Annotated in this window: 100 protein-coding genes and 2 riboswitches (2 of these 102 cut by a window edge); of the genes, 27 read left to right on the top strand and 73 right to left on the bottom strand. The window is 30.8% G+C overall.

What is annotated here, in order from left to right; translation table 11 throughout:
- The 9 genes from BR66_RS0117720 to cobU all read right to left on the bottom strand — a co-directional run.
- Nucleotides 1–6: the 5' portion of a M15 family metallopeptidase gene (locus BR66_RS0117720; RefSeq protein WP_026884103.1), read on the bottom strand. It extends 915 nt beyond the left edge of the window; only the first 6 of its 921 coding nucleotides appear in the window; it begins with the start codon at nucleotides 4–6; the stop codon falls past the left edge of the window.
- 195 nt (nucleotides 7–201) lie between these two features.
- Nucleotides 202–1,575, bottom strand: coding sequence for a SpoVR family protein (locus tag BR66_RS0117715; RefSeq protein ID WP_026884102.1), 1,374 nt, complete (start codon nucleotides 1,573–1,575; stop codon nucleotides 202–204).
- A gap of 54 nt (nucleotides 1,576–1,629) precedes the next feature.
- Nucleotides 1,630–2,793 carry a sporulation protein YhbH gene (gene yhbH / locus BR66_RS0117710; protein WP_026884101.1) on the bottom strand — a complete coding sequence of 388 codons (1,164 nt, stop codon included), beginning with the start codon at nucleotides 2,791–2,793 and terminating at the stop codon, nucleotides 1,630–1,632.
- Nucleotides 2,794–2,797: 4 nt separating this feature from the next.
- Nucleotides 2,798–4,720 carry a PrkA family serine protein kinase gene (locus BR66_RS0117705; protein WP_026884100.1) on the bottom strand — a complete coding sequence of 641 codons (1,923 nt, stop codon included), beginning with the start codon at nucleotides 4,718–4,720 and terminating at the stop codon, nucleotides 2,798–2,800.
- Nucleotides 4,721–4,951: 231 nt separating this feature from the next.
- Nucleotides 4,952–6,418, bottom strand: coding sequence for an MFS transporter (locus BR66_RS0117700; protein WP_026884099.1), 1,467 nt, complete (start codon nucleotides 6,416–6,418; stop codon nucleotides 4,952–4,954).
- Nucleotides 6,411–6,881 (bottom strand): MarR family winged helix-turn-helix transcriptional regulator, encoded by a 471-nt coding sequence (locus BR66_RS0117695; RefSeq protein ID WP_341350073.1) that lies wholly within the window; start codon nucleotides 6,879–6,881, stop codon nucleotides 6,411–6,413. The genes BR66_RS0117700 and BR66_RS0117695 overlap by 8 nt, the downstream gene beginning before the upstream one ends.
- Nucleotides 6,882–7,012: 131 nt before the next feature.
- Nucleotides 7,013–7,603, bottom strand: coding sequence for a histidine phosphatase family protein (locus BR66_RS0117690; RefSeq protein WP_026884097.1), 591 nt, complete (start codon nucleotides 7,601–7,603; stop codon nucleotides 7,013–7,015).
- On the bottom strand, nucleotides 7,594–8,337 hold the full coding sequence (cobS, locus tag BR66_RS0117685) for an adenosylcobinamide-GDP ribazoletransferase (RefSeq protein WP_026884096.1): 744 nt from the start codon (nucleotides 8,335–8,337) through the stop codon (nucleotides 7,594–7,596). Before cobS ends, BR66_RS0117690 begins: the two co-directional genes overlap by 10 nt.
- Before the next feature lies 1 nt (nucleotide 8,338).
- The gene (cobU, locus tag BR66_RS0117680; protein ID WP_026884095.1) at nucleotides 8,339–8,881 is read right to left on the bottom strand and encodes a bifunctional adenosylcobinamide kinase/adenosylcobinamide-phosphate guanylyltransferase; all 543 of its coding nucleotides are present in this window, start codon (nucleotides 8,879–8,881) and stop codon (nucleotides 8,339–8,341) included.
- A gap of 145 nt (nucleotides 8,882–9,026) precedes the next feature.
- On the opposite strand from cobU, the gene BR66_RS0117675 reads away from it, so the two are divergent.
- Together BR66_RS0117675 and BR66_RS0117670 are read left to right on the top strand one after the other, a co-directional pair.
- Nucleotides 9,027–9,488 carry a YbaK/EbsC family protein gene (locus BR66_RS0117675; protein ID WP_026884094.1) on the top strand — a complete coding sequence of 154 codons (462 nt, stop codon included), beginning with the start codon at nucleotides 9,027–9,029 and terminating at the stop codon, nucleotides 9,486–9,488.
- A gap of 50 nt (nucleotides 9,489–9,538) precedes the next feature.
- The gene (locus BR66_RS0117670) at nucleotides 9,539–10,711 is read left to right on the top strand and encodes a M20 family metallopeptidase (protein ID WP_026884093.1); all 1,173 of its coding nucleotides are present in this window, start codon (nucleotides 9,539–9,541) and stop codon (nucleotides 10,709–10,711) included.
- A gap of 60 nt (nucleotides 10,712–10,771) precedes the next feature.
- Here the strand turns inward: BR66_RS0117670 and BR66_RS0117665 are convergent, their stop codons facing one another.
- Genes BR66_RS0117665 through BR66_RS0117655 form a run of 3 tightly spaced genes read right to left on the bottom strand, consistent with a single transcriptional unit; the run spans nucleotide 10,772 to nucleotide 12,022 of the window.
- A complete protein-coding gene (locus tag BR66_RS0117665; RefSeq protein ID WP_026884092.1) occupies nucleotides 10,772–11,134 on the bottom strand; it encodes a VOC family protein in 363 nt (120 codons plus the stop codon).
- A gap of 44 nt (nucleotides 11,135–11,178) precedes the next feature.
- A complete protein-coding gene (locus BR66_RS0117660; RefSeq protein WP_026884091.1) occupies nucleotides 11,179–11,415 on the bottom strand; it encodes a zinc ribbon domain-containing protein in 237 nt (78 codons plus the stop codon).
- 16 nt (nucleotides 11,416–11,431) lie between these two features.
- A complete protein-coding gene (locus BR66_RS0117655; RefSeq protein WP_026884090.1) occupies nucleotides 11,432–12,022 on the bottom strand; it encodes a TetR/AcrR family transcriptional regulator in 591 nt (196 codons plus the stop codon).
- Between the two features lie 169 nt (nucleotides 12,023–12,191).
- Between BR66_RS0117655 and BR66_RS0117650 the strand changes: the two genes are divergently transcribed.
- Entirely contained in the window at nucleotides 12,192–12,527 is a 336-nt protein-coding gene (locus BR66_RS0117650) for a cupin domain-containing protein (protein WP_026884089.1), read from the top strand.
- A gap of 57 nt (nucleotides 12,528–12,584) precedes the next feature.
- Here the strand turns inward: BR66_RS0117650 and BR66_RS0117645 are convergent, their stop codons facing one another.
- From BR66_RS0117645 to thiC, 12 genes are all read right to left on the bottom strand, one after another.
- A complete protein-coding gene (locus BR66_RS0117645; RefSeq protein WP_026884088.1) occupies nucleotides 12,585–12,764 on the bottom strand; it encodes a hypothetical protein in 180 nt (59 codons plus the stop codon).
- 57 nt (nucleotides 12,765–12,821) lie between these two features.
- The gene (locus BR66_RS0117640; RefSeq protein WP_026884087.1) at nucleotides 12,822–14,672 is read right to left on the bottom strand and encodes an ABC transporter ATP-binding protein; all 1,851 of its coding nucleotides are present in this window, start codon (nucleotides 14,670–14,672) and stop codon (nucleotides 12,822–12,824) included.
- Nucleotides 14,673–16,397, bottom strand: a complete 1,725-nt coding sequence (locus tag BR66_RS0117635; RefSeq protein ID WP_026884086.1) for an ABC transporter ATP-binding protein — start codon at nucleotides 16,395–16,397, stop codon at nucleotides 14,673–14,675.
- Nucleotides 16,398–16,435: 38 nt separating this feature from the next.
- A complete protein-coding gene (locus tag BR66_RS0117630; protein ID WP_026884085.1) occupies nucleotides 16,436–17,680 on the bottom strand; it encodes an MFS transporter in 1,245 nt (414 codons plus the stop codon).
- Complete coding sequence (locus BR66_RS0117625) at nucleotides 17,673–18,209, bottom strand: PadR family transcriptional regulator (RefSeq protein ID WP_026884084.1); 537 nt, start codon at nucleotides 18,207–18,209, stop codon at nucleotides 17,673–17,675. Before BR66_RS0117625 ends, BR66_RS0117630 begins: the two co-directional genes overlap by 8 nt.
- Nucleotides 18,210–18,283: 74 nt before the next feature.
- Nucleotides 18,284–19,756 (bottom strand): MDR family MFS transporter, encoded by a 1,473-nt coding sequence (locus tag BR66_RS0117620; protein WP_026884083.1) that lies wholly within the window; start codon nucleotides 19,754–19,756, stop codon nucleotides 18,284–18,286.
- Between the two features lie 202 nt (nucleotides 19,757–19,958).
- On the bottom strand, nucleotides 19,959–21,125 hold the full coding sequence (locus BR66_RS0117615) for an MGDG synthase family glycosyltransferase (RefSeq protein ID WP_026884082.1): 1,167 nt from the start codon (nucleotides 21,123–21,125) through the stop codon (nucleotides 19,959–19,961).
- A 160-nt stretch (nucleotides 21,126–21,285) separates the two neighbouring features.
- Nucleotides 21,286–22,644 (bottom strand): PFL family protein, encoded by a 1,359-nt coding sequence (locus tag BR66_RS0117610; protein WP_026884081.1) that lies wholly within the window; start codon nucleotides 22,642–22,644, stop codon nucleotides 21,286–21,288.
- Between the two features lie 47 nt (nucleotides 22,645–22,691).
- Nucleotides 22,692–22,961 carry an ACT domain-containing protein gene (locus BR66_RS0117605; RefSeq protein WP_026884080.1) on the bottom strand — a complete coding sequence of 90 codons (270 nt, stop codon included), beginning with the start codon at nucleotides 22,959–22,961 and terminating at the stop codon, nucleotides 22,692–22,694.
- A gap of 145 nt (nucleotides 22,962–23,106) precedes the next feature.
- Nucleotides 23,107–23,196: riboswitch (glycine riboswitch) on the bottom strand.
- Between the two features lie 115 nt (nucleotides 23,197–23,311).
- Entirely contained in the window at nucleotides 23,312–23,911 is a 600-nt protein-coding gene (locus BR66_RS0117600; RefSeq protein ID WP_026884079.1) for a thiamine phosphate synthase, read from the bottom strand.
- A 51-nt stretch (nucleotides 23,912–23,962) separates the two neighbouring features.
- Nucleotides 23,963–24,157 carry a sulfur carrier protein ThiS gene (thiS, locus tag BR66_RS0117595; protein WP_026884078.1) on the bottom strand — a complete coding sequence of 65 codons (195 nt, stop codon included), beginning with the start codon at nucleotides 24,155–24,157 and terminating at the stop codon, nucleotides 23,963–23,965.
- Between the two features lie 35 nt (nucleotides 24,158–24,192).
- Nucleotides 24,193–25,491 carry a phosphomethylpyrimidine synthase ThiC gene (gene thiC / locus BR66_RS0117590; RefSeq protein ID WP_026884077.1) on the bottom strand — a complete coding sequence of 433 codons (1,299 nt, stop codon included), beginning with the start codon at nucleotides 25,489–25,491 and terminating at the stop codon, nucleotides 24,193–24,195.
- Nucleotides 25,492–25,612: 121 nt separating this feature from the next.
- Nucleotides 25,613–25,712: riboswitch (TPP riboswitch) on the bottom strand.
- A gap of 187 nt (nucleotides 25,713–25,899) precedes the next feature.
- Here thiC and BR66_RS0117585 point away from each other — a divergent pair.
- The gene (locus tag BR66_RS0117585) at nucleotides 25,900–28,128 is read left to right on the top strand and encodes a sensor domain-containing diguanylate cyclase (protein ID WP_026884076.1); all 2,229 of its coding nucleotides are present in this window, start codon (nucleotides 25,900–25,902) and stop codon (nucleotides 28,126–28,128) included.
- A 3-nt stretch (nucleotides 28,129–28,131) separates the two neighbouring features.
- Here the strand turns inward: BR66_RS0117585 and BR66_RS0117580 are convergent, their stop codons facing one another.
- Nucleotides 28,132–30,975, bottom strand: coding sequence for an EAL domain-containing protein (locus BR66_RS0117580; RefSeq protein ID WP_026884075.1), 2,844 nt, complete (start codon nucleotides 30,973–30,975; stop codon nucleotides 28,132–28,134).
- 215 nt (nucleotides 30,976–31,190) lie between these two features.
- Between BR66_RS0117580 and BR66_RS26170 the strand changes: the two genes are divergently transcribed.
- A complete protein-coding gene (locus tag BR66_RS26170; RefSeq protein ID WP_169738173.1) occupies nucleotides 31,191–31,343 on the top strand; it encodes a hypothetical protein in 153 nt (50 codons plus the stop codon).
- A gap of 48 nt (nucleotides 31,344–31,391) precedes the next feature.
- On the opposite strand, the gene BR66_RS0117570 is transcribed toward BR66_RS26170, so the two are convergent.
- Together BR66_RS0117570 and BR66_RS0117565 are read right to left on the bottom strand one after the other, a co-directional pair.
- Nucleotides 31,392–32,690 (bottom strand): YncE family protein, encoded by a 1,299-nt coding sequence (locus BR66_RS0117570; RefSeq protein ID WP_026884074.1) that lies wholly within the window; start codon nucleotides 32,688–32,690, stop codon nucleotides 31,392–31,394.
- Nucleotides 32,680–34,098 (bottom strand): coiled-coil domain-containing protein, encoded by a 1,419-nt coding sequence (locus tag BR66_RS0117565; protein WP_026884073.1) that lies wholly within the window; start codon nucleotides 34,096–34,098, stop codon nucleotides 32,680–32,682. Before BR66_RS0117565 ends, BR66_RS0117570 begins: the two co-directional genes overlap by 11 nt.
- A 178-nt stretch (nucleotides 34,099–34,276) precedes the next feature.
- Here BR66_RS0117565 and BR66_RS0117560 point away from each other — a divergent pair, with 178 nt between their 5' ends.
- Together BR66_RS0117560 and BR66_RS0117555 are read left to right on the top strand one after the other, a co-directional pair.
- On the top strand, nucleotides 34,277–35,047 hold the full coding sequence (locus tag BR66_RS0117560) for a hypothetical protein (protein WP_026884072.1): 771 nt from the start codon (nucleotides 34,277–34,279) through the stop codon (nucleotides 35,045–35,047).
- Nucleotides 35,048–35,170: 123 nt separating this feature from the next.
- Entirely contained in the window at nucleotides 35,171–35,773 is a 603-nt protein-coding gene (locus tag BR66_RS0117555; protein WP_026884071.1) for a DUF4489 domain-containing protein, read from the top strand.
- Between the two features lie 111 nt (nucleotides 35,774–35,884).
- Here BR66_RS0117555 and BR66_RS24205 read toward each other — a convergent pair whose 3' ends face one another.
- Nucleotides 35,885–36,652: an AraC family transcriptional regulator gene (locus BR66_RS24205; RefSeq protein ID WP_242841177.1), complete on the bottom strand. Its 768-nt coding sequence runs from the start codon at nucleotides 36,650–36,652 to the stop codon at nucleotides 35,885–35,887.
- Between the two features lie 266 nt (nucleotides 36,653–36,918).
- Here BR66_RS24205 and BR66_RS0117545 point away from each other — a divergent pair, with 266 nt between their 5' ends.
- Nucleotides 36,919–37,506 (top strand): metallophosphoesterase family protein, encoded by a 588-nt coding sequence (locus BR66_RS0117545; protein WP_026884070.1) that lies wholly within the window; start codon nucleotides 36,919–36,921, stop codon nucleotides 37,504–37,506.
- A gap of 138 nt (nucleotides 37,507–37,644) precedes the next feature.
- On the opposite strand, the gene BR66_RS0117540 is transcribed toward BR66_RS0117545, so the two are convergent.
- The 4 genes from BR66_RS0117540 to BR66_RS0117525 all read right to left on the bottom strand — a co-directional run bounded on the left by BR66_RS0117540 (nucleotide 37,645) and on the right by BR66_RS0117525 (nucleotide 43,207).
- A complete protein-coding gene (locus BR66_RS0117540; protein WP_026884069.1) occupies nucleotides 37,645–39,522 on the bottom strand; it encodes a BMP family ABC transporter substrate-binding protein in 1,878 nt (625 codons plus the stop codon).
- 99 nt (nucleotides 39,523–39,621) lie between these two features.
- Nucleotides 39,622–41,889 (bottom strand): S8 family serine peptidase, encoded by a 2,268-nt coding sequence (locus tag BR66_RS24950; protein WP_051624290.1) that lies wholly within the window; start codon nucleotides 41,887–41,889, stop codon nucleotides 39,622–39,624.
- A gap of 274 nt (nucleotides 41,890–42,163) precedes the next feature.
- On the bottom strand, nucleotides 42,164–42,676 hold the full coding sequence (gene infC / locus BR66_RS0117530) for a translation initiation factor IF-3 (protein ID WP_026884068.1): 513 nt from the start codon (nucleotides 42,674–42,676) through the stop codon (nucleotides 42,164–42,166).
- A 30-nt stretch (nucleotides 42,677–42,706) separates the two neighbouring features.
- Nucleotides 42,707–43,207, bottom strand: a complete 501-nt coding sequence (locus tag BR66_RS0117525; protein WP_035796583.1) for a hypothetical protein — start codon at nucleotides 43,205–43,207, stop codon at nucleotides 42,707–42,709.
- Between the two features lie 390 nt (nucleotides 43,208–43,597).
- On the opposite strand from BR66_RS0117525, the gene BR66_RS24195 reads away from it, so the two are divergent.
- Nucleotides 43,598–44,704 carry a glucosaminidase domain-containing protein gene (locus BR66_RS24195; RefSeq protein ID WP_051624289.1) on the top strand — a complete coding sequence of 369 codons (1,107 nt, stop codon included), beginning with the start codon at nucleotides 43,598–43,600 and terminating at the stop codon, nucleotides 44,702–44,704.
- 35 nt (nucleotides 44,705–44,739) lie between these two features.
- On the opposite strand, the gene BR66_RS0117515 is transcribed toward BR66_RS24195, so the two are convergent.
- Entirely contained in the window at nucleotides 44,740–45,198 is a 459-nt protein-coding gene (locus BR66_RS0117515) for a DUF441 domain-containing protein (RefSeq protein WP_026884066.1), read from the bottom strand.
- Nucleotides 45,199–45,393: 195 nt separating this feature from the next.
- Here BR66_RS0117515 and BR66_RS0117510 point away from each other — a divergent pair, with 195 nt between their 5' ends.
- The 3 genes from BR66_RS0117510 (at nucleotide 45,394) to fba (ending at nucleotide 51,141) form a co-directional block, all read left to right on the top strand.
- A complete protein-coding gene (locus tag BR66_RS0117510) occupies nucleotides 45,394–47,814 on the top strand; it encodes a GxGYxYP domain-containing protein (protein WP_026884065.1) in 2,421 nt (806 codons plus the stop codon).
- A gap of 172 nt (nucleotides 47,815–47,986) precedes the next feature.
- Entirely contained in the window at nucleotides 47,987–50,158 is a 2,172-nt protein-coding gene (locus BR66_RS0117505; protein ID WP_026884064.1) for a diguanylate cyclase domain-containing protein, read from the top strand.
- 119 nt (nucleotides 50,159–50,277) lie between these two features.
- A complete protein-coding gene (gene fba / locus BR66_RS0117500; protein WP_026884063.1) occupies nucleotides 50,278–51,141 on the top strand; it encodes a class II fructose-1,6-bisphosphate aldolase in 864 nt (287 codons plus the stop codon).
- A gap of 95 nt (nucleotides 51,142–51,236) precedes the next feature.
- On the opposite strand, the gene BR66_RS0117495 is transcribed toward fba, so the two are convergent.
- The 6 genes from BR66_RS0117495 to BR66_RS0117470 form a co-directional block, all read right to left on the bottom strand.
- A complete protein-coding gene (locus tag BR66_RS0117495; protein WP_026884062.1) occupies nucleotides 51,237–52,529 on the bottom strand; it encodes an MFS transporter in 1,293 nt (430 codons plus the stop codon).
- Between the two features lie 5 nt (nucleotides 52,530–52,534).
- The gene (locus BR66_RS0117490; protein ID WP_026884061.1) at nucleotides 52,535–53,839 is read right to left on the bottom strand and encodes an alkaline phosphatase family protein; all 1,305 of its coding nucleotides are present in this window, start codon (nucleotides 53,837–53,839) and stop codon (nucleotides 52,535–52,537) included.
- Between the two features lie 244 nt (nucleotides 53,840–54,083).
- Nucleotides 54,084–54,506, bottom strand: a complete 423-nt coding sequence (gene mscL / locus BR66_RS0117485) for a large-conductance mechanosensitive channel protein MscL (RefSeq protein ID WP_026884060.1) — start codon at nucleotides 54,504–54,506, stop codon at nucleotides 54,084–54,086.
- 95 nt (nucleotides 54,507–54,601) lie between these two features.
- Nucleotides 54,602–55,753, bottom strand: a complete 1,152-nt coding sequence (locus BR66_RS0117480; protein WP_026884059.1) for a methyl-accepting chemotaxis protein — start codon at nucleotides 55,751–55,753, stop codon at nucleotides 54,602–54,604.
- Nucleotides 55,750–56,208, bottom strand: a complete 459-nt coding sequence (locus BR66_RS0117475) for a chemotaxis protein CheW (RefSeq protein WP_026884058.1) — start codon at nucleotides 56,206–56,208, stop codon at nucleotides 55,750–55,752. The genes BR66_RS0117480 and BR66_RS0117475 overlap by 4 nt, the downstream gene beginning before the upstream one ends.
- Nucleotides 56,209–56,473: 265 nt before the next feature.
- Nucleotides 56,474–57,904 (bottom strand): MFS transporter, encoded by a 1,431-nt coding sequence (locus BR66_RS0117470; protein ID WP_026884057.1) that lies wholly within the window; start codon nucleotides 57,902–57,904, stop codon nucleotides 56,474–56,476.
- A gap of 203 nt (nucleotides 57,905–58,107) precedes the next feature.
- On the opposite strand from BR66_RS0117470, the gene BR66_RS0117465 reads away from it, so the two are divergent.
- Nucleotides 58,108–58,983 carry a LysR family transcriptional regulator gene (locus tag BR66_RS0117465; protein ID WP_026884056.1) on the top strand — a complete coding sequence of 292 codons (876 nt, stop codon included), beginning with the start codon at nucleotides 58,108–58,110 and terminating at the stop codon, nucleotides 58,981–58,983.
- Nucleotides 58,984–59,045: 62 nt separating this feature from the next.
- Here BR66_RS0117465 and BR66_RS0117460 read toward each other — a convergent pair whose 3' ends face one another.
- The 5 genes from BR66_RS0117460 to BR66_RS0117440 all read right to left on the bottom strand — a co-directional run bounded on the left by BR66_RS0117460 (nucleotide 59,046) and on the right by BR66_RS0117440 (nucleotide 64,765).
- Nucleotides 59,046–60,032, bottom strand: coding sequence for a Gfo/Idh/MocA family protein (locus BR66_RS0117460; RefSeq protein ID WP_026884055.1), 987 nt, complete (start codon nucleotides 60,030–60,032; stop codon nucleotides 59,046–59,048).
- 209 nt (nucleotides 60,033–60,241) lie between these two features.
- On the bottom strand, nucleotides 60,242–61,420 hold the full coding sequence (locus BR66_RS0117455) for a trans-sulfuration enzyme family protein (protein WP_026884054.1): 1,179 nt from the start codon (nucleotides 61,418–61,420) through the stop codon (nucleotides 60,242–60,244).
- A 159-nt stretch (nucleotides 61,421–61,579) separates the two neighbouring features.
- Entirely contained in the window at nucleotides 61,580–62,197 is a 618-nt protein-coding gene (locus BR66_RS0117450; protein WP_026884053.1) for a HutD/Ves family protein, read from the bottom strand.
- Nucleotides 62,187–63,518 carry an amidohydrolase family protein gene (locus tag BR66_RS0117445; RefSeq protein WP_026884052.1) on the bottom strand — a complete coding sequence of 444 codons (1,332 nt, stop codon included), beginning with the start codon at nucleotides 63,516–63,518 and terminating at the stop codon, nucleotides 62,187–62,189. The genes BR66_RS0117450 and BR66_RS0117445 overlap by 11 nt, the downstream gene beginning before the upstream one ends.
- 2 nt (nucleotides 63,519–63,520) lie before the next feature.
- Complete coding sequence (locus tag BR66_RS0117440; RefSeq protein WP_026884051.1) at nucleotides 63,521–64,765, bottom strand: Zn-dependent hydrolase; 1,245 nt, start codon at nucleotides 64,763–64,765, stop codon at nucleotides 63,521–63,523.
- 205 nt (nucleotides 64,766–64,970) lie between these two features.
- Between BR66_RS0117440 and BR66_RS24190 the strand changes: the two genes are divergently transcribed.
- From BR66_RS24190 to hutH, 4 genes are all read left to right on the top strand, one after another.
- Nucleotides 64,971–67,874 (top strand): BTAD domain-containing putative transcriptional regulator, encoded by a 2,904-nt coding sequence (locus BR66_RS24190; RefSeq protein ID WP_051624288.1) that lies wholly within the window; start codon nucleotides 64,971–64,973, stop codon nucleotides 67,872–67,874.
- A 143-nt stretch (nucleotides 67,875–68,017) separates the two neighbouring features.
- Entirely contained in the window at nucleotides 68,018–70,042 is a 2,025-nt protein-coding gene (locus tag BR66_RS0117430) for a urocanate hydratase (protein ID WP_026884050.1), read from the top strand.
- Nucleotides 70,043–70,128: 86 nt separating this feature from the next.
- Nucleotides 70,129–71,379, top strand: a complete 1,251-nt coding sequence (gene hutI / locus BR66_RS0117425) for an imidazolonepropionase (protein ID WP_026884049.1) — start codon at nucleotides 70,129–70,131, stop codon at nucleotides 71,377–71,379.
- Between the two features lie 22 nt (nucleotides 71,380–71,401).
- Nucleotides 71,402–72,925 (top strand): histidine ammonia-lyase, encoded by a 1,524-nt coding sequence (gene hutH / locus BR66_RS0117420; RefSeq protein WP_026884048.1) that lies wholly within the window; start codon nucleotides 71,402–71,404, stop codon nucleotides 72,923–72,925.
- A gap of 27 nt (nucleotides 72,926–72,952) precedes the next feature.
- On the opposite strand, the gene BR66_RS0117415 is transcribed toward hutH, so the two are convergent.
- A complete protein-coding gene (locus BR66_RS0117415) occupies nucleotides 72,953–73,648 on the bottom strand; it encodes a cyclic nucleotide-binding domain-containing protein (protein ID WP_026884047.1) in 696 nt (231 codons plus the stop codon).
- A gap of 139 nt (nucleotides 73,649–73,787) precedes the next feature.
- On the opposite strand from BR66_RS0117415, the gene BR66_RS0117410 reads away from it, so the two are divergent.
- Nucleotides 73,788–74,210, top strand: a complete 423-nt coding sequence (locus BR66_RS0117410; protein ID WP_035796517.1) for a DMT family transporter — start codon at nucleotides 73,788–73,790, stop codon at nucleotides 74,208–74,210.
- A gap of 13 nt (nucleotides 74,211–74,223) precedes the next feature.
- Complete coding sequence (locus BR66_RS0117405; RefSeq protein WP_035796514.1) at nucleotides 74,224–74,685, top strand: DMT family transporter; 462 nt, start codon at nucleotides 74,224–74,226, stop codon at nucleotides 74,683–74,685.
- A gap of 20 nt (nucleotides 74,686–74,705) precedes the next feature.
- Here the strand turns inward: BR66_RS0117405 and BR66_RS0117400 are convergent, their stop codons facing one another.
- The 12 genes from BR66_RS0117400 to BR66_RS0117345 all read right to left on the bottom strand — a co-directional run bounded on the left by BR66_RS0117400 (nucleotide 74,706) and on the right by BR66_RS0117345 (nucleotide 88,862).
- Complete coding sequence (locus tag BR66_RS0117400; RefSeq protein ID WP_026884044.1) at nucleotides 74,706–75,401, bottom strand: response regulator transcription factor; 696 nt, start codon at nucleotides 75,399–75,401, stop codon at nucleotides 74,706–74,708.
- Nucleotides 75,398–76,849: a sensor histidine kinase gene (locus BR66_RS0117395; protein WP_026884043.1), complete on the bottom strand. Its 1,452-nt coding sequence runs from the start codon at nucleotides 76,847–76,849 to the stop codon at nucleotides 75,398–75,400. Before BR66_RS0117395 ends, BR66_RS0117400 begins: the two co-directional genes overlap by 4 nt.
- A gap of 9 nt (nucleotides 76,850–76,858) precedes the next feature.
- A complete protein-coding gene (locus BR66_RS0117390; protein WP_026884042.1) occupies nucleotides 76,859–77,611 on the bottom strand; it encodes an ABC transporter permease in 753 nt (250 codons plus the stop codon).
- Complete coding sequence (locus tag BR66_RS0117385) at nucleotides 77,598–78,323, bottom strand: ABC transporter ATP-binding protein (protein WP_026884041.1); 726 nt, start codon at nucleotides 78,321–78,323, stop codon at nucleotides 77,598–77,600. Before BR66_RS0117385 ends, BR66_RS0117390 begins: the two co-directional genes overlap by 14 nt.
- 119 nt (nucleotides 78,324–78,442) lie before the next feature.
- On the bottom strand, nucleotides 78,443–79,711 hold the full coding sequence (locus tag BR66_RS0117380) for a hypothetical protein (protein WP_026884040.1): 1,269 nt from the start codon (nucleotides 79,709–79,711) through the stop codon (nucleotides 78,443–78,445).
- 166 nt (nucleotides 79,712–79,877) lie between these two features.
- Nucleotides 79,878–81,356, bottom strand: a complete 1,479-nt coding sequence (gene wsfD, locus BR66_RS0117375; RefSeq protein ID WP_026884039.1) for a glycan biosynthesis hexose transferase WsfD — start codon at nucleotides 81,354–81,356, stop codon at nucleotides 79,878–79,880.
- 287 nt (nucleotides 81,357–81,643) lie between these two features.
- Complete coding sequence (eutC, locus tag BR66_RS24185; protein WP_278246822.1) at nucleotides 81,644–82,363, bottom strand: ethanolamine ammonia-lyase subunit EutC; 720 nt, start codon at nucleotides 82,361–82,363, stop codon at nucleotides 81,644–81,646.
- 90 nt (nucleotides 82,364–82,453) lie between these two features.
- Complete coding sequence (locus BR66_RS0117365; RefSeq protein WP_026884038.1) at nucleotides 82,454–83,809, bottom strand: ethanolamine ammonia-lyase subunit EutB; 1,356 nt, start codon at nucleotides 83,807–83,809, stop codon at nucleotides 82,454–82,456.
- 74 nt (nucleotides 83,810–83,883) lie between these two features.
- Nucleotides 83,884–85,209, bottom strand: coding sequence for an ethanolamine permease (gene eat / locus BR66_RS0117360; protein WP_026884037.1), 1,326 nt, complete (start codon nucleotides 85,207–85,209; stop codon nucleotides 83,884–83,886).
- 15 nt (nucleotides 85,210–85,224) lie between these two features.
- A complete protein-coding gene (locus BR66_RS0117355; RefSeq protein ID WP_051624287.1) occupies nucleotides 85,225–86,613 on the bottom strand; it encodes an ethanolamine ammonia-lyase reactivating factor EutA in 1,389 nt (462 codons plus the stop codon).
- 273 nt (nucleotides 86,614–86,886) lie between these two features.
- The gene (locus tag BR66_RS0117350) at nucleotides 86,887–88,302 is read right to left on the bottom strand and encodes a histidine kinase N-terminal domain-containing protein (RefSeq protein ID WP_026884035.1); all 1,416 of its coding nucleotides are present in this window, start codon (nucleotides 88,300–88,302) and stop codon (nucleotides 86,887–86,889) included.
- Nucleotides 88,296–88,862 (bottom strand): ANTAR domain-containing response regulator, encoded by a 567-nt coding sequence (locus BR66_RS0117345; protein WP_026884034.1) that lies wholly within the window; start codon nucleotides 88,860–88,862, stop codon nucleotides 88,296–88,298. The genes BR66_RS0117350 and BR66_RS0117345 overlap by 7 nt, the downstream gene beginning before the upstream one ends.
- Before the next feature lie 268 nt (nucleotides 88,863–89,130).
- Here BR66_RS0117345 and BR66_RS0117340 point away from each other — a divergent pair, with 268 nt between their 5' ends.
- A complete protein-coding gene (locus BR66_RS0117340) occupies nucleotides 89,131–90,282 on the top strand; it encodes a DEAD/DEAH box helicase (RefSeq protein ID WP_026884033.1) in 1,152 nt (383 codons plus the stop codon).
- Nucleotides 90,283–90,294: 12 nt separating this feature from the next.
- A complete protein-coding gene (locus BR66_RS0117335; protein WP_026884032.1) occupies nucleotides 90,295–91,419 on the top strand; it encodes a DEAD/DEAH box helicase in 1,125 nt (374 codons plus the stop codon).
- Nucleotides 91,420–91,530: 111 nt separating this feature from the next.
- On the opposite strand, the gene BR66_RS26500 is transcribed toward BR66_RS0117335, so the two are convergent.
- From BR66_RS26500 to BR66_RS24175, 5 genes are all read right to left on the bottom strand, one after another.
- Entirely contained in the window at nucleotides 91,531–91,749 is a 219-nt protein-coding gene (locus BR66_RS26500) for a polysaccharide deacetylase family protein (RefSeq protein WP_026884031.1), read from the bottom strand.
- 88 nt (nucleotides 91,750–91,837) lie between these two features.
- A complete protein-coding gene (locus BR66_RS26495) occupies nucleotides 91,838–92,218 on the bottom strand; it encodes a polysaccharide deacetylase family protein (protein ID WP_026884030.1) in 381 nt (126 codons plus the stop codon).
- A gap of 169 nt (nucleotides 92,219–92,387) precedes the next feature.
- Nucleotides 92,388–93,059, bottom strand: coding sequence for a putative 7-carboxy-7-deazaguanine synthase QueE (queE, locus tag BR66_RS0117320; protein WP_026884029.1), 672 nt, complete (start codon nucleotides 93,057–93,059; stop codon nucleotides 92,388–92,390).
- On the bottom strand, nucleotides 93,060–93,491 hold the full coding sequence (locus BR66_RS0117315) for a 6-pyruvoyl trahydropterin synthase family protein (protein ID WP_026884028.1): 432 nt from the start codon (nucleotides 93,489–93,491) through the stop codon (nucleotides 93,060–93,062).
- Between the two features lie 307 nt (nucleotides 93,492–93,798).
- Complete coding sequence (locus BR66_RS24175) at nucleotides 93,799–95,760, bottom strand: glycoside hydrolase family 9 protein (RefSeq protein ID WP_051624286.1); 1,962 nt, start codon at nucleotides 95,758–95,760, stop codon at nucleotides 93,799–93,801.
- A gap of 331 nt (nucleotides 95,761–96,091) precedes the next feature.
- Here BR66_RS24175 and BR66_RS0117305 point away from each other — a divergent pair, with 331 nt between their 5' ends.
- The 3 genes from BR66_RS0117305 (at nucleotide 96,092) to BR66_RS0117295 (ending at nucleotide 99,488) form a co-directional block, all read left to right on the top strand.
- Nucleotides 96,092–98,086 (top strand): oxidoreductase, encoded by a 1,995-nt coding sequence (locus tag BR66_RS0117305; RefSeq protein WP_026884027.1) that lies wholly within the window; start codon nucleotides 96,092–96,094, stop codon nucleotides 98,084–98,086.
- A 220-nt stretch (nucleotides 98,087–98,306) separates the two neighbouring features.
- Nucleotides 98,307–98,909, top strand: coding sequence for a TetR/AcrR family transcriptional regulator (locus tag BR66_RS0117300; protein WP_026884026.1), 603 nt, complete (start codon nucleotides 98,307–98,309; stop codon nucleotides 98,907–98,909).
- A 123-nt stretch (nucleotides 98,910–99,032) separates the two neighbouring features.
- A complete protein-coding gene (locus tag BR66_RS0117295) occupies nucleotides 99,033–99,488 on the top strand; it encodes a CBS domain-containing protein (RefSeq protein WP_026884025.1) in 456 nt (151 codons plus the stop codon).
- Between the two features lie 113 nt (nucleotides 99,489–99,601).
- Here the strand turns inward: BR66_RS0117295 and BR66_RS0117290 are convergent, their stop codons facing one another.
- Both BR66_RS0117290 and BR66_RS0117280 read right to left on the bottom strand, forming a co-directional pair.
- Complete coding sequence (locus BR66_RS0117290; RefSeq protein WP_026884024.1) at nucleotides 99,602–99,925, bottom strand: cupin domain-containing protein; 324 nt, start codon at nucleotides 99,923–99,925, stop codon at nucleotides 99,602–99,604.
- Between the two features lie 505 nt (nucleotides 99,926–100,430).
- Nucleotides 100,431–102,116 (bottom strand): MFS transporter, encoded by a 1,686-nt coding sequence (locus BR66_RS0117280; RefSeq protein ID WP_026884023.1) that lies wholly within the window; start codon nucleotides 102,114–102,116, stop codon nucleotides 100,431–100,433.
- Nucleotides 102,117–102,264: 148 nt separating this feature from the next.
- On the opposite strand from BR66_RS0117280, the gene BR66_RS0117275 reads away from it, so the two are divergent.
- Nucleotides 102,265–102,909 (top strand): TetR/AcrR family transcriptional regulator, encoded by a 645-nt coding sequence (locus BR66_RS0117275; RefSeq protein WP_026884022.1) that lies wholly within the window; start codon nucleotides 102,265–102,267, stop codon nucleotides 102,907–102,909.
- Nucleotides 102,910–103,014: 105 nt separating this feature from the next.
- Here BR66_RS0117275 and BR66_RS0117270 read toward each other — a convergent pair whose 3' ends face one another.
- From BR66_RS0117270 to BR66_RS0117250, 5 genes are all read right to left on the bottom strand, one after another.
- Nucleotides 103,015–104,436 (bottom strand): glycoside hydrolase family 1 protein, encoded by a 1,422-nt coding sequence (locus BR66_RS0117270; RefSeq protein ID WP_026884021.1) that lies wholly within the window; start codon nucleotides 104,434–104,436, stop codon nucleotides 103,015–103,017.
- Between the two features lie 28 nt (nucleotides 104,437–104,464).
- The gene (locus BR66_RS0117265; RefSeq protein WP_026884020.1) at nucleotides 104,465–105,895 is read right to left on the bottom strand and encodes a 6-phospho-beta-glucosidase; all 1,431 of its coding nucleotides are present in this window, start codon (nucleotides 105,893–105,895) and stop codon (nucleotides 104,465–104,467) included.
- 100 nt (nucleotides 105,896–105,995) lie between these two features.
- Nucleotides 105,996–107,873, bottom strand: coding sequence for a beta-glucoside-specific PTS transporter subunit IIABC (locus BR66_RS0117260; protein ID WP_026884019.1), 1,878 nt, complete (start codon nucleotides 107,871–107,873; stop codon nucleotides 105,996–105,998).
- A gap of 153 nt (nucleotides 107,874–108,026) precedes the next feature.
- A complete protein-coding gene (licT, locus tag BR66_RS0117255) occupies nucleotides 108,027–108,875 on the bottom strand; it encodes a BglG family transcription antiterminator LicT (protein ID WP_026884018.1) in 849 nt (282 codons plus the stop codon).
- Between the two features lie 239 nt (nucleotides 108,876–109,114).
- Complete coding sequence (locus BR66_RS0117250) at nucleotides 109,115–110,071, bottom strand: flavodoxin family protein (RefSeq protein WP_026884017.1); 957 nt, start codon at nucleotides 110,069–110,071, stop codon at nucleotides 109,115–109,117.
- Between the two features lie 213 nt (nucleotides 110,072–110,284).
- Here BR66_RS0117250 and BR66_RS0117245 point away from each other — a divergent pair, with 213 nt between their 5' ends.
- The gene (locus BR66_RS0117245) at nucleotides 110,285–111,532 is read left to right on the top strand and encodes a PucR family transcriptional regulator (RefSeq protein WP_035796499.1); all 1,248 of its coding nucleotides are present in this window, start codon (nucleotides 110,285–110,287) and stop codon (nucleotides 111,530–111,532) included.
- A 55-nt stretch (nucleotides 111,533–111,587) separates the two neighbouring features.
- On the opposite strand, the gene BR66_RS0117240 is transcribed toward BR66_RS0117245, so the two are convergent.
- From BR66_RS0117240 to BR66_RS0117225, 4 genes are all read right to left on the bottom strand, one after another.
- Nucleotides 111,588–112,400 (bottom strand): right-handed parallel beta-helix repeat-containing protein, encoded by an 813-nt coding sequence (locus tag BR66_RS0117240; RefSeq protein WP_026884015.1) that lies wholly within the window; start codon nucleotides 112,398–112,400, stop codon nucleotides 111,588–111,590.
- Between the two features lie 225 nt (nucleotides 112,401–112,625).
- Entirely contained in the window at nucleotides 112,626–113,138 is a 513-nt protein-coding gene (locus BR66_RS0117235) for a S4 domain-containing protein (RefSeq protein WP_026884014.1), read from the bottom strand.
- 164 nt (nucleotides 113,139–113,302) lie between these two features.
- Nucleotides 113,303–113,971 carry a class I SAM-dependent methyltransferase gene (locus BR66_RS0117230; RefSeq protein ID WP_035796497.1) on the bottom strand — a complete coding sequence of 223 codons (669 nt, stop codon included), beginning with the start codon at nucleotides 113,969–113,971 and terminating at the stop codon, nucleotides 113,303–113,305.
- Between the two features lie 138 nt (nucleotides 113,972–114,109).
- Nucleotides 114,110–114,379, bottom strand: a complete 270-nt coding sequence (locus BR66_RS0117225; RefSeq protein ID WP_026884012.1) for a CD3324 family protein — start codon at nucleotides 114,377–114,379, stop codon at nucleotides 114,110–114,112.
- Between the two features lie 320 nt (nucleotides 114,380–114,699).
- Here BR66_RS0117225 and BR66_RS0117220 point away from each other — a divergent pair, with 320 nt between their 5' ends.
- A protein-coding gene (locus tag BR66_RS0117220) for a sensor histidine kinase (protein ID WP_026884011.1) crosses the window boundary here: on the top strand, nucleotides 114,700–115,343 show its 5' portion. The gene runs 478 nt beyond the window's last position; only the first 644 of its 1,122 coding nucleotides appear in the window; the start codon lies at nucleotides 114,700–114,702; the stop codon falls past the right edge of the window.

Here is a 115,343-nt window from a genome sequence, read left to right as displayed (position 1 = left end):
TTTCATTTTTATCACCTTAATCCTATTGTTCTTTTATTATTCCGCATTAAATTAAGTTTATCCAATTTTTTTTACAATCCATTTTTTACTTTTTTTGAATAAAATAAAGCTGTTTCACAACAAAAAATTTTTATATTGTGAAACAGCCCTATTTTATTCATGGATTTTTGGTAGAAAACATTTCATAAACTTATCACTGCTTTATATGATTTTCCTGATTATCTTATCCTTTTCCTCACATATAATATTGACCTCTTCATCATCATTTCTTGTTTTTAAAATTACTTTGTGTCCCCAAAGTTCAAATACGTATTTTAGTGTTTCTTCTGCATAAGTGTTATTTAATTCTCTTCCATCATACACATGTTCTATAACTAAAGTTTTATCCTGAAGTGACATATCCTGTATCCTTATTACTGGTACTGATCCCATACCACAGGAAGAACAAAGAGTATTTCTTATATTAATCCATCCACTTTTATCTGAAACTTCCTTTATAACATATTTATCTGATTCCTTTACATACTCAAACAGGTTTAACTCATTACAAAGTTCTTCTGTTAGATATCTTCTTAAAAAAGATTCATCTCTCTCCAGTTCTCTAACCTCAAATATCTTTTCTATTCCAAATTTTTCATAAAGAAAGCTAAAAATTTTAAACCCGATAAAATATGGGTTTATTGATCCCATACCTGGTGCTATTACATCATTATGACGTTTAATAAATTCTAAATAAAGTTCATCCCGTAAATTAAGTTTTTTTAATATATTGTAATGCCAAAAACTGGCCCATCCTTCATTCATTATTTTAGTTTCAATTTGTGGCACGAAATATGCTGTTTCCTGCCTTACTATTTCTAATAAATTTTGTTCCCATTCCTGCAAGTTTCCGTATTTAATAATAAAGTATAATACATCTTCTTCTGGTTCTAAAGGTACCTTGCTCAGATCCCTTATTTTTTTTTCTTGGTAAGGTTCAATAATACTTCTTCTAGTATTACTATCCACATAATCCTTTATAATTTTAATTTTAAGTTCCTCTTCGCTAACCTTTACTTCACCAATAGTTCTTTTAGTCTGTAACTTGATAGCATGTGCTGCATCTAAGATTCTCTCAACCCTTTTGTATCCAATACTTGGATCATTAATATAACTCCTCACAGCATCAGCATGAGCCTTAAACATTTCTACTGTATACCCTGCACGAGTGCCCTCTGCAAAAAGTCTGTTATTTTTAAAAAAATCATTATGTCCATATACATGAGCAATTGTTAATATTTGCAAAAGCAAAGTATTTTCTTTCATAAGATATGCAATACAGGGGTCTGAATTTATTACCATTTCATATGGAAGACCACTTAAATTATATTTGTATATAGTACTGCTCTTTTCGTAGGCCTTGCCAAAACTCCAATGTGGATATCTAGATGGCATTCCTAGATAGGCTTCATAAGCTAGCATCTCCTTATACCCAATCATTTCGAATTCCTGCTCATAATAATTAAGTCCAAATTCTTTTGCTATTTTTTCAATCCTTTCATTCCAATCTTCTATCTCATTTAAACTGTATTCCAATATTTCCATTACTCCTCCACAAATTAATCATTGAACTTGTCACTTGTCACTTGTTTATTCCTTTTTCAGCATCTCTTTAAGTGCATTCCACAAATCATTTTTTCTTTTAATTGAAACTGCAATAAATTTTTTACTCTCCACTTCCCGCATAAGTCTATCCTTTATGTTTGTGGTGTAATAGCCACTCATTATTTCTGCATAACCTAACATGTTGCATTTTTCGCATAATTCATTAACTGCAATAACTGTTTTCTCATTATCTTCAGACCAATTATCTCCGTCACTCACATAAAATGCATATATATTCCAATACGCAGGATTATACCTTTTATCAATTATATTTAATGCCATGTTTATGCCACTAGATATATATGTGCCTCCAGATTCCACCTTATGAAAAAATTCAAATTCATTTACTTCTTTAGCTATAGTTGAATGTGCAATAAAAACCGTCTCCACATTTGAATATTTTGTACTAACAAATTGCGAAAGAATAAAAAAGAATGACCGTGCCAAATATTTTTTTGTACTGTCCATGGACCCTGAAACATCCATGACACAAAAAATAACCGCATTGCACTCTCTTTTATATGTTTTTTTTATTCTGTAGTATCTAAGGTCATCATTATTAAATGGAAATCTTTCTATTTTTTCTTCAAGCCCCTCTTCTATCAATGCTCTTTTTTTATTCTGCTCCCTTTTTATTTTTTCAATTGTAGTTCTCTTTTTAGCAAGCCTTGGATTTATACCATGTTTTTGATATCCGGATTTTTTAGTTCCATTTTCCGTTATTATTTTGCTGAATTTTTTCTTATCCATTTCTGGAAGTTCTAGTTCTTCCATCAAGTAATTAAGTACATCTTCTAAAGTAATTTCCGTTTCGTAAATATCTTCTCCTTCTTCATTGCCTGCACCTTGATTTCCATTAGCACCTTCATTACCTCTATCCGTTCCTATGACCTGACCTCTTTTTTCATCCCCATCACCACTTCCAACACCAGGTGTATTTTTACCATATATAAATTGATATTCTTTTATTCCTCTAATAGGTATTTTAATCTTTTTATCTTTACTTTGACCTATTATACTTTCTTCAGATAAAATATCTCCTAAATTTTCCTTTATTGATTTCTCAACTAATTGCCTATGTCTTCTTCTATCCTCAACTGACCTATCCCCTCCTATATTAGTATTATCGTGCTCTTTAAATATAGTCACCTTATCAATCCCTCCACAAATTGTTAGCTGCATATTTTAATATTACATCGCAGCAATGATCACAATATCCATTTTCCTTCATCTGTAGAACCATAGTACTATACTTTTCATCTTGATCTTTGTCTCTAATCCTTGATTTAGTTATTATTCGTGATATATCCTTCACTGAATTTGTTAATTTTTTTTCTATGGCTTCTTTCAAAGGCTCATAGGACGTATAATCAATTTTCCCGCCTTTTCTTACTACATAAAACATGTAAGACGTAACATCACTTCTAAATCCTTTGGCTGAATTTTCAGAGATAACTATCTGCTCCTCTATGGATCTCATAAATTTTTCGTCTGGATTAAGTTCCTCACCTGTGGATTTATCTTTGATTTTATTTTTATTCACAAATGCCTCTGCATTATCAAGATAATTATTGAAAAGTGTTTCTGCCTGCTCTCTAAAGCTGTTAATGAATGCCTTGGTAACTTCCTTTTCAAGTATATTATTATATTCTTTTCTAATGCTATCTTGGATAAAACCTAAATATTTTTTCTTTTCATCCTCAGCAATGTCTAAATCTTTAACTGATCTTATAATACTCTCCATAATACTTAATGGATTTATGCAATCAAACTCTGAAACGGATAGTGCATTGTCTATTGCTTTAATAATAAATCTTGTGGAAATTCCACTCATTCCCTCATCAAGTCCTGCTTCTTCTTTTAGTTCAGTTATGTCTATTTTTTTAGTCGTCCCCTTCTCCACAATTTCTTCCCCATTATATATTTTTAATTTGGTTAATGTATCAACCTTATTAGATGGCTTAAGCCTTGTAAGTATTGCGAATTTGGCTGCAGTTTCTATAGTATGTGGTGCTATATGTGCATCAAAATAGCTCTTACCTAATATTTTTTTATAAATTTTAACTTCCTCGTTAAGCTCCATGCAATATGGTACTTCAATCTTAACAATTCTATCTAAAATAGCTTCATTGGTATGATCTGACTTGAACCTATTCCACTCAGACTCATTAGAATGAGCAAGTATTACCCCATCAAAGTAAATCATAGAACCCTTACCTGGTGATGGTATTGATTTCTCTTGTGTTGCGGTAATGATCGTATGAAGATACTCCACGTCATTTTTGAATACTTCTATAAATTCTACTAGTCCTCTGTTACCTACATTAAATGCTCCATTTAGTGAAAATATCCTAGGATCATCTTCTGGGTACATATCCATTTTTGATATATTTACAGAACCAGTAAGTATTGAAGTATCTTGATTATTTGGATCTACCGGAGGAACTACTCCCACACCTTTTCTTGATCTTATTGAAAAGGTAGTTGTGTCCACCATAAACTTTTCGTACTCACCATGATAATCATGGACCAATCTATGTTTACAAATTGGGCATAAATCTCCTTCAATTTCAATGCCAAGTGCTTCACTAAATTCATCTCTAAGATGTTTAGGTATTAAATGAAGTGGCTCCTCATGCATTGGGCATCCCCTTGGATAATATATTGGTTCAGCACTCTCAAGAGCTTTTTTAAGTGAGTCAACAAGTGATGATTTTCCTGCGCCAACTGGTCCCACTAAATACAATACTTGTCTTGATTCCTCCCCTCTCATTGATGCAGAATAAAAATAATTCACTAATTTCATAATTACTTTATCAATACCAAAAAAGTCATTTTTAAAAAAATTATATTTTTTAATTATGTCATTTCCATATATTTTTCTTATCCTATGATTTTCCTCTGGATTTAAAATCTCAAAACCATTTTTTATTATTAAATCATACATTCTTTTGTGTGCTAGTTCTGCTATCATTGGATTCTTTTTTACTAGGTTCAGATACTCCAAAAAACTACCTTGAAACTTGAATTTGTCACTTTTTTCTCTATCACTTTTTATTAATTCACTGAACTCCATGTTTTTCCTCCCACCTAAATTTATAACAAAGTAATAATTATGGCGATGAAGCATATTACAAAATACACCAGAATAGTAGCTTGTTATTTTTTGATGCTTCCTAATACTTTGCTTATAAAAATATATGTCAAGACAAGCCCCTAACATGATAAATAAATGAAAAAAGATTACCTGAATTTGTATAAAACAAATTCAGGTAATCTTTTTGCTATTTTTAGCTGTCACATTTTTTTATTTAATTCCCTCTTGAAATTCAATTTGATCTTCAATATTTTTATTTATTTTTTTGCTGTTATAAAATCTTATCCCAGTTATTATAGCACCTATTGCAGATATTATACCCGCAAACAAATATACATATCTCATCCCATACATAAATACATCCGCTCTACCATTTACATAATCTATAACTCTATATCCTATTTTGTGGCTCATTCTATTATATAATAACAATGTTGCTAGTGAGGTTCCTGCAACCATTCCCACATTTCTTACTAATGCATTTATACTTCCTGCTATACCAAGCTTATCCTTTGACACTGTTGACATAATAAGTGAAGTATTAGGTGATTGGAACATCCCATTTCCAATGGTCATTATTACAATAAACGCCATAAGAAACACTAGTGGCGATTTTGCATCTAACATAGCTATTAGTAGTAATCCTAAGCTAGACAATGTAAGTCCAATCAAGGTAAGAATTAGTGAACCAATCTTATCTGATAAATATCCACTAAATGGAGCCACTACTGCTAAAACAATTGGTGATACCATCATAAGAATTCCTGTTACTGCTGGTGATAATTTTTGTGCATCTTGAAAATAAAAAGGTAATATAATATTTGATGCACTTATTGCTACAAATGCTATGAAAGCGCATCCTATACTTATGGAAAACAAACTATTATTAAATATATTTAATTGAAGTAGTGGAAGCTCTGATTTTTTCTCAACAATTATAAATAATATAAATGATATTATTGAAAGAATAAACACAGATATAATTATAGGATTGTTATATCCTGTATTTTGTCCTTGTCCAATGGCTACAAATAATGCTACCATGGTTATTGCAAATAATACTGCTCCCTTTACATCCATTTTTTCATCTTTAGCTTCCCCTGATTTAGGGAATATTTTAGTGGTCATTATAAATACTATAATTCCTATTGGTACATTGATTAAAAATATATATTTCCAACTTACAGCTGAAACTATCATTCCTCCAAGTGGTGGACCCGCCATTGCGCCTAATGCAACAAAAGTTCCTATAACTCCAAGAGCTCTTCCCCGTTCATTTGGCGGAAAAACATGTGTTATTATTCCTTGACTCGTTGCCATAGTTGCCGATGCTCCAATGGCCTGTAAAACCCTTGCTGCTACAAGTATTGGAAGTGAATCTGTAAACCCACACAATAAGGAACCTATGGTAAACAATACAACTCCAAATTGAAATACTTTAGTCTTACCTATAATATCCCCTAGTCTACCAAATATTAGAATTGTTGCAGCAACCGCTATAAGAAAGCTGGTAACTACCCATTCTATTTCTCCCATACTAACATGCATCTTTTGTGACATAACTGGCAATGCTACATTTACAATACTTCCATCTAATGTGGCCATAAATGTTGCTAATAATACATTAACTAAAATAACCCATCTGTTTTTAAATACGGTACTTTCTGTCTCACTCAAAGTTTTTCATCCTTTCAATACATTCTTTTTTATGTCTTTTACCATTAATTAAAACCTTCTCGAGAAATCTTATTGATTCCTCTATTTTTTCGTCACTACTACCCTGAACTAGAATATCAATCCATTCTTTTATTATTTCAATTACTTCAGGTATTATCTCTTTTCCCTTACTTGTTATATAAAGTTTATAAGCTCTTGTATCTTCTCTATTTTCCTCTTTCCTTATATATCCAAGTTCTATAAGTTTTTTAACATTTCTTGTAGCCATAGCTTTATCCACATTAAGCTCTTTACTTATTTTATTTTGACATACACCTTCATTTTCACTCAATGTAAGTAAAAATGGATAGGTACCAATGGAAAGACTAAATTTTTCTAGTTTTTTTTCTAAATACTCTTGGGTACACCTATATATACGTCCATTTAACTTAATTAATTTCCTTGCTTTATTATCCATATCCATATTCTTTCACCACTTCTCTAAAACTATAATATCACAATATAGTTGATTAGTCAACTATATTACAGGTGGAACTTTATCAAAAATAGAAAAAGCTAATCATATCCTACACTATTTTGCTAAGCTACGCATGCTTACTTTAAAATTTCTTTGTCAAAACAATTTATACCTTTTATATACATATAATTATCTTCAATAGCTATAATATTCATCCTTCCATGGACTATCTTAAACTTAAAAAAGTAGTCCTGTTTATTAAATACAAGTGATAGTGCACAGCTTATTACTCCTCCATGTGTTACAACTAGTATTTTGCCCTTGAGCCCAGAAATATACTTGAGAAAACTCTCTGTTCTATTAAACACTTCCTTTAGACTCTCACCACGTGGGATTTTATAATTAAAATAGTCTGCTGACCATTCTTTACTCTCTACAGGATATTTTTCACATATTTCATTATAAGAAAGACCTTCGAATATTCCAAAATTCATTTCCTTAAGTCTATAGTCAATAACATAATTATCCCCTGTTATTATTTCAGTAGTTTGAATTGTTCTCTTTAATGGACTTGAAAAAATCTTATCAAATTGTATTCCCTTCAATAATTTGCTTAAATTTTCAATTTCTTTTTTTCCTTTAGATGATATTTCGGTGTCTATGATTCCTACGTATGCATTTTTTTCATTTAAAAGAGTTTTGCCATGTCTTACAAAAACTATATCCATTTTTGGGCCACCACAAATCCTATCAATGCTAAAATTTCACATAATTCAGCATTTGCGCCAAATACATCACCAGTTACTCCACCTATTATTTTATAAGAATACCTCATGAATAATAAAGAAAAAATAATCACTGTGAGTATTACAATCAAAAAATTATATTTTGCAATAAAAGCACCAACTAAAATAAAAATTATAGCTGAAACAATGAAATACTTCTTTGAATCCTTATTTATAAGCATATCACCCATGCCACCTTTTCTTGGTGACTTTCCAAAGGAAAAAAACATTGCCACCATGGTTCTTGATATCCCACTAGATAAAATAATATATACCATTGCCATATTTTTATCCATACTTTTAATAACCACATATTTAAATAACAAGTCCATAACTATGGCTATAACTCCAAAAGCGCCAACCCTGCTATCCTTCATTATTTCCAATATTTTTTCTTTAGGTCTTGAAGAAAAAAAGCCATCTGCTGTATCTGAAAGACCATCCATATGTAATCCACCAGTTGTAACTACTAGTGATAAAACTGCGCAGAGCGCCGCCATATCATTATTTATAAAACTAAATACATAATATATAATTGCTGCAATAGCACCAATTAGCATACCAATAAAAGGAAAATAGAATGTAGCCTTTGTTAAATTTTTTCTGTCATAATCTACATTTATATTCACAGGCAATCTTGTTAAAAATTGCAATCCCAGTATCAAACCCTTTATCATATTATTTCACCTTTATTGGTATTCCACAGGTTACTAGATATACTTCCGAGGAAAGCCTTGCTACCTTTTGATTTATTTTTCCTATTATGTCCCTGTAAACCCTGGCCACATGATTTTCTGGCACTATTGAAGATCCAACCTCATTAGTAACAATCACAAGATTTCCTTGAACATCTTCAACTTTTTTTATTAAATTTTTTATTTCTTTCATCACTGCGTTTTCAACTTCACTTTGCATGTTTTGTGGTATTTTTTCTAAATTTCCGGTAATATCAAACATTATGTTAGAGGACATTACTGTTAGACAATCTAAAATATAATTTTCTGCATCTGTAACAGCCTTATATATATCATAATTCCCCTCATATGTTACCCACTCACTTGGTCTTGACTTTTTATGAAGTTCTACTCTTTCCTTCATCTCTCCATCATCTACTTTTGATGTAGCTATATAAACTACTTGCTTATTTCCACTATATAAGGATTCTGCAAAGGCACTTTTACCACTCCTTGCTCCACCCGTTACTAATATTATTTTACTCAACACTTACACCTCACCTTTATTACTCATATATTACATTATAAGCTATGTTATAAATATGTACACCTACAAATCTTAAATAAATATTGACAAATCTTAGTTTTAATGTTAGCATTGTAGAAAATTTTTAGAAAAGAGGGACCATATTTTGAGTGTGGAAAATGTAAGAAATTTTTTTTTAGAAAAAAACATGGAAGATCCTGTTTTTGAACTTGAGCAAAGCGGTGCGACTGTTGATCTTGCTGCAGAAACGTTAGGAATCCAGCCAGAGTTCGTTGCAAAAACCCTTGCTTTTAAAGTTAAGGAAAGGATTATTTTAATTGTTACAAGAGGCAATGCTAGAGTGGACAATAAAAAATTCAAACAATATTTTAAAACAAAAGCAAAAATGCTTAGTTTCGAAGAAGTTGAGCCAAAGGTTGGTCATCCTGTTGGTGGTGTATGTCCTTTTGGAATAAATAATAATGTTGAAGTATTTCTTGATGAATCCATACGTGATTTTGAATATGTATACCCTGCTGCAGGATCTAAAAGCACAGCTCTTAAGATTACACCTTTAGAAATGCTGAACTTAACCAAAGCTGATTGGGTTGATATTTCTACATACTAAAAACCATATACAAGTTAAAAAATTAATTATATTGAGATAGGAGAATGATTATGGATATTAATAGTATTGCTTTAAAATACAAGGATTATATGTTAGATTTAAGACGACATTTTCATAGTCATCCTGAATTAAGTTTTAAAGAATATGAGACATCAAAGAGGATAAAAAAAGAACTTGATAAAATGGGCATTCCATATAAGTCAGGAAACAACAATACTTCAATACTGGCAACAATAGAAGGGCATAAAAAAGGCAAAACCATTGCTCTTCGTACAGATATGGATGCACTTAGTGTTACTGAATGTACAACAGTTAGCTATAAATCACAAAATAAAGGTTGTATGCATGCATGTGGTCATGATGCACATATGGCATCACTTTTAGGTGCTGCTAAAATTTTAAAAGAAATTCAGCATGAACTTCCTGGAACTGTAAAACTTATATTTCAACCTGGTGAAGAAATGGGTCAGGGTGCTAAAAAAATCATTGAGCAAGGCATTCTTGATGGAATTGACAGTATCTTTGGCTTACATGTTATTAGTGATATTGAATGTGGTAAAATTTCAATAGACGCAGGTCCCAAAATGGCTTCTGCCGATACCTTTAAAATAACTGTCACCGGTAAAGGTGGTCATGGTGCAAAGCCCAATCAAGGCATTGATGCACTAGTAGTAGCATCTGCTATAGTATTGAATTTACAATCTATAGTAAGTAGAGAAATTGATCCACTAGAACCTGCTGTTGTAAGCATTGGTACATTTAAAGCTGGAACGCAATACAATATTATAGCTGATAATGCTGAACTATTTGGTACTGCAAGATGTTTTAATAATGATGTTAGAAAAAAAATACCAGTAGCTATGAGACGAATAATAGAAAATACAGCTAAATCCTATGGTGCAACAGCAAACCTTGACTATAGCTTTGCTGTTGCACCAGTAATTAATGACATTGAACTGTCTAAAATTGGTGAGTCAGCTGTTACCACTATTCTGTCAGAAGATGCCTTATTAAAAGACACTAAATTATTAATTTCAGAAGATTTTTCTGAGTACACTGAAAAAATACCTAGTGTATTTGCTTTAGTAGGTGCAAGAAATGAAAAAAAAGATGCTAAATATCCTCACCATAATGAAAAGTTTAATGTGGATGAAGATTGCCTTTTAATTGCCAGTGCACTTCATGCCCAGTATGCTTATGACTACCTTACAAAAATCAATTAGGCGGGGATTTATCTTCCCGCCTTTTGTTTTGCTGTTACATAATATCAAATCTTTATAAACTTAAAACTCGTTAGCAACCTTGGAGTAATCAGTTATTCCAAGCCTATTCCCAAAAGGGTCTTCAAATTCAACAGAAATACCTGTTCTAATCCCAAACGGTTCACTTAAAAATGTAATTCCTCTATCCTTTAACCTTTCAAATTCCTTTACAACATCATCGACAACAAACCAAATTGTAGGTTTGACGTTCTCAAATTTAGATTTATCTTTCAAAATTATCGCAGGCTCTTCATCCCCAACCTTATATGCAATCATACCACTTGATGAAAAATCAAATTTTAAGTCTAAGCCCAGTATGATATGGTAAAATTCTTTTGCATCACTAAGATTTCCCACAGGCAGGAAGAAATTATCGTATTTCATTTTATCTCGCTCCTTAGATTTTTATTTCTGAATATAATTTTAAATTATACTTTCCAAGCTGGAAGTTTAGCCAGCATTCCTTTAGCTGCTTTGCCTGCCACATTCCTATCTAGTCCTTGAGTTTTAATAATAAATCCGGTCATGGACTCCAGCTTTTCCTCATAGGACTGCATTGTACCATCGGGTCTTGCACAGTAAATACAATAATCTTTTTTCTCATCCCCCATAGCAAAATCTTTTTTAACTTTCATTGGCATTCCACAAGCTATGCAAATTTTCATTATAATATCTCCTCCTTTATTTTAGTTTGATCAAATTCATATAATGTTCAACTAGTTGCTCACCATATCTTTCTAAAACCGATTCATTAGGCGCAAACATATCGCCATTAATAAGATAGTAATGAATTAATCCAACCCACATATTGAATAGCAAATCAATAGGCATCCTACGTATTTTACATTCTTCCATTTCACGCTCAGCGATCTGAATAAGGTGAAATGAAATAGCTGACTGAATCATAATAAGCGAATTCCGTGCACTTTCAGGAAGTAATCGCTGTTCTGAAATCAATCTAGTATAAAAATTTTCATATTCCCTAATGCCTTTTATATGGGCCTTAAGGAGATCCTTCATACTAGCATTAGTACCAACCAATTCATGAAGCCTCTTAGTAAGCCGCAAACCAAAATCCTCTATCACTGCATCCAAAAGAATCTCACGTGTTGGAAAATGTGCAAATACAGTTCCATGTGATACTTTGGCCTCAGTTGCTATATCTGATGTGCGTGTAGTTGTTAAACCATCTTTAGCTAATTGCTTCAACGCAGCATCAAGAATATGCTTTCTTGTTTCTATCTTTTGTTTTTCTCTTTGTGACTCTTTCATATTATTGACTCCCAACTCATTGAGTTTATACTCATTAAATAAAATTATTTATTCAATGTCAATTATAATTTTCATTGGCTTATATTATATCAAAGATGGTAACATAGGTTACATATTTTCCCCACTAATAGGCTTATACTATGATTAAGAAATCTAAGGAGGCCAAAATATGAATAGTTTAATTAAAAATATAGAATTCTCTAAAGCTCTTAATTTAAAAGACTTAATATCTTACCAAGAGGGTCAAGTTACAAGTAGAACCATTGCCCAAGTACCTTCTGCGAATATAACATTATTTTCACTGGATAAAGGTGAAGGTATCAGCACCCACACAACTTCTGGCGATGCTATGGTTCAAATATTAGATGGCAGTGCAGAAATTACAATAGGTGACAATGTTTTTACTGTTAAATCGGGTGAAACAATAATAATGCCTTCCGATATTCCTCATGGACTTGAAGCCCGTGAAAGATTCCAAATGCTCCTAACAGTGATAAAACACTAACCAATAGGAGCACCGTAAAATTCATACTGAATTTTGCGGTGCTCCTATTGTTTTCATCTATCTATCACAATTTACGTTTCCTTTATCATACACAAAGCTCTTTAACACATTTTTAGCTGTCTCTTCATCTAAACTGTTAATTATATCTGATACAACTTCCATACTATTTGTCTTGCTTAATTTGTCATATACATCATTAGCTTTATTCTGTTTATCTATTAGTTCTTGAATTTCCATTATGACTAACCTCCTCGTAGTTTAACTTAACAATTTTTATCTTCTTATCTTAACTTGTCACTGCTCTTGGCTATTCTTATATTGATTAAAATACATGTTATAATATTTTCCTTTTTTATTTATAAGCTCTTCATGCTTCCCCATTTCTATAATCTCTCCACCATCTATAACCATTATTTTATCTGCATCCCTTATAGTACTAAGCCTATGTGCTATAATAAAACTAGTTCTTCCTTTCATTAATTTAAGCATCGCTTCCTGGATTCTAAGTTCTGTTCTAGTATCCACACTGCTAGTAGCTTCATCCAATATTAATATTGATGGATTTGTTAAAATTGCCCGGGCAATAGCTAAAAGTTGCCTTTGACCTTGGCTAAGATTGCTTCCACTTTCAGAAAGTTGAGTTTCATAGCCTTTAGGAAGCCTTTTTATGAATTCATGCGCATTGGCCATTTTAGCTGCATTTTGCACTTCTTTGTCTGTTGCATCTAGTTTTCCATATTTTATATTTTCTTTTATAGTCCCTGTAAAAAGATAGGTATCCTGAAGAACTATGCCAAAACATTTTCTAAGGCTATCTCTTGTATATTCACGTATATCCACTCCATCAATATATATTTTTCCTCCAGTAACATCATAAAATCTTGTAAGCAAATTCACAATTGTAGTCTTACCTGCACCCGTTGGTCCCACAAGTGCTATACTTTCACCAATCTGGGCTTCAAAATTAACATTTTTAAGAATATTTACGTCTTTTCTATATCCAAAATATACATTAACAAATTGAACATGCCCCTTAGGATTATTAATTATTCGAGAATTTTTTACATCTTCTGTTTCTTCTTGTGCGTCCAATATTTCAAATACCCTTTCAGCACCAGCTACAGCAGATTGAAGTGTATTAAATATACTAGCAAGATTATTAAGTGGTCTAACAAATTGTCTTGAATAGCTCAAAAAGCTTGCAATTACACCTACTGTAATCATATTTTCTACTGCAAGGATTCCTCCTACTCCAGCCACGGCTGCAAATCCAATATTATTTATAACATTCATAATCGGCATCAAAAATCCAGAAAATATTTGGGCCCTAAGTCCTACCTCACATAATCTATTGTTTATTTCATCAAATTCTTCCACTGTTTTATCTTCATGGTTAAAAGCTTTCACTATATAAATTCCAGATATAGTTTCTTCAATATGCCCATTAAGTTTTCCAAGTTCCATTTGCTGAGATTTAAATAGCTTTCCCGTTCTTTTTGCGATAGTTCGAGTTAATAAAAATACCAATGGAACAGTAATTAAACTAGCTAGAGTAAGTATTGGACTTAAAATTATCATCATAATAAGTGAACCAAATATAGTTATAATTCCTGACATAAGCTGAATAACCGACTGAGAAATAGTAGTACTTACATTGTCTATATCATTGGAAAGTCTACTCATAATATCTCCATGACTATTGGTATCAAAAAAAGCCACTGGCAATTTTTGAAGCTTTAAAAACAGTTTGTTTCTCATGGACATAACTATTCGCTGACTAGATGACGCCATGGCAAATCCTTGGAACAAATTTATAGCTGCATCAGCCAAATATGATATTAGTAAAGCAATTACCATTATACTTAAAAGATTAAAATCCACTTTTCCATTTTTATTAGTCATAGCATCCACAGAACGTCCTATTAAATACGGTGCTAAAAGTACTATGGCAGAATCAATTATTATAAGTACAAATATTATTGATAATGTTTTTCTTTCAGATCCAAAATAGCCCCATAATCGCCTTAAGGTTTTTCTGAAATTTTTAGGTTTTACTACAGGTGCCATGTTTCTCCTTGGTCCTCTGCCATGTGCAAATGGCACATTCACATTATTTGTGGTATCTTTATATTTATTCTCTGGCATCTATATCATCTCCTTTCCAATTTGAGAAAGGAATATATCATTATATAGGCTGCAATTTTTTAAAAGTTCTTCATGCTTTCCAATACCTTTTATTTCTCCATTGTCTATTACTATAATTTTGTCAGCTCCCATTACTGAAGTTATTCTGTGTGCTATTAAAATACAAGTTAAGTCCCTAGCATATTTTTTTAGACTTTCCCTTATTTTAACTTCTGTATCCGTGTCAACTGCGCTGGTAGCATCATCGAGTATAAGAATCTCCGCTTTTTTTACTAACGCTCTTGCAATGGATATACGTTGTTTTTGGCCTCCAGAAAAATTAACGCCACCCTGCCCAATTCTAGTATTATATCCTTCTGGACATTTTTCAATGAAATCATTTGCCTGCGCTACTTTAGAAGCATCTTGTATTTCTTCTAGACTTGCCTTTTCACTTCCCCATTTCATGTTGTCCATTATTGTTCCAGAAAACAGAAGTGCCTTTTGTGGAACTACTGCTATCTTATCTCGTAATGACTTTATATCTAGCTCCATAACATTTATACCATTAATTTTTACTTCTCCACTTGAAATATCATAAAACCTAGGAATTAAATTAACAAGAGTGCTTTTCCCAGACCCTGTTGAACCTATTATTCCAACAGTTTCTCCTTGAAGGCAAGTAAATGATATATCCTTTAATACAGGTTCCTTGTCCCTATCATATGAAAAAAATACGTGTTCAAAATCAACTCTTCCTTTGATTCTTGAATTATTTGTAGTTTTTGTTCCATTTATCATAGTATTTTTTTCTGAAAATACTTCACTAATACGTTCTGACGATGCTCTAGCTCTTACTAGCATTGTAAAAACATTAGTGACCATCATAAGTGAAAATAATATTTGTGTCATATAATTAGTAAATGCAATTATTTCTCCTACATGCATTGTACCCTTGTTTACATTTATTCCACCTATCCAAATAACTAGTACTATTCCAATATTTACTGAGAGTCCAATAACCGGTGTGAAAATAGATGCTATTTTCATAGCCGTAGTAGAATTTTTAGTTAGCTGCGTATTTTTTTCTTCAAATCTTTCTGTTTCATATTGGAACCTATTAAAAGCTTTAACAACTCTTACTCCTGATAAATATTCTCTCATAACTCCATTTACACTATCAAGCGCCTTCTGCACTTTAATAAAAAAAGGGTATCCAAGTTTCATATTTCCATATATAAGAATAGCCACAATGGGTACAATTGCATATAAAATCATAGATAACTTTAAGTTTAATCTTGAAGCCATTATTATACTTCCAACACCTACAATTGGTGCTTTAATAAATATCCTCATAAGTCCATTCACAAAATTTTGAACCTGCACAACATCATTTGTTAGCCTCGTTACTAAAGTAGCTCCTTCAAATTTATCTACATTTGCAAAAGAAAATCCTTGTATTTTTTTAAATAAATCAGATCTCATTTCCGTTCCTAATTTTTGTGAAACATTGCTGGATATTATGTTACGAATTGTTGCAGCTATTGCTCCCAGCCCTGCAATAATAAGCATAATAATTCCCATTTTGATTACATAATTTAAATTTTTATTTGCTACTCCTTTGTCCACAATTTGAGACATTATTGTAGGTTGCATTAAATCACAAAATGCTTCTAGTATTACAAAAAATACTGCTACAGAAAATCCCTTCCAGTATTTATGTGCATATACTTTAAAATAGCCCAAAGTAGATCACCCCTGTCATTCTAATATTCCTAGCTTCATTATACTTTCCCATTTTTTTTATCAAACCTTATCAACCAAAGTATTGGAATCATAAAGATTAAGGCCATAAATCCGCAACCAAAGAATCCGAAGTTTGGTGCAAATTTCTCTGTAATGGCACCTGCGAAGAGATTCCCAATAGGTGTAGTTCCATTATTAGCTAAAGTGTACACACTCATTACTCTCCCTCTATATTCGTTACTTGTATTTATCTGGATTGTTGTATTTACTGAAGCAGAAAAGGCTACAGTAAAAAAACCAACCATTGATAATATTATTGATGATACTAAATAGGAATGCGTAAATAACAAACCAATTTGAAAAAGGCACACTAATATTGAACTACCATAAAGTAGCTTTTTACTTGGACCTTTTCTACTTCTAGTTGCAACGGTTAAAGCTGCCAAAAAAGATCCTACACCCATTACCGATAAAAGAATACTATATCCCCCAGCGCCTTGATGAAGTACTGTGGTGGCAAAGGATGGAATAATGACATCTGAATTCATAGAAAAGGTTCCTACCGCAAACATTGATAACACTGCTGCTAAAATTATTTTATTTGATTTAATATACTTTAACCCTTCCTTTACATCTATAAATATATTTCCACTTGCCCTTTTCTCATGTGAATAAGTTGGTTTAATTAAAACTATACCTATAATTACGGCTATAAAGCTTACTCCGTTAACAAAAAAGCATAAGGCAGTTCCAATTCTAACCATTAGATATCCAGCAATTGCTGGTCCTATTATTCTTGCTACATTAAACACTGCGGAATTTAGTCCAATAGCATTTACAATATTTTTCTTTTCCACCATTTCTGGTATAAAAGATTGTCTTGTAGGCATATCCCATGCATTAACGCATCCCATTATTCCTGCAATAACAAGTACATGCCAATACTGTACTGTGCCACTCCATACTAGAAAGGCTAGTATAAATGCCAGCATCATTAATATGCTTTGGGTAATTATAAGGACTCTTTTTTTATTAAATCTATCTATAAATACTCCAGCAAATAGCGTAAATAAAAGCACTGGAGTGAATTGTACAACACCTAAAATTCCTAATAATAATGGGGACTTTGTAAGGCTATACACTAGCCACTGTTGTGCCGTCCTCTGCATCCAAGTACCCAGTAAAGATACACATTGACCTGTCCAAAAATATCTAAAATTAACTTCTTTGAGTGCAGGAAAATTATTAGTTCCCTTTCTTCTTAATGCAACTAAACTACTCATTAATATCTTCTTCTTTGCTTAAAAGTTTTTTTAATAATTCCTCTTCAAGCTTGTAATGCGAAAGAAGGTATTCTCTTATAATCAATCTTTTTGTAGGGTATAATTCCTTTGATTTCTCAAATCTTTTATTAAAATCCTCCAAAAAAGATTCTAACTTTTTAAGACGCACTTCAATAAGTTCATCAAACTCTTCTTTTTCAAGAAATTTTCTACAGGATAATCCTATACTAAGATTAAAATAATAAGGTTCAATATTTTGAAGAATCTCTCTTGTAGAATCAAAAAATATTTCATCACCTTTACTACTTATATGATATCTTTTCCTCTGAGGCATATTTCCTTCTTTTTCAAATGTATACTCTAAAAGACCCTTCTGACACAATCTATCAAGCACTTGATAGATTGTTGCACCTGAAATTTTAACCCATTGTCTTAATTGCCTATCGTCTATTAAACGTTCAAGTTCATAGGCATAATAAGGTTTAGTCTTGATAAACTTCAATAAAATTAATTCTGCATTTGATAGCATACTGTCATCTCCAATACTATTGATAATAGTACTATTATCAATAGTAGTCAATATCCTTATTAAAAAAATCTACCTCAATATGATTTTTTTTGATCATTTGAGGATACCTTCAGTGTACTTGTCATTATAAGCGACATCCCAATACATATTACAGCTATTATTATAAATATAATAATTAATGAATGTATTCCATAATTAAGTGAAGCTTTAACCTGATCAGCAGAAATATTTTTACTTTGTTTATTAGAACTATATAGATTACTAGCAGCTACACCAATAATGCCAAGTTTATCTAAATATTTCGAAATATTTAGATTCAGTATAACTCCAAACGTAGCTACACCTACAGTTTGTCCAATAGTTTTTAACAAAGCATTGGCACCTGTAGCTGCTCCTCTTTTAGTATAATCTACAGATTCTTGAATCACTATGGTAAGTGTAGTTAGTGCTCCTCCATATCCAAATCCAATAATAAATGCATAAATAACAACTAATGCTATAGATGATTTTATATTCAGTGTATACATAAATAAAGTGCTTATAAAAATAATAAAGGTTGAAATTAGAACTGCAAATTTTTCTCCATATTTTTGCAAGGTTTTTGATAAAATAAATGAAGAAAAAATCCAGGATATAGACATTGATGCCACGGATATTCCAGATATAGTAGCACTAAATCCTAAAACGTTTTGTATATATACAGGTAAATATACATCAGTTCCAATCAATATAGCTGATACCAATAAACTTATTAGATTTACAACATTTGTCTGAACTGAAAATATATCAAAAGGTATCAGTGGATCTTTAGCCTTCTTCTCTATGATATAAAATAAAAAGAGCGAAATAGCTGTACAAAGTAATGGAACTATTAATTTAAATGACAATATTTCAGTATTTTCGTTCAAAGATATAATAGTGCATAAAAATATTATTATAGCTAGGGAAAATGTTATTATACCACCGTAATCTATATAACTTTTTTTCTTTTCGAATTTTTCATTTAAGTTTTTTTGAAGAAGAATAATTGAAAAAATGCCAAAAGGAATATTTATATAAAATATCCAATGCCAAGATAGGCGGTCAATTAAAAATCCTCCTAAAAAAGGTCCTAAAAGGCTTGCTATTCCCCATACAGAGCTAATCCATCCTTGAACTTTCCCTCTTTCCTTTACTGAAAATACATCACCAACTATTGTGTATGATACCGTAAATATTGCTCCAGCACCAATACCCTGTAGTCCTCTAAATATAATTAACTCATACATATTCGTTGATATACCACATAAGGCACTTCCAATTAAAAATATTATAATTCCTGTAATCAAGGCTCTTTTTCTCCCGTACATATCAGCAATCTTCCCATAAATTGGAGTTGAAATTGCTGATGTTAATAGATACACAGAAAAAACTAAGCTTATCATATCAAAACCATTTAAACTTTTAACAATAGTAGGCATTGCTGTTGTTATAACTGTCCCTTCCACTGCACCAAGAAACATTGCCACCATCAGTGAAATAACTATACTCCTTTTTCTTGAATCCATATTTTATCACATACTTTCAAAAAATTATACATCTAATACTAGTTTCACTTTATTATATTAACATATTGATATATCACTTCATAGCTAAAAAAGAATGTTAGGAGACTTTGTTTACAAATCTACTAACATTCTTTTATATTAACTAATTGTATTATTTTGTCCCAAGGCAAAATTTCCTTAACTTGTCACTTATCACGGCTTGTTATATGGTATTTTGTACTAACTTCAGTATTGTTTCTTTTTTATTACAAAGTTCTAGTTTATCAATGAAGTTAACCACCTGTTCAGCACTATTTTCATTAATATATTTTTTTTGCCAATATTTTATTCCTCTCAATTTCTCTTTGTTGTTTTTTTGCAAATCACAAATGGTGTTATATATATTTTTTATATCATAGCAGCACACACCCAAATTATATTTTTCTGCAAAATATGGATTGCCCTCTTCCTGACCTGGTAATGCCCCTGTTATTATTAATGGTACATTGCAGACTACAGATTCCATCATAACATTAGGGCTTGCTCTTGCAAATGCAACATCTGATGTTGCCATAAGTTCTTGAATATTATCTACAAATCCATAAATTTTAACCCTATCGCCATATTTTTGCATCAATGATTGTTCTAGCCTCTTTTTTAGATTTTTGTTTTTACCTGCTACAATATTAACGTTACAATTAAAGTTTTTCAGAAGAATATGTGCAATTTTTTTCATATTTCCTACACCTTCTCCACCACTCATGATAAGGCACTTTAACATTTCATCTCCATTTCTTTTGTTTAACTCTTTGTCACTTAATTTTGTAACATTATTGTAATAAAATCTTTTTCTTACAGGCAAACCTAACACCTTTATCTTATTCTCTGGAATTCCATATTCTATACACTTTTCTTTAGCCTCTACAGTTGGGCTAATAATATATTCTGCCCTGCTATCAGCCCAAAGTGGAGATATGCTTATAAGATCTGCGATTAATGTTACCACCGGGATTCTATAATGATTTTTACTTAGCAAATCTATAATGGAACCATTAAAATTAGGGTGAACTGATAATATTAGATCCGGTTTGACTTGTTTAATTAAATTTAAGAACTTCTCCTTTATTGCTATTTCTACTATTTCATTTATTAGTGCTGGCTTTACCGATGAAATATCCCATATTAGTTCCCATAACCCCTCTGCATTTCTTGTAATAACTCCATAGGATTTACCAATACTTATAAGTGGCTTACCTCCAAGTGAAAATCCGTCAACTACATGAACCTTTATATTTTCTTTTTCACTAAATTTTTCTTGCAATGCCTCGGTTATACTCTTATGCCCATTTCCAGTATGATTTGAGGAAATAATAAGTATATTTTTGATCATAATAAGACTCCTCTCATATGCTAACATAAGCATTATGAGTTTATTTTATGAAAAAATGAAATTTATATTCATTTTTTTATTTAGGCATCTTCATTTAAATCAAAATAAGAACGTACCCATAAAACTTTAGGATACGTTCTTTCTTTATTTATATATATTTTTAATTTTTAAAGCTATGTATAGGTGCTGGTACTCTTCCACCTCTAGCTATAAAATCTTCACTTGAAAACTCACTTAATTTCATTATTGGAGCTTCTCCTAAGAGACCACCAAACACTGCTCTTTCTCCTAGTGCCTTACCATATACAGGAATTAATCTGACTGCTGTGGTCTTATTATTTACAACACCAATGGCTACTTCATCAGCAATAATTCCTGAGATTGTTGCTGCTGGAGTATCTCCCGGTACAGCAATCATGTCAAGGCCTACTGAACAAACACACGTCATTGCTTCCAACTTCTCAATATTTAAAGCCCCTGATTCCACAGCTGCTATCATTCCTTCGTCTTCACTTACTGGAATAAAAGCACCACTTAAACCACCAACATGTGAAGATGCCATTACTCCACCCTTTTTAACAGCATCATTAAGCATAGCCAGTGCCGCTGTAGTTCCATGGCATCCACAAGTTTCCAGTCCCATTTCTTCTAATATTCTTGCAACACTGTCACCAACTGCTGGAGTTGGAGCTAGTGATAAATCAACTATTCCAAATGGAATACCAAGTCTTTTTGATGCTTCATTTGCTACAAGTTGACCTGCTCTTGTAATTTTAAAAGCTGTTTTTTTGATTGTTTCTGTTACCACATCAAAACTTTCACCCTTAACGTTTTCTAAAGCTGATTTTATAACTCCTGGGCCACTAACCCCAACATTTATAATGCATTCAGCTTCTCCAACTCCATGAAAAGCTCCTGCCATAAATGGGTTATCTTCTACCGCATTACCAAACACAACGAGCTTTGCACAACCAATACTCTCTCTATCTCTTGTCATATATGCAGTTTTCTTTATTATTTCACCCATATCTCTTACAGCATTCATATTTATTCCTGCTTTTGTAGTCCCAACATTTACTGATGAACATACGATATCAGTAACAGCCAATGCTTCTGGTATGGAACTTATAAGTATCTTGTCACCCTTAGTACATCCCTTATGTACTAAGGCGGTAAATCCGCCTATAAAATTAACTCCCACAGCCTTTGCTGCCGCGTCAAGAGTTTTTGCATACTCTACGTAACTTGTATCACTACTACTTTGAGCCACTATTGATATTGGTGTTACAGATATTCTTTTATGAATTATTGGAATACCATACTCTGCTTCTATCTCCTCACATACCTTAACAAGATCTTTAGCTTTTGTAGTAATCTTATCATATATCTTTGCCCTAGACTTTTCTCCATCGCTATCAGCGCAATCTAGTAATGATATCCCCATGGTTACTGTTCTAATGTCAAGATTTTCTTTATCAATCATCTCAATGGTTTCTAGTATACTCTTATTATCTATCATATTAATTCTCCTAATCTAATTTATTGGTTTCTTCTATTGTGATTATATTATAGTTCATGCATAACAGTAAATAAATCTTGTCTTTGAAATTTTATTGTTACTCCAAGTTTCTCTGCTTCTTCTTTAATCTTATTGTTTAGTTCCTTAAACCCAACTTCCATTTTATCTAAATCCACTAACATAATCATTGTAAAGTAGTTTTGTAGAAGTGTCTGATTTATATCCATAATGTTTATTTTATTTTCCGATAACAAAGTTGATACCCCTTGAATAATACCTATTTTATCTTCACCAATTACAGTTATAAATGCTTTCATTTTAATATGCCCCCTAATTATAATTTTAGTAAAATATCGTAATTCAACTTAATAAAAAAAGAGACTAATATTAGTCTCTGAATTACAAACAAAATAAAGGAAAATAATACTAAATGCTTAATAAATAGCATATTACTACTCTTTATAAATGTTCTCTGTTCTTTTACCTGAGAGTTTCACTAAAAAACTTAGCTTTCCCCTTCGGTGCTCTTTGAGTCTCTCCAGAGTTTCGTCCAATAACGGTCTAATACTATCCCACTATCTTCATGCGAATTATTAAATTGATAAGGTTATTTTAACACAATACATTTAGACTAATCAATACAAACTTTTTGTTTATTTTAATATTTTTAAATAATAAGAGATTCTTTTAAATTAAATAATATTTTTTCTGGATGTTCTGCCTCCATAATAGATGACATGACTGCTATCCCCGATGCCCCATTTTTCATTACTTCTGGAGCATTTTCTGAATTAATTCCGCCTATTGCAATAACAGGTGCTTTAACTGCAGAGCAAATTTTATTTAAAAAAGAAGTTCCCCTCCCTTCTAACCCCTTTTTACATTCTGTATTATATATGTGTCCAGCAATTGCATAGTTTATGTGTATTTTATTTACAATTTCAGCTTCTTCTAAAGAATGTATAGAAACACCTTTTATTCCCTTGTATTCTTTATGAAAACTGAGTAGATCATTATACTTGAAATGTATACCATCAGCCTTTGACCTCTCACTCACCTGATAATTACCATTTACGATAACTTTAATACTGCTATTTACTGCTTTTTTTACTTCAATTGTCAATCTATATAACTGCTCATCCTCCAAATCTTTTTCCCTAATTATAATTGCATCTGCACCATATTTTGCACAAGCTTTTGCTATATTACATAAATTCCCATATCTAATAAGTTTTCTATTTGTAATAATGAATAACTTTCCTTCCATTTCATTAACACTCCTTTTATTAAATATTAGAAACAATTAACTAAAAATAAATCAACCTCCTCCTACAAACCTTATTAATTCAACCTTTGATTCTGATCCTAGCTTTTTAGTCTTGAATTCATCTTTTGGAATAATTTCAAGATCAACTTCAATAACAATTCTTTCTGCATCAATATTTAGTTTTTTTAATAAATCTTCAATTGTTATACCTATTTCAAAATCTTGCTCCTCGCCATTAATTATCATCACTTTGCCCCCTTTGCTTTATAGTTTAAATATGATTATAAATCCAAATTTTCATTATTTAATATTTTCTTCATAGTTCTAGCTGAACACATCTTTCCACACATAGTGCAAGTCTCAGGATGCTCTGGTGAAGATTCTTTTCTATATCTACGTGCTTTTTCACCATCAATAGCTAGATTAAACATTGTTTCCCAATCTAAATCTGCTCTTGCCTTACTCATGGCATTATCCCAATCTCTTGCACCTTTTATTCCCTTGGCAATATCTCCTGCATGAGCTGCAATCCTAAATGCTATTATTCCCTCCTTCATGTCTTCAATTGTTGGTAACCGTAAATGTTCTGCTGGAGTAACATAACATAAAAAATCTGCTCCGCTAGAAGCTGCTATTGCTCCTCCTATTGCTGCTGTTATATGATCATATCCTGGAGCAATATCTGTAACTAGTGGTCCTAAAACATAAAATGGTGCACCATGACATAATTTCTTTTCCAAAAGCATATTAGCTTTTATTTCATTTAGTGCCATATGCCCTGGTCCCTCGACCATAACTTGTACATTTTTATTCCAAGCCCTTTTTGTAAGTTCTCCTAATGTGATAAGTTCTTTTATCTGAGATGCATCCGTTGAATCATCAATGCACCCTGGTCTGCAGGCATCACCTAAAGAGATAGTTATATCATATTTTTCACATATATCTAAAAGTCTATCGTAATATTCATAAAAAGGATTTTCTTTCTTGTTAAGTTCCATCCACGCAAATAAAAGACTTCCACCTCTTGAAACAATATTGGTAAGTCTTGGATTCGCCTTAATAACTTTTGCAGTTTCTAGATTCATACCTGCATGAACTGTTATAAAATCGACACCATCTTTACCATGTTTTTCAACGACTCTAAAGAAGTCATCCACGGTTAAATCCTGTAGTTCTTTATCATTAAAACCGATAGCATCATACATCGGTACTGTTCCAATCATAGCTGTTGACATTTCTATTACTTGTTTTCTAAGGTGCTCCGTCTTTCCATAATTGGATAAATCCATAATTGCGTCTGTTTTCATCTCCAGTGCTACTCTAACCTTGTCCAGTTCTTTTTCAAGATTTGGGCAATCCTGGGATATGCCTAAATTTACATTTATTTTTGTTTTAAGTCCTTCTCCAACTCCTGCTGGTTTTAATGACATGTGATTTTTATTTGCCGGAATAACCACCACGCCCCTTGCAATAAGCTTACATAATTTTTCTTCCTCCATATTTTCATTTTTTGCAACCACTTTCATTTCCTTTGTAATAATTCCCCTTTTAGCAGCATCCATTTGTGTTGTATAATCCATTTTTTACACTCTCCTTTAAATTTATGTATCTGAAATAAAATAAAGCCAGACGCAGGAAGCACGTCTGGCTTTTATTTTAAATTTTTGCAATAAAAAAAGCTTACAAAAGCAAGCTGGATTTAAAATAAAATCTTTGCTTCCCTACGGCGGTCTTAACCACATCAGGTTCGTAGAGTTGGAATTCAATTCCTCTCAGCCTATTGGCACCCCTAGCAATCATTTCTTATTCAATTAACATTTTTATTATACTATAAAAAAAATACAATGTAAAATATATTTTTAATACTGAAAATGTATTAATTCTAACAATTTAATACATTTGTTCTTAAATTTGAATTGAAATTATACATGTTTACTGGTATATTTTTATGTGATACATAAAAATATAAAATTAAGGTGGTATTATATATGAAGAATTTAGAAATAGATTCTGAAATCAATAAAATTTTGTCAGAGCTTGAAAAAGTAAAATATAAAAATTTCAATAAAACCATTTTAATTTGTAACCAAGCAATTGAAATGTGCAAAAAAGCTAATTTTCATATTGGAATATCTTTATGCCTTTATAGGAAGGGTGAAGCCCTAAGTGCATTAGGCAAATATGATGACTCTTTGTCTATTCTTTTTGATTCAATTAATTTATCTCAAAAAAATAATATTTGTGATTTACAAATAGCTGCTCAAATAATTATAGGCAATATATTATTCGAGCTTGGCGATTACGAAAAAAGTTTTGATTTTTATATTTCAGCAAAGAAGCTTGCGGCGAAAATAGCTTCAAGTAAAAATTATTTCTCAAATTCATGTTATGAAATTTATTCTGCAAAAGCTTGTACAAATATTGCAGAAGTATATAAAATACTTGGTGACTTTGAAAATGCATTTGTTTACTATAAGGAAGCAGAGATCCTAGACAAAAGTGTGGATTATAGTTCTACTATGGGAGTATCTTTGAGTAATCTTGGTCAAATAAATTATATAAATGGTAATTATGATTCCGCAGAAATATTAATAAAACATGCTTTAAAAACAATGACATTTTACGAATATAATGTAGCTATAGCTGAAACCTATGGAATATTAGCATCCATTTACGATAAAAAAGGAAGCTACGAGAAAGCCGAAAACTACTTTTATAAGGCAATAAACGTTGATATTAAATATTCTAATAAATATTATAAAATAGATGCTCTTATATCTTATAGTGAATTCTTATTAAATCGCAAAGACACTAATAATGCATTACATCAATTAAAAAAAGCTTATAATATTGCAAAATTCAACAACCTAATAACCAAAAGTATGGACATATGCAAAATTGTTTCAAGTGTATATGAAAAATTGAATGATACTTATAACGCCCATAAATATTATAAGCTATATTTTAGTTTTGAAAACCACCATGACCAGATTATTAAAAATCAAAGAACTGATACATTAAAGATAAAAAATAAATTATCTAATCTTGAAAAAGAAAAAATTGATATCCTAAAAAAAAGTGAAAAATTAGATAAAACCATTAAAAATATATCAATAATAAGTGAACTGGGCCAAAAAATAACCTCAACTCAGGATTTAGACTCAATTTTGCAAATATTAGGTACTACTATAAAAACAATTATGAATTCAGATAGTTTTGCACTTGCTTTATATGATGAGAATAAAAAATTGCTTAAGTATGATTATTGTAATGAGAATAATGAATTCATGAAATTACCCAATGTACTCATAAAAAGCAGATCAAGTATTGCTGCTTATTGCCTTCGGAAAAATAAATTCATAGTTATTGATGATATTAAATCACAATTTTCAAACTATGTAGACAATCCTAACTATATAAAAGATAATATGAATAATTCTTGGATTAATTCTGCCATTTATTCTCCACTTGTTGTAGGCAATAATTTTGTTGGTATTATGACAGTTCAAAGTGCTAAAAAGAAAGCTTTTAACGCATATAAAATAGAAATGATGAAGGCACTTTCTGCCTATGCTGCAATTGCAGTAAATAACTCAATTAAAACCATGAATTTAAAAAGTGAGATTGATAAAAGAAAAAAAGCTCAGCATGATCTTCAAAAACTAAATGATTCTCTCCGTTTTTTTTCTGAAAATGATAGTTTGACCGGTATTGCTAATAGAAGGAAATTTGATGCTGCCTTAGAAGATGCCTGGGTAAAAGCCAAAATGTATAAAGATGCCCTTTCCTTAATTATTCTGGATATAGATTTTTTCAAAGAATATAATGATGCATATGGTCATATTGAAGGTGATAACTGCCTTGCCATGATTGGAAAATTACTCACCCAATCACTTCAAGAGAATTATACTGTTGCTAGGTATGGTGGAGATGAATTTGTAATTATATTACCCGGTTCTTTGCTTAAAAACACCATTGAATTTGGAAATAAGCTTATAAAAAAAATTGAGCATATGAAAATTAAGCATTCAAATTCAAAAATTAAAAACATTGTAACAATAAGCCTTGGTGGAGCATGCGTTGTTCCAAATGATAATATTAGTATTATACAATTTATAAAATTTGCAGATGACGCTTTATATACTGCCAAGCTTAATGGCAGATCTCAAATAGTTGCCAAAGAAATAGCTGGAATCAATAATGTTATAATTAATTAACCTTTATTGATTTTTTAGCATTTCTTCTATTTCTTCAGATTTAACTGGTTTGCTAAATATGTAGCCTTGCACAATATCGCATTTTTTATCATTTATTATTTGTAATTGATCTATGGTTTCAATTCCCTCCACCACCACTTCAATATCAAGATCGTGTGCAATATTAATAATTCCATTAACTATAGATTTTTGTTTTGAATTTGTACATATGTCATCTACAAAAGATTTATCTATTTTTAATATGTTTATTGGTATAGTTCTTAAATAAGTTAATGATGAATAGCCTGTACCAAAATCATCCAAAGCAATTCTTATACCATATTGTTTTAGTTGTTTTAATATTTTCACGTTTTTATCCATAGATTCCATAAGCACACTCTCTGTTATTTCAATTTCAACTAGTTCCGGCTTTATTCCAGCCTTATCGATAGAATTTTTAACATTTTTAACAAAATCCACTTGTTGGAGTTGAACCGAAGACACATTAATTGAAATACGTATTTCAGAATAATTTTTATTAATCCATTTCATATTTTGTTTTAGTGCTGTTCTCATAACCCATTCACCTATAGGAATTATAAGTCCTGTTTTTTCAGCTATTGGTATAAATTGAATCGGTGATAAATGTCCTAATTCTTTACTATTTATCCTTACCAATGCTTCATTACCTATAATTTTACCAGTTTTTAAATCAATTTGTGGTTGATAACATAGGTATATCTCATTTTTACTAATCGCTGTTCTAAGAACTCTCTCTATTTTCATGTCATTGATTATTTTTTCAGACATGGTTTCATCATAAAATTTATATCTGTTTTTTCCCTCATCTTTTGCCTTATACATGGCAGTATCAGCATTTTTTAAAATTATATTAGTATCATTTCCGTCCTTTGGAAACACAGTTATACCTATACTTGCAGCTGTAAATAACTTGATCTTGTCTATATTAAATTTCTTATGAAATACATTTAATATTTTACTGCTCAATGCTACTATTTCCTCGTCGCTTTTTACATCTGTCATCATAATGAGAAATTCATCTCCACCAAATCTGCATATCATATCATTCTCTCCGATTACAGTAGACACCTTTTCACTTATCACCTTTAGTAATTTGTCCCCCACATCATGACCAAATGAATCGTTTATCTTTTTAAAATCATCCAAATCCACAAATAATACTGCACCATTCACACCTTTTGTAACACTATTTATAATTTGCTCATTAAGTTTTTCTATAAATTTAGTTCTATTTGGTATTCCTGTTAAAACGTCATAGTAAGCCAGCTCATTTACTCTCTTTTGTGCATCTTTTGCAGCGGAAATATCAGAAAACGTCCCTAATATCTTTATCGCCTTACCATCAGTATTATATATTACTTTTCCTCTATTAAGTACCCATATTTTTTTCCCAAATGATGTAATTATCTCAACTTCATTTCTGAATACTTGGTTTTTTTTGTTTATATGCTCTCTAATATCAGTATAAAACTTTTTATTATTATCAGGTATTATTGCAATTTCTATTAATTTTTTTATATCATCATAGTTATTTTTATATCCTGTCATTTTACTGAAATTGTCTGAAGCATAAAAATCATTTGTTTCTAAATTCACTTCCCATATCACATCATTTATCCCTTCTACTGTTTCTCTATATTTATTTTCACTTATTTCAAGTGCATTTTTGCTCTTATATAGTTGTTGATATTGATTACGAAGTTCTTCCTCAGTTACATACAATTCCTCATATACGGAAGATAATTCAGCATAATTATTATTTAATTTTTCAATCATATCATTATATTTATCTGTAAGTTCACCCATTTCGTCCTTTACATTATAATCAGGTATTTTAATCAATTCACCTGGTTGTGCGACTTTCATAGATGATATTAACTTAGTTATTGGTTTTGTAATAGACCTTGAAAAAATAATACTTACTATGGTTGATATTATTAAAACTAACAAAGTTATTCCCATAATAATATATAATTCAATTGAACTAATTTTATTTATTTCATTCATATCTTCACTCATAACAAAAATCCACTTAGTGTCTTGTATTACTATAGCTGCCATAAATTTATTTTGATTTTGATACCGATAATTCCCTGTCCTCACAATAGTAGAATTATTATATTTAATGTTCTTAACTATATTTTTCACTTCACTATTTTCAACTTTACTCCCTATTTTATTGGAATCGGGATGGTAAATAATAGTTCCACTGTCATCAACCAAGTAAGCATAGCCTGTTTGACCCATCTTAACATTTGAAAATATATTTTTTAAGTAATCTGAATATATATTCCCAATAAAAATTCCGATTATTATGCCATTGTCATTTCTAATTGGTGACGCTATGGAAAACAAAACTTTATTGTTTTCTGAAGAAAAAACAGATTGCTGGATGTTCACTTTACCCTTTAAAGCTTCTGCAATGGATTTTTCATCTTTTATATTCCCTAGCTTAGAATTACTACTAAATAATACTTTTCCATTCTTATCTGTAATATCACAACTATATATTTCAGAATTATCATTAATAATTTTTTTTATCTGATCTTGCATTTTATCAGCATCTGATTTTTTTAAATCTTCTTGAGTTTTTTCTGAAAAATCCACCATATCACTTTTTTGTGAATACACCTCAATTTTTAATTTTTCTGAATTTAGCCTTGATGTTAATGCATCATTCTCAGCTGTTGTTAACTGAATAACATTATTTTTACTATTATTCACAAAAATAATAGAGGTATAATGATATATAAAAAAGCTCACTATTAATATTGGAATAGAAACCATCAAAATTATGGTAACAGGTAATTTTTTCTTTATAAGCATATATAATCTCCCTTGCTTGGAATAATAGATATAAAATCATATTGTTTTCACAAAATACATATATTTAATGTTACTTTATTTTTCTATCTTTATCAACAAAAGTATAAAATTTTAGTTTTTTTGTTGTAAATAATTCATTTATTTTCCATGAGTATATTTTTTATAATTAAGTAAACTAAATGTGAAAATATTACTACTAAGAAAGGGTGTTTATAATGGGAAAACAATTAAAATCTAGTACTAATAACCAATGGGCATCACAAAATATTAAACCTCCGGTTACTCCAAATAATTCTAGTAAGAAAGAAAAAACAGCTACTGACAACCAATGGGTATCAACATCTAAGAACAATTCCTCTGAAAAATAGATCTTAGCTATCTGAAATAAAATATGTGGGTAACTCATAATTTTAAATCTATGGGTTATCCACATATCTACTGAAATTCCTATGCTCTTTTATGATTCTCGACTTTTCAGCCAGCTTTTCCTCAATAATAATTTTCTCTTTGTCAGCTTTAAATAATTTTTTTTTATAATAATTATTTTGTTCTCTAAGCTTGTCGTTATCTTTTTTATAATAATCCACTTTTTCTTTTTGCCATGCAATTTCTTTTTGGTTCTCAATCTGTACAAGTTTTATTTTTTCAAATTCCGACAATATTCTTTTGAAATAATTTTTCAAATCCCTTATTTCAAATGTTTCATTATCTTCACTTATTTGTTTTTCTCCATCTACGTTTTTTTCTTCTAATGTAAGATTTTTTATTTCTCTGCACGTAATTATCATATTCAAAGTGTTTTCATCAATAATTTCAGAAAAAAAAGTATCCTTTATAACCTTTGTAGTTGTATCTAAAACATCTATTGCAACTCTATTATCATCACTTTTACTCACCACTAATAAAATGGTTTTATCTGGTGAAGCGCAAAATATTTTAGGTTTCTTAAATGTTGTATTTACTATATCAATATTTCTTTCGTTTAATATATCAATAACTTGAAGTTTATTTAAACCTGCATTTATTATATATAAAAATTTTCCACATAGCTCCATTGAAGTTATTAATGATTTTTTTTCAAAATCTATTTCAATATTTTCCCCGTTTACACTATCTAGTATAAATATATTGCTCTTATATTTTTCTGTAAGTCCACCTTTGTTTGCAACGTATATGTATTTACCGTTTTGTCCAATGCAAAACTTGAAAGGACTGTTTCCTAAATTCTCATATTTTGAAATCAATTTTAAATTTGAAGTATCAAATGATTTTAATTCTTTTTTTAATATATCTAATATGAAAATTATTTTTCTTGTTTTATCGAGTTCTATGCAGCTAGCAGCGCTAAACCCAGATATGCTACCTATCTTATCCCCATTAGTTAAATCGTAAACCCATACTTTTGCTGTATCACAAACGTATATTTTATGATTTTGCAAATCCACGTTAATCTTACCATTATTATGGATATTCCAAACTTTATTAATTTTATATTGCTTATCTATAGATACAATTTTATTTGTTTTATAGTTAATAAAATATATATTATTATTTTCATCCAAGTATATGTTATTATGCGGAGTTTCCATCTCAATTTTATTTATTATTTTATTACCATCTGCAATTGTAATGTAACTTTTATTAGAATTACATAAAAAAATGACATACTTTTTCTCTATCACAAAATATATCTCACCACCTAATTTATTGATCACTGGATTTTCTTCTTAAAAAGCGGTTAATAAAAGTCTTGTTCCTTTCCAATTCCACATCATCCATTAGTTTTTTGTTTTCTTCACTTAAAATATTTACCTGTTTTTGAAGTAAAACATTTCTTTCATCATTTTCCTTAAGTTGTTTTTTTAGATCACTACTTATTATCTTTTCTTCTTTTAGTTGATTTTTAATTCTATCTAATTCTTTTTGAATACTCTCTTGTAATTGCAAAAACATGCTATTATTTTTGCTAGTCAATATATTTTTGTTATTCTCTTCATATTCTCTAATTATTCCCTGTTTTTTTTCTAATTGCATATTAATAAATGCAATCTCCTTTTCTAATCTTTCATTATCCTTATTAACTCTTATAATTTCATCATTGTATCTTGATTGATCAACTTTATTAGTATCATCTATATCTTTCTCTATAAGCCTATCGTAATCTAAAATTTCAAACTTAGGTTCATTTGTAACATAAATTTTTCTTCCTTCAATAAGATTATTTGCTGAATAAAAATAAGAATTATAAACCTTAATATTATAACTTTGCTCAATTTTAGCCTTCTTGACTTTATTCCATTTTCCATCAGTAAAACTAGAATAAACTATTAAATTATTTTCTATCCAACTAGAATATAATTTTTTGTCACTATTAAACATCATTGGTTCTATGATTTCATTTTCGCTTTCATGTATCCTTGAGCTTTCCTTAATACCTTTTTCATCTATACATACACCTTCAAGGAAATATGTATTTCCTTCCTTCCATTTGTTTAATATATGATTCCCAATAACATCAAAATCAATATCTTCCCCCTGAACAGAATAGAGCCATTTTGCTACTGTCCAATTTTTATTTACATAATTGCAACTTTTTAATGCTACCCCATCGCCTTCATCTGTAATGAAAATAACAAACAAGCTATTTATTTCATTCAACTGAATTTTAAAATATTCCATTGAATTTACTGGTAAAATCACATCTGCTATGGTGTTTAATGTTGTATCTTCACCGTTCCAAATACAATTCATTAATACTCCATGATCACCGCCTTCATTTTCCTTCATTAAATAGAAAATATGCATTTTGCTTTCAAAAATTTTTATTTTTATTTCTTGAACTATAAAATTATTATCGATACTATAGAGTACCTTCCCTAACCATTTTTTATTTTTCATAGTACAATATCTTAATTCATTTTTAATATTACAATACACAATATGTATTGTTTCATCTTCTATATATGTGCTATATGCAGTCACTCCACTATCGATCAGCCTTTCATCTGTCCATTTTTCTTCTTCATACATTATTTTATAATATAAATCGCCATTAGCATTAAGATTTAAAATCCATATATTATTTAATAAGTCAATATATATCCATGGGAAGATAATACTCATAAACATTCACCTCTATAAAATTATATTTCAAATGATTTATTTTTATAACTTTATAGATTAAGATTTTTATTTAAAGGTTTCACAGTACATCACCATTTTTAGCTTTATGCATATGATGTACTGTAAGCATTATATAGATTTTCACCTAATTCATATTCTCTAAAAAGGAGGAAAGTATATGTCTATCAATTTTGATAAATTTGTCCCACGACCAGGTATTGTAAACAAACAGGGACGTTTGCCTGATCCTTCAGAACTAGTTTGTATTGAAGTACCTAAAGTATTTGATCAATGCCTTATAAAAAGATGCCTCGTTTACGATGAAGGCCCAGATACAAATTCAACAGACAACGAACTTAGAAGTAACCCCTTAGCTGATCCTAAAATATATATTGATAGTAGAGATTTCAATGTAACACTTGTGTCAGTTGAAAAAATACCACTTAGAGAGGATCCAGATTTCAAAAAAGTAACTATATCTTACACTATTTCTTTCTACTCTGACTATATTGATAACAACGCTGTTAATAAAACAGAATTTTTTGAAATCAATAGAACAGATGTAATTGGAAAGTTCTACTGTCCTGACTCACTCTCTCAAGTTTCTAACCATTTTGTAAAGGGTGACGAGAAAAAATGTGATAACAATATTATTAAATTAGAAATGGTTGCCAGCGCATTGCAAGGCTTACTTACCAAGGACGAAGGTGGTTGCGACGTTTTGGATATTACATTAGGTTATTACATCGTAGTAAAATGTGAACTTATTGTACAGCTTCTTATACCAGCATATGATTACTGCCCAATACCCAAAGAACCATGTACGCCTACTCCAGAAGAAAATATATGCGAGAAATTTAAGAAAGCTCCTATTCCCAAATTTTATCCAGATCAAAATTTAACACCATTATTTTCAGAATACGATGATGAAACTGAATACGAACGTTAAATTATAACTGGTTTAGACCAAAGTTTTCACAAATCTTACGTATATTCATATACTATATTAGCAATAAGTGCAACTTACTTTATTAATTATGACTTGAAATAAAAATTAAGGAGGATTATATTTATGAATTCGCTTTCAAATAAAAATAATGAAGACTGCTTTGAGCACCACAAAAAATGTGTTGATCCTTGCCCACCAAGGTTTTGTGAATGCAAGGAACGAGAAGATTTACATCCAGTTCCAGGTTCTGCACTTTTAGAGGTTGGAAAAGGTTCGTCTGTACTAATCAATGGTGCTAACGCGCCAACTATAACCGCTGCCAATCCGCTCTTAATAGCTCAAGTTACATTGGATCCAACTTGTTTTTGCTTTGCAAATATTAAGATTGAATTTTCAAGTTTTCTAGTTCTTACAGGAGTACTTGCAGCAACAGATTCAATAACAGTAAGATTAAGCAGAGTACGTTTTGGATACCCTAGTGCAGTAGTAAAAGAACCTCTAGAGACTTTTTCAACAAATCTTTTATTATTAGGTGCGACTAATAGTTTTTCTATCCCATTTGGCTTTATTTTTGGAGAAGAAAACACTAGATTAAGAGAAACTACCTATGTAGTTGAAGTAATAGCTGCAACACTTTCACTTGTTGCTCCTATAAGCACTGGTTCTATTCAATTCACAAATGCACAGATTGCTGCACTAGCTGTTGGTAGTACCAGATTAGGCTAAAAATGCTTAATTAAAATATTTATAATAACTAAATGGGATGCAAGCAGACTTATTTACGCAAATCTGCTTGCATCCTTTTTTACTGTTCTTTTCATTTTAACCCCAAAGTATTTATTGCCTCTTTACTCCATTTCTGTAATTTCTAGGTGATACACCTTTTATTTTTTTAAACATTTTTGAAAAACCTAGTGCATCTATATAACCAACAGAATGAGCAATATCACCTATTATAAGTGTTGAATCTTCCAAAAGTTCACAAGCCTTATCTATTCTAAAATTTATTAAATATTCCTGTGGAGTAATTCCCCAGTGCTTCTTAAAAAATGAACTAAAATAGTTCTTGCTAAGACCAATATTTTCTGACATTTCAGTCACACTTATATTCATGTAATAATTATTCTCAATAAACTGTTGCGTTTTCTCTATGTATATATCCTTATAATTACTCTCCATAGAAATTTCTTTACTTGATTTTTCAATTAACCCCCATAAAAGCACTTCTAATAAATTGTGGGATCTTAAATTTTTACCTTCTTTAATTTTTGAAACATTTATAATATCTTGAAAACAATTTTTAATAAAAGTTTCTTCTTCGCATTGAAATATAGGCTTTTTATCATCAATGCGAGCTAATTTTAGATAGTTTTTAGCATTAATCCCCTTAAATTCAACCCAATAATACATCCATATCTTTTTATTATCAACTTCGTAATGTGTAATAACATCTGGGAAAACAACAAATCCCTGGTTTTTTTTTAATTTATATGATTTTCCATCTGTATGAAAAATACAACTTCCTTCAATTATAAAATTAATAAAAAAATGTTCTCTAACTTCTGGTGCAAATGAATGCGTAGGTTCTTTTTTTCCGTACCACAATTATAAACTTCAAGATCCAATCCTTCTGCATTACTTTCCACATCAAAACCCCCAATAATTAAACAAATTAAATCATCTTCTTAGATTATACCATATCACTCTTATATTAATTCATTTGAATTATTCATATTTTAATGTGAATAATTATGTTATAATCATCCATAGGTAAGTTTTTTTGTAAATACAATTAACATAGCAATGAGTTCTTAGCTATCTATGTTCATACTCAATTGCATGCTTAATTAATCTGGAAAGTGGGTTTTTCTATGAAAATACTATTGGTCTCCGACGTTGAATCAAAATATATATGGGATTTTTTTCAAAAAGAAAAATTTGATGATATTGATCTTATTATTTCTTGCGGAGATTTAAAATCAGAATATTTAAGTTACTTAGCAACCATGATGCACGCCCCTGTATTTTATATCCACGGAAATCATGACAGTGGTTATATAAAAAATCCTCCTGAGGGTTGTGAATGTATTGAAGATAGGTTGATTACATTTAAAGGCGTAAGAATTTTAGGCCTTGGTGGCAGCATGAAATATAAAGAAGAACCCTTTTTATTCACAGAAAGGCAAATGAAAAAAAGGGTTTCCAAGCTTAAATTCAAGCTTTTATTTAATAAAGGATTTGATATATTAGTTTCACATGCACCAGCTAATGGAATTAACGATGACAAAGACTTTTGTCACGAAGGTTTTGTGTGTTTTAATAATCTTATGAATAAATACTCACCAAAATATTTTTTTCATGGACATGTACATATGAACTACGGTAAAAAGCCACGACTTACTAGCTATATGAACACCACAATAGTTAATGGTTATGATTACTACATTCTGGAATACTAACCCTGCTAAAAATAAGTAAAATTTTCAAATTAAATTAATCGAAAATTAAAAGAGAATGTAAATAGATTTATTTAAACAAATCTACTTACATTCTCTTTTATTGATTTTATGGTTTATCAAAAACTCTTCTGTAATCTGTTAATTGAGAACTTCAACATTATCAACAAACCAATCCATATTAAATATTTGTTCTAGAGTTAGCTCTTCATCCTCAGTAACCATCAAGTTACCTTTATTATCACATATTGGACCTGTAAAAGGACTAAACTCCTTGGATAGAAGCATTTTTTTCATAGCCTCCACAAGCTTTTGCACCGGTATTGGTACATATTTTTTAGAATAATATATATCAACTACTCCTTCGGACATACCGTACCAAAAATTTACAAGTTTAGGACTTGAACTAAACATATCTACTATTATTTTAAAGGTATCATTTAGAATGTTATTTAAAATTTTCTCATAATATATTCCCCAATTCCAAATGGGTGCCGCTAAAAATTTATTAGGTTCAATGCTATCATTTTCAAAACTACAAAGCATTGAATAGACTCCATACTTTTCTGTTTCATCTCTCGCTACTTTAAGATTTCTATTTGATATAATATCACAACCATTGCTCCGAAGCAGATTCTCTACATTTGTGAATTTTTCATGACTATTCCACTCATTAGTCCAAGCTACTTTTATCTCTGAATATGGGTTTACTATCTTCGCCCCCAGCGCAAAGGAATTAATTGCTGAAATCACTTCTGATGTAGGACTAGTGGCTGAATATCCTATTACATTAGTCTTAGTCATTGACCCTGCAATAATTCCAGTCAAAAATCTTGGTTCATAAACTCTACCAAAATAGCAGCTCATGTGCTCATAGGGTCTGTCATCAGAACAGTTGAAAAACTTAACTTCAGGGTATTCCATTGCACATTTCAATGTAGCATTTCTAAATATAGGACTAGTAGTAAAAATAACATTATTTCCTTCTTCTGCAAGTAATTTTATATATTCATAGTCAGATCCATTTTCAGGAACATGCTGAATATATTTTGTAGTTATTTGACCACTTAGTTTTTCTTCAACATATTTTCGCCCTAGCTCATGACCATAAGTCCAACCTGAAGTTTCAATACTTCTAGCATAAACGAAAGCAACCTTTAGCTTTTTAGGTATTCCGATTAAATTTGATATAGTTGTAATTACTCCCCCCGACTCATTTTCATTATCGGTTTGAAGTTCTATATTCTTCTCTTTGAAATGAACCAATTCTTTCATAAGTTGCTTTAATCTATTCTCAAGTTCACCTGTATCCATGTAATCATTGATTCCATATAAACAAACATATTCAAGGAATGCATCTCCTGTTGTTATTGGAAGTTTTTGTCCCCCCATTCTAAGATAAACCTCTCTAAATGTATCATATGAATGATTTTTAAAATGCTGATATATATTATCCCCTATTTTAAGCTCCGGATTATATTTTTCAATTAAATTAATTAATTTATGAAAACTATGCCTTTTTGTAAACCATATAGAATTAATCTTTGTTTTATGATAAAATTCTAGAAATTCATAATACACATTGTTTGTCAAATCACCTTCTTTTTTCTTAGGTACCATTCTGATCACTTCCGCAGTGACGGAAAAAGCTCCAAAATATTCCAGTACGCTTACCCTCTTATTTCCTTCAATAACATAAAAATAATTCAAATATTCGTAAACCTTAATTGGATGGTTAATCCCCTCTTCTAGGTGATGGTTGCACACAGCAATCCATTTTCCTCTAAATTCAGATTTCTCTTCAATTATAGGCATAAAATTACATGCAAAACTAACACTTCTTAAATGAGAATACGTACCAATTATTTTTTTTAAAGGTATTTCAAAAACACCTAACTCAACATTTGCAACTATTTCTTCATCCTTTAATATTTCTTCAAGGCAAAGCAGCGGACCTCTAGCTGCGTAATCTTTTCTTCCTTTTTTTCTTGCTTCTTTATAGTGTTCCTCTGCTTCCACAGTGCAACACCTCCCTAAATATATAAAAATTCACGCATTATTAAAAGCATTTCAGTATTACCAAATATAATTACCAAATTAATTATATTTGGTAATTTACTAATTATCTTTTATTATTTTTACTTTAATTGATTCCATCCTTAGTCCTCTCCCTGTAGTTCCTGAAAGTTCACCATTTTTGACCCAATTTTGCCAACCTATATTCTGAACTTGAGCCTGATAAGTTACACTATATCCCGGTGCATTTTCTAGAATAATTCTTACGCCCTCTATCCTTAGACCCTCTCCAGTGGTTCCTGATAAATCCCCATCGTATTTCCAGTCTTGCCAACCTATATTTTGAACATGTACCTGGTATTTTATTTTAGCACCTATTGGTGCATCAACTAAATTCATTTTCAAGGCTTCCATTCTAAGACTTTGCCCTACCGTTCCTGCAAGTTCGTTATCTCGAACTGGTTGTTGCCATCCAACGGTTTCAACATGAGCTGATAAAGTTACACCGCAAGGTGCATCACTAGTCTTAACAATTTTTATATTTATAGCTTCCATTCTAAGGTTTTGTCCCACCGTTCCTGCAAGCTGTCCATCATATACCCAATCTTGCAAACCTTGTTTTTCAACTTGTGCCTGATATGCTACACTATATCCCGGTGCATTTTCTAGAACAATTCTCGCACCCTCTATCCTTAATCCTTTTCCAGTTGTCCCTGCTACATCACCATCGTATTTCCAATCCTGCCAGCCAAGATTTTCCACATGTACTTGATATTTTATTTTGGCACCTTCTAGAACATTTTGTAAATTGATTTTTAATGCTTCCATTCTAAGTCCCTGTCCTACCGTTCCTGACATTTCACCATTATACATATTATTTTGCCAACCTATATTCTCAACATGAGCGTCATACTCTACCCCTAATACATTTGGATCTGTCACATTAACTAAAATTTCCGAAGTTAAATTTCCCTGCTCAGTTTTAGCAATAATATTAGTATTACCACTTTTAACCCCCTTTACTGTTCCATTCTGATCCACTGATGCTATAGAATTGTCACCGCTACTCCAAATCACATTTTTATCTATAGCATTGTCTGGATTGATTAAGGTTTTCAAATTGCTTGTCCCATTAACATTAATACTTATATTGTTCTGCAGTATCTGAATAGATTTAGGTTCAAGAACATTACTGATGGTTTTATATGCATCCACTTTTCCATAACCAAAACTATTATCTTTTCCCATTATTCCCAAATCCAAAGCATTATTTTCCAAAACATTTTTTATATCCTTTGGTGCTAAATCTGGTCTTACACACTTAATCATGGCGGCTAAAGCAGATACAATTGGTGTAGAAAAGGACGTCCCACTTACACACGCATATCCCCCATCTTTGTCAGTAGTTTCTATATTGGTTCCAGGTGCACTAAGTATCACCTTATCGTTATAATCCGAAAAGCTAGCTATGTTATTATTCTCATCAGTAGCTCCCACAGAAATCACATTATCATAGGATGCTGGATACATATATGATGAATTTCCATTATTGCCGGCTGCTGCTACTACCACTATACCGCTACTTATAGCTTTTTGTATTTCTTGATTTTCTATATCTGAATATTCAGTACTTCCCATGCTAAGATTTATGACGTCTACCTTTTTGCTTATAGCATAATCTACCGCAGATATCATATCTGATAAGTAAGAATAACCATCACTATCAGCAGTTTTAAGAGGAAGTATTTTTACAGGTACTTTGGAATCTATTCCTGCTATTCCCTTTGCATTATTTTCTTCTGCAACGATTACACCAGCAACATTGGTTCCGTGACCATTATCATCGGATGTATCTATACTATTATCATAAAAATCATAACCACCATCAAGAATGTTGCCTTGTAAATCCTCATGCTTACTATTTATCCCAGAGTCTATTACCGCTACAATTACATTCTTTTTTGATGTAATATTTGAATCCCATACCTTAGGTAAATTAATATTAGGCACATACCACTGCTGATTATAATCAGTATCATTTGGCACTTCCTGATTTTTTAATGTTTTGTCTTCTTCCACGCTCTCTATTTTAGAATTAACTTTTAAGTTATCATACAATTTTTTCTTATCAGAATCGTTATTTGCTTCAATTACGGAAAGTTTATCATCTATTTTTTTTATAGACTTAATTCCATTTGAAATATCCAAATTTAGCTTTATCTCATCGTTTGAATTCTTATATTTTATAATAAGCCTGTTTGATGTCTTATCGCTTTTACTAGTTGAGTTAACAATCTCTGCATTGGCAGGCTGAACACTTAAACTCACCATATACAATAAAACAATAAAAACTGTACAAATCTTTCTCATGACCCAGACCACTCCCATAACTATTATATTAATTTACACCCTTAGCCTAGAATATATATGCCGATAATTTAAATATATAAATATTTTTTATTTTGTTCTTTTTTGAAAATTTGCTTATGAAATGCTTAATATTGTACCTGTAAATAGTATTATACCATAGCAATAACAATTGCAAATCCTAACCTTAAAATAAAGGTTTAAACATAAAAAACACTAAATTTATAAAATTCAGTGTTTTTATGTTTAGACTTTATTTAATTATAATAAAACACAACTATTTCTTAGGTCCTAAAACCATAAACATATTTCTGCCTTCTAATTGAGCGGATTTTTCAACAACTGCTAAATCTTCCATCTTGCTCAAAAATTGATCAAATACTTTATTTCCTAAATTTCTATAATTATTTTGTCTTCCCCTAAACCTAATAGCTACCTTAACTTTATCTCCATTTGCAAGAAACTTCTTAGCATTTTTAGCTTTAATCTCTATATCATGGTCTTCAATAGTAGCGCTGAGGCGGACTTCTTTTATTTCAAGAGTCTTTTGATTTTTCTTAGCTTCCTTTTGCTTTTTAGACTGTTCATATAAAAACTTATTATAGTCCATTATTCTGCATACAGGTGGAGTGGCTGTAGGTGAAACCATCACCAAGTCCATGTTTTTCTCATCTGCTAATACTAAAGCCTCTTTCGTGTTAATTATGGTACTGTCTTTCCCGTCTAGAAGTCTAATCTCTCTTTCTCTTATTCCTTCGTTAATATTTACGTTTTTATTAATATTCCACACCTCCGAATTTAATTTTTCATTATAATTATATTATCTGTTGTTGGAACGGTCAACCATTCCTTTAACAATATCAATATATTTTTGAGAAACTTCAGGACATATGTCCAATATACTATCCACTACATAATCTATATTCTTATCATCCAATTTTTTTAGGTTCTTTCCATTATCAACAATCACATCGTCACTAACCAAAGATTCATATATGTTACTTACCCCAGGAGCCTGAACGAAATCTTTATTTTCTAAACATTTTTCTGATAAATATAATACTCCTTCTACTACTTCCAGTTCTCCATAAACATATTCTTTTTTTGATTTTGAAGAATCATTTTCATTTGCAACACCATTACCATCATACTTCTGATGTTCAACATGCTTAATATCCAGCCTGTTTTCAAATTCTTTTCTAGTTAAAAAAGTTCTAGCATCTAAATGCATTAATTTTTCTTTAATATGATCTGAGAAATCTTCTCCTAATTCTGATATGAACATTTTTATTGATATGGAACTCTTCCTTCTGTTTTTCATTACCAATATAATCACTCTTCTCTTTCCGACTTGCGGGCTTATTTTTCATACATATTTAAAAAGTCCACCATTCTTTGGTGGAATGAATTAATTTCACAAATGAAGTTAATTATAAAAAATACTTTACCTATCCATATATTAGTATAACACAAATTTAAAAATTAATGTATCTTTATTGGAAACAAATATTAATTAACTATTATTAATGTAATATCTTACAACTATAAAACACATTAACAATATTTTGATACTTATAGTTTAACATACTAATATATTCATAAGCTATTATTATACCATGTTTTTTCCATTTAGTCAATAAATCAAATTTATTAATTTACAATAAAGGTTTTTATAAATTAATGAAGAATAAATAACCTATAGGAGTTTTATATGGAAACCTTTATTGAAGAATTATCTAGCAAAAAAGTTTTATCTAAGGACGATATTATTTTATTAAAACAATATATAGCAAAAAAGTATTTAAACTATACAAAAAAGCAAAAATCCCATGTTTTATCTAAAGCAATTTATAGCATTATAGATAACAGTGTAACCGGTCTTGACAAGCATTATATCAAACTGATTAAAAAGGATATACTTAATAATACTATAATAAAAAACGGAAATCCAGTTTTGTTAAGTGATATATTCCAATTATGTATATCACTTAAAGATGAACCTGATATTTTAGAACATACGTTACTTGACTGGGTTAATTTGCACATTAAAAATAAAATTTCTAAAACCGATTTAGAAATTTATTGTTCAAAAAATCAAGTTCCCAGTGAAGACCTTATAATCACACCATATGCAGAATATGCTATTAAATCTAATTCTGATAGCTATGATTATAATACTAAAAATAGCATTAATTCTATAGTAATTAAATTAAAGAGTAATTCAAAACATTTGGTTTTGGCATTTTTCTCTGTTATTTTAATTATGCTTACTATTATGTCTTTTTTGAAAATTAATAATACTATAATAGGAAAACATAATTCAAGCACTAGCTCTTCATTAGTAAGGCCTAGTACAAATAAAAAATCACCCGCCACTAATATAACGGTGCACTTTGAATATAAAGAAATAAACACCGTAGTACTCAAAACTTACTTAAATTCACATAATTCTCTTTTAGCCGAAGAACCATATTTTTCAACAATAATTGCTGTTTCAAAGCAATACAACTTAAATCCATTTATTTTATTTGCAATTTCTGGACAAGAAGAAGGCTTCGTGTCAAAACAAGACCCAAATTCAAAAAAAATCGCCAATAATCCCTATAATGTATATCACAGTTGGAAGGAATATAACACAAATATTAAAGATGCTAGTGAGATTGCAAGCCTAACTGTAATAAATTTATCAAAAGATAGACCAACAAATGAAGAACTTTTCCATTGGATAAACAGGCAATATGCTGAGGATCCTAATTGGTCAAAGGGAGTAAAAAATATATATGAGGCATTAGAGAAAAATGATTATGGTGGCAATTGATTATACAAGCTATATTCCTCCAAGTTTCCAGTATTTTATGATTTATGAAATACTTTAACTACTAATGCTAATATCCCCGAGGTTATAAACGGTCCTACAGGAACTCCTTTTAAAAGTGCAGCAGCTACTACAGAACCCAAAATAAGAGCTGGCATAACATCACCATGACCATCCGCGGTCAAATATCTTAGTCCCACTCCACTTAAATATGTTGTTATAAAAGAAAGGACAAGTGCTATTATACCAATCCAAGAGGTTAGATTACTTTTTATTTTAATTGAATTAATGCTTCCACTGGCAATAGGTATAAGTATTGCTGCTATAAGAAGTACAAGCGCCCAAAACGTTCCACTATTACTTAGAATAGGAAAAGCATACTTATCAACATGTAAAAGTTTTATAATAAGTAGCACTGCCACAGCAATAGAAACAGAATCTGCTTTACCAATCACCGAAATGGCTAATAATATAATAAGCATTATATTAGCTTCCATATACATCATCCCTCATAATTAAACTTAGACATCTAAAAAAATATAACTGGCGTACTTGCTTGATATCTTTTTTAAGATACCTTATATTAATATTAATATTTTAGCTTACCGCTAATTATTCATAAAAAATATTGTATAAAATTTCGTTCATTTTCCCATATTATACGTATTAATATTATGGATGAGGTGATGAATTTGTACAAAAATTTCAAAGTAAAACTACTTATTTTCCTAATGGCTCTTTCAATTTTATATCCCTGTGCTAAACCATATGCTTTAGCACAGGCACCTAATAATATAAATCTTATAGCAGATTCTCTAAACACAGATTTTTCTTCAAAACGCTTTCGTAAAACTTGTTCTCAACTAAATTTAAATAATGTAGACTCCTTAAATCTAACTGGATTAAAAACGTTAAATATTTCTGGAAGTAGACAATTTTCCGCTGAAAACCTATCAGAAATTATTAACCATATAGGTATTGAGGCACCTATAACAATAGTTGACCTAAGGCAAGAATCCCACGGTTTTATTAATAATTTACCAGTTAGCTGGGCTAATGATCATAACAATGCAAATTTGGGTTTAACAAGAGATAAGATTCTACTTGACGAAACAAATAAACTCACGGCAATTAAGTTAAATAAACCCATAACCTATTACAATCATCCTGATAAAACAATTATTCCAATCAAAGTTGAAAATGAAGAATCTCTCACTAAATCAAAATTGCTATCTTACGAAAGAATTCCAGTTACAGACGGTAAAATTCCTCAGGACAACATAGTTGATTATTTTGTTAATTTTGTTACAACTAATCCTAAAAATACTTGGTTACATTTCCATTGCAAAGAGGGTATTGGAAGAACAACTACATTTATGATAATGTATGATATGATGAAAAATTCTAAACAAGTTTCTGAAAATGACATTATAAGGCGACAGATGTTACTATCAAATTTTAATTCAAAGGAAATAAGTTCTTTTTGTAATAGTGAACGTACTGAATTTTTAAATAAATTTTACCTATACTGTAAAATACATAGTTGCTGCTCCTATGATCAAAGCTTTTCTGATTGGAGGAAATCATTAAACACTTCAATGCCTTCAATAAACACACACTATAAATATATAAAAAACTCAATTGAACCAAAAAAATTATATGTTATTTCAGAAGATAACATGACTTCTGATGAAAAAACAATGATAGCTACACTTCAAGGTTTAATTAGTAATCGTTGTTCTTCTCAAATCTATACACTAAGTTCCTCTGAGCCTGATTACAATATATGGCTAAAAGATTTAAAAAGTAGCAAGGGTATAAACTATACTGTTATATCTGACCCTTGGCAACTAGTAAAAATTTTCAAAAAAAGTATAGCTGGTTATGTGCTTTATGATAATAAGACACATAACGATCCATCAATAAATAACGCTTGCTCCCTTGCATCTTTAAATAACTGCATTGCCATAGATGAAAATTTGGAAATCAAGTCAAAAGCCCAAGGATTATCTCTTAAAGGAGATTGTCGAAATACCGATAAATACTGGGCATATAATAATTTGTGGAACCATGGACTAAATCACACAACAGTAATTGAACTTTCACCAGATAAAGCTTCCCCATTACGTGATTATGCTGTAATGGCAAAATCTCTTGTCTTTTACGAAGACAGCATCGTTAAAACAGATCTTAGAGATAAGATATTCTCCTCTATGAAAAATGGAGGTTTAGTACTCGGTTGGGGGCCCGATGAATTTATTAATGTAAGCTTAGCATCAAAATATGGGCTAAGCATAGTTCCAGCAGATTGGTCCTATAATTTATCTGTATTAAGTGCCTTTCCCACTTACTCAATTAATCAAAAAAAAGATATAAATACTACTATTGAAAAAAACAAACATTATGTTACCTTCCTGATGTCTGACGGAGATAATCAGCAGTGGAATCTTGGAACTAATTATGGTTCTTCTAATTGGTATGGTTCTCCCTTTAGAGGTAATTTAAAAATGGGTTGGTCAATAAGTCCATCACTATATTATTTAGCTCCAACAGTGTTTAAACTGTATTATGAAAATGCAAAACATGATTATTTTGTAATTTCGCCCTCTGGCAATGGCTATATGTATCCAAGTAAATTCCCCAAAAATAAATTGGATACATTTACTGATGACCTAAATATCTATGCTAAAGAAACCCATGAGGATTACGTTGCAATTATTGATGATGCTTCACTAAATAATGATAAACTCTGGGGCAAATACACTTCCAAATCTAATATAAAAGGCTTATTTTATCTGGACTACCACAGACAGGATAACTATCATGGTGAAATTAAATGGTCTAATGATAAACCAATTGTGTCATGTAGAGATTTGTTATGGTCAGGAATAGAAAATGAAAGTGACTTAATAAATAGAATAAATGAACGTACTAAAAAAGGATACACTGATACCCATAATCCTAATAGCTATACCCTTGTTTATGTTCATGCTTGGAGTAAAAACATGAGTAATATAAATACTGTTGCTACAGAATTACAGAAAAACCCTAATGTTAAAATCGTAACCCCTAATGTGTTTATGGATCATATAAAAACATATGTCATCCATTAATCTTTTAAACTTTGTCTGTCTATGTTTCAACTTATATTTACATATTTATAAACATATGCTATTTTTTTAATTTTTAAAATTATAAAATATGGTTCAGCAAGTAAATTTATGTTATAGTAAATCTAAGAATACATTTTTCCACAAATTTACTAATGAACAAGGAGATTATTGTATGAAAGATAATACTAAAATAAAATTAATTGATGAACTTCTTGAGAAAACAGATATAGTTAGACTTAGCAATCCAGAAAAAACTATAGCACTTGCTAAAAAAGCCATAACTTTGAGCAAAGAAGTTGGTTATAATCTAGGAATTGCTGTTGCAAATTTTAGAATAGCTGATTCCTACAGGAATCTTGGGAAATATGAAGATGCTATAGTTTTACTGCTAGACTCTCTTGATTTTTTTATTAAGGAAAGTCTTTATGACCTCCAATGGAGTACGTATAATTGCCTTGGAATTATTTTTGGTGATTTAGGTGATTACGAAAGAAGTATGAACTTCTATAACAAATCAGAGATTGTAGCTAACCAGATAGATTCTGGAAAAAAATATAATGCTAAATTCACTTCAAAAGAAGCAAAAGTCATTACCCTGAACAATACAGCTGAAAATTATAAATTATTAAAGGACTATAAAGAGGCTTTAGCATATTGCAATTCTGCTTACGATATTGACAAAGAACAAAATTTTCAGTTATCAAAGGGAATAACTATCCTTAGTTTAGGTGAAGTATATTATCTTCTAAATTACTACGAGAAGGCTACTTCTCTAGCACATAGTGCTTTGAAATACCTACGATATTATAATTATACTTTGGCAGAATCTGATGCTTATAAACTTATGGCCCTGGCATATTGGAAACAAGAAGATTTTACCAATGCCGAGAAATATTTTGAGATAACTATAAATATGAATAAAAAACAGGCTACGTCATTTTACGAAATAGATGCATTTTTAAACTACTATGAATTTTTGGAATCACGACAACATTTTGACAATGCTCTAAATGCATTAACTCATGCTTTTGATTTATCTATGAAAAACAATGAGCTTAATAAGATCTCCAAAATATCCGGTCTTTTAGGTGTTTTTTATGAAAAACTAAATAATAAAAACAAAGCTTTTGAGTATTATAAAATTCATTATAATTATTACAATAAGCTTCTTGGTTCCTTTAATAATCAAATGGTCAAAAATTTAAATATTAGAAATAGAATGCAAAAAATAGAAAAAGAAATGACTGTGAAAAATGAAAATTTAAAAAAACAATCTGAAGATTTACAGACTGTGGTTGAAAAAATATCTATTATAAGCAAACTAGGTCAAAAAATCACTGCTACCACCAATCTTAATTCTATAATTGATATACTTGACTCAAGTATTAAAAGCTTTATGGATTTAACATATTTCGCTATAGGCCTATATGATGAAAAAAGGTCTGTTATAAATTATCTTGATGCAATTGAAAATAATAAAAAAATAAAGAAATCAAATACATCAATGGATAACAAGCATAGTTTTGCAACTAAATGTATAGAAACATCGGAAATTATTATAATTAATGATATAAGTAAAGAATATTCAAAGTATATAGATGACATTACCTATGAAGAAATATCAATTCAAAATCACTATGAAATAAATTCCCTTGTTTTTTTGCCTCTTTTAATCAACACAAAAGTTATAGGAGTACTTACAATACAAAGTTCAAAAAAAGATGTTTTTAACTCCTATCAAATAGAGATGGTTAAGTCACTTTCTTCATATGCAGCTATTGCAATAAACAATGCATTAAAATCTAGGGAATTAGAAAATTTGAACAAGGAACTGCTCTTTTTATCACAACATGATAGTATGACTAAAATTTATAATAGAGGAAAATTTGATACATACCTAAATGATGTGTGGAATAAAAGCCTTACTGAAAAAACCAGTATATCCTTAATTTTATTGGACATTGACTATTTCAAAGAATATAACGATAATTATGGGCATGTAGCTGGGGATAATTGTATATTAAAAGTAGCTAGCTTTCTTCACAATTTGACAAAAGATAAATATTTTATAGCAAGGTATGGTGGCGATGAATTTATAATCGTACTTCCGAATACCCTTCTTCAAGAAGCACTCTATTTTGGAAAAATTATAAAAACAGAAATAAACAATTTAAGTATTCCGCACGAATTTTCAGAGCTTTCAAATATAGTTACCCTGTCTATTGGTGTTGCTTCAATTATACCAAATAGTAATAATACAATAAATGAATTCATTAAAAAAACTGATGATGCACTTTATTGTGAGAAAAACAATAGAACAAAGGACATTGTTATTAAAGGCTAGAATAAAAATTTGTTCCATTTTTAGAATTTTTGGATTATAATTAGGTTAGGAAGAGAAGTATTTATGATACACTATTTTCTTATGAAAAAATATAAATAATATATTTATGGAGGTTAGTTATGTTAGTTTCAACAAAAGAAATGATAATCAAAGCTAAAGAAGGAAAATATGCTGTTGGTCAATTTAACATCAACAATTTAGAATGGACAAAAGCTGTATTATTAACCGCACAAGAAAACAATTCCCCAGTAATTTTAGGAGTTTCTGAAGGCGCTGGAAAATATATGGGCAGTTATGTAGCTGTTGTAGGAATGGTTAATGGCTTACTTAAAGGCTTGAAAATCACTGTTCCTGTTGCCTTGCATTTAGACCACGGCGGCTATGAAGGTTCTTTTGATGCAATTGAAGCTGGATTTTCTTCAATTATGTTTGATGGTTCTCACTATGCTATAGATGAAAATATTGAAAAAACAAAAGAAGTTATAAAAGTTGCTGCTGCAAAAGGAATTTCTGTAGAAGCAGAAGTTGGAGCAATCGGTGGCGAAGAAGATGGAGTTATCGGTGGCGGCGAAGTTGCTGATCCAGCTGAATGCAAAAGAATAGCTGATCTAGGCGTTGATATGTTAGCTGCTGGTATTGGTAATATTCATGGCGTATACCCAGCAAACTGGACTGGTTTAAAATTTGATGTTTTAGCTGAAATAGAAAAAACAGTAGGAAGTATGCCATTAGTTTTACATGGTGGTACAGGCATTCCTTCAGATATGATAAAAAAAGCTATCTCACTTGGAGTTGCTAAAATCAATGTTAACACTGAATGTCAATTATCTTTCGCAGCAGCTACTCGTAAATATATTGAAGATGGAAAAGATCTACAAGGAAAAGGTTTTGACCCACGTAAACTATTAGCTCCTGGTTTTGAAGCAATCAAAGCTACAGTTAAAGAAAAAATAGAGCTTTTTGGTTCAGTAAACAAAGCTTAATATTTAGCAAAAAAACAGCTTATATAATCTTTAATTAAAGATTATATAAGCTGTTTTTCTTTCAACTACCAATCCTATTATTTTTTCAATATGCCTTATACATTTTCGGACATATCTAAATTCAGTTCTTCCTCGCTACTGTAACTTTCATTGCTTGAAACTCTTGTTAATACTATTCCACCAATAATAAATAAAATTAAAATACTAAATATACCATTACTTGACTTACCTGTAACTTGAGTTGCTACTGCCACCATAAAAGGTCCTAGTATTGCTGCAAACCTTCCGAATATATTATAGAATCCGAAAAATTCATTACTTTTCTCCCTTGGTATAAGTTTTCCAAAATACGATCTACTTAATGCTTGAATTCCACCCTGTGATGTTCCTACTAGCATTGCGAGTATCCAAAATCCAAGGGTATTATGAATAAAATTAGCATATATACATATAATTGAATATATTATTATACCCACATATAGCATTTTCTTACCCCTGAATTTTTGTGAAAGCTTACCAAATATTATTGCACTAGGAAAAGCAACAAACTGAGTTGCCAATAATACGATAAGTAGCGTTGTAGAAGTTATTCCAAGATCTGCACCAAAGGAAGTGGCCATAGTTATAATGGTATTTACTCCATCTATAAAAAAGAAATAAGCTATTAAGAAAGTAACTATATTTTTATGACTTTTTATGTGTTTAAATGTTGATCCTAATCTTTTAAAACTATTCCTTACTATGTTTGGTTCTCTTTCAATTCCGTAAACCTGCTTTACATTTTTCATAATTGGCAAAGAAAATATTGTACACCATACTGCAGTAATTACAAAATCTATCTTACAAGCAACTCCTATAGATATAGGAATTATTTTCATCTGAGCTAATATGACTATACTCATACATATTGCAAAAGCCAATATATTTCCTAGATACCCTGCTGCAAATCCAATAGAAGATAACATATCCATCTTAGGTTTTGGAGTGACATCTACTATAAAAGCATCATAAAATATATTGCTTCCAGAATTACCTATAGTGCTTACAACAAAAATAACCATTAATAAAATCCACGAGGAATCTGGAACAACTCCCATCATTGCTGTGAATACTATTCCCAAAATACAAAATACTCTAAAAAACTTCATTTTATATCCCTTATAATCCGCAATGGTTCCAAGAATAGGTGCAGCTATTGCTATAATTAAACGACTTATAGAATTTATATATCCCCAGTAAGAAGTTGACATAACGGTAGACCCACCGGCATTTGTAAATACCATTCTAAAATAGATTGGGAGTATGGCAGTTATAATTATCATGCTATATGTGGAAATAGTGCAATCATATAGTATCCAACTTTTTTCTATTTTATTATATTTGCTCATCAAATTCACTCCTCTAATAACTCTTCTAAAATTTTTCCATCGCTACTTTTAAGTTCCACTCCTAAAAGTTTCGCAAAAGTAGGCCCTTCATCTATAAGACACATTTTTTCTATTACAACACCTTTTTTTATTCCCTTTCCTACTGCAATAAACACAGTTGTGTAATCTTTTTTAAAGGGTGAATACCCATGAGTAGATAATGTATAATGTGATGATTGCTTTGTGTTTTCAATGCTTATATCTTTTATGGGTTCTCCATCTATTTCATCCTGAAAATAATATGAATTTGTTGCCTCAAGCATGAGCGAGCAATTGGGATCTGCTCCAAATTCCTCAGCTTTTTCTCTAGAGTATATTTCATCTATACATCCATACTTATCATTAAATTCTTTAATTATCTCAGTGATTTCATTTAATATTTTAGGATCATTGTTCTTCACATATACATAGGCTGATCCATCACAATTTTTTGTTATAGCTGTATATTTTAATATTTTTCCCTTTGAATCTACTTGAATATATCCCTTTTGTTTTAAAACTACATTCAGATTAATAACTTTATTTTCATCAATGCTACTGTGATCCCCTAAAATAATAATAGTACTTTCTTCATATATTCCTTTTTCTTTAAGCGCCTGCATTATTTGCCCTATTCTTTTATCATGCCTTTTTAATGCAAGTTTTGCCTCTTCAGAATAAAACCCAAATTCATGCCTTATGCTATCCAAATCTGTGTAATGAACTAAAGTCAAATCTAATCTTTTATTTTTTATAGTATGTAATAATGATTGATGTGTAAAATCATCCAGGTTCGGTTGTTTTATTCCATCTCTCAAATGTCCAAATTTTTTATTTAACTTGTATTGGAATATAGGACTTCCATTTATTAATGAAACCAATATTTGATTTTGCCAAGGTCTATTAGCAAGAATTTCCGGCATGTTATACTGTATCTTTGACTTTGCTGTTACTGGCCAAAATAGTGACCCTACCTTCATGCCATTTTGTATTGCCAAATCGTAAAAGGTATCCCCTTTTATGCTTTTCCTATGCCAATACCAATCAGGATTACTCCTGTTAACCTGTAATAAAGTGTTATTTATTACGCCATGATTTTTAGGATATTTTCCTGTCACAATACTTACATGTGCTGGATACGTTAATGTAGGATATACGCTATACACATTTTTGCAGAAAGATGCTGAAGTTAAAAGTTCTTTGAAGTTTGGTAAATTACTAATGTATTCAAAGTCTAACGTGGACAAGCCATCTAATGAAATAACATATAAGTATTTTGCTAATCTTTTCATGTGCTATTACTCCTTGCCTATAATTTTATTGCTACTCTAACCCTATAATATTGAATATTATAAGTAAAGATAATCAACTTAATATTTACACTAATAATATATATTTAACAAACCAGATCCATAGATGAAAAACATTTGATAATTACAATTGGCAATAAAATAGGGATGCAATTAGACTTGTATAAACAAATCTAATTGCATCCCTTGATTTTTTTAGGCAATTATAAAACCTTTAATCCTTAATTTATATATCCCTATGAGAAATTTTATTTTCCTTCAAAAGGTCCCTAATTTCCTTGAGTAATAGTGCTTCCTCTGATATTTTCGGATCTTCTAGTTCCTTAGCCTCGGATTTTTTTTCTAATTTAAATTTGCCTATTAATTGAATAAACAAAAATATAGAAAAAGAGACAATTAAGAAATCCACTATATTTTGAATAAAACTTCCGTAATTTAGAGTAACCGCAGATACATGACCATGTGCTGCTTTAATAACTATATTTAAATCTTTGAAATTAATTCCTCCCGTTAGTGCTCCAATTAATGGCATAATAATATCATTAACCAAAGACGTAACAATTTTACCAAAAGCACTACCAACAACAACTCCAACTGCTAAGTCTACTACGTTTCCCTTTATTGCAAATTCTTTAAATTCTTTTATCATTAAAATTCCCCACTCACTTTATTTTCTATTGATCCATCAATTATATCATTTTGATGAAACGATATTATAGTGGAAAATTATAGTGATTTTATAGATTATAATTTTTTTGCTATATTGTTTAACTCTTCTGTTGATGCTGTAATTTCTTCTATGCTTGCAGTAATTTCCTCAGTAGCGGAGGCTTGTTCCTGACTTGCCGCTAGTGAACTTATACTCTTTTCGCTTACTTCATTCACCTTTGCTATTATATTATTTGTAAGCATATTAATTTTAGGAACAGTACTTTTTGACTGCTGAGAAAGATTCCTTATTTCTTCTGCAACAACACCAAATCCTTTGCCAGCTTCTCCAGCTCTAGCAGCTTCAATTGCTGCATTTAATCCAAGCATTTTTGTTTCATCTGCAATCTCTTTAATAAATGATGAAACTTCGTTTATTTCTTCTGACAATTTAGTTATTTCTTTAATCTCAGCATTAAGTTCTTGCTCATTGGTATGTATCTGAGATGCTGATGCTGCTAATTCTTCTATAGCGGCCGCTATTCCAGTAAGGTTATTTTCAAGATTATTTGACATATCACGTAAATCCGAAGCAATTTCTTTTGGAGTTATTATAGTTAATGTTGCAACTATCTCCTCAGAATTTTCTTCATCATGTAGTGGATAGCAAGCTTCTAAAACATTTACACCGAAGACAGTTCTATCTAACTCCGTAATAATTTCTTTTCTTTTTTCAATAGTCTTCCTAGCAATAGAGTCATCTTTTAATATATCTCCATTCTGTAGAGAACTAATATCAAATTTCGCTGAAGCCTGCTTGTACAAAATTTTCTCTAAATTTGTTACAAACATAACAGATCCTTCTGGGAACATTTCAGCAATAATTGGTGCAAAATCCTTAAAAGATTTCACCACTGGATGTATTTTAGGCAATAACATAGAAAAAGCACCTACTATTTGCTCTTCTTCATCTACTATAGGAATTGCCACAGTATTAAATCTACTACCATATAATGAACTAGGAATACTCTGTTTTAAAGTTTTCCCCTCATTCATTGCTTTAGCTGCAATGCTATCATCTTTTATTTTCTCTCCAATATTAAAAATATCCAAATTAAAGTTACTAGACTGTTTTCTCCACTGTATCGTATCTTTTTCTATGTATAAAAAAAGAACTCCTCCAGGTATTATATCCACTTGTACTTCCGCAAGTGTTTTTAAATACTCCAATCCATTTATTGAAATCATGATATCAACTCCCTATCTAAATTATATTTAAAAATTTCTGATTTTAGTTTTAATACATTTAATATTATAATTATACGTTCCTTGATTATAGTTATACCTTCTATACTATTTTGGCTAATTCCCGCCATCTCATTAACCAAATGTTGTATTAATTCACCTTCAATTTTTAATACCTCAGATACATCATCCACAATAATTCCCAATTTAATTCCTTCAATCTCAAGTATTAATAATCTGCTATCTGCACACCTTTGTGAGTCACCAATTGCAAATCTTTTTTTCAAATCAAATATTGGTATAACTTTCCCTCTTAAGTTAATAATTCCTTCCACAAAAATAGGAGTATTGGGCATATTTGTTATCTTGGGTATACGTATTATTTCTTGAGCACAGGAAATATTCACAGCGTACTCTTCTAACCCTAAATTAAAAACAACTAATTGACAATAACTCAAATTTACACATCTCCTTTCAAATTTAAACTTTAAAATATTCTTTAATATAAATTAATATTTTATAAAATTAACTTTATCACATACCATAAATTTGTCAACTTTTATAATATATTTAATTATTTCCCAAAAAATAAATCATAATATACGTTTTTTTGTATTATTATTACATGTATTTGTTTCCATGGAAATATTAAAATATGCCGTATTACTTTTTTAAGTAATACGGCATATTGAATGTTATTGTACAAAATATTCTATATTTAATTTATGAATTAGTCTTTTCTTTTGAATTTAGAAGCAATAATCCTAGTATCAATGCTATGACAAAGAAAGCTACAAAAAAATGGAAAGCATTATCAATAGAGTTTATCAAATCCCCACTTAAGTGCAAATTGCTAAAATCCGCCATCCCCACAATAGCCTTAGAAACTATTGCTGGTGGTACAGTAAACTCAATTACTAGTATTACCAATGTTTGGCTTAATGCTCGTCCAACATTATAAATAGTATAGAACATACCTGATGCTGAACCAGCTTGTTCTTTTGGTACAGTTGAAAGTACCATTTTAGCTAGTGAGGGCCATGCTATACCGTTGGCTACAGATATTATAATTAATGGTATAACCACAGCTGGAATAGATAGCTTTGATCCCAGATTTCCAAGCATAAATAAGCCTATAACAAGAAATATAAGACCAAATACAATCATGCGTCCAGCTCCGAAATAATCTGCTAGTTTGCCACCCAATGGTCCCATAATAAGTTGTGGTGCTGATAGTGGAATAATTAGTAGTGCTGCATTCATTGGACTTAGGTGCAGTGCACCTTGCAAATATATGCTTAATAATAGCGTTATTGAAAAATAAGCAATACAATAACTTACCGTAATTCCTAAACCTGTTGAATATTTTTTATAGGCGAGCAAGCTAAGGTTGAATAATGGATTCTCCACATGTAACTCAGTAATTGCAAATGCAATCCATAACAGGATAGTAGCTATAACTAATACTATTGTTAATCTTGAAATCCATCCCCAGGAAGCACCTTCTGAAAGTACAACCATCATGGCTACTAGTCCAGAGGTGAATGTAAATATTCCTCTCCAATCTGTCTTTTGTTTATTATGGACCTCTTCATCTTTCATAACTAAGGTAGCTCCGATTATACCAATTAGAGCAAAGGGTACTGTGATAAAAAATATTGAGCTCCATCCAAATTGGCTGATTAATACCCCTCCTACTACAGGACCAACTAGAGCTCCAATAACCCATGATGTAGCATTAATTCCTAAAGCTAGACCGAGCTTATTATCAGGAAATGTCTTAAGTATAGTTGGTGTTGCAGTAGCTAAGGCTAAAGCGGCTCCTAATCCTTGAATTACCCTATAGATAATTAAAGTTAATCCAGAGTTTGCTATGCCACATAAAACCGTACCAATAGTGAAAATTACAAGACCTAATATGAAAATACGTTTTGTTCCAACTGTATCTGCCCATTTACCTGCTGGCAATATGAGTACAGTACTAGAGATAATATAAGCTGTTATTGTCCATAATCCAACACCCACTGTAATATTGAGTCCCTGCATTATTTTAGGCAAACCTATGATTACGATGGTAGAATCAACGCTTGTAATAAATGAAACCAGTGTAACAATAATCAAAATACTCCACTTAGGCTTCTGTGAATTTGTCATATAAATTTTCTCCTCTTGAAAGGGGTTTTATTTTTAACCATAGACCATAAACAAATTTCTAAGTTTCAGGCTGAGGTTATGAATTCCCTTTAAACTAATTTTGCTATAAATTTAGTTTACAGGAAAACATATATCATGTACAATGATCATAAATGATCTAACAATTCACTTTTTGTGATTTATATATTGAGGAGGAAAAATTAATGGAGAGTAACGAACTACGAATTTTCAAAGCCGTTGCACAGGAAGGTAGTATTACAAAGGCAGCGTTATCCTTGGGTTACGTCCAATCGAATGTTACGGCAAGAATAAAACAGTTGGAATCTGAACTTAAAACTCAACTGTTTTATAGGCAACGTGGAATGATATTAACTCCTACAGGTGAGAAGCTACTTGTTTATGCGGAAAAAATCATACATTTATTTGATGAGGCTAATATTGCGCTTAATGATTCTGCTAACCCCTCCGGTAGTCTATGCATTGGAGCTAATAATACCATTTCTTCTCTACATCTCCCAGAAATATTATCAAAGTACCATAAAACTTATCCAAAGGTTGATTTGTCACTTATAACAAGCGAATCAAATGAACTTGTTAACAGGGTTCTACATTTTCAATTAGATGGTGCCTTCGTAAAGTCGTTATCATTTAGCGATAATAATATTGTAAAAGAACTTGCATTCGAAGAAAATCTGGTACTTATTTCAAGCCCAGAGTACAATGATTTGGAAACAGTATGTTCCAAGCCATTTCTAATGAACAGTATAGGATGTCCAAATAGATTACAACTTGAAACTTGGCTGAAATTAAAAGGCATTAATAAGATAAGATTTATGGAATTCAACAATTTAAATTCCATTATTGAAGGTGTAATAGCAGACCTAGGCGCATCTTTTGTCCCTAAATCCGCAATAAAAAAATATGAAGATAGTGGACTTCTTAAATCCTTTGCCATTCCAGAACAATATAGTGTTACAAAAACTTTTTTTATAAGACGTAAAGATTCACTAAAGACTAGTGCATTATCAAAATTTATTGAAATGGTGGAACTTGAGACTCCCTACAATGCAGTTATATAGTGACAAGTTAAGGAAATTTTCCTTAGCAGAAAATCTTCATTAATTTGTCACTTATGTAGCTCTTAACTTTTTTTATAGTAGTCTTTTAAAATTTCATCCATGACCCTACTCGTACGAGACCCGCTAATGCCTTTACTAGGGCATATCCCCTTGCCGTTAAGCTCATTTACTATACTTTGAATTAATTGCTGCTGAATATGCACAGGATTAATTATAGATATTGAAGTTGTCCCCTCTAAAGTTGTGAGTAAAATAGGATCTGATCCAAAAGTTGCAAAAGCTATCTTACCTTTGCTTCCAACGATTTCATTCATATCATAATTATCAAAACTTGAAAAGCACCATATTCCTGCTCCCTTTACGCCAGACTCAAATGACAGTGAGGCAGTAACAATATCTTCTGCATCATATAACTTAGCTTGGTTGCCAGCAAAGCCACGTGCTTCCCTGATTGGTCCTAAAATATAATCTAAAACATCCAAAGTATGGGATGCAAGATCAAGAAATTCTCCGCCACCTGCAAGTTCTGGAATGACTCTCCAGGGTAAAGTTCTTGAATTAGGAGCAATTTTCATTGGTTTTCTATATAATGTAACTGAGACAAAACGTACTTCTCCAATTTTTCCAGAATCAATAAGTTCCTTTATCTTATTGAATCGGTCCAAAGCTCTTCTATAATATGCAACAAATAATGGTACCCCTGCATTGCTGCAAGCCTCTACCATATCAATACATTCCTGAAAATTCCTAGCCATAGGTTTTTCAACATATACCGGTTTTCCTGCCTGGGCACATTTTATTGCATATTCTTTGTGAAATGCAGGAGGTGTTGCTATGTAAACAGCATCTACATCAGGGTCATTAATTAATTTTTCAGCATCGTCATACCATTTTGGAACATTGTGCCTAAGTGCATAATCTTTTGCTTTTTCCCCATCACGGCGCATTACAGCTATTAATTGTGAATTGTTTGCATTTTGAAATCCAGGCCCACTTTTAACTTCGGTAACGTCTCCACATCCAATAATTCCCCAACGTATAGTCTTCATTATTAAGCATCTCCCTATATCTTCATTTATCAATTTTAAACATAAAACAAATAGAAGTTATTTTATATTTTAACATAGCAATTAACCAATTTCAATTCAAGTGTAATTTCGATAAAATCCCAATTTATACTTGTATTCCTATATTTCTGCATAAATAAAATTATATTTTACACATAAAAAATACCGCGCCAAGGGCACGGATATTATGTCTATAATCTACATTTTTCAAATGCTTGTCTAAGATCATTTATTATGTCATCTGCCTCTTCTAGTCCCACACTAAATCTTAGATGTCCATTTTTAAATTCCTCAGGGTAAAAATGATTTCTCTCGTCTTCCGGTCCAGTATAAACAATAAGGCTTTCATCATGACCAATGGACACAGCAGAAATAATAATTTTCAGTGAATTGACAAATTTATTATGTGTCTTAACATCACCTTTTAATCCAAAAGAAATAACACCCGAAAACATACTCATCTGTTTTTTTGCAGTTTCATGTTGAGGATGACTAGTAAGACCTGGATATGCAACAAATTCAATTCCAGGGTAGCTTTCAAGAAACTTTGCCACTTTTAGCGCACTTTCACTATGTTGTTTCATACGTAATGGTAATGTTACAACCCCACGGGTTATTAACCATGCATTAAATGGACTAATTGTACCCCCTAAATTCACCATTGCCTCACGCTTTATTTTATCAATAAGCTTTCCTTTACCAATTACAGCCCCACCCATAGCGTCTCCGTGTCCATTTATATATTTTGTTAAACTATGAATCACAAGGTCTGCTCCAAGCTCTAGCGGTTTTTGCAAAAATGGAGATGCAAATGTACTGTCCACAGAAAGTAGTGCTCCAGCACCCTTAGCAATTTTTGAAATTTCCTCTATATCACTTATTCTAGTAGTTGGATTTCCTGGAGTTTCTATATGAATAAGTTTAGTATTAGGTCTTAGCGCTTCTTTTATTTCATTTAGATTAGAAGTATCTACAAGTGTTGTCTCTATACCATACTTTTCAGGGAAATATTCATTTAAGAGCCTATATACAGCTATATATGAAACATTTGAGCATATAACATGAGAATTTTTATCTAGAAAAGTAAAAAATACTCCAGCTAGTGCTGAAACCCCACTTGCCAGTACTACACAATCCTCTCCACCTTCAAGTGATGCTAGTCTTTCTTGAAGGTATATCTGATTTGCTGATGTATTTCTAGTGTATACTAGGTTATTAGGATCGCTCCAGTTAAGTGTTGAAGCATCTTCAGGTAGCAAATAGCTGTTTGCCATAGTTAATGGTCTTCTTATTGCTCCTGTTTCTTTATCAATGTCATTTCCAACATGAATACATCTTGTAAGAAAACCCAATTCATTTTCATTGGCCACATTAGTCACACCTTTCCAATATGTTTAATAATTATTACACAAATTATAAATCCATTAGGGATTTTTGTCAATATTATTTTAAGGCAAAGGTTATTAAATTAAGTAAGTATAAAAAAAGATAAGACAGCCAGTATTCTTGACTATTTTATCTCAGCTAACTTAATAATAAACTGTGGTTTCTATTATTCTTATATCTTTTAATGTGCTATTTAAAATGTATACATCATAGGAATCATCTTTTTCAGATATAATAATACAAAATAATTCCTTTTTATTAACCAAGTAATTCTGATTATTTACCACCATAAAGAACTCTTCTTGAGGTGAATAATAATATTTTATCTGGTTTTTGCAGTGGGTGTTATTTGCTTTAGAACTTAATTTAAATTGCTTTTCACTTTCAATTACCAAACTATTTATGTTCCCCGTGCACCCTTCAGTAGTCATTAGATTAAAATCTACTACTGATCCATAGCTCTTTGTTGTCCATTCTCCTTTAAAACTATCTTTGTCAAAAGGTTTTAAATGTACACTATAATGATTTTCATGTTCTAAAGTTGTACTTCCTTCAATAACCATAAGTTCTCTGCTTATACCAGGCAAATTTGTGAAATCTGATACGTCAGAATCCACTGTTGCACTACTTATTCTCCATTTGAAATTTTTCTCTAGATATTTTGAATTCTCTGGATATATAACCATTTCAGTGGTAGTTCCACCAACCCAATTTGATAGCTTGTATTTGTCTCTTTTAATTATTTCTATACTATATTCCATTTAACTTTTCAACCAAGCCCTTAACTCTACTAACTACTTTCTCCTCGGTTATACTTACAAGTTTTCCATCAATTACTCTTTCTTCCCCTGCCACAACTACATTTGAAATAGCATTGGGTTGCATTGAATAAACTATATTGGGAATTAATGATTGATTAGGAGAATATATTGGCTGAAGTGATAAATCATCTATATCTATTCCTACAAAATCAGCCATATAACCTTTTTCTATTTTACCCACAGGTATACCAAGAACTTCTCCACCATTTTCTGTTCCCATATTAAACGCATCATTAGAATTTATTATTGTACAATCCAAATTATTTACTTTTTGAAGTAATGATACCATTCGCATCTCTTCAAAAACACTTATTCGATTATTACTACATGCCCCATCTGTTCCAAGTCCTACGGTTACTCCATTTTTCACAAGTACAGGAATGTTTGTAACCCCATCTGCCAAAAACATATTACTTGAAGGACAATAAGCGAGGCTAGTTTTTCTTTTCCCCATAAGGGCAAGTTCCACATCATTAAGCCAAACAGAATGAACAGCTACTATTCTTTCATCCAGAACTCCTATCTTATCAAGAAGTTGTACTGGTCTAAGTCCAAAGTTTTTAACAGTGTCATTAACTTCAAACATCTCTTCTGCTACATGTATATGACATTTTGTATCCAGTTCCCTTGCCAAATTATGTCCTGCTTTTATCATATCAATTGATGCTGCATGAAGACTATGAGGTGCTGGTGATATTGTTACCATGTCATTGCCTTGATACTTAACTGCCAAGGCTCTAACATTTTTAGTAGCAGTTTCAATTGTTTCTTGATACCCCTTTGGCGCTCCATCCCAATCATACATAGTTCTAGCCAATACTAGACGAATTCCCACATCCTTCGCTGCTCTAATAACAGCTTCATCACTTAAAATCCCATGATTATGTACATAAAAAAAATCTGATACTGTAGTAACTCCATATCTCATCATCTCTGCAAATGCAAATAGTGCTCCTGTATAAATATCCTCTTCATTTAGAACAGGTGAGTATTTGTATAGAGCCTGATCACGCCAAACCAAAAATGGTTTGTCAGTAGCGATGCTTCTAAGCAAACTCTGAAAGGAATGATTATGAACATTCACGGTGCCTGGAATCATGGCTAGTTTATCCCACCTAATAATTTTCGCATCTCTATTTGCATTAAAAATATCACCATACTCACCTATTTCTTTTATCTTTCCATCTTCAACTAATACCCCTGTATTCTCAATGAACTTAGATTTTTGTAACAATAACTTGGGTTTATATATAGTTTTCATAATTAGTCTAGCTCCTTATCTAATATTAATATTGTTTCCAGTAAAACATTGGCAGCCTTTATTATATCCATTTCTTCTGTAAATTCATCAGCACAATGGCTTTTGCCATTGACACTGGCAACAAAAAGCATAGCAGTTTTAGTAAGACTCGACATATGAACAGCATCATGCCCTGCCATACTAACAAGTTCAATATTAGTCTCATCCATTTTTGTCATAGCTCTTTTTAGTGTGCTAATAATAGCTTTATCCATTATTACTTCTCTTTGTTTAAGCATAGTTTCACTTATTATTTTTACCCCTCTTTTGTTTTCTATAAAAGAGATAGCATTATTAATATTTGCATAAATTATTTCTACATCATTAAAATCAGGAGTTCTAAATTCTAAAATCGTATCTACTTCTCCAGGAATTATGTTAATAGAATTAGGCTTAACTTCAATATGCCCAACTGTACCCACCACATCGTCCCTATGAATATCTTTAATTATTTTTTCAAATTCAAGGCAAAGCTGTGATGCTGCAATAAGAGCATCATGCCTGCAAGACATTACCGTTGTACCTGCATGATTTGGCTCACCTATAATCTTTACCTTTTCCCTATAAATACCTGTTACCTTTGGAACAACGGCTAAGGACAAATTTTTATCAAACAGTCGTCTCCCCTGTTCAATGTGACATTCAATAAAGGCACTCATATCCTCCTTTGAAATTTTTGCATCTTGCAGATTTTCTATGGATCCTCCTACTTTTTTCAAAGCTTCTCCAAGCGTTATTCCATAATCACCCTTTGCACCCTTGATATCATCTTTAATTAATTTTCCCGAAGCAACTCTACTTCCTAAAGTAGATAGATTAAACATATTAGGCTCTTCCGCTGTAAAAGATACAAGTTTTAAGGGATGCCTTAGTTTATAATTGTTTTCCTTAATTATATTCAGAACTTCCGTAGCAAGAATTACACCTAATGCTCCATCGTATTTTCCACCATTTGCAACCGTATCATGATGCGATCCTAAAACTAATGCTGGTAAGTTTTCAGTACCTGCTAGCCCCGCCCACAAATTCCCTATAGCATCTATTTTAACCTTAAAATTAAGTTGTTTTCCCCATAAATATATAAGCCATTTTCTAGCGTTTATATCAGCCTCACTACCAAATGGTCTGTCCATTCCCCCATGTACATTCTTACCATATTCAGCTAAAGTATTTAATCTTTCCATAAGTCTTTCTTTATTAATTAACATTTAGCACGCCTTCTTACTGTTTTTATTTTTCAAATGTCTTAATTATATTATATGAACATCTATATAACGTCTAATTTTATAAATATCTTGTTATTTAGTGCTAATTTGTTATATTATTAGTATATATTTTAGTGATTTATAAAAAAGTTTTTTGTTTAAGTTGAAGTTTTTTCTCCAAATGATACTTCTAAAGGTGGTGATTTTTGTGGACTATATTTATGGTAAGTTTCTTGGAAACTCTACTATTTCATATAATGGTAAAGAGCTTTATTTTTCATTTAGTAAAGTGAAGGCACTATTTATTTATTTGATTATGAATAACCTAGTCACAAGAGAATATGCCTCTAACCTTTTATGGGGTGAAAAGCCAGATGATATTGCCAGAAAAAATTTAAGAAATGCCATATATCTTATAAAAAAAAGTACAAATGCAAATATTTTTTCAAATTCAAATGGATCTGTACTTTGTTTTAATAAAAAAATAGTAATAGAAACCGATGTGGATAAATTCATTAAAAACAATACTCTTTTAGATTTATACAACGGTGAATTTCTAAAAGGATTTTTCATAAAAGGTTCTGAAAACTATGAAAGATGGACATTGGAAACAAGAACTACTTTGAATAGAGCATATTTAGAAGGACTAAATAGTAGCATAAAAAAAGAAAAACTTAATAAAAATTACCCCAAAGTTGAGTATTATTATAATTTATTGATTAGCGAGGATCAATTTAATGAAGGTGCTTACCGAAACCTCATGGAAATCTATTATTTCCAAGGCAAAATCAACGATGCAGTTAAAACTTATAATTCCTTATGTGAAATACTGGACAAGGATTTATCCATAACACCTGATGCTGAAACCGAAAAGATATTTGCTAAAGTACTTAATTTAATTAATCAGCGTAAAAATATAGGTTTTTCTAAGGAATTTTTTTTTGGAAGATATGAAGAAACTACCTTTTTAGAAAACAACTACAATAATTTTATTAATAATAAAAGCACTGCCAAATCCGTAATCTTAAAAGGTGAAATGGGAATTGGCAAAACCAAACTAAAGGAAAATTTCAAAGAAAAAATAGATAGGACAAAGGTTTTAGTTTTAGAAATTGATTGTTATGAATTTGACACTGAAAATACATTAAAACCTTTTAAACTGATTATTTCAAAAATATATGATTTTATGACGTCTAAAAACATTAAAATACCTGAAACCATGCTCCAAATGATAAATAACTTAGTTCCTGAGTTTTCTTCAGAATCTATTAGTGGAAACCTCATAAGATACGATGCTATAACTGAATTAACCCTTGGTTTATTAAATATAATAAACACTAATAATAAAACGATATTTATATTTGAAGATATCCAATGGATGGATTCCATAAGCTTGTCTATTTTGACTAATCTTATTTTTGATTCTTATGAAACTAACACTTTATTTTTACTAACATGTAGAGATGAACATAATTCTGATGTGGATAAATTTATGACCATAATAAATAAATACGATAAAATTTATACTTGTTACTTAAATCGTTTTAATCATGAAGGTGTGAATAATTTTCTACATAAAGCTTTACCAGACCTTAGCCTATCAAAGGATATACTAGACAAAATATATTCAGAAACCGAAGGCAACACTTTTTTTATAGTTGAATATATTAATCTATTATATTTGAACAAAAACATAAATATCATGACGTCTAAGATGAAAGATATAATTAGAAGCAGATTTATAGACATCTCCCCAGATGCCACAAAACTACTCGAAATAGCATCTTTATTTGATGATGAGATTCCAATACTGGCATTTACTAGTTTAATGAAAAAAGACGAATTAGAAATTATAGATATTATAGATGTGCTTGAGAATAAATCAATATTAAAAGAAGTCACTAAAGGTACCGGTATTTTTTTCAAATTTGCTCATGAAAAATTTAGAGAATTTATATATATGAATTTATCCTTAGCTAAAAAAAAGATTATGCATAATATGGTTGGCAAGCTCCTTGAAAAAGATTGCATCAATGAAACTAGAGATGTAAATACATATAACAAGCTAATCTACCATTTTGAAAAAGCAGATAATTATATGGATACTTTAAAATATATTATTAAGGACTTAAACATTTATCTTAATTTTAGTCATGAACTATTTCCCATACTTGACTATGATGAAAAATTTAACAACACCCTTTATTTTAATGAGAAAAAGACAAAAGTATCTTTAAATAAACTTGAATATATTCTAAATAAAATTAAAAGTGAAAAAACTTACTCAAATGAAATAGCAGAGCTAGAGATAGGAGTCCTGCACATTAAAGGGAGATATTTAATAAGAAAAGGTTCCTATAAAGATGGCATAGATATAATACATACAATGATTAAGAAAGCCATTATGCTAGATAATTATACATATATTCTTGAAGGTTATAAACAGATGATATACTATAACATTCAAACTAATAATACTTTTGACATGATAACCTATATAAATTCTGGACTAACCCTTTCCTCAAAATTAAATGACAACAAAGAGATAGGCGTGTTTTTAAGATTAAATGCCCAATATAATAAAATGATTGGCGAATTTTCTAAAGCTGAGAAAATGTTAAACAAATCAATTGATACTCTTAGCACCAATGAATATACTGCAGATAAATATGCAGTTGCCATTGCTGCAGCCTATAACTACCTAGGTGATATACGAACCTTAACTTGCAAACAAAATGAAGCCCTAGAATATTACATAAAAGCTATAAACATATGTAAAGGTAGAAATGTATTGACAAGTCTAGCTATATTTTATGTGAATGCAGGTGAAGCTGCTTATAATACCGCCGACTTCGCCTTGTCAGAACAATATTTAAAAGATGCTTTAAATATTTATAGTAATTATGATTTAATCTGGGGAAGATCTATTGCAGAATCTTTGATGTGCCTACTCTCTCTCAGAAAAAGCAATTTTAATGAGGCTGTTAAGTTTCTAAAAAGTGCTACAATCAGTTCCACCTTTTTAAAAAATCCAAAAGAGTTAGCTTTACTCCAAAGTGCTAAAGATAAAATTAAAAATACCACTTTCTTAAAAGATCAATGTTCGTATTGATCTTTTTTTATTGTAAATTGATAATATAATACACACCCCCATGCAGTCAAATTTTTTTATGGTAACAAAATAGACGTTGTAAAGACGATAAAAACATATAATTAATACTAATATGTTTTTTAATGTTTAGGAGGCCGAGATAAATGATAAATAATTTAGATATTAAAAATGCTATGAAAATATGTTTGGATGACGATTTACCAAAAATGCCTAAGTTCATTGAGGGTATACGTCGCGCTCCCGATAGAGGTTTTTCTTTAACTAGTGCTCAAACAGAAATTGCTTTAAAAAACGCTTTAAGGTATATACCACCATCATTTCATGATGATTTAATCCCTGAATTTTTAGAGGAACTCACCACAAGAGGCAGAATTTACGGCTACAGATTTCGTCCAGAAGGTAGAATTTACGGAAAATCCATTGATGAACACAAAGGAAAATGTGTTGAAGGAAAGGCTTTTCAAGTTATGATAGAAAACAATCTAGATTTTGAAGTAGGCCTTTATCCTTATGAATTAGTTACTTACGGAGAAACGGGTAGTGTGTGTCAAAATTGGATGCAGTATAGACTAATTAAAAAATACTTAGAAGTCTTAACTGAGGATCAAACCTTAGTACTTGAATCTGGACATCCCCTTGGTTTATTTAAATCAACTCCCAATTCTCCAAGAGTAATAATCACAAATGCCTTAATGGTAGGTGCATTTGACAACCTTAAAGACTGGGAAGTAGCAGAACAAATGGGTGTTGCCAACTATGGTCAAATGACTGCAGGTGGTTGGATGTATATAGGACCTCAAGGCATAGTTCATGGTACTTTTAACACACTTTTAAATGCAGGAAGAATGAAACTTGGAATTCCAAATGATGGAGATCTAAGAGGACATATATTTGTAAGTTCTGGTCTTGGTGGCATGAGTGGCGCTCAACCAAAAGCAATAGAAATAGCAAATGGTATAGGTGTATTTGCTGAGGTAGACTTGTCTAGAATTAATACAAGGCTAGAACAAGGTTGGATTAAAAAAATATCTTCAAATCTAGATGATGTATTCAATCTAGTAAAAGAATATTTAGTTAAAAAAGAACCTATTTCCATTGCTTACCACGGTAATATAGTTGATTTATTAGATTATGTAGTAAAAAACAATATAAAAATAGATTTATTATCTGACCAAACTTCCTGCCATGCAGCCTATGAAGGAGGTTATTGTCCACAGGGTATTAGTTTTGATGAAAGAACTAGACTCCTAGGTGAGGACCGACCTACTTTTAATAGCTTAGTGGATAATACCCTTAGAAATCATTTTGAACTTATAAAGATTCTTGTAGAAAGAGGAACCTATTTTTTTGATTATGGCAATTCCTTTATGAAAGCAGTTTACGATGCAGGCGTTAACGAAATATCCAAAAATGGTATAGACGATAAAGATGGCTTTATATTTCCTTCCTATGTAGAGGATATAATGGGACCTCAATTATTCGATTATGGATACGGACCTTTTAGATGGGTTTGCTTAACTGGGAAAAAAGAAGATTTACTGAAAACTGATCATGCTGCTATGGAATGTATTGACCCTAATCGAAGGTATCAAGACAGGGATAACTACAATTGGATAAAAGATGCAGATAAAAACAACATGGTAGTGGGAACTCAGGCTAGAATTTTATATCAGGATGCCGAGGGGCGCATAAACATTGCTCTTAAATTTAATGACATGGTAAGATGTGGTGAAGTTGGAACTATAATAATAGGTAGAGATCACCATGATGTAAGTGGAACAGATTCACCATTTAGAGAAACTGCCAATATAAAAGATGGTAGCAACGTTATGGCTGATATGGCCGTTCAGTGTTTTGCTGGAAATGCAGCAAGAGGTATGAGTCTTGTTGCACTTCATAATGGTGGTGGAGTTGGCATTGGTAAATCTATTAATGGTGGTTTCGGTCTTGTATTAGATGGAAGCTACAGAGTAGATGAAATTATAAAATCGGCTATTAGCTGGGATGTTATGGGTGGAGTTTCAAGGCGTTCTTGGGCACGAAATGAAGGTTCCATAGAAACAATAATTGATTTTAATAATAATCATAAAGGTACTGACCACGTAACAATACCTTATTTATCAGAAGGCAATGCGGTGAAAAATGCTGTGGATAAATATTTTAAATAAGGCATCATACTATGGTCTATTTTCCTTATAATTAACCCATAATCCTGTCCTCTGTCTAAGAAATATTTCATATGGAGATGACAATAATGATAATTAAAAATATAGCTAACCTTGTAACCTGCGCTGGCATATGCCCTAAAATTAAGAATGAATTAAAGAATGCCAGTATAATAAAAAATGGTTACATAGTAACAAAAAATGAAATAATTATAGAAGTAGGAAGTGGCAATGGTTACAATAAATATTTATCTGTTGATGAAATTGTTATAGACGCAGAAGGTAAAACTGTAACTCCTGGTCTTATTGATAGCCACACTCACGTAGTATATGCTGGTTCTAGAGAATTTGAGTTACCATTAAAGCTTAAAAATATGAAATATATTGATATATTAAATGCTGGTGGCGGTATACTTAACACTGTGGAAAACACTAGAGAAGCTTCTATTAAAGACTTAGAATCTCAAACTAAAAAGAGACTAGATTTAATGCTTTCTCATGGTACAACTACCATTGAAAGCAAATCCGGTTATGGACTGGATTTTGAAACTGAAATAAAGATGCTAAGGGTGAATAAATCCCTAAATGAAACACATCCCATTGATATAATCTCCACATATCTTGGTGCACATGCCGTCCCAAAAGAATATAAAGAGAATAGAAATGGATATATAAATTTAATCATAGAAAAAGTTATTCCATATATAACTGAGCATAATTTGGCAACTTTTATTGATTGTTTCTGTGAAAATGGAGTTTTTAATGCTACTGAGGCAAGAAAAATTTTATCAACTGGCAAAAAAGCAGGGCTAAAAATTAAAATTCACGCAGATGAAATTGAATCTGCAGGAGCAGCAGAACTTGCGGGTGAACTTAAGGCTACCTCCGCTGAACACCTTGTGGCTGCAACAGATACTGGAATAGATGCTATGGCTGATAATAAAGTTTGTGCTGTACTTCTTCCAACAACGTCTTTTTATCTTATGCTAAATACGTTTGCAAGGGCCAGAAGGATGATAGAGCGTGGTGTACCTGTGGCTTTAGCAACAGATTGTAATCCAGGTACGTCCCCCACAGAATCTCTCCAAAGTACCATGACCTTTGCCTGTTTTGGATTAAAAATGCTACCTGAAGAAATAATCAATGCTATGACTATAAACGCAGCCTATGCCATTGGCAAAGAAAAACAAATTGGTAGCCTTGAAAAAGGTAAAAAAGCTGATATAGTTATTTTTAATGCTAAGAATTTAAATTACTTATTGTATCATTTTGGAGTAAATTCTGTTGACAAGGTAATCAAAAATGGTGACATAGTTGTTGTAAATGGTAAAACTATATAAGGATGAAAGGACTAAATAAAATATGAATATAATTAAATTAAATGGTAACGACCTTACTATAAACGATGTAATAAATGTAGCCTTCAATAATTACATCGTTGAAATTGATGAAGAGGCTAAAGAAAAAGTTAACAAATCACGAAAAATAGTTGATAAAGTAGTTGAAAACAATGAGATTGCTTACGGCATAAACACAGGTTTCGGAAAATTTTCTAACGTTACAATATCGAAAAATGAATGCAAAGATCTGCAACGAAAATTGATATTATCTCATGCTTGTAGCACTGGAAACAATTTCCCAAAAGAGATTGTAAGAGCCATAATGCTTTTAAGAGCTAATGCATTATCAAAAGGATATTCTGGTATACGTTTATCTGTAATCCAAACACTAGCTGATATGCTTAATAAAAATGTACATCCGATTATAAGAGAAAAAGGTTCCCTTGGTGCCTCTGGAGATCTATCACCACTAGCTCACATGGTGCTTCCTATGATTGGTGAAGGAGAAGCAGAATTTCTAGGTAACATTTTACCTGGCCGTGAAGCTATGGAAAATGCCGGTATTGATGTTGTTGAACTGATTTCCAAAGAAGGTTTAGCTCTTATAAATGGAACTCAAGTAATGACAGGTTCAGGTGTTATATCTCTGTATAATAGCATTAACCTTTTAAAACTCAGTGATATCGCAGCAGCTCTGTCCTTAGAAGCTTTAAGAGGAATTAGAGATGCCTTTGATCCAAGAATACAAGAAGTTAGACCTCATCCTGGACAAATTAAAACTGCTAAAAACATACTTTCATTAATAGATGGTAGTACCTTTGTAACAAATCAAGGTGAGGTAAGAACTCAAGATGCTTACACTTTAAGGTGTATACCACAAGTCCACGGTGGAAGTAAAGATGCTATAAATTATGTCAAAGGTGTAGTTGATATCGAAATGAATTCCGCTACTGATAATCCTTTGATTTTTGATAATGGAGATATAATTTCTGGTGGAAACTTCCATGGCCAGCCAATAGCTCTAAGCTTCGATTTTTTAGGTATTGCAGTAGCAGAACTTGCTAATATTTCTGAAAGAAGACTGGAAAGATTAATAAATTCTAGCTTAAATGATTTACCACCTTTCCTTGCTAAAAATGGTGGACTTAACTCAGGATTTATGATTACACAGTACGCAGCTGCAGCTCTTGTGTCAGAAAACAAAATTCTTACACACCCAGCTTCTGTAGATTCAATTCCGTCCTCTGCTAATCAGGAGGATCATGTAAGTATGGGAAGTATATCGGTTAATAAGTCTCGTGAAATCGTAAATAATGTTAGAAGAGTTCTTGCCACAGAAATTATGGCAGCTTGCCAAGCAATTGACTTTAGAGAAGGTTTTAAACTAGGTGCTGGTACTTCTGAGGCTTATAAAACTGTAAGAAAACACGTACAATTTATCGAAGAAGACACTATAATGTATAAAGAAATTGATAAATGCGAAGAACTTTTAAAGAATGGTGAACTTTTAAAAGCAGTAGAAAACAAAGTAATTTTAGAAGTATAATAGCATCAGGTGTATATGGTTTAATATTTAACTATATACATCTGATGCTATTTCCTTTAACACAATTTCATCTATAACTTCAAAATAATCATCTTGTTTTTTTATTACACCTTTTGTACACAGTATTTTTAAAGTCCTTAATAAATGCCTGTAGCTTGTCCCTAACAATTCTGATATCTCAGTTAGGCTTTCGTTAAATTTCACCTTTATTATTCCATTATCACAAACCCTCTCACCAGTAGCAAGAATATAACTAGCTAATCTATTCTCAAGTGGATATAGTAAATTAATAGAACTGTTCTTTGAGCATCCAACTAATTTCTCTCCCAATTGATTACATATATACCTTAAAAATTTATCATCATTTAAACATTCTTCCTTCACTTTTTCAAGTGGGATGCCAATGCAATAAACATTTTCTATTGCCTGCACATTTGAATATGCTGGTTTAGATTTAATAAATTCTAGATCTCCGAGTAACATGAAATCATGATAAAAGCAAGTCAGTAATGATTTTCCATTACTTAGTGTTACATATACTTTGGCATTACCTTCTATTACGAAAAATAAATACTTAATATATTCATTTTCTTTACAAATGTATTCATTTTTTTTAAATAGTAATAATTCCATAAATTGTCTCATATCTTTAGTAAATATTTCACTAATATTGTACTTTAAAATATACTTATCTATCATTTTATAATCATTGATTTTAATCATTCTGTAATATCCTCCAGACAAAAAATTCTTTTTTATTTAATTATTGATAAATATCCTTATCTTAATATGACATATGTCCTAACTTGTTTCAACTATTACATGATAAAGTATACTTAAATTTATATTAGGAGAGGATATTTTGAAAATTTTCATCTCAACCTTTATAGGTACTTTGATAGCTATCATGATTGTGTTTAATGGAACCTTGTCTAATTCTTATGGAAATTATACATCAACTGTAATAATTCATATTACAGGGCTTTTATTTATTATATTTTTATTATTAATAAGTAAAACAAAAATCACATTGAACAAAGCCACTCCTATATATTTATATAGTGCTGGCGCAGTAGGTGTTTTTACCGTACTTTTTAATAATTTAAGTTATTCAGCCCTTGGTTTATCTATGACAATTGCTTTAGGGTTACTTGGTCAATCTGTTACCTCTATTATTATTGATCACTTTGGGGTACTGGGAATGCGAGTCATACGCTTTAAAAAAAAGAAACTTATTGGTTTAATGCTTGTTTGTTTTGGAATATTTGTAATGGAAAGATTTTAGAGGGGGAATAATTATGTTTTTTTTTATCTTTATATCAATTTTGTCTGGTGCTTCCATAGTACTTGCTAGGATTTTGAATTCTAAATTAGCAGAACTCATTGGAATTATGCAAGGTACATTTTTCAACTATGTTACCGGCCTATTTCTTTCATTTATATTTTTACTTTTTAGCAATGAATCATTATTAGCTATAAATTTACACCCTATCCCTATTTGGGCCTATTTAGGTGGAGTTACTGGCATTTTGGTAATTACCCTTTCTAGCTACATAACACCAAAAATCTCTGCATTTTATTTAACCCTTATAATTTTTATTGGTCAAATATTTACTGGGATTATAATAGATTATTTTACGTTAAATAATCTATCAATAGGTAAAATTCTAGGTGGACTATTAGTATTAGCTGGACTTATCTTTAATTTGATTGTAGACAAGACCTCTAAACCAAAATTACTTATTAAGACATCTGCATAATTACACTTTTTAGATAATGTTTATACCCTAAGTCTATATCCAGCTCCCCAAACAGTTTCAATATATTGTGGGTTAGAAGGCGAAGATTCTATTTTTTCACGCACTCTTCCCACATGTACAGTAACTGTAGAACTGTCACCCAAAGCCTCCATTCCCCAAATTTTTTCAAATAGCTCATCTCTACCAAAAACCTTATTAGGATTTTCACTTAAATAAAGCAATAATTCAAATTCTTTTTGAGGCAAATTAACTTGATTTCCATTTATGAATACCTGTCTCGAATTTTTTCTTATCTCAAGTCCCCTTATAATAATTATATCTTTTTTTACTTTTTCACCAAATTTATTTTTAAGTTTTTCATAGTTATTAAGATGTGACTTTACCCGTGCAACAAGCTCTCCTGGACTAAAAGGTTTTGTAATGTAGTCATCTGCCCCAAGACTAAACGCTTTTATTTTATCTATTTCATCTTTTTTTGCTGAGACTAATAGTACAGGTATATCTTTGGTTTCTTGGATACTTTTTAAAATATCAAATCCATTAATGTTTGGAAGCATAATATCAAGAATTAGTAAATCATATTTATTTGTTTTTATTTGATTTAATGCTTTCATGCCATCTTCACATATTTCAACTTCAAAATCCGCTAATTCTAAATAATCTTTTTGAAGCACAGCAATACTAACATCGTCTTCTACTATCAAAATCTTTTTCATAACATCCTACTCCCTTTTATCTTTGCTAGTGATATTAGTATACTAGTCCCTTCATCTCCATGACTAATACTCCATATCTTTCCTTTATGTCCTTCTACAATTTGTTTTGCAATGGCAAGTCCCAGTCCACTGCCCTTTGTTTCACTTCTTGCAGCATCTGCCCTATAGAACCTATCAAAGATATTATTTATATTATCTTTGTTTATTCCAATTCCATTGTCTCTTATCTCAATAATTATGCTTAATGTTGTTTCTCTAAGCTTTATAGTAATGTATCCACATTTTTTATCCATATATTTACGAGAATTATCAATAATATTCATTATAACTCTTTTCATTCTTTCTAAATCAATTTTAACAAATACTTCTTCCTTCAAATCATTCTCCAGATTTATTTTAATGTGATTTTTATTAAGTTCAGGTTGAACCTCAAAAATACAATATTTAAAATATTCAACTATATCCGCTTTTTCAAAGTTAAAAGGAATTTGATTTAAATCCAGTTTTGAGTATAAAAGTAAATCATCTATCATTAAATTTATGTTCTCCGCTTTAGAATAAATGGTTTTTAAATAAAATTCCCTTTTCTCTGGAGTATTAGCTACATTGTCCAAAATACCTTCCACATAACCTTTTATTGAAGTTATTGGTGTCTTTAAATCATGGGAAATGCTAGAAACAAGAATTTTTCTATCTTCGTCGTATTTAACTTTCATGTGAATAGAATCTTTAAGTTGCACTCTCATGGCTTCAAAACCACCACATAACTTAAAAATTTCCTCATCACCAAATTCACTTATTTCACAATCTAAATTTCCTTTACTAATCTCTGTGGTTGCCCTTTCTAGAATCTGCACAGGCCTTATTATTCTCTTTGAAAACAAATAAGAGGTCACTATATTTACTATTATAGATGAAATAATGAATACAGATACAATAACTATAATAATTATTTCAAAAATATCGATTTTATCCCCAATGGGAGCAAGTAATATTACATTACCAATAATTCCATCTTTAAATTTAACATCAGTTAGCCCAACTATATATGAGACGCCACCCATTTCAACCACATTTTGACCTGATTGTTTTTTTACTTGTTCAGCACATATTTGTGCATCAAATTTATTTATACCTCTTGAAGCAAAAGCCACAGAACCATTTTCAGTTATTATGTATTTGCCTTTAAAACTAGTAAGACGCTGCCTAAGATATTTCTCAAATTGTTTTTCATCTACTGGTTCATTATTTTCTTTAGATATTCCATTTGCCATGCTAAATACTTGGGTCTTAATTGATGTAAGTTTTTCAAAATTTTCAAAGCTTACATCTTTATTGAAAATTTTGGTTGAAATAATTATAAATATAAATGCTGCTGTAATTGTTATCATAATAGGAATTAAAACTGTTAATGTATTTGAAATAACTAAACGTCTTTTTATTCTCATTTTTTTCACCTAAAATTCTTTTTTATCAAATAAGTAAAAGCTACCTGTAAATAATAATATGCCATAACTAAATAGTAAAAGAAACTCCCTTAAAATCTTGAAAAATGGGAAAATGTTCATAATCCATAGCGTATACCAATCTAGCATGGATGTAAACAGTATACCTGAATAATCTGAAAATAAAATTCCCATTACTTTAAATCCTAAAAAAACTATGATAGTTAAAAAAAACACTCCAATTCCACTACCAATAAGATTTGTAAATAATGCTATTACCATTATTAAAATTATCATGGGAAATAAAGTTACAACATAAGAAACTATAATCCTTAAAATACCATATATAGTGAAAGTATTAGTGTTAAAAATGAAGCCTGCTAATATAGAAAATACCATTACAAATATAAGATTTGCAAATATAAATAAGCTAATTGCAGTTAATTTTGCTGTGAAAAATTTTAATCTTGAAACTGGTCTTGTCAATGAGATTTTCATTGTATTTTGAGAATATTCTCCTGAAAAACTATCAATTGTTATAAGGGCCGCAAATAATGGAATAATAGAATTGGCCACTACAGAAAGTACAAGTAGTGGAAATTCCATACTTCCAACTCCCCTTATTCCAAAACCATTTCTTAACCCAATCATAGCAAGTTGTCCAATTATAATAAAAGCCAGTGCCAGTATTGCAGCTACTATGATTTTTTTCTTTTTATACATTTTTTCGATTTCATTAATAAGTGCAGCCTTAAATCCTTCCATATCTCTCTACCTCACTAACAAAATAATTTTCTAAAGATGCATAATTATTTAAAATATTTTCAGTAGTATCAACATTTAACATTGTTCCGTTATATAATACCCCAATACGATTGCAAGTAAGTTCCACATCATGTATAAGATGGCTGGAAATAAAAAATGTAGTCTTTTCTTTTTCAGCCAGATCTTTTATGATGTTTCTGACATCTATCATACCTTCAACATCCAGTCCATTTAATGGCTCGTCCAAAATGACGATCTTGGGCTTTGACAAAATTGATGCTGCAATTCCCACCCTTTGCTTCATTCCAAGGGAGAATTTTCTTGTTTTTTCATTTTTATATTTTAACATTCCAACAAGATCTAAAACCTCTTCTATTCTAATATCATCAACATCTTTATAGAATCTGGAAAATTGTTTAAGATTCTCATAGGCTGTTAAATATGAATAGGATTCTGCAGTTTCTATAATACAAGTAGTGCTTTCCATGGCTTTTTCATATTGATCTAATATACTATAAGAAAGAAGCTTAACATCACCACTATCCGGCCTAGAAAGTCCTGTCATTATTTTCATAGTAGTAGTTTTACCTGCTCCATTAGGTCCCAAAAACCCAAAGATTTCTCCCCTGTTTATATCTAAATTTATGTCTATTATGCCTCGACCATTTTTAAATGTCTTGTTAAGATTTTTGATTTCAATAGTCTTCTCCATTTGTAATCCTCCTAATGCTTAATCGGTATTAACAGTAAAGCTGACTAAAGCTTTTCATCCTAACCTTTACTAGATGAAAAACTTTAGTTTAACTTTATTATTACTTTTAAGCGATGTTGTTAATTAAATACTCTGCTATACTCGTAATTGTATGAAGAGTCTTGACTTTGTACATTATCAAATCCAAAGTTTATTGTAGCTGAATTAGAATTAACCCCCATATTGCCTTTTATTTTATTTCCCTTTGAATCGGTAATCTCAAAATTTGCATTAAATGCATCTTTAACACTGGCAGTAAAATTTGTGTTTTTTATATCCGAAGCATAGGATTCATATCCCTTTATATATTCTTCATGATATCTACCAATAATTTTTTTGTCATCTACACTTGTCAAATCTACTATTCTTTCACCAATTTTTTGAAATTTACCATCCTTTTTAATCACTATATCATTTTTATAACTACCAACATAACTTTGTGGATCAGACAATTTATTATTATCAGCTTGATTACTACTTACATTAACTTTTTTCCCATTAAGATCTGGTTTGTTAATTCTAGTTGTATTGATATCTACAATTTTACCTACTATTTGAAAATTTAAATTATGGACTTTTCCTTCTTTGTCTTTGCATGTAATTTCAGCACTTCCCAGTCCACTTAGGATCAAACCATCTTTATTTAAAATCATATCACCACTAACATTTTTTACATATACATCACTTATGTTATTTGGGAAAATACTACTATTACTATTACTATTACTATTACTATTACTATTATCACTACTGTATTTGCTTTTTACCTCATAGGACACTATGGCATTTGCAATGGCAGGAATTTGGCTTTCACTAATATTACCTGACAACTCTTTTGTTCCATTATCTTTTGGACTTACTACCACTGAATCCTTAAGCTCACCTACAGCTGCATCTATTATTCTTTCTACATCGCTCACTTGTTTCCCTTTAAATGGATTTCCAAAAGCTTCAAATTTAGTTTCTTTAGTAAAATTAGTAACATTATAAATATTATCAGTACTTACTTCATTTATAACAGTTTTTTTATCACGATAATAATGACTTATAATTTTAGGTTTATTACCTTCACTGTCAGTTGACGTATTCTCTATAGCATCCTTTGATAAATCATATTTATTTATATAGTCTTTTTCAGAAATAATATCTCCATTATCCTTAACAATAATGGAAGTGTTAACAGTATAGTTTTGTAACTTACTATTTAGACTATCAGCAGTATACTTCAGTGCATCTTTAGCTTGTTCATATCCACTTTTAGTAGATACTTCTGCAAATGCAGTAGTTGCAAACATTATTGTTCCAACCATAAAGCTTATACCCATTACAGCTTTTTTCCCAATTTTCATCTTTAACTTCTCCCCTTATATTCTAATTTAATTTAGAAAGCTTTCAATAATCTTATTATAGAACCTATGTCTTGCTTTTTAATAAACTAAATATAAACAAAAGCTAAACAAGTTCTTAGTGCCAGACATGGTTTTGTCTGACACTTAGAACTTGTTACCTAGGAACTTACTGGCTCTTTACTACAATAAATTTTTTAAGTAATTTTACAAATTTTGAAATGCAGTGTACAAACCAAATCACAGATATTCCAAGCATAATATCATAAGATAAGTTCAATAAAAATAAATGTTTTTCAAAATCTCCATGTCCTGAACCTATTACAGGTAAAATAAGTTGAGATGATCCTGCTGCAAGAATAAATAATAGCATTAATGTTAAAAGACGAGTGCCCTTATCTTTATTTCTTATAAAATAGAATACTACAATTCCTAAATAAATAATTGAAAATGAAATAAAACCGTAGATATTTCGGTGAACATAGGGATATTTCTTTATAAGATTTGTTCTAAAAGTGTTTATAATTTTTTTATGAGTATATTGGCCTTTCATAAAATTCCATGGACCTGGCAATGAAAAACCATAAGCATTATCCGCAGAATCAACAACCTTTTGCCACAGTCTATCAAGATGATTGAAATAAAAACCTAATACTTTAATTGGAGATACATTTGGGTAAAATTCGTTTTTCATCTCCGCCCCCATAGGGTCATTTCCACCATCTTTATTGTAAAACGAATGGTTATCAAAGACCAAAAACTTTTTGTTTATTCCTAGTTCCTTTAAATCTTTCTCCGGAGTTTTAGAATCCCTTAGCACGCCAGCAAAAACTGATTGATATAAATTGTTATCATTCATTGTATTAGTTAACGAAAAATATGATGCACCGCAAAGTGCAATGACTAGAACTGAAGCTATGGCAATACATTTTCTCTGTGACCTGCCTTTGTAGTAAATGAATAAAGCTGCATAGATAATTAGCATAAAAATAAGCAATGGCAGTTCCTGAGATTTTGAAGTTAAAAAACAGGCTGAAGCTATAAAAAAACATATGAATTGTCTTATCTGTGGTTCTTCTTTACCAATCAAATTTAAGTATGTTCCTATGCATAAAAAAAAGAATACAATGGTACCTGCTTCTCCATAAAAAGAATTAAAATATTCCAAATATGATGTATCCGTAAAGAACAAAATAATAAAAATTCCGGCCGTTAATTTTGATATAGGTGAAAATTTTTTAAAATTCATTATTAAAAAAATAGCCATTAAAAATACTAATGAATAAACAAATGCAAAATATCTTATATCAAATAAGCTGTTATGAAAATTATGCACAAATAATGATATAAATACAGCTACTTTAAGTAATATAGCTCCTGAAACCCAATCTGTATTAAAGGGATCCAATAAGCTTGGACTCGTTATTGAATACTGTAGGTGTATAAATCCATCATATATTTTATGGTATTGACTATGTAAGTTAGACAGTCCTCCATAATATGTTAATCTTTCAAAATCTCCATTATCACATTTACCTAAAATTGGATATATAAACAATGTATTTAATAATATAGCACCTATTATTATTAAAACAAATATTTGAATTAGATATTTATAATTTTTAATTTTCTCTATAATCCATGACATGTATTTTGCCTTCCCCCTCATTGTAAATGTCCATTCTTAATTTACATTTTATTTAAATAATACAATAATATCATTATAAAACCTTTATCTTGCTTTTTAATAAACTAAATATAAACAAAATCTAAACAAGAGCCTAAGTGCGTAATAGCTCTTTACAGCTATCCTCCCAATCAAAAAATAGAAAAACTAGCATGCCTATTTACATAAGCATACTAGTTTCCCTATATATTCTCAACAATTATGAAGAACTCTTAACTTTATAAGTTTATTGATTTTCAACTTATAACTTATATTTTCAGTTCCACTCCACTATTTTTTTCCCTCATCATCACATCTATTAGATGTACTATCTGTGCACCAGCTTCCACAGGTGGCAAACCATTTTTGTGAATATTAGATATTACTGTTCTTTGTGATTCTGGTTTATTTGTACTGGATTCGTATGCCATATAGCTGCTCATGCTTTCACCTGTGGCAAGACCTGGTCTTTCGCCAATAAGTATAATTGTAACTTTTGCTTTTAGGGCCTCACTTATCCTATCCATAGTTGCAACCCTTGCATATTTTACAAATATGGGTGTCCCTACTCGATATCCTTTTGAATTTAATCCATCTAAAATAATTGAATATATATCTTTTATATTTGCATTTATTGCCATTGAACTCAGTCCATCTCCTGCAATAATTTGTACTTCTGGTGAATCTAAACATCTACCTTTAATATAATCTATTGTTTTCTCTGAAAATTTTTTCCCAAGATCCGGTCTTGTTACATACTCATCTTTATCCTTAACTAAGGTCTGTACTTTGATGAACTTAAGTTCATCAATTATGTTTTCATCTACACTAGACCATACAGCATCCATGGCTATAGAATGATCTGCTCTTAATTTTAATAGGGTTTGAGTTTTTAATCTTGGTCCTGATCTTCCAACACATATCCTTGCTGGCGTACTTTCCTTAAGTCTTAAACACATTTCCTTATCTAATGGTTTATCTAATGTAATGTAATTATCACTCTTCAAATTAATCACCTACCTTTACGGTTCTCAAAAAATCTTTTTTAGTACCATGGCTTATTTGTTTTTTAGATGCTCTTATCTAAATATAGAAGGATCTCCTGCTAGTGAAGTAAGCCTTCCATCTTTAATTATTCCTAGTTCCTCCATTCGTTTTTCAAATTCATCTATAGTTTTTTTACCCGTAATCTCTCTTAATGTTGCTATATCATGGAAACTTGTAGATTGATACATTAGCATAACATCATCACTTGATGGAATCCCCATAAAATAATTGCAATTTGCCATGGATAATAACATTGCTAGATTTTCTAAATCATTTTGATCAGCCTTCATATGATTTGTATAACATGTATCAACGCCCATAGATAATCCTGTGAGTTTTCCCATGAAATGATCTTCAAGTCCAGCTCTTATAACCTGCCGACCATCATACAAATATTCTGGTCCAATAAAACCAACTACTGTGTTTACAATAAAGGGTTTGTAACGTTTAGCAAAACCATAACATCTTGCTTCCATTACAAGTTGGTCTGCACCATTATGACCAAGTGAAGACAGTTCAGAGCCTTGTCCTGTTTCAAAGTACATAAAATTAGGTCCCTTGGAGCTCTTTTTTTCTTCCATCATTTTGTATGCCACATCCATAAGTGTCACATTTATTCCAAAAGCATTGCAAGATATTTCTGACCCCGCAAGGCTTTGAAACATTAAGTCAATGGGCACACCTTTTTTTAACGCCTCCATTTGAGTTGTTACATGAGCAAGTACACAATTTTGTGTAGGTATCTTCCATTTTGTTGTAAACTCATTGAATTTATTTAAAATACTAGAAACACTATTAATTGTATCTGATACTGGATTTAATCCTATTACAGCATCTCCAACTCCATAACTTATTCCTTCCATTACAGATGCCATTATGCCATCTAGATCATCTGTTGGATGATTTGGTTGAAGCCTAGATGAAAGGGTTCCCATTTTCCCAATTGTAGTGTTACAAGTAGCTGTATTACAAAACTTCTCTGAAGCATAAACAAGATCCATATTACTCATAAGCTTTGTAACTGCCGCCACCATTTCTGAAGTTAATCCATCTCTTATATCTTTAATTGCATCTTCACTACTCTCAAGTATAAAATCTCTAAGTTCTCCAACTGTCATATTTTTAATTTTACCATAGGCTTTTTCATCAACTGAATCTTGAATTACCCTTGTTATTTCATCTTCCTCATAGGGAACTACTGGATTATTCCTAAGACAAGATAGACTCATCTCAGAAACTACAATTTTTGCTGCAACCCTTTCTTCAGTGGAATTCGCACAAATACCCGCAAGTGTATCTCCTGACTTTTCCTCATTTGCTTTTGCAAGTACATCTTTAACACTTTTGAAACTATATACTTTACCAAATAATTTTGTTTTTAAATTCATATTATCACCCATTCCCTAATTGTGCTCAAAGACATTATTCTAGTCCATTTTGAGTCAGATACTTAACATCAAATTTAAATTGCCTCTTCATTATTTTCAACTGGAGTTTCATCAGAAGCTTTACTAATAGAGGAATAAATAAAATGATATAAAATAGCTACAGCAAATGCTCCTACTACCCATGCTATTGTTGATAAATTAGCCATTGTAACTGTTACTAGAAAAACTAATGCAAGTACTAGTGCTATACCTGGAACCAGAGGATAAAACACTTTATACGGTCTATTCATCTTTGGCTCTTTTCTTCTAAGCACGAAAAGTGAAACCATACTTATTATATACAATGCTATTGCACCAAAGGATGATATAACAATGATTGTTGCAGTATCACCTAATGCAACAAATACCATACCAACTAGACTTGGAATTACTACAGATAAAACTGGAACCCCTTTGCTGCTTACTTTTGACAAGAACTTAGGCAAATAGCCAGCCCTTGACATTGCAAAAGCCTGTCTTGAATATCCTATTATTAATCCATGTATACTTGCAACAAGTCCAAAAAGTCCAATGAAACTCATAACATTTGGTATTATACTTTGTTTTCCAAATATTACTCCAAGAGCATCTGGAAGAGGTGACGCTGATCCCGCTAAAGTCTTTTGATCTAATACTCCTGCTGTAACAAAGAAAGTTAAAAAAGCTAATATTACAAGAGTTCCTATGGAAATAATAAAACTTTTTGGAATATCCTTTTTAGGATTATGGCACTCTTCAGCTGCCATAGCACCACCTTCCACCGCAAGATAAAACCATATTGCATAAGGAATAGCTGAATATACTCCCTTAATTCCACCCATAGATGTTTTGCTATTAACAATGCTAGCAATATTTACATGAGTTATTCCTAAAATTACAAATAATGCTATTCCTAAAACAGCTATAACGGTAATTCCCATTTCCACTTTAGCCGCAGTTTCAACTCCAATACAATTTATAATAACAAATATTGCATAACAAACTATTGCAGCAAGGACAGATGGTACCCTAGGAAAAGCAAAATTTATATATGCACCCGCAGCTATTGCTATTGCTGGTGTTGCAAATAAAAATTCTACAAGACATGCAAACCCTGCAACAAATCCTCCAAATCTTCCAATAGCACGACTAGCATATTCTGATGGACCACCTGCATGTGGTATTGCCGTGGAAAGCTCAGCATAACTAAACATAAATGTTGTATAAAAAGCTGTAACAACTAATATTGCAATTATAAAACCTAATGGACTTGTAAATGCTAGTCCACTATTCCACCCGCAGTACATTCCTGATATGACCATTCCTACTATTATCGCCCACAATTGTATTGGTTTCAAAGTCTTTTTTAATTCACTACTCATAATATTTTATTCCTCCTAATTTTTAAATATTAATGTTTTTATTACAACCGGTAATACTCCACATATAGGTCTACCTATATCAACATAATCTCCATTTTCCACCTTAATTTGATCTATACAAATAACCTTTTTAGAATTATCCAACATATTTTTAATAGTCTGACCTAAAGCCTTAGCAAAATCATTTTCAATTATAATAATTATTGGATCATTTCTCTCCTTTAGACCTTGAACAATAGCTTCTGCAATACTTTTAACTTTGGCATAGGATGGTGATTTTTCTCCTTCAAAGGCCAGTGCTATATTTGAATCCTGGTACATTTTCACTTTGCTCATAATATTATCTTCTACAATTCCATTTTCACCATTTTTTAATTTCAAAATAGGTATATTTTTAATTGGCAATGACTCATGATCAAAAAATATAGTACTTCCGCTTATTTCCATGGAAAAACTACCAGCACCTATTACCGTAGCCCTTATTTTTTCCTTGGATTCTAATATTTCTAATTTTCCCTTATCAAATTCTTCCCTTATGGAATATCCAAGAAGTGGTCCAATATCACCATATTCTGTAACTGCATTCATATCCTTTGATTTCAGTTTTTTATATATAAATTCAGAAACTCCACCTGAAAACGTAAAAGCCTCAGGCCTTAAATGTGACGTTCCATGAGCTATAAAAAGTCCCTTACTCTCTTCATCCAATGTTTCATCCAGTCCTATTTTAATAAGGATTTTTGCTAATACATCTGTAAACTGTTTTAGCTGATTAAATCCTGCAATTACCCCCACATTTAAATGCAAGCCTAACTTAACCATGAGTTTTTCAATTTTTTCTGAAATATATGTAATTTTATAATCTTTATCTATTTTTATAAGTCTACCACCAATATGTAGTGCAAAAGAATCCATAATCTCGCCATCCTTAAATACAGCTACATTGGTTGTTCCTCCTCCAACATCAAAATTCATAATCTCTAGGGATTTTTCCTTTGAAATATCAGAAGAGCCTGAACCAAAACCTGCAAGTATTGCCTCCAAATCTCCTCCTGCCGTAGCCACAACAAAATCGCCTGCAAACTCTGAAAGAGCATTTAATACTTGTTCTGCATTCTTTTTTATTGCAGTTTCTCCGGTTATTATAATTGCACCAGTGGCTATATCTTGCTTATTTATTCCTGCATTTATATACTCACATGAAATTATTTTTTTTATACAATGAAGATCTATATTTCCAAAATCGGTTAATGGCGTGAAATATATTTCACTTTTGTAAATTATCTTTTTAGACTTTATTTTTATTTGTGGCATAGAAAATGACCCAGATACATTACATACTGTGATTTCACTAAATATTAACTGTAGGGTTGTTGTTCCAATGTCTATTCCTACACTTAACATGACTTCTTCCTCTTTATCTATGAACTTCACACCCTTTCTAGTCTATAGTCAACTTAATATTATGAACTATAACAAAAAAAAGAGTCCAAACATATTTATAAGTTTAGGCTCCATTGCACTAATAGACTAATATTAAATTGATAATAAATTCCCCTTGAATATCATCGAAATCATGCTCCATTGCATCGCTTCAATGTTTATAGTCTATCATATTAATTTATCAATGTAAATAGCTTTTTGATGTTATTTTAATAATATTTCTACGATTATTTGCTAATTGTTAAAATTAAATACGGATTTAGTACCATTATTATTTGACTCTATATTTATATCGCCACTCAATTTGTCCTTAACTATACTTCTTACAATCTTTAGCCCTAAGCTCTCATTATTCATTAATTTTGTTTCAAAACCCTTTCCATTATCAGAAATAGATATATTGGAATATGTTATTCCCTTTTTTATTATTATCTCTATAATCCCTTCATTTTCTTCTGTAAAAGCATGTTTAAGTGAATTTTCTATTAGTTCATTTGCAACTATTGCTATAGAAGTTGCTCTATCTGAATTTACATTTAAACTGTCGCCACTAAGTTTTATACTTACTTTTTTATTAAGCTGGATTGAATTTCTTGTTGCGTTATCCTTGATTTTTGATAATATTGTTTTTATATCAACATCATCAATACCTTTTTGAGATAAAACCTCATGGGTTGCAGATATACTTAAAATTCTACTTATACTTTCATCAAAAGCTTTTTTAGCCTGAATATTGTCTATTCTTCTGGATTGAAGTCTTAATATACTAGCTATGGTTTGAAGATTATTTTTAACTCTATGATGAATTTCTCTAATGGCAACAGCCTTTAATATAAGCTCCTTATCCTTTTCTTTTATTTCAGTTAAATCTTTAATAAGCATAATTATGCCATAAATATTTGTTTCCTTTTTAGTTACCGCATATTTAATTTGCAAGGATAATTTGCCTATATCTGCTTCTATAACTATAGCTTTTTTATCTTCAACAATTTTATTAAAGCTAATCTTATTTAATACCAAATTGTCAAAAGACATACCAACTATTTTGTCCTTATACCCCATGCTTTTATATAATTCCTCAGCTTTATAATTTGCATACATACAAATTCCTGTTTCATTAATTACTAAAATAGCATCATTCATCAGATTATAAGCTACAAGATTTTCATAATCTGAATCCTTAATATTCATAAGTGTTTCAGAAAGTTGCTCTGTAGTTTGAGACAAGATTTCCACATTACGACTTTGGCTTTCATCTTCTGTTATATCTTTTTCCATTATGAGAACTCCAATTATCTTTCCCTCATTATTTTTAATTGGCACAGTATTCTGTTTCACCACTATGTTTTCTTGAGTTAAAGCTTTTAATTCAGTGGTTTCCATTCCTATTTCTAAGGTTCTTAATGCTCCAGGTTCATTTTCTCTTAAAGCAATTTGTCCAACAACAGAATTTTTATATAAGGATCCACAATTTGTTGGTTTCGCCTCTGAAACTACAATTGCAATGTCCGTATCTCTAGTCAAACAATCTATAAAAATATCACCTTTTACAATGTTTGCAAACATAAAAATAGATTTTTCAACAGCTTCTAATTTTAATATATCTTCCTCTGATAAATCTGTATGTAATCTACATAATTGTTTTAACATAATTTTCTCCCACTTATACTTCCTATTATATTTTTAGAGGTTTCCAATATTGAAGATTGTTTGTCCATGCTTAGTTTTCTTAATCTCTTATATGCATCATTTTCCGTTAATTTATATTTTTCCATTAATATTTCTTTAGCCGCATATATTGTTGTTATATTTTCTATCTTTTCTCTCATTAATTTAATTTCTTTACCCTTAGCTATGGCAATCTCTATCTGTGGTATAAGACTTCTTTCATCAATAGGTTTTACTATATATCCAATTGCACCAATTTCCTTGACCTTATCAATAAATTCTTTACCACTATATGCTGTTAACATAACTATTGCTTCCACAATATTTTCTTCAAGCAATAGTTCCGCTGCTTGAATTCCATCTAATTTAGGCATTTTTATATCCATAAGTACTAAGTCAGGTTTACATTTTCTACATAATTCAACTGCTTGAAGTCCATTTGATGCTTGCCCAACTACATAATAACCAGCAGATACAAGCATTTCGCATATATCCATCCTTGTAATAGGTTCATCTTCTGCTACTATTATTTTATACTTCATCATTATAACCTCTCTTATCCATAACATATTATGATTTAATCATAATTTAGTGTAAAATACAATGTTTATAGCAAAAAAAACATTATTTTATTATCATTTTATTATTTTATCTATGAAAAAACCTTTTTTAAAATCATCTGAAACATTTAGAATTTTAACACATCTATTGTGATATACTAAATAGTGCAGTAAACTAATAGTTTAGGCATCTTTACGTGTTATTTTCTTTCAGATGCCATAACAGTAATTATGAGGAGTAATTGATAATATGAATAATTTATTTGAACAACTTGGAGTAAATGAATCCGTAGCAAACGGATTAAAAAAACTAGGAATTGAAACGCCAACTGATATACAGACACAAATTATACCGTTAGCGCTTACTAATAAGGACATTATTGGACGGTCGCAAACTGGAAGTGGTAAAACTCTTGCTTACCTGCTTCCTCTTTATGAAAAAATAGATATAAATAAAAAAGAGATGCAAATTATTATTCTTGCACCTACTCATGAATTAGTTATGCAGGTATATAACACTATAAATTCATTGTCGCAAAATTCGGGCGTAAATGTCACAGCTGCATCCATAATTGGTGATGCAAACATTAACAGACAGATAGAAAAGCTAAGATTAAAACCACACATCGTAGTCGGTACTCCAGGAAGAATACTCGAACTAATTAAAAGAAGAAAAATCTCAGCCCATACTATAAAAACAATAATAATTGATGAAGCTGACATTCTTCTTGATATTAACAATATCGATGGAGTAAAAGCTGTAATTAAAACCACACAAAGAGATAGACAGTTACAACTTTTTTCCGCCACAATAACTGATGAAACCATAGCTACTGCAAAAGTTATGATGAAAGAAGCTGAACTTATAAGTCTTGAAGACAAAAATGAAATAAATTCTAATATAGAACATTATTATTTTACATGTGAACAAAGAGATAAGATAGATCTTTTAAGGAAACTTGTTCATGCAATTAATCCACAAAAAGCTCTAGTATTTATAAACAGAAGTGAAGATATTGAAATAACCACCTCTAAACTAAAATATCACAAACTAGCTGTAGAGGGTATTCATGGTACTAATATAAAGGAAGATAGGAAAAAAGCACTCGGAGACTTTAGGAACGGAAAAATTCAACTTCTAGTTGCTTCAGATCTTGCTTCCCGTGGACTTGATATTGAAGGAATAACTCATGTATTCAACCTAGATGTACCAGAAAAATCTATTAACTACTTACATAGGGTTGGAAGATGCGGACGTGCTGGTAACAATGGCATAGCAATTACACTTACTACCGAAAGAGAACTAGACCATATAAAACACTATGAAAAAACCTTTGATATAAAAATACATCATAAAGATTTGTTTAAAGGTGACGTAGTGGATAAACAAAATTACTATTGAAAGGAAAAAATTATGAATTTTAAAGAACTAGGTATTAGCGACGAAATAGTAAAAGTACTTAAAAAGACAGGTATCAGTAAGGCCACTGAAGTTCAAGAAGAATGTATTAAGTCTATCATCGCTGGGCGGGATGTTATCTCCGAAGCTCCAACTGGAACTGGAAAGACCCTTGCATTTTTACTTCCGATTTTTGAAAATATATCCCTTGAATCGGATTCAGTTCAGGCATTGATTGTGACTCCTACAAGAGAACTTGCTCTTCAAATAACTGAACAGGCAAAAAAGCTTAAAGAAGCAAAGGATATAAATATTCTAGCAACCTATGGAGGCAAAGATATCGGTGTACAACTTAAAAAACTTAAGAGAAATGTTCATCTTATAATTGCCACCCCTGGCAGACTTTTGGATCACCTTGAGAGGGGAACAATAGATCTTAGTAAATTAAAGACCATAGTTATAGATGAAGCAGATCAAATGTTACTTATGGGATTTAAAAAAGATATTGAGGCTATTATAGAAAAATCTTCTAAAAAACATCAAACATTATGTTTTTCAGCAACTATGAATTCTGATGTAAAAAAAATGGCTTACAAATATATGGATGATCCATTATCACTCACTGTAAAAAAAGAAGAAGTTACACTTGAAAATATCAAACAATATGTTATCGAAACTACTGATAGAAAAAAAGAGGATGCCTTATGTACTATTTTAGATCAAAATAATCCATTTTTAGCTATAATCTTTTGCAGAACTAAACGTCGCGTAGATAAACTTGATATGTCCTTGCACCAACGTGGATACAACTGTGAAAAATTACATAGTGACATAACTCAAGCAAAACGTGAAAGAGTTATGAAACAATTTAGATCCGCTGATCTCCAATATTTGATAGCAACAGATGTAGCTGCTAGAGGACTTGATGTAACGGGTGTTACCCATGTATATAATTATGATATTCCAGAAAACGTGGAATCATATATACATCGTATTGGAAGAACTGGCCGTGCTGGCGAAAATGGTACCACTTGTTTATTTGTAGACCCAAAAGACGAAACAACTTTAAAAGAAATAGAAAAAGCCATAAAAATGACTATACCTAGAAAAACACTTACTGATGTAGTTGCAAAACAGTAACATGTTACAAGTTAACGAAGCTTTTTCTGCCTGAGGCAGGAAAAGCTTGAAAGTAGGTAGATTTGCAGTACAATCTACCTACTTTTTTTATATATAATTTTAGTTAAAGTTTCACTTTATTACATCAAAGCTAAAACCTTTCGATTTCAAATAATCAATTACCTGCACAAGTGCTAGTACTGTATTTTTTTTTGCACCAGCATCATGCATTAATACTACTACCACATTGCTACCTGCAGTGTATTTTTTAAGGTTTTCTAATAAATATGATACGCTTGGGTCACTGACATGTGGCTCCTCTGCATCAGCAGTTTCATCATTCCAATCCAAATATCTATAACCAGCCTTCGCAGCTGCATCCCTAAAAGGTGCTAATTTACCTTTTTGACCAGGAGGCTCAGATGATCCTCCTGGAAATCTAACCAGTTATGAAAAAATTAGCCTTTATATTATTTTTATCTAAAACTTGCAGTATTCCAGTAGTATTGATAGATTGACCATCATCAAAAGTTAGATAAGCCATCTTCCTACCATCAGTTCTCTTAATGTTCCATGGTGCAACTTCCCCTCCTGGTAAGATTTGCGCATTTTTTTTAGATACTTGGCCCTTTCTTTTATTAATCGCAATTTTTTTATTGTTTTTATTCCTCGTACCTACATTCTTTTTTATATTATTATTTCCAGTCCTGTTATTAAAAACAAATACAGTAGTCAAAGTTATAATTATAATTAAACTGAAAAATATAATTATATTTTTCTTATTGACAACCTTATTTTTTACCCTATTAGTATTAAGCATAAAACTATCCCCATCCCTAAATTTTATTAATATGCATACAATATGGATATTAATAATTAAGTATAATCATTAAATATATACCATTCAATATAATATAACTCTTTTTTACATTTATTTAGGAATATTGTGATAATCTTTGTATATCACGGTGAACATACTCTTAACTTAATTAAACAGCTCTTGTATCAGGCGTCCAAATTATTTTGTGCAATTGAATTTGAATTCTTACGTTATTCAGTTTATGTTTTTTCATAAATTCAACAATAACTACTGGATTTATAGTTGTAACTATTGGACTAAAATACACTAAACATTTCCCTGGCAATTTATAATCTTCTAAAATCACCTTAGCCCTTTCTAAATCGTCAGTTGAGCCAATTACAAATTTGCATACATCTTTTGACTTTAGCAACTTAAAATTCATCATATCCATATTTTTTTCCATCTTACTGCTTGGAAGTTTATAGTCTACTACAAAACTTACATTATTCAAATCCCTTATCTTTTCAAATTTATAAAATGGCACTGAACCATTAGTTTCTATATGAATTAGAAGATTTAAATCCTTAGCTAAAAAATATATCAATTCCTCTATTTCACTTTGAATTAATGGCTCTCCCCCCGTAAGTGTTACATTTTTAGCTCCATTTTCCTTTATGAAATTATATATATCCTCTTTACTTAACGCTTCACCTTTTATTGTCTTTGGAATTGAATATGCAGTATCACACCAATCACAGGCAAGATTACAACCTCCAAATCTTATGAAAGTAGCAATTTCTCCGGCAGTTGGACCTTCCCCATCTATGGATAAAAATCGTTCTATTACATTATATTTCATTTAATCTTCCTCTCTATAAATACAGCTATTGGAAGGCGTTTCAAAAAGCTCAACCTCATAAATATTTATAACTTTTTTCTTTATAATATTAAATATTTCCCTAGACATTTCCTCTGCCGTTGGCCTGTAAGAAACCAGTAAACATTCAAACTGTTGTGGTGTACCTTTTAAGCGATTTATTAAGTCTCTTCCAGTTGCATCATCTTCTATAATAAGTTTATGGTCAAACAAATCATGGATTTCTTTTAGAGCTAATTTAATAAAACTAAAGTCCTCCACCATTGCACGATCCTTTCCTATTTCTTTTAATTTTGTGCCTTTAACCTTTGCAATTAATCTATATCTGTGTCCATGTATATTCCCACATTTACCCTCATATCCACTTAGATAATGTGCAGAATCAAACCCTATTTCACTTTTTAAAATAAACATATATTCCTCCAACTTTATATTTTGAATACAAAAAAGGCGCTAAAGCGCCTTAATAATCCGTATATCATTTCCACTATATACCATATGAAATTGCCTAGTTTTTTTTAACGACAGGAAGCTTACGAACTGTCTATTAAGTTTTAACATATATTTGAGTACTTTATAAGTATACACTAAAACATAAAAATTATAAATTAGAAATATTTTCTCGTATTTCATTTTGACCATAATATTTTTTTATTCCTGCTAGTGCTGGAGCAAAACCCGAAATATAGTCCATAGCCTGTTGTATTTGTAAAAACATATCCTAGCTAGGTTCATTTCCATAAACCTTTGTGCCATTATTATATACAGGTATATTAGCTGCTAAAACAGGTTGACCTCCTGGGGTTACATTAATACCAATATAAGAAAAATCGTTTGAATTATCCCATACATTAACATTTTGTGGTGCAGACATTCTAAATTGAATTTCTTTTTTATAGGCTGACTGTCCGCCTGGATAAATTTTAGTCCCAGTAAAGTCTACATTTACGTAATAAATATTTTTAGTAGCATTCCAAGGTATTAATCCTGATACAACCCCTCCTTGATTATAATTTAAACTTAGGGTAACATCCTTTGAACTATACCCTGCCTTAACAAGTTCACTAATATCAATAAAATACTTAAAAGAAAGCTTGTCCCCCATTCTAGCTGGCCATCCAGACTTATTATTAATTACTGCTTTAATCTCTACAAAGTTTGTCCCACTAGCATTAACGCCTGCCTCGACAAAGAATTCGTCATTTGTTGGAGTCTCGACAGCGTTAAAATTAGCTATGGGGTTTCCTCCATAATTGTGGTACATTCTAACTAATAATCCAGTAAATCCTGCATTATAATCGCAAGCTGGTTCATTTTGTGTGTAATTAGAAACTTCATCCGTATATGCATCTGTTATATCTGGTCCTCCAACTAATGCTCCATAAAGTGTATGGCGACTATAAGTAGGTACTGTTTGCTGATCGCTCCAAGAACTTTCGGCAGTTCTGTGATGAGGATGTTTAGGTGAATTTACCCCGAAACCAACTACAAAACTTGTTCCCGTGCTGCCAAGTGCATAATCAATCTGACTTTTCGCGAAATTTTTATAGTTTTGAACCTTTGACTGAGTACAACCAGAATATTCTGAATATACATCTGCTAGAAAACCCATAGTTGTGGCATATCTTAATGATCCCCATTGTTGTAGCCAAGCAAGGCCCTTTGGTGTATAACTTATTTTTTCACCATTGTAACCTGTAGTCCAAAAATCCAGATTTCTCTCTACAGAGTCTTTATAAATTTGTTTATTTGTAATTCTAGCTAAAAGCAGTTGTGCACCATAATGTACATCATCCCAATTATGTGCCCATTTATATGCAATAGTGGTAGTCTGATTTTCTACAGCCCAATTTGCAACGTAGGATTCCGCTTTATTTAAATATGAAGAATCATTTGTTGCTAAATATAACCATACAGCTGCCCAGGAAAGTTCATCATAAAAACCACTCCAAGAATTATAATATCCATTTGCAGCTTGATACCCAACATCACTTTTAGTTGTATCTGCAAAATTAAATAAATCTTCTGCGTGTTTTAGACATTTTGCAGAATATGAAGCATCGCTATCTTTAAGTATCAATGCAGTAGATGCAAGTGCCGCTGCTGCCTCACCAACAACAGTAGATCCTGGACTACTTAAATCTACCTTGTATGAAGGTCTACTCATCTGCATTACTTCTGAGGGACCCCACCATGCATGATCAAGACCTCCATCCCCTACTTGATAATAATATACATTACTTGATGGATGACATTTCATGATATAATCTGCAGCCCATCTAATATCATTAACAATATATTGGAGTTGTCCACTTTTTACGTAATCAGCTTTATTTTCATAAACAGACCATGAAAGCATGGCTATAGAATAAGCCATAGGAAGATTAAATTTCACATTATCTCCAGCATCATAATACCCACCGGTAAGATCAATGGCTGAATCAGCTCCGTCTAATAATCCTGAATCCCCACGCCAATTGTCCCTTCTAGTAGATGCTGTAAGTTTACCCGAACATTGAAACTCATAAAACATAAGTGATTTTTGTAGTGCCTCTCCATAATTATAACTTGTACTACTAGTTCCTATAATAGTTTTTGTTGTTTTAGATGATAGTACCGGCACTGATACAGCCATACCCATTAGAGATGATAAACATAGATTTTTAAATTTCCTTTTAAACATAACATCATTCCCCCTGATTTATTTTAATAATATTATGACTAAATTATTTTCTTAGTAAAAATAATTTGCCACCATACATCTTTAGTTTCCTAAAACATTGGGCTGAATGTTTATTGTAAATGTTTACATTCAAGTAATACATTTACTGTTTGTAACTATATTATAATACAAATGTATCTTAATTTCAATATTAATATATATATTTTCCATGTTTTGTATTGCTATAAAAAATGAATACCTAACTAAAAATGAATTTGACTTATAACCTGATAGTGTATAAAATTAACTTAATGGATTCACTGAACCCATTAGATAAAAGGAGGAATTTTTAATGTATAAATACAATAAACTATTTCAGCCAATAAAAATAGGATCCCTTGAAATAAAAAATCGTTTTGCCATGGCTCCTATGGGACCTCTTGGTTTGTCAGATTCAGATGGTGGTTTCAATGACAGAGGTATAGAATATTATACAGCTCGTGCTCGTGGTGGAGTTGGTCTTGTAATTACCGGTGTTACCTTTGTTGATGAAGAAGTTGAGCAACATGGATTTCCAAATGTTCCTTCTGCAACCTTTAATCCAGTACAATTTATTCGTACTGCACGTGAAATGACTGAAAAAATACACGCCTATGATGCAAAGATTTTTTTACAAATGAGTGCAGGTTTTGGACGAGTTACAATTCCTACTAATCTTGGAGAGCATGAAGCTGTAGCACCTTCTCCTATTCCTCACCGTTGGCTTGATAAAACCTGTAGAGAGTTAACTATTGATGAAATACATATAATTGTTAAAAAATTTGGAGATGCCGCTTACAATTCAAAACGTGCAGGCTTTGATGGTACTCAAATACATGCTGTACATGAAGGATACCTTCTTGATCAATTTGCTATTTCCTTCTTCAACCATCGTACTGATGAATATGGTGGATGCCTTGAAAACCGTCTAAGATTTGCAAAAGAAATTGTTGAAGAGATAAAAAAAAGATGTGGAGAAGACTTCCCTGTAACACTAAGATATAGTCTTAAAAGCTTTATTAAAGATTGGCGTGAAGGTGCCCTTCCTGGTGAAGAATTTGAAGAAAAAGGCAGAGATATTCCTGAAGGAATAGAAGCTGCAAAACTTCTTGTAGATTATGGATACGATGCACTTGACGTTGATGCAGGTTCATACGATTCATGGTGGTGGAGTCATCCTCCAATGTATCAAAAAAAAGGACTTTATATTCCCTTCGCTAAAATAGTAAAGGATTCCGTTAATGTTCCAGTTATATGTGCTGGTCGTATGGATAACCCAGATCTTGCTTTAAGTGCTATAAATGATGGTGCCTGCGATATTATAAGTCTAGGTCGTCCATTACTTGCAGATGAAAATTATGTAAATAAACTCCATAGTGGTAATTTAGAATTAATAAGACCTTGTCTTTCATGCCAAGAAGGATGTATGGGGCGTATTCAACACTATTCTGCTCTTAATTGTGCAGTAAATCCAGCAGCTTGCAGAGAAAAAGAATTTGAACTTAAACCTTCAATTAATAAGAAAAAAGTTCTTATTGCTGGCGGTGGCGTTGCTGGTATGGAAGCTGCAAGAGTTCTTGCTCTTCGTGGTCACTCACCTGTTATTTATGAAAAGAGCTCACATTTAGGTGGAAACTTAATACCTGGAGGAGCACCTGACTTTAAAGAAGATGACCATGCATTAATTGCTTGGTATGAAGCTACTCTTAAAGACTTAAAAGTAGAAATAAAACTAAGCACTGAAGTAACAAAGGAAACTATTAAAAATAGTGGTGCTGATACTGTAATTATATCAACCGGTTCAAAACCTAAAATATTTAATCTTGGAGACAACAGTAAAGTATATACCGCTGAACAGGTTTTACTTAAGCAAGTAAATTCAGGTAATGATGTGGTAGTTATTGGTGGTGGCCTAGTTGGCTGCGAACTTGCTATTTGTCTAGCTAAAGAGAATAAAAATGTAACTATTGTAGAAGTACAAAATAAACTTTTGGCACTTAATGGACCACTATGTTCAGCAAATTCAGATATGCTTGAAAAATTAGTGCCATATACCGGTGTAAAAGTTCTTACTTCCACTAAGGTTTTAAAAACCACAGAAAATGGTGTACTTATAGAAGCTAATGGAAGTACAACGGAAATAAAAGCAGACAGTATAGTTCTTGCTGTTGGTTATACTTCTGAAAATAATCTTTATAAGGAATTAGAATCCGAAGCATTAGACATTCATATTTTAGGTGATGCTCGGAAGGTTTCAAATATAATGTACGCAATATGGGACGCTTATGAAGTGGCATCGAATATTTAACTAACTATTATAGTTTATCATGGTAAACAGAAACTACTAGATAGACTTATAGTGACAATTGGCAAGTGATAAGTTAAGGAAGATTTTTCTGCCGAAAGCAGAAAAATTAATTAAAGGGTAATGATAATGCATTTGTTTCTCAAATCTATTATCATTACCCATAATTATAAAAACTTTTAACTCTCCTCTCTTAACTTTTAGCTGGATGAAGGGTGGGTTTATGACTAAAATAACAAGTCGCAGCAAGCAAGCTGAAAAAACTAAGAATAAAATATACAAAAACGGTGTTAAACTCATAATAAAACGTGGCTATGACAATATAACTGTAGAACAAATTTCTAAGGCTGCCGGTGTTTCTGTTGGTACCTATTACTACTATTTTAAATCAAAGTTTGAACTCATACGTGAAATCTATAAAAAAGGTGACGAGTATTTTCTTAAAGAAGTTGCTGGAAAACTCAAATGTTCAACTTTAAAAGATCAGATTATAGAATTTTTTGATGCATATGCTAGTTTTAATATTAACAACGGAATCGATATGGTAAAAAATCTTTATAATCCAGATAATAAAATGTTTATTACTGATGGGCGTGCCATGCAACAAATTCTTGTAGATATAATAGAATATTGGAAAAATAATGGAGATTTAATAAAAGAATCATCGTCAATTGAAATATGTAGAATATTATTTATAGCTGCACGAGGAGTAATTTACAATTGGTGCCTTTATGATGGATCACTAAATTTGAATAAAGAAATGAATATTGTTATATCTAAAATGATAGATGGAATAATTTATGAAACTATAAATACAAAATTATAAACATAAATACCAATTAAATATATTAGCTTACTTGACAATATTGAGAAATGATTGTACGATTCAAATATGTATTTTTATAATACATATTTTTTGAAAATAAACAAACGAATGAGGAGGATGATTATGAAAGCTAATGAAATTATGATTAAACAAGTATATACAGTTAATGAAAACGACACTGTACGTTCTGTTATAAAAAAATTTATGGAATATCATATCAGTGGTCTTCCTGTGGTTAACGACAGTAATGAAATTGTGGCTTATGTTAGTGATGGTGACATCATGAGGCATATTGGCAAACACCATGATATTGTATTTAGTACTTTTGCCTTTATAACCGTAGTAAAGGGCGACGATGATGACTTTGCTGAAAGAACACAAAAACTACTAAATTTAAATATTATGGAAATTGCCAAACAAAAGGTCATCAAAGTTCTTTGGGATGATGACATTGAAAATATTGCTACTATCTTAGGCGAAAAGAAAATAAAAAAACTTCCAGTTGAACATAACGGCGTATTAGTTGGAATCATTAGCCGTGGAGACGTTATAAGACGTTCTTTTGAATCCATACTATAACAGCTAAATTTTCATTATACAATTTGTTTGCTGTAAAAGTAACAATTGAAATTAACTAAAGATACTCATTATCATGTGTAAACACATAATAATGAGTATCTTTAGCCCAAAATTTATTTTAGAAAATCTTCTCTTTGGGGTATAAATACATCTAATATTGTTGAATCCTCAAGTGCCACAACACCATGCAAAACATTAGGTTCAGTATAATAAGTATCCCCAGCCTTTAATATTTCTTTTTTTCCATCAATATCTACTTGGAAACTTCCCTTTGTAATATAACCAATTTGCTCATTTTCATGGGAATGAATTTCTCCTATTGCCCCCTTAATAAAGTTCACTTCTACAGCCATCATATTTGTAACATGTGCTAGTATCTTCCTAGATACGCCTTTACCAAGATCATCAAGCTTAATCTCATCATTTTTTACTATCATGTTTTTCCCCCTGCTTCATTTTTAATTAGGCATCCCCGCAATAATTACGAGGCATGCTATTTCAATATACCTTATAGCGTTTACATTTCACTATTTTAGCTTATTACTATAAGTTATGCAAGTAATTATTTGCAACAATACACCTTAATAAATATCAATATTTTGGAGCAGATTCATGGCGTAAACCTGTATAGAAACAAAATATTCTTCCCTCCCCCTTTGAGATGGGTTTAAGTGTGATATACTTAAAGTAGATTTTATTGGTAATTTACTAATGAAACAAGTATTAAACCTAAAGTTTTTGTATCAGAGGAGGTAATTGAATTGGGAGATAAAAGTCCAAAAAAGAAAGAAACTAAGAAAAAGAAAAAAGAAAAAATCGTTAACTCTCCAATTTCTCAATCTTCACCATTAACGAAATAGAACCTACCATAGACCTATATCAAAGCTTATAGCTTTGATATAGGTCTGTTTTTTCATGCCTAAGATAACATATTTTGTAATATTATGCAGTAACTTTTGATTTATCCTCAATATCGTCTCTGCCTTTGTCTTCTGTTACGTTAAATGGCACAATAATTAGTCCAAATGCAGCTATTATTCCTATAATTAAAAAGCACTTACTGTAAACTTTATTGCTCTCATCCGTTTTAATTATTTTTGCTTCATCTATAATTTTATAAATTTCTTTTTCCTGAGCAGAAAATTTTGCCATTACGGCAGATTTCATACCTAGAGGAACACTAGATAACACTGTTTTTTCTTTCTGCTGCATTAACTTATTCACTGCCTCTTTTGAAAATCCAGTTGAAGAAGCTGAATTGCCATCAGTGTTTGATGCCTTGATTTTTGCCACAATAGTATCCTTTACTTGCTCTTCAATCACTGCATTTCCATTAACTTTATCTATAATTTGATTTTTAGTATTTGTAGCTGCTATGCTGCTAAAATGAGTACTGAGAGTTGCAACTAATGCAATAGCGATGCATGCCGTAAGTTGTCTTAAACTATTTAATAAACCTGATGCCATACCGTTTTTATCCTGAGAAACTTCTTCAAAAGCACTTTGATATAATGGGGTTGTTGCTCCTACCCCTATGCCTAATAAAATTAGAGCGGTATAAATTATATTCATATTATTTGTACTGTTCATAAAATAGAATATTAAATTTCCTAAAGAAACAAAAGTTACTGCAATAAAAGAAACAACTTTTGGTGATGTTTTTTTTGAAAGTATACTGAATATTGGTGATAGAAAAAAGGCAACCGCACTTGTTATACCTAATATTAAACCAGCTTTTATTACAGCGTAGCCCAATTGGTTTTCAAGATAAAAATTCATTAGGTAAGATACAGGCATTAAGCCGAAAAATATTATGCCGATTAAAATAATTGATGAAGTATAACTTTTTGTTTTAAATAAATTAAACTCTATCATTGGACTTTTTATTTTGCTCTCGAAAATCAAAAAAGCAATGATTGATATCACAGCGCTTGCTATTAACGTAACTATAGTTGTACTTGCCCATCCATAATCATTACCTTTTACAAGTGAAAAAGTTAGAGCTGCAAGTCCAAATGTAATAAAAAAAGCTCCAATAAAATCAACTTTTTTTTCTATTGTGTTGTCATAACACTCTTTTACATATCTAGTTCCTAATACCAAAGCTATTAATATAAATGGTATATTAATATAAAATATAGCCTTAAATCCAAAGGTTTCATTCAAAATGCCTCCAATTACAGGTCCCGAGGCTGCTGATATTGATATAATCATACCAATGGCAATTGCAAGTTTTCCCATAGCACTTTTACCAAATAACTCTATACCTAAAGGAATTGCTAATGGAGTTAATATAGCCGCACCAATTCCTTGAACAATTCTAAAGCATATAATCATTGGTAGTGATGTGGATAATCCACAACAAATTGATGCTGTACCGAAAACTACAAGTCCGATCAAAAGCAATTTTTTTCTCCCAAAAATATCTGCTATTTTAGAAAAATTAATAAGTAGTGCTGAAAATGGAATCAGATATGCGGTACTCACCCAAGATATACCAGTAATATTTGTATTAAAGTATTTTGCCATAGTTGGCAGTGATACATTTACTATAGTTGAATCTAAAACAGTCAAGAAACATGCTATAGCTAAGGCGATAAATGCAAGGATTTTTTCTTTTCTATTCATAATGAACCTCCCGTATAATAAGTTAATATGAAGTCAACCTCATATTCATATTGTAATATTATATTTTCAAAAAGTCAATAACATGAAATGAACTTCATGTTATTGACTTCTGCTTTTTCTTGCTTTATTATTACATTAGGTGATTACTATGGAAAGAAAAACACGAAAACCAATTCAAAAGAGAGCTTTAGAAAAAGTTGATAGAATTATTGATTCAGCGTTTACCATTTTTAATGAAAAAGGGTATTATAATACCACAACTGAAGATATCGCAAAACAAGCAAATGTTGCTACAGGATCTCTTTACTCTTATTTTAAAGACAAAAAAGATATATATATTCAGGTCCAAGAAAAAATTTACAAGGATATTTTTTATCCCAGCATGAATTTTTGGATAAATAATAATGAGCCTTTAAATAATCATGATACTGCAAAAAATTTATTTAGTACCTTCTTGAAGCTAATGCTTAAAAATCACAATTGCTCAAAACTCTTCCATGATGAAAGTGAGGCTTTAAAGCTTTTAGATGAAGACATTAAAAATATTTCTAATGAACACGATGCTTATCTAATAGAAAAAATGAAAGGGATGTTTATCACCCTCTCTATTCCTTTTAAAAGCAAGGATGACATGGAGATTTTTCTTCATTTTTGCCTTTTATTAACAGAAGATGTGTGCCATAAAATCCGTTATGATAATACTATTAAAGATATTAATCTGTATATGGATAAATGCACCGACATGATATGGTCATTATTTATGGATACTACAGATTTTCCAAAAGAGGAGTAAAAAGTTGATGCAGGTAAATTTGTAAAAACAAATTTACCTGCATCAACTTTTCTTGATTTCTCAGCCTCACCAAAAATATTCCTTAACTTTTAACTTGAGAAGCTCTTAACTATTTGAAAGCTTTTCCCCATTGCTGGCTATTACTTTTTTGTACCAATAAAAACTCTTCTTTCTCGATCTAGCTAAAGTTCCTTTTCCATCATTGTCTTTATCCACATATATAAAGCCATAACGCTTCTTCATTTCTCCTGTGGAAGCACTTACTAAATCTATACATCCCCACATAGTATATCCCATAAGTTCAACACCATCTTTAACGGCTTCCTCCATTTGAACTATATGATCTCTTAAATAATCTATTCGATAATCATCATTTACTGTTCCATCTTCGTTAACTATATCTGCAGCGCCTAATCCATTTTCAACTACCATAAGTGGTATTTGATATCTGTCATAAATATTATTTAAGGTCCACCTTAACCCCTTTGGATCAATTGCCCATCCCCAGTCAGAAACTTTTAAATATGGATTTTTAGCTCCGCCTAATAGATTTCCTTCCACCTCTTCTACACTAGGATCTGAGCTTACAACTGAAGACATGTAATAACTGAATGAATAAAAGTCTACACATCCTTCTTGTAATATCTCTACGTCTCCTTCTTCCATTACAATTTTAATCTTATTTTCTTCAAAATAACGTGCCGCAAATTTAGGATAGTATCCTCTTACTTGAACATCTCCACATAGCATATTATTGATTTGATCTTTATTCTGTGCTAATAATATGTCATCTGGATTACATGTATTTGGATAGGAACACATATATGCAATCATACATCCTATTTTTAGATCCGGATTGATTTTATGTCCTAGTTTAACTGCTTTCGCACTGGCAATAAATTGATGATGTAATGCTTGAAATCTTAGTTGGTCTGTATTTTTTTCATCTGCTATTATTCCACCAGCCATAAAAGCTCCAAATGGTATTGTTAAGCAGTTGATTTCATTAAAGGTCAACCAATATTTCACTTTATCTTTATATCTTTTAAATATCACATCACAATATCTTACGTAACATTCTATGACCTCTCTAGATGCCCAACCATTATATTTTTCAGTTAATCCGAAAGGCATTTCATAGTGAGAAATAGTTACTAATGGCTCAATGTTGTTTTTTCTTAATTCATCAAATACACCATCATAAAATTTTAGCCCTTCTTCATTTGGTTCTAATTCATAACCCTTTGGAAATATTCTTGACCAAGCAATAGACATCCTAAAAGTTTTAAATCCCATTTCTCCAAACATTTTTATATCTTCTTTATAATGTCCGTAAAAATCAATGGCCTCATGACTTGGATAATATGTTTTTTCTTCTAAAACAGGTGTGATACGTCTTGGCACAGTATGTGTACCCCCAGTCATCATATCTGAAGTACTTGCCCCCTTGCCATCCTTATTCCATCCGCCTTCAAACTGATTTGCTGCCGTTGCTCCACCCCATAAAAATCCTTGTTTCATTTTCATAATTATTCCTCCTCATAAATTAATTATTTTATAGTTCTTCTCCATTACTTCCTATAACATTTTTGTACCAATAGAAACTCTTTTTCCGAGATCTGGCTAGCGTTCCTTTTCCATCATTATCTTTATCAACATATATAAAACCATAACGTTTCTTCATTTCTCCTGTAGAAGCACTTACCAAATCTATACATCCCCAAGGTGTATAACCCATAAGTTCTACACCATCTTCATTTACCGCGTCCTCCATAGCCTTAATATGTTGTCTTAAGTAATCAATACGATAGTCATCTTCCACATAACCATTTTTATCTGGTGTATCTACAGCGCCTAATCCATTTTCTACAATAAATAATGGTTTTTGATAACGATCATATATAGAATTCATGGTAATTCTTAAACCAAGAGGATCTATTTGCCATCCCCATTCACTTGCCTTTAAGTACGGATTTTTAAGCGTTGCAAATACATTACCTTCAGTTTGTGCGCCTATCTTTGCGTCTGCACTAGTTAGTCGAGATGAATAATAACTGAAGGAGATAAAGTCAACAGTATTATTCTTTAATACCTCCTCATCACCATCTTCAATTTGCAAAACTATACCGTTATTTTGCATCATTTTTTTAGCATAGTTTGGATATTCGCCACGTGATTGTACATCTATGAAAAAATAGCTTTCTCTGTCTTTCCCCATTGATTTCCATACATCTTTTGGATTACATGTATTGGCATAAGTGTTTCCAGCAGCTAGCATGCATCCAATTTTGAATTGTGGGTTGATTTCATGTGCTATTTTTGTAACCTTAGCACTTGCAACCAACTGATAATGTGCTGCCTGATATTTTATAGTTTCTTTGTTTTCATCCTTAGCAAATACTAAGCCAGCACCAATAAATGGTAGATGCAATAACATATTAATTTCATTAAATGTGAGCCAATATTTAACTTTATTCTTATAACGATTAAAGATTGTTTCACAATATCTCACGTAATAATCTATCATTTTACGGTTTTTCCATGCACCGATTGTTTCTACAAGATGGATTGGAACATCAAAATGAACTATGGTTACTAATGGTTCAATATCATATTTAAGACATTCATCAAATATATCATCATAAAATTTTAATCCTTCTTCATTTGGCTCTAAATCATCTCCATTTGGGAAAATACGGGACCATGAAATAGATAGGCGGAAACATTTAAATCCCATTTCCGCAAATAATGCGATGTCTTCTTTGTAGTGATGATACATATCAATAGCCTCATGACTTGGATAATAGTGATCATCATCACATATCAGGGTTTTCATTTCCCCTGTCATCACAGGAAATCGGTCCTTTCCTACAGGAATTACATCAACTGTAGTTAATCCTTTATTTCCTTCTAAATAACCTCCTTCACATTGATTTGCAGCTGTTGCTCCTCCCCATAAAAATCCTTTTTGAAAACTACTTGCCATATTTTTCTCCCCTCATCTCTTACTATTTTAGCTCATATAACAATTTCTAAGCATAAGAAAGTCATAACTCCCCCCTTATGCTTAGATCTATGTTTTATTACTAAATCACTACTGTAATTAACTCCTCTTTGAAATCAATAGTTTTTTTATCTGTTTCAATAACATCTAAATACTTATCAGTATTAGTAATTACTACTGGTGATATTAAGGAATAACCTGCTGCTTTTATTGCTTTAATATCAAATTCAACTAGTAATTGTCCTGCCTTTACTCGATCTCCTTGTTTTGCTCTAGTAGTAAAATATTTACCTTCTAATTTAACTGTGTCCATACCTATGTGAATTAGTATCTCTGCACCTTTATCACTTGTAATTCCTAAAGCATGACCAGTTGGAAATAATGTTGTTAATACTCCATCTACTGGTGAAATCACTTTTCCCTCTGTTGGTTCAATAGCAATGCCTCTACCTAATGCGCCTTTTGAAAAAGCTTCATCTTTTACTTCAGATAATAATTTAACTTCACCCTTTAATGGACTAACTAAAACATCTTTTTTTACTAACACAGTTTCTCTATTTTCTTCTTTATTCTCTTCATCTTTAAATCCTACAAGGAACATTACTAAGAAACCTAATACAAAACTTACTATGATGGAGACAATCGCACCATAAAATCCTTTATCCATTCCTTTTGGGCTAATATAGCTTGGAATTGCGAAAATACCAAGGCCACCCATAATCCATATTTTAGTTCCCATAAATCCTGTAATACCGCCACCAATTGCCGCTACTATACAACTTATAATAAATGGTTTTTTACGTGGTAAAGTAATACCGTATATAGCTGGTTCTGTAACACCAAAAATTCCTGAAATAAATGCCGGTATACATATTGATTTTAATTTAATGTTTTTTGTTTTAAGTAAGATTGCTAGTACAACTCCTGTTTGAGCAAAAGATGCTCCAAGTGTAGCTGCAAGAATCGGATCATACTTGAGTACGGCCAAATTATTAATTGCTACAGGCACCAATCCCCAATGTAGCCCAAATATAACAAATACTTGCCAAAATCCACCAATAAATATTCCTGCAAGGATTGGACTTAAACCATATATAGCAAGTGTTCCTGCTCCAAGTAATTTACCGGCCCAAGTTGCTATAGGTCCAATTACTATAAATGTTAATGGTACAATAACTAATAGTGTACAAAATGGAACTAAAAACATTTTTACTACATCTGGAATTATCCTCTTAAATCCATTTTCTATTTTAGCTCCTACATATGCAGCTAAAACAATAGGAATAACACTTGATGAGTAAGTCATAAGTATTACTGGAATACCTAGAAAAGTCACATAAACTGGTGATGAAAGTACTGTGCCCGCAAACAAAGTATAAAGTGGCTTACCTACTGTTAATGCAGATAATGTTGGATAAACTAAACTCGCACCTATTGCCATACCAATAAAATGGCTACCTTTAAACTTTTTAGATGCTGTATATCCTAAGAAAACAGGGAAGAAATAAAATAGGCAGTCTCCAATTGCTTGTAAAATACTATAAGTACCTGATGTTTTAGTAATCCACCCCATTGTTAAAAACAAAGCATTAAATCCTTTAATCATACCTGTTGCACATAATACACCTAGAATCGGCGTGAATACACCAGAAATAGTATCAATAAATTTATTAAATAAACTTACTTTTTCACCTGATACTTCTGATGATTCTTGAAAACCACCAATGGTAACAACATCATCATATACATCTGGCACATGATTGCCAATGACTACTTGATATTGTCCTCCACTTTTTATAACTGTTACAACACCATCCATATTTTTTAAAACTTCCGTATTTGCTTTAGCTTCATCCTTTAGTTTAAAACGTAAACGCGTAATACAGTGAGTTAAACTGTTGACATTCTCTTTGCCACCAATATTTTTTATTATGTCTTTTGCTAGTTTTTCATATTTCATAACAATACATCTCCTTTTCATATGTTTTTTATTTTTTTTATATGTTTTTATATATAAAAAGACGAGACCCACTAGATAGTATAAATTCTCACCCTATCTATGTTGGTCTCGCCTGCTTTACCAGTAACAATCCAATACTTATTAAATTTTCAACTAACTTATCACTGTTTCTTTATCTCTTTGTGTCATTCTCTGAATATGAATAGTTAAATACAACTTTTCCTCATCCGACAATTCTATTTCTAAATATTTTTCTACCTTTAGTGCACAACCATAGGCCTTTTTATACTTTTCTTTAACTTGGTTAAATAAGAAATCATCCTCTGATTGTATTATTTCATTTTTATTTAAGCGCTGAAAAAAGAATCTTAAATGGGTAATAAATCTTTCATAGCTAATTGATTTTTCATCAAGTAAAATATTATATGTATATTTTACAATATTTAAAATATCTTGTATCATTTTGGTTTGATTTGTAGCATCTTCTGCCTTATTTGATGAACTATTAACCTGTGCATTTATTAAGTGAAGAGCTACATTACCAGCCTCATCTTCTGATAACTTTTTACCAGTTTCACTTTCAATAAACTCTAGTGCTTTTAATCCAATTTTGAATTCTTTAGGATAAAACTTTTTAATTTCCCAAATTAGTATATTGGGATTATTATAGCCTTCATCAAACATTTTTAATGCATTACTAATGTGATCAGTGAGGGTAACGTATATATAGTCATTCAGCTCAACACCCAATATATTTCTTGCGTATTCAATAATGTCATAGCATAGTGAAACGTACTCCATAGGAACATCTTCTAATAATAATTTGAATTTTTCTGAAGCATCCTTTTGTTTAAGAATAAAGGTTTTTTCTATTAATTGCTCGTCTACTTGTTCCCCTATTTTCTTTTTAAATGCAATTCCACATCCCATAACAACAAATTCATGTTTACCTGACTCCTTAACTTCTACGGCATTATTATTGAAAATTTTTTGTATTATCATACCTATCCCCTCATTTATACTAAATTAAAGTATAAAAACCTCAACTAATCAAAAGAAACAAAATATGTTCCTTCTCATTAATTAAGGTCTCGCCTGATCTAGTCAGTAACAATCCTAATATTTTATGTAAGCGTTTAACTATACATTTATCATAACTTTTTTTATTGTGCTTGTCAATGATTATTTATACCTAATTTAAAAAGCTTCAACCATTATATGATTAAAGCTTTCTTACAATTCTATTTTTTGATAATTTCTATTTTCGGAAATTTTATGTTTTTGTACTTAGGAAATTTTTCTTTAACAATTGCTAAATTCTCAGCTGTATAAAACCCGCCTTGAGTATGTGTAATCTCTTCCACATGATGAGTTCTACCTTTAATATCGGTACGATCTCGACATAATCCATTTTCAGCAATTACAAATTTCCATTTCCCTTTTTCTGTTTTTTCTAAATCTCCACCAGCACCACAAACTTGGCATTCAATTGGAAAACTTATTCCATCCCATTGTGGTTCTCCTAAAATAAGAGCATTGGAGTGACAGTTTGGACACCATCCCATATCTTCGTCACCTAACCAGCCTCTTTTTTCTACTGGTGTATTTAGTGATTTCATAACATTATTACCAATTTTTTCAGCACGTTTAATCATATCATCGTGAAGTAAACATTGTTTTGGTGCTGGTACACGAGTAGCTAAATACATATCCACAATTTTAAAATCATTTGTAAAACATGTTGCTTGCATAGCTTCCAAAGACATAGACTGCCATGAACGTGTTGAACCTCCCACTGCAATTAAAGCGCCAACTCTGTCCCTATGTTCAATAGCATGAATTGCTTCTAAAAATGAAGATTCATAACTTAAATTTCTGTGCATAAATTTTAAAAACGTTGCAGTTGGCATTAAATCATAGGTAGGTGCTGCCATAATAACCGCATCTTGATTTAACATAACATCCATAATAGCTTTTTTGTCATCTCTTTTATCTAGTGTGCACCCAACATATTTTCCTTCAGTCATACCTTCTGTACATGCAGTACACCCTATGCAATCCATAATATTATAATCTCTTAGATTAATCATTATAATTTCTGCACCTTGCTTTTCACAGGCTAAAAGTGCCTCTTTTAATAAAATCTCAGAATTAGAATCTTTTCTTCCTGCTGTAACGCCCATTACCTTAAATGTCATAATAAAATCTCCTTTTTTCTTCTATAATAGTTTTTAATAAATATTTATCATTAAATATTTTAAAATCACACTTTATTTGTTAAACTATATATGCGCAATAGGATAATCTTAACACTAAAAACTACATCATTCATCAGACTAATGTATGAAAATACAACATTTAATCTATATAACTTTAGACATTTTTCTAATGAATAACAAGGAGGGATTATTTTGCCTAACCTAAAAACTATATATGAAAAGAAATGCGAAATTTATGATAGCTTGGATTCTAGCAATAATATTAATAAAATTTTAAATACAGGTGAGACCTATTTAAATAATCCGATTTTTATTTTAGACACCAGTTATCACATTATAGCTCGATCTATTCTTGGGGATTCTATCACATCTTCTATAGAAAATCACAATGGTGAATATTATCTACTAATTGATACAGTGAATATTATGAAAAAAGATAAATGTATAGATAATATTTATAATTCAAGCACTGCTTTTTTTCATTTTTCTGATAAAAATCTTATTTTTTGTGCTATCCGAATTAATAAAATTACTATATCCTATATATGCGTTTTACAAGAATATAGAGAATTTATGGAAGATGATTTAGAATTAACAAATACTTTGTCCAAAACTATTTCTATACAAATACAAAGGGATAATTTGTTTATCACAAGTTCAGGTCTTGAGGAAGAGTACTATTTAATGCATTTATTATCTAATCCAACTGATAATATCATCTATACAAAACAAAGATTACAAAATATAGACTTTAAATTAAATAAAAATATGATATTAATATCCATACCTTTTCCACAAAAGTATAAAGATTACCGCCATAATTTTGGATTAAGAGAACTAATTACTAGTTCTAAAAATATATTAGGAAATTGTATTTCTACCTATTACGAGGATAAAATTATTTTTTTAGTAAGTGAAAAAGATGATGTTATTTCTATAAATATAGAAGAAAAGTTTAAAAATTATTTAAAACTCAATAATCTGAAAGCTGGGGTTAGTTTTACATTTCAAAATTTACTGCAAATAAAAGAATATTATGCACAATCAATTTATGCTTTACAATTTGCACAACGTCTAAATGATGATGGTTATATGTTTTATTTTAAAAATTTTTTAGAATATTATATGTTTTCATTATGTGAAGATGTAAGTGACCACATAAAAACCATAAAACTCCACACATTAGTTCATCCTCTTATCAAAGAGCTTATGGAACTGGACAAACAAGGCAATACCGAACTATTAAAAACCCTAATGGTTTATCTTAGTAATAATAGAAATTCAAATGAAACATCAAAAAAGCTGAATATTCATCGTAGTACTTTTTTTTATCGTTTTCACAAAATAGAAGAATTATTGAATATATCTCTAAGCAGTAGTGACATATTATTTGAATTTGAATTATCATTAAAGATTTTGAAATATGAAAAATTCATATAACTAAGAACTCCTTCGCTAATTTTATATAGTGAGGGAGTTCTAAAATCCTATATTGTTAATTTAAGTCCCAGGAGAATTGTCCTTTTTTATTACCTGTAGCTACATTACCTGACTGTACTGGAGTTACCTTATTATGATTTCTAAGGAATCCCCATCCTTTATTGTTAGTAGCAGTACAATTTGTTACTGTAATTAATCCACCATCGACTCCATTATAACTACATGGTCCTAATTTGAAACCATTTCCATCGCCATTTCCACCACTACCATTATTAATTGCTTTACATCCAATAAATGTTATATTGTTTCCAGCTGTATAACAATCATATCCATCATCACTATTTCCTGTAGATGAGCAGTTCTTTAAAGTTATATTGGTAGCTCCATTTTTTATTCCAAACCCATCAGCATTTTCTCCATCACTTGCAGCATCATAATTATTATTTGAAATGCAACTATCAAATGTAATTTTTGAAACAGAGTCTTTAGCCTCTATTCCTGCAAACTGAGCATGAGTAACTGTACAATTTTTTATAGTTTTACCAGAACATGATTGTACACTTATTCCCTGTCTCTGAGGATAATTAATAGTTATACCTGTAATATTCGCTTTTGCAATAATTGCTACAGTATCGCTTGGACACCCAGAAGCATCTACTACAACGCCGTTAGCAACAACGTCTTTAGTTACTGTTACTCCTTTTGAGAGTGTGTAATTTCCAGCTGGTATAGTGCCTCCAGCAATTAATTTGGATGCAATATCTGTACTTGCACTAGATGAAACCGTAGTTTTAGCTGATACAGGTACAGCAATTAGCGACATTGCCAATGCCACCATAGAAATAATTGATAATACTTTTTTGTTCATTACTTAACCCCCCTAATATAATATTGTTAACGTTTGCAAAGAATTGAATTATGTAAAGTCGGTTGAAAATTTTTATATAACTACTTAATTTATAAGTAGTTATATACCATTTTGTTTGCAACGTTTTACTTAATTATTCGTTTCTTTACATTTCATATAATAGCATAATAATTAATCTTTGTAAACATTAACATTTTTATCCACGTGTTTGGTTTATCCTATTTTTTATTTCCTAATGCTATCTAATATTAATGTAATGATGTCCTTTTTTTTCAAGCTCACATTTGATTTTACCAGATTACAATTTATCTTTATAAACCCTTTATTAATTAATTTCACAATTTCTACTCTGCTAATATCTATTATTTTTGATGATAAAAATTTATCTAATCTTATTTTATCATTTAATTCATCAAGTGAAATTTCCACCTCATTAATTCCTTTTTCCTTAAGCATAGTGATACTAAGTTCCTCATATTCACTTTTAATATATTTATTTTCAAAATCTATGTTTTCTAATCCTGAAACAGCTTTAAATTCAGCAATTTGCTTGTTCCAAGTATGACCGCTAGAACATTTATAAATAGCAAAATAAAATATATTTTTACCATTTGCATTTTGTCTTCTTTTTAGTGAATCCTCAAATTCTACTTTTTTACCACAATTATGGCAATATTTAATCTCATGATTAATTTCATTATTATATATACACCAATTCAAACTTAATTTACTTTCCATATTTACCCTTACCTCACTATAAACAAATTCATTTACACGGCAAGGAATATTAAATTTTATTTTCTAGTAATGTGTAAATCATAAACTATTAGAATACTCCTTCCGTTTATAGATTTATATACACTACCTTAAATGTTGGATTCATGTTATCACCACCAATCTTTTTATTTTTTTGCTAGCAAAATAGCTGTATTTTCTTGTTGCCAAACTTTTTGTACAGATTTAAAACCTGCCTTGCAAAGTATTTTTATCTGGTTTTCAACAGTACATGGGGTATCGTAGTGATAAAAGCCTTCAGTTATACCTAATTCAGATCGAATTCGGTTGTTTTCACTAAAATGATAGTCTTCATATTCTTGACTAGGAGCCATATAATCTGTTTCAATATAAAATCCATTTTGTTTTAAACTTTTAAAAATTTTCTTGTACAATTGGATCTTTTGTTCTGCTTCAAAATGATGTAATGTTTCCACAGATAAAGCTACATCAAATACAGACTCCCCCATATCATAGTTAAAATAGCTATCTATTATAAGATTTATTTGATTTAACTTATCACTGTGCTTTTCTTTGATTTTTTCTACCATATCTTTAGCTAGATCAATGCCGGTAACATTAACTGTTGGATTTATTTTAAATATTTCATCTAACTCTAGCCCTGTCCCACACCCTAGATCCAGCAATTTCAGACCATTGATTTTAGGTATTAATTTTGCAGTTTCAATATAATATTTATCCGCTCCATTTATACCATTCATCATATGTTGTTCATAACTTTGAACACGATTATTAAAAAAGCTACTCATTTCCTCCAATTTTAATTTATCATCCATATACATTCACCCTCTATTAAATTTAATTCTTTATTAAAATTATATGGCTCTAGTAATGAGAGAACAACCTTAAAAACAGTTCTGAAATAAACATGTGCCCTAATGCAAATTTGCATTAGGGCACATTAAGTGTTACTCTTATTTTTTCATTTCTGAAATAATTCTTTGTATACTCTTTTCTGATAAATAGTAATCTGTAGCAATAGTTTTTATACAAGTACCACTCTTATAGTCTTCATATATATTTCTATTTCTAATTTTATTTTCATTTCTAATTGCTGTATTTTCTCCCCAAAATTTTTTATTACATTCTTTTCTAGGGATATATAAATATTCACCATCTACATATTTTTGAATTACCTCTAAAATTTCTTGTGGTAATACATCATTGGCTTTAATATAGCTCATTATGCTCCCCCTAAAGTTAATTTCTTTTTTAGGATTGAGCAAAGCCTATTTCATATTTTATTTATTATGCAATAGCCTTTGCTATGCATAAATAACTGGTTCTCTCATAAATAACAAAACCCCTTTCATATAAAAAAATATATACTACATTATTTTTTCAAAGTTTTCTTTCTCAATTATATACAAAATAAGATTAATTTTCAATCAATTTTTTTCTTGCACTTTTTTATTACAAAAAATATTTATCTCAACAATAATCTAATATAGCTTATAATAGACATATAGTGGATAAAGTAAAATTATTACAAGGAGAAGAAAAAATGAATTACATAAACTTAACAAAATACATATTTTTAATATTACCTGCACTATATAACCTTTACAAAATACCTATGAATCAGTATGGAAACTTTATATTCATCTTCCTCATAATTTTCTTGAATTCTCAACTAAGAAGTTTAAATATAAATAATAATGTAAAACTAATTTCTTTTATTTTAGAGCCATTACTTGTTTTATATATCAGTAATTTATATTTTGGTTTTTCCTTTATAATAATTTTTTCTACAATTATTGATGCTAGTCTTAAATTAAAGAGGAAAATATATCCATATTTGTTGCTAACCGGAATAATTTTAATATACCTAGTGAAAATCTCTTGTTCAACAGAATGGGTTGTAATTATAACTATATTTTATATAGCGATTTTTTTACTCCTTTTAGAATTACGGAAGGCACTTGTTATTAGCAAAGATACTCAGGTGCTTTATGACCAAATAAGAAAATATTCTTACGAACTTGAAGGTGCTAAAACACGACTTATAGATTACTCAAAACAGGTTGAAAAAGTATCACAACTCGAAGAAAGAACTCGAATTTCAAGAGAACTACATGATTCCATTGGTCACAGCCTTACAGGTGTTTTAATGCAAGTAGATGCATGTATTCAAATAATGAATGTTAA

This window comes from Clostridium akagii DSM 12554 (genome assembly GCF_000686725.1).
Lineage (GTDB): Bacteria > Bacillota > Clostridia > Clostridiales > Clostridiaceae > Clostridium_I > Clostridium_I akagii.
This window is presented reverse-complemented; position numbering and strand designations above follow the sequence as displayed.

Excerpts from the sequence above, each read along its gene's own strand:
- BR66_RS0117705 (WP_026884100.1), bottom strand. The coding sequence starts at position 4,720 with ATGGAGTTCAGTGAATTAATAAAAAGTGATAGAGAAAAAAGTGACAAA.
- BR66_RS0117695 (WP_341350073.1), bottom strand. The coding sequence starts at position 6,881 with ATGGATATGGATAATAAAGCAAGGAAATTAATTAAGTTAAATGGACGT.
- BR66_RS0117690 (WP_026884097.1), bottom strand. The coding sequence starts at position 7,603 with ATGGATATAGTTTTTGTAAGACATGGCAAAACTCTTTTAAATGAAAAA.
- cobS (WP_026884096.1), bottom strand. The coding sequence starts at position 8,337 with ATGATAAAGGGTTTGATACTGGGATTGCAATTTTTAACAAGATTGCCT.
- BR66_RS0117670 (WP_026884093.1), top strand. The coding sequence starts at position 9,539 with ATGGATATTAATAGTATTGCTTTAAAATACAAGGATTATATGTTAGAT.
- BR66_RS0117665 (WP_026884092.1), bottom strand. The coding sequence starts at position 11,134 with ATGAAATACGATAATTTCTTCCTGCCTGTGGGAAATCTTAGTGATGCA.
- BR66_RS0117660 (WP_026884091.1), bottom strand. The coding sequence starts at position 11,415 with ATGAAAATTTGCATAGCTTGTGGAATGCCAATGAAAGTTAAAAAAGAT.
- BR66_RS0117655 (WP_026884090.1), bottom strand. The coding sequence starts at position 12,022 with ATGAAAGAGTCACAAAGAGAAAAACAAAAGATAGAAACAAGAAAGCAT.
- BR66_RS0117650 (WP_026884089.1), top strand. The coding sequence starts at position 12,192 with ATGAATAGTTTAATTAAAAATATAGAATTCTCTAAAGCTCTTAATTTA.
- BR66_RS0117645 (WP_026884088.1), bottom strand. The coding sequence starts at position 12,764 with ATGGAAATTCAAGAACTAATAGATAAACAGAATAAAGCTAATGATGTA.
- BR66_RS0117640 (WP_026884087.1), bottom strand. The coding sequence starts at position 14,672 with ATGCCAGAGAATAAATATAAAGATACCACAAATAATGTGAATGTGCCA.
- BR66_RS0117630 (WP_026884085.1), bottom strand. The coding sequence starts at position 17,680 with ATGAGTAGTTTAGTTGCATTAAGAAGAAAGGGAACTAATAATTTTCCT.
- BR66_RS0117625 (WP_026884084.1), bottom strand. The coding sequence starts at position 18,209 with ATGCTATCAAATGCAGAATTAATTTTATTGAAGTTTATCAAGACTAAA.
- BR66_RS0117620 (WP_026884083.1), bottom strand. The coding sequence starts at position 19,756 with ATGGATTCAAGAAAAAGGAGTATAGTTATTTCACTGATGGTGGCAATG.
- BR66_RS0117615 (WP_026884082.1), bottom strand. The coding sequence starts at position 21,125 with ATGATCAAAAATATACTTATTATTTCCTCAAATCATACTGGAAATGGG.
- BR66_RS0117610 (WP_026884081.1), bottom strand. The coding sequence starts at position 22,644 with ATGATAGATAATAAGAGTATACTAGAAACCATTGAGATGATTGATAAA.
- BR66_RS0117605 (WP_026884080.1), bottom strand. The coding sequence starts at position 22,961 with ATGAAAGCATTTATAACTGTAATTGGTGAAGATAAAATAGGTATTATT.
- BR66_RS0117600 (WP_026884079.1), bottom strand. The coding sequence starts at position 23,911 with ATGGAAGGAAAGTTATTCATTATTACAAATAGAAAACTTATTAGATAT.
- thiS (WP_026884078.1), bottom strand. The coding sequence starts at position 24,157 with ATGATAATTAATGGCGAGGAGCAAGATTTTGAAATAGGTATAACAATT.
- thiC (WP_026884077.1), bottom strand. The coding sequence starts at position 25,491 with ATGGATTATACAACACAAATGGATGCTGCTAAAAGGGGAATTATTACA.
- BR66_RS0117585 (WP_026884076.1), top strand. The coding sequence starts at position 25,900 with ATGAAGAATTTAGAAATAGATTCTGAAATCAATAAAATTTTGTCAGAG.
- BR66_RS0117580 (WP_026884075.1), bottom strand. The coding sequence starts at position 30,975 with ATGCTTATAAAGAAAAAATTACCTGTTACCATAATTTTGATGGTTTCT.
- BR66_RS26170 (WP_169738173.1), top strand. The coding sequence starts at position 31,191 with ATGGGAAAACAATTAAAATCTAGTACTAATAACCAATGGGCATCACAA.
- BR66_RS0117565 (WP_026884073.1), bottom strand. The coding sequence starts at position 34,098 with ATGAGTATTATCTTCCCATGGATATATATTGACTTATTAAATAATATA.
- BR66_RS0117560 (WP_026884072.1), top strand. The coding sequence starts at position 34,277 with ATGTCTATCAATTTTGATAAATTTGTCCCACGACCAGGTATTGTAAAC.
- BR66_RS0117555 (WP_026884071.1), top strand. The coding sequence starts at position 35,171 with ATGAATTCGCTTTCAAATAAAAATAATGAAGACTGCTTTGAGCACCAC.
- BR66_RS0117545 (WP_026884070.1), top strand. The coding sequence starts at position 36,919 with ATGAAAATACTATTGGTCTCCGACGTTGAATCAAAATATATATGGGAT.
- BR66_RS24950 (WP_051624290.1), bottom strand. The coding sequence starts at position 41,889 with ATGAGAAAGATTTGTACAGTTTTTATTGTTTTATTGTATATGGTGAGT.
- BR66_RS0117525 (WP_035796583.1), bottom strand. The coding sequence starts at position 43,207 with ATGAAAAACAGAAGGAAGAGTTCCATATCAATAAAAATGTTCATATCA.
- BR66_RS24195 (WP_051624289.1), top strand. The coding sequence starts at position 43,598 with ATGGAAACCTTTATTGAAGAATTATCTAGCAAAAAAGTTTTATCTAAG.
- BR66_RS0117515 (WP_026884066.1), bottom strand. The coding sequence starts at position 45,198 with ATGGAAGCTAATATAATGCTTATTATATTATTAGCCATTTCGGTGATT.
- BR66_RS0117505 (WP_026884064.1), top strand. The coding sequence starts at position 47,987 with ATGAAAGATAATACTAAAATAAAATTAATTGATGAACTTCTTGAGAAA.
- fba (WP_026884063.1), top strand. The coding sequence starts at position 50,278 with ATGTTAGTTTCAACAAAAGAAATGATAATCAAAGCTAAAGAAGGAAAA.
- BR66_RS0117495 (WP_026884062.1), bottom strand. The coding sequence starts at position 52,529 with ATGAGCAAATATAATAAAATAGAAAAAAGTTGGATACTATATGATTGC.
- BR66_RS0117490 (WP_026884061.1), bottom strand. The coding sequence starts at position 53,839 with ATGAAAAGATTAGCAAAATACTTATATGTTATTTCATTAGATGGCTTG.
- mscL (WP_026884060.1), bottom strand. The coding sequence starts at position 54,506 with ATGATAAAAGAATTTAAAGAATTTGCAATAAAGGGAAACGTAGTAGAC.
- BR66_RS0117480 (WP_026884059.1), bottom strand. The coding sequence starts at position 55,753 with ATGATTTCAATAAATGGATTGGAGTATTTAAAAACACTTGCGGAAGTA.
- BR66_RS0117470 (WP_026884057.1), bottom strand. The coding sequence starts at position 57,904 with ATGACAAATTCACAGAAGCCTAAGTGGAGTATTTTGATTATTGTTACA.
- BR66_RS0117465 (WP_026884056.1), top strand. The coding sequence starts at position 58,108 with ATGGAGAGTAACGAACTACGAATTTTCAAAGCCGTTGCACAGGAAGGT.
- BR66_RS0117460 (WP_026884055.1), bottom strand. The coding sequence starts at position 60,032 with ATGAAGACTATACGTTGGGGAATTATTGGATGTGGAGACGTTACCGAA.
- BR66_RS0117450 (WP_026884053.1), bottom strand. The coding sequence starts at position 62,197 with ATGGAATATAGTATAGAAATAATTAAAAGAGACAAATACAAGCTATCA.
- BR66_RS0117445 (WP_026884052.1), bottom strand. The coding sequence starts at position 63,518 with ATGAAAACTATATATAAACCCAAGTTATTGTTACAAAAATCTAAGTTC.
- BR66_RS0117440 (WP_026884051.1), bottom strand. The coding sequence starts at position 64,765 with ATGTTAATTAATAAAGAAAGACTTATGGAAAGATTAAATACTTTAGCT.
- BR66_RS0117430 (WP_026884050.1), top strand. The coding sequence starts at position 68,018 with ATGATAAATAATTTAGATATTAAAAATGCTATGAAAATATGTTTGGAT.
- hutI (WP_026884049.1), top strand. The coding sequence starts at position 70,129 with ATGATAATTAAAAATATAGCTAACCTTGTAACCTGCGCTGGCATATGC.
- hutH (WP_026884048.1), top strand. The coding sequence starts at position 71,402 with ATGAATATAATTAAATTAAATGGTAACGACCTTACTATAAACGATGTA.
- BR66_RS0117415 (WP_026884047.1), bottom strand. The coding sequence starts at position 73,648 with ATGATTAAAATCAATGATTATAAAATGATAGATAAGTATATTTTAAAG.
- BR66_RS0117405 (WP_035796514.1), top strand. The coding sequence starts at position 74,224 with ATGTTTTTTTTTATCTTTATATCAATTTTGTCTGGTGCTTCCATAGTA.
- BR66_RS0117400 (WP_026884044.1), bottom strand. The coding sequence starts at position 75,401 with ATGAAAAAGATTTTGATAGTAGAAGACGATGTTAGTATTGCTGTGCTT.
- BR66_RS0117395 (WP_026884043.1), bottom strand. The coding sequence starts at position 76,849 with ATGAGAATAAAAAGACGTTTAGTTATTTCAAATACATTAACAGTTTTA.
- BR66_RS0117390 (WP_026884042.1), bottom strand. The coding sequence starts at position 77,611 with ATGGAAGGATTTAAGGCTGCACTTATTAATGAAATCGAAAAAATGTAT.
- BR66_RS0117385 (WP_026884041.1), bottom strand. The coding sequence starts at position 78,323 with ATGGAGAAGACTATTGAAATCAAAAATCTTAACAAGACATTTAAAAAT.
- BR66_RS0117380 (WP_026884040.1), bottom strand. The coding sequence starts at position 79,711 with ATGAAAATTGGGAAAAAAGCTGTAATGGGTATAAGCTTTATGGTTGGA.
- wsfD (WP_026884039.1), bottom strand. The coding sequence starts at position 81,356 with ATGTCATGGATTATAGAGAAAATTAAAAATTATAAATATCTAATTCAA.
- BR66_RS0117365 (WP_026884038.1), bottom strand. The coding sequence starts at position 83,809 with ATGAATTTAAAAACAAAATTATTTGGTAAAGTATATAGTTTCAAAAGT.
- eat (WP_026884037.1), bottom strand. The coding sequence starts at position 85,209 with ATGAGTAGTGAATTAAAAAAGACTTTGAAACCAATACAATTGTGGGCG.
- BR66_RS0117355 (WP_051624287.1), bottom strand. The coding sequence starts at position 86,613 with ATGTTAAGTGTAGGAATAGACATTGGAACAACAACCCTACAGTTAATA.
- BR66_RS0117350 (WP_026884035.1), bottom strand. The coding sequence starts at position 88,302 with ATGTTAAAACAATTATGTAGATTACATACAGATTTATCAGAGGAAGAT.
- BR66_RS0117345 (WP_026884034.1), bottom strand. The coding sequence starts at position 88,862 with ATGAAGTATAAAATAATAGTAGCAGAAGATGAACCTATTACAAGGATG.
- BR66_RS0117340 (WP_026884033.1), top strand. The coding sequence starts at position 89,131 with ATGAATAATTTATTTGAACAACTTGGAGTAAATGAATCCGTAGCAAAC.
- BR66_RS0117335 (WP_026884032.1), top strand. The coding sequence starts at position 90,295 with ATGAATTTTAAAGAACTAGGTATTAGCGACGAAATAGTAAAAGTACTT.
- BR66_RS26495 (WP_026884030.1), bottom strand. The coding sequence starts at position 92,218 with ATGCTTAATACTAATAGGGTAAAAAATAAGGTTGTCAATAAGAAAAAT.
- queE (WP_026884029.1), bottom strand. The coding sequence starts at position 93,059 with ATGAAATATAATGTAATAGAACGATTTTTATCCATAGATGGGGAAGGT.
- BR66_RS0117315 (WP_026884028.1), bottom strand. The coding sequence starts at position 93,491 with ATGTTTATTTTAAAAAGTGAAATAGGGTTTGATTCTGCACATTATCTA.
- BR66_RS24175 (WP_051624286.1), bottom strand. The coding sequence starts at position 95,760 with ATGTTTAAAAGGAAATTTAAAAATCTATGTTTATCATCTCTAATGGGT.
- BR66_RS0117305 (WP_026884027.1), top strand. The coding sequence starts at position 96,092 with ATGTATAAATACAATAAACTATTTCAGCCAATAAAAATAGGATCCCTT.
- BR66_RS0117300 (WP_026884026.1), top strand. The coding sequence starts at position 98,307 with ATGACTAAAATAACAAGTCGCAGCAAGCAAGCTGAAAAAACTAAGAAT.
- BR66_RS0117295 (WP_026884025.1), top strand. The coding sequence starts at position 99,033 with ATGAAAGCTAATGAAATTATGATTAAACAAGTATATACAGTTAATGAA.
- BR66_RS0117290 (WP_026884024.1), bottom strand. The coding sequence starts at position 99,925 with ATGATAGTAAAAAATGATGAGATTAAGCTTGATGATCTTGGTAAAGGC.
- BR66_RS0117280 (WP_026884023.1), bottom strand. The coding sequence starts at position 102,116 with ATGAATAGAAAAGAAAAAATCCTTGCATTTATCGCCTTAGCTATAGCA.
- BR66_RS0117275 (WP_026884022.1), top strand. The coding sequence starts at position 102,265 with ATGGAAAGAAAAACACGAAAACCAATTCAAAAGAGAGCTTTAGAAAAA.
- BR66_RS0117270 (WP_026884021.1), bottom strand. The coding sequence starts at position 104,436 with ATGAAAATGAAACAAGGATTTTTATGGGGTGGAGCAACGGCAGCAAAT.
- BR66_RS0117265 (WP_026884020.1), bottom strand. The coding sequence starts at position 105,895 with ATGGCAAGTAGTTTTCAAAAAGGATTTTTATGGGGAGGAGCAACAGCT.
- BR66_RS0117260 (WP_026884019.1), bottom strand. The coding sequence starts at position 107,873 with ATGAAATATGAAAAACTAGCAAAAGACATAATAAAAAATATTGGTGGC.
- licT (WP_026884018.1), bottom strand. The coding sequence starts at position 108,875 with ATGATAATACAAAAAATTTTCAATAATAATGCCGTAGAAGTTAAGGAG.
- BR66_RS0117250 (WP_026884017.1), bottom strand. The coding sequence starts at position 110,071 with ATGACATTTAAGGTAATGGGCGTTACAGCAGGAAGAAAAGATTCTAAT.
- BR66_RS0117240 (WP_026884015.1), bottom strand. The coding sequence starts at position 112,400 with ATGAACAAAAAAGTATTATCAATTATTTCTATGGTGGCATTGGCAATG.
- BR66_RS0117235 (WP_026884014.1), bottom strand. The coding sequence starts at position 113,138 with ATGGAAAGTAAATTAAGTTTGAATTGGTGTATATATAATAATGAAATT.
- BR66_RS0117230 (WP_035796497.1), bottom strand. The coding sequence starts at position 113,971 with ATGGATGATAAATTAAAATTGGAGGAAATGAGTAGCTTTTTTAATAAT.
- BR66_RS0117225 (WP_026884012.1), bottom strand. The coding sequence starts at position 114,379 with ATGAGCTATATTAAAGCCAATGATGTATTACCACAAGAAATTTTAGAG.